Annotated in this window: 103 protein-coding genes, 1 tRNA gene and 3 pseudogenes (2 of these 107 running past the window's edge); 39 read left to right on the top strand and 68 right to left on the bottom strand. The window is 64.2% G+C overall.

Going from position 1 to position 114,351, the window contains the following annotated elements; all coding sequences use genetic code 11:
• The 5 genes in view from EU805_RS03680 to EU805_RS03660 are tightly spaced (at most 21 nt apart) and all read right to left on the bottom strand, a layout consistent with a single transcriptional unit that may run on beyond the window.
• On the bottom strand, nucleotides 1-22 hold the 5' portion of the coding sequence (locus tag EU805_RS03680) for a biopolymer transporter ExbD (RefSeq protein WP_129762572.1). The gene continues 353 nt to the left of window position 1, outside the view; the window shows 22 of its 375 coding nt (coding positions 1-22); the start codon lies at nucleotides 20-22; its stop codon lies off the left edge, out of view.
• Nucleotides 19-378, bottom strand: a complete 360-nt coding sequence (locus EU805_RS03675) for a biopolymer transporter ExbD (protein WP_129762571.1) — start codon at nucleotides 376-378, stop codon at nucleotides 19-21. The genes EU805_RS03680 and EU805_RS03675 overlap by 4 nt, the downstream gene beginning before the upstream one ends.
• Nucleotides 371-1,033, bottom strand: coding sequence for a MotA/TolQ/ExbB proton channel family protein (locus EU805_RS03670; RefSeq protein ID WP_129762570.1), 663 nt, complete (start codon nucleotides 1,031-1,033; stop codon nucleotides 371-373). The genes EU805_RS03675 and EU805_RS03670 overlap by 8 nt, the downstream gene beginning before the upstream one ends.
• Complete coding sequence (locus EU805_RS03665) at nucleotides 1,030-1,443, bottom strand: hypothetical protein (RefSeq protein WP_129762569.1); 414 nt, start codon at nucleotides 1,441-1,443, stop codon at nucleotides 1,030-1,032. The genes EU805_RS03670 and EU805_RS03665 overlap by 4 nt, the downstream gene beginning before the upstream one ends.
• 21 nt (nucleotides 1,444-1,464) lie before the next feature.
• Nucleotides 1,465-3,477, bottom strand: coding sequence for a TonB-dependent receptor domain-containing protein (locus EU805_RS03660; protein WP_129762568.1), 2,013 nt, complete (start codon nucleotides 3,475-3,477; stop codon nucleotides 1,465-1,467).
• A gap of 131 nt (nucleotides 3,478-3,608) precedes the next feature.
• Here EU805_RS03660 and EU805_RS03655 point away from each other — a divergent pair, with 131 nt between their 5' ends.
• The 4 genes from EU805_RS03655 to EU805_RS03640 are packed head-to-tail and all read left to right on the top strand — an operon-like array spanning nucleotide 3,609 to nucleotide 7,414.
• Complete coding sequence (locus tag EU805_RS03655) at nucleotides 3,609-4,685, top strand: hemin-degrading factor (protein ID WP_242494042.1); 1,077 nt, start codon at nucleotides 3,609-3,611, stop codon at nucleotides 4,683-4,685.
• Nucleotides 4,682-5,569, top strand: coding sequence for a hemin ABC transporter substrate-binding protein (locus EU805_RS03650; RefSeq protein WP_129762567.1), 888 nt, complete (start codon nucleotides 4,682-4,684; stop codon nucleotides 5,567-5,569). The genes EU805_RS03655 and EU805_RS03650 overlap by 4 nt, the downstream gene beginning before the upstream one ends.
• Nucleotides 5,562-6,635: an iron ABC transporter permease gene (locus EU805_RS03645; protein WP_129762566.1), complete on the top strand. Its 1,074-nt coding sequence runs from the start codon at nucleotides 5,562-5,564 to the stop codon at nucleotides 6,633-6,635. The genes EU805_RS03650 and EU805_RS03645 overlap by 8 nt, the downstream gene beginning before the upstream one ends.
• Entirely contained in the window at nucleotides 6,632-7,414 is a 783-nt protein-coding gene (locus EU805_RS03640; protein WP_129762565.1) for a heme ABC transporter ATP-binding protein, read from the top strand. The genes EU805_RS03645 and EU805_RS03640 overlap by 4 nt, the downstream gene beginning before the upstream one ends.
• Before the next feature lie 211 nt (nucleotides 7,415-7,625).
• Here the strand turns inward: EU805_RS03640 and EU805_RS03635 are convergent, their stop codons facing one another.
• The 6 genes from EU805_RS03635 to fdhD all read right to left on the bottom strand — a co-directional run bounded on the left by EU805_RS03635 (nucleotide 7,626) and on the right by fdhD (nucleotide 14,984).
• On the bottom strand, nucleotides 7,626-10,070 hold the full coding sequence (locus tag EU805_RS03635; protein WP_129762564.1) for a glycoside hydrolase family 3 protein: 2,445 nt from the start codon (nucleotides 10,068-10,070) through the stop codon (nucleotides 7,626-7,628).
• A 134-nt stretch (nucleotides 10,071-10,204) separates the two neighbouring features.
• Complete coding sequence (locus EU805_RS03630) at nucleotides 10,205-10,504, bottom strand: cytochrome o ubiquinol/quinol oxidase subunit IV (protein WP_129762563.1); 300 nt, start codon at nucleotides 10,502-10,504, stop codon at nucleotides 10,205-10,207.
• Nucleotides 10,501-11,118 (bottom strand): cytochrome c oxidase subunit 3, encoded by a 618-nt coding sequence (locus EU805_RS03625; protein ID WP_129762562.1) that lies wholly within the window; start codon nucleotides 11,116-11,118, stop codon nucleotides 10,501-10,503. Before EU805_RS03625 ends, EU805_RS03630 begins: the two co-directional genes overlap by 4 nt.
• Nucleotides 11,115-13,202, bottom strand: a complete 2,088-nt coding sequence (locus EU805_RS03620) for a cbb3-type cytochrome c oxidase subunit I (protein ID WP_129762561.1) — start codon at nucleotides 13,200-13,202, stop codon at nucleotides 11,115-11,117. Before EU805_RS03620 ends, EU805_RS03625 begins: the two co-directional genes overlap by 4 nt.
• A complete protein-coding gene (locus EU805_RS03615) occupies nucleotides 13,183-14,142 on the bottom strand; it encodes a ubiquinol oxidase subunit II (RefSeq protein ID WP_129762560.1) in 960 nt (319 codons plus the stop codon). Before EU805_RS03615 ends, EU805_RS03620 begins: the two co-directional genes overlap by 20 nt.
• The gene (gene fdhD / locus EU805_RS03610; protein WP_129762559.1) at nucleotides 14,139-14,984 is read right to left on the bottom strand and encodes a formate dehydrogenase accessory sulfurtransferase FdhD; all 846 of its coding nucleotides are present in this window, start codon (nucleotides 14,982-14,984) and stop codon (nucleotides 14,139-14,141) included. The genes EU805_RS03615 and fdhD overlap by 4 nt, the downstream gene beginning before the upstream one ends.
• Nucleotides 14,985-15,089: 105 nt before the next feature.
• Between fdhD and EU805_RS03605 the strand changes: the two genes are divergently transcribed.
• Entirely contained in the window at nucleotides 15,090-17,387 is a 2,298-nt protein-coding gene (locus tag EU805_RS03605; RefSeq protein WP_129762558.1) for an FdhF/YdeP family oxidoreductase, read from the top strand.
• A 160-nt stretch (nucleotides 17,388-17,547) separates the two neighbouring features.
• Here EU805_RS03605 and EU805_RS03600 read toward each other — a convergent pair whose 3' ends face one another.
• From EU805_RS03600 to EU805_RS03545, 12 genes are all read right to left on the bottom strand, one after another.
• Nucleotides 17,548-18,396 carry a carbohydrate ABC transporter permease gene (locus EU805_RS03600; protein ID WP_129762557.1) on the bottom strand — a complete coding sequence of 283 codons (849 nt, stop codon included), beginning with the start codon at nucleotides 18,394-18,396 and terminating at the stop codon, nucleotides 17,548-17,550.
• Nucleotides 18,393-19,358: a carbohydrate ABC transporter permease gene (locus EU805_RS03595; protein ID WP_242494041.1), complete on the bottom strand. Its 966-nt coding sequence runs from the start codon at nucleotides 19,356-19,358 to the stop codon at nucleotides 18,393-18,395. The genes EU805_RS03600 and EU805_RS03595 overlap by 4 nt, the downstream gene beginning before the upstream one ends.
• Nucleotides 19,359-19,368: 10 nt before the next feature.
• Nucleotides 19,369-20,622: an extracellular solute-binding protein gene (locus EU805_RS03590; protein WP_129762556.1), complete on the bottom strand. Its 1,254-nt coding sequence runs from the start codon at nucleotides 20,620-20,622 to the stop codon at nucleotides 19,369-19,371.
• Between the two features lie 143 nt (nucleotides 20,623-20,765).
• Nucleotides 20,766-21,497 (bottom strand): ATP-binding cassette domain-containing protein, encoded by a 732-nt coding sequence (locus EU805_RS03585; protein WP_129762555.1) that lies wholly within the window; start codon nucleotides 21,495-21,497, stop codon nucleotides 20,766-20,768.
• Nucleotides 21,476-22,300: an ABC transporter permease gene (locus tag EU805_RS03580; protein WP_129762554.1), complete on the bottom strand. Its 825-nt coding sequence runs from the start codon at nucleotides 22,298-22,300 to the stop codon at nucleotides 21,476-21,478. Before EU805_RS03580 ends, EU805_RS03585 begins: the two co-directional genes overlap by 22 nt.
• 30 nt (nucleotides 22,301-22,330) lie before the next feature.
• Entirely contained in the window at nucleotides 22,331-23,320 is a 990-nt protein-coding gene (locus tag EU805_RS03575) for an ABC transporter substrate-binding protein (protein ID WP_242494040.1), read from the bottom strand.
• A gap of 115 nt (nucleotides 23,321-23,435) precedes the next feature.
• On the bottom strand, nucleotides 23,436-25,013 hold the full coding sequence (locus tag EU805_RS03570) for a carboxylesterase/lipase family protein (RefSeq protein WP_129762553.1): 1,578 nt from the start codon (nucleotides 25,011-25,013) through the stop codon (nucleotides 23,436-23,438).
• Nucleotides 25,014-25,054: 41 nt separating this feature from the next.
• Nucleotides 25,055-26,125, bottom strand: a complete 1,071-nt coding sequence (locus tag EU805_RS03565; protein ID WP_129762552.1) for an alpha/beta hydrolase — start codon at nucleotides 26,123-26,125, stop codon at nucleotides 25,055-25,057.
• A 132-nt stretch (nucleotides 26,126-26,257) separates the two neighbouring features.
• A complete protein-coding gene (locus EU805_RS03560) occupies nucleotides 26,258-28,054 on the bottom strand; it encodes a thiamine pyrophosphate-binding protein (protein ID WP_242494039.1) in 1,797 nt (598 codons plus the stop codon).
• Nucleotides 28,051-29,457 (bottom strand): aldehyde dehydrogenase family protein, encoded by a 1,407-nt coding sequence (locus EU805_RS03555; protein ID WP_129762551.1) that lies wholly within the window; start codon nucleotides 29,455-29,457, stop codon nucleotides 28,051-28,053. The genes EU805_RS03560 and EU805_RS03555 overlap by 4 nt, the downstream gene beginning before the upstream one ends.
• 40 nt (nucleotides 29,458-29,497) lie before the next feature.
• Nucleotides 29,498-30,658: a ThuA domain-containing protein gene (locus tag EU805_RS03550; protein ID WP_207208058.1), complete on the bottom strand. Its 1,161-nt coding sequence runs from the start codon at nucleotides 30,656-30,658 to the stop codon at nucleotides 29,498-29,500.
• Nucleotides 30,659-30,731: 73 nt separating this feature from the next.
• On the bottom strand, nucleotides 30,732-31,634 hold the full coding sequence (locus tag EU805_RS03545; protein WP_129762550.1) for a ThuA domain-containing protein: 903 nt from the start codon (nucleotides 31,632-31,634) through the stop codon (nucleotides 30,732-30,734).
• Between the two features lie 144 nt (nucleotides 31,635-31,778).
• Here EU805_RS03545 and EU805_RS17370 point away from each other — a divergent pair, with 144 nt between their 5' ends.
• From EU805_RS17370 to EU805_RS03490, 12 genes are all read left to right on the top strand, one after another.
• Nucleotides 31,779-32,327: a hypothetical protein gene (locus EU805_RS17370; RefSeq protein ID WP_165351877.1), complete on the top strand. Its 549-nt coding sequence runs from the start codon at nucleotides 31,779-31,781 to the stop codon at nucleotides 32,325-32,327.
• A complete protein-coding gene (locus EU805_RS17365) occupies nucleotides 32,324-33,232 on the top strand; it encodes an ABC transporter ATP-binding protein (RefSeq protein WP_165351876.1) in 909 nt (302 codons plus the stop codon). Before EU805_RS17370 ends, EU805_RS17365 begins: the two co-directional genes overlap by 4 nt.
• Nucleotides 33,232-34,041, top strand: coding sequence for an ABC transporter permease (locus EU805_RS03535; protein WP_129762548.1), 810 nt, complete (start codon nucleotides 33,232-33,234; stop codon nucleotides 34,039-34,041). Before EU805_RS17365 ends, EU805_RS03535 begins: the two co-directional genes overlap by 1 nt.
• Complete coding sequence (locus EU805_RS03530; RefSeq protein ID WP_165351875.1) at nucleotides 34,038-34,835, top strand: ABC transporter substrate-binding protein; 798 nt, start codon at nucleotides 34,038-34,040, stop codon at nucleotides 34,833-34,835. The genes EU805_RS03535 and EU805_RS03530 overlap by 4 nt, the downstream gene beginning before the upstream one ends.
• A gap of 174 nt (nucleotides 34,836-35,009) precedes the next feature.
• Nucleotides 35,010-35,396: a cytochrome c gene (locus tag EU805_RS03525; RefSeq protein WP_165351874.1), complete on the top strand. Its 387-nt coding sequence runs from the start codon at nucleotides 35,010-35,012 to the stop codon at nucleotides 35,394-35,396.
• A gap of 56 nt (nucleotides 35,397-35,452) precedes the next feature.
• Entirely contained in the window at nucleotides 35,453-37,156 is a 1,704-nt protein-coding gene (locus EU805_RS03520; RefSeq protein WP_129762545.1) for a PQQ-binding-like beta-propeller repeat protein, read from the top strand.
• Between the two features lie 65 nt (nucleotides 37,157-37,221).
• Nucleotides 37,222-38,019: a transporter substrate-binding domain-containing protein gene (locus EU805_RS03515; RefSeq protein WP_129762544.1), complete on the top strand. Its 798-nt coding sequence runs from the start codon at nucleotides 37,222-37,224 to the stop codon at nucleotides 38,017-38,019.
• Entirely contained in the window at nucleotides 38,016-38,993 is a 978-nt protein-coding gene (locus tag EU805_RS03510; protein WP_129762543.1) for a hydroxymethylglutaryl-CoA lyase, read from the top strand. The genes EU805_RS03515 and EU805_RS03510 overlap by 4 nt, the downstream gene beginning before the upstream one ends.
• 57 nt (nucleotides 38,994-39,050) lie before the next feature.
• Nucleotides 39,051-39,764, top strand: coding sequence for a GntR family transcriptional regulator (locus EU805_RS03505; RefSeq protein ID WP_129762542.1), 714 nt, complete (start codon nucleotides 39,051-39,053; stop codon nucleotides 39,762-39,764).
• A 109-nt stretch (nucleotides 39,765-39,873) separates the two neighbouring features.
• Complete coding sequence (dctP, locus tag EU805_RS03500) at nucleotides 39,874-40,872, top strand: TRAP transporter substrate-binding protein DctP (RefSeq protein WP_129762541.1); 999 nt, start codon at nucleotides 39,874-39,876, stop codon at nucleotides 40,870-40,872.
• Nucleotides 40,873-40,985: 113 nt separating this feature from the next.
• Entirely contained in the window at nucleotides 40,986-41,558 is a 573-nt protein-coding gene (locus EU805_RS03495) for a TRAP transporter small permease (RefSeq protein WP_129762540.1), read from the top strand.
• Nucleotides 41,546-42,814, top strand: a complete 1,269-nt coding sequence (locus tag EU805_RS03490) for a TRAP transporter large permease (RefSeq protein ID WP_129762539.1) — start codon at nucleotides 41,546-41,548, stop codon at nucleotides 42,812-42,814. The genes EU805_RS03495 and EU805_RS03490 overlap by 13 nt, the downstream gene beginning before the upstream one ends.
• Nucleotides 42,815-43,036: 222 nt before the next feature.
• On the opposite strand, the gene EU805_RS03485 is transcribed toward EU805_RS03490, so the two are convergent.
• The gene (locus EU805_RS03485; protein ID WP_129762538.1) at nucleotides 43,037-44,917 is read right to left on the bottom strand and encodes a bifunctional sugar phosphate isomerase/epimerase/4-hydroxyphenylpyruvate dioxygenase family protein; all 1,881 of its coding nucleotides are present in this window, start codon (nucleotides 44,915-44,917) and stop codon (nucleotides 43,037-43,039) included.
• A gap of 103 nt (nucleotides 44,918-45,020) precedes the next feature.
• On the bottom strand, nucleotides 45,021-45,914 hold the full coding sequence (locus EU805_RS03480) for a shikimate dehydrogenase (RefSeq protein WP_129762537.1): 894 nt from the start codon (nucleotides 45,912-45,914) through the stop codon (nucleotides 45,021-45,023).
• Between the two features lie 138 nt (nucleotides 45,915-46,052).
• Here EU805_RS03480 and EU805_RS03475 point away from each other — a divergent pair, with 138 nt between their 5' ends.
• The 3 genes from EU805_RS03475 to EU805_RS03465 all read left to right on the top strand — a co-directional run bounded on the left by EU805_RS03475 (nucleotide 46,053) and on the right by EU805_RS03465 (nucleotide 49,762).
• Nucleotides 46,053-46,700 carry a TetR/AcrR family transcriptional regulator gene (locus tag EU805_RS03475; protein WP_129762536.1) on the top strand — a complete coding sequence of 216 codons (648 nt, stop codon included), beginning with the start codon at nucleotides 46,053-46,055 and terminating at the stop codon, nucleotides 46,698-46,700.
• Nucleotides 46,701-46,966: 266 nt separating this feature from the next.
• Complete coding sequence (locus tag EU805_RS03470) at nucleotides 46,967-48,670, top strand: ABC transporter ATP-binding protein (protein ID WP_129762535.1); 1,704 nt, start codon at nucleotides 46,967-46,969, stop codon at nucleotides 48,668-48,670.
• 39 nt (nucleotides 48,671-48,709) lie between these two features.
• On the top strand, nucleotides 48,710-49,762 hold the full coding sequence (locus EU805_RS03465; RefSeq protein WP_129762534.1) for a siderophore-interacting protein: 1,053 nt from the start codon (nucleotides 48,710-48,712) through the stop codon (nucleotides 49,760-49,762).
• 309 nt (nucleotides 49,763-50,071) lie between these two features.
• Here EU805_RS03465 and EU805_RS03460 read toward each other — a convergent pair whose 3' ends face one another.
• The 3 genes from EU805_RS03460 to EU805_RS03455 all read right to left on the bottom strand — a co-directional run bounded on the left by EU805_RS03460 (nucleotide 50,072) and on the right by EU805_RS03455 (nucleotide 54,368).
• Nucleotides 50,072-51,808: a TonB-dependent siderophore receptor gene (locus EU805_RS03460; protein WP_370318156.1), complete on the bottom strand. Its 1,737-nt coding sequence runs from the start codon at nucleotides 51,806-51,808 to the stop codon at nucleotides 50,072-50,074.
• A gap of 24 nt (nucleotides 51,809-51,832) precedes the next feature.
• Nucleotides 51,833-52,237 (bottom strand): TonB-dependent receptor plug domain-containing protein, encoded by a 405-nt coding sequence (locus tag EU805_RS17915; RefSeq protein ID WP_370318155.1) that lies wholly within the window; start codon nucleotides 52,235-52,237, stop codon nucleotides 51,833-51,835.
• A 493-nt stretch (nucleotides 52,238-52,730) separates the two neighbouring features.
• Nucleotides 52,731-54,368, bottom strand: a complete 1,638-nt coding sequence (locus tag EU805_RS03455; protein ID WP_129762533.1) for an alpha-amylase family protein — start codon at nucleotides 54,366-54,368, stop codon at nucleotides 52,731-52,733.
• 508 nt (nucleotides 54,369-54,876) lie between these two features.
• Between EU805_RS03455 and EU805_RS03450 the strand changes: the two genes are divergently transcribed.
• Entirely contained in the window at nucleotides 54,877-56,133 is a 1,257-nt protein-coding gene (locus EU805_RS03450; RefSeq protein WP_129762532.1) for a site-specific integrase, read from the top strand.
• A gap of 145 nt (nucleotides 56,134-56,278) precedes the next feature.
• Here the strand turns inward: EU805_RS03450 and EU805_RS03445 are convergent, their stop codons facing one another.
• The 5 genes from EU805_RS03445 to EU805_RS03430 all read right to left on the bottom strand — a co-directional run bounded on the left by EU805_RS03445 (nucleotide 56,279) and on the right by EU805_RS03430 (nucleotide 64,808).
• Nucleotides 56,279-59,065, bottom strand: a complete 2,787-nt coding sequence (locus EU805_RS03445) for a BPTD_3080 family restriction endonuclease (RefSeq protein ID WP_129762531.1) — start codon at nucleotides 59,063-59,065, stop codon at nucleotides 56,279-56,281.
• A gap of 3 nt (nucleotides 59,066-59,068) precedes the next feature.
• Complete coding sequence (locus EU805_RS03440) at nucleotides 59,069-62,233, bottom strand: site-specific DNA-methyltransferase (protein WP_242494038.1); 3,165 nt, start codon at nucleotides 62,231-62,233, stop codon at nucleotides 59,069-59,071.
• 432 nt (nucleotides 62,234-62,665) lie between these two features.
• Entirely contained in the window at nucleotides 62,666-62,833 is a 168-nt protein-coding gene (locus tag EU805_RS17360) for a hypothetical protein (protein ID WP_165351873.1), read from the bottom strand.
• Nucleotides 62,830-63,225, bottom strand: a complete 396-nt coding sequence (locus tag EU805_RS03435; RefSeq protein ID WP_129762529.1) for a helix-turn-helix transcriptional regulator — start codon at nucleotides 63,223-63,225, stop codon at nucleotides 62,830-62,832. The genes EU805_RS17360 and EU805_RS03435 overlap by 4 nt, the downstream gene beginning before the upstream one ends.
• A gap of 212 nt (nucleotides 63,226-63,437) precedes the next feature.
• On the bottom strand, nucleotides 63,438-64,808 hold the full coding sequence (locus EU805_RS03430; protein WP_242494037.1) for a type VI secretion protein ImpB: 1,371 nt from the start codon (nucleotides 64,806-64,808) through the stop codon (nucleotides 63,438-63,440).
• 90 nt (nucleotides 64,809-64,898) lie between these two features.
• Here EU805_RS03430 and EU805_RS03425 point away from each other — a divergent pair, with 90 nt between their 5' ends.
• The 4 genes from EU805_RS03425 (at nucleotide 64,899) to EU805_RS03410 (ending at nucleotide 70,435) form a co-directional block, all read left to right on the top strand.
• The gene (locus EU805_RS03425) at nucleotides 64,899-65,333 is read left to right on the top strand and encodes a LexA family transcriptional regulator (protein WP_129762528.1); all 435 of its coding nucleotides are present in this window, start codon (nucleotides 64,899-64,901) and stop codon (nucleotides 65,331-65,333) included.
• Nucleotides 65,330-66,598, top strand: coding sequence for a Y-family DNA polymerase (locus EU805_RS03420; RefSeq protein WP_129762527.1), 1,269 nt, complete (start codon nucleotides 65,330-65,332; stop codon nucleotides 66,596-66,598). Before EU805_RS03425 ends, EU805_RS03420 begins: the two co-directional genes overlap by 4 nt.
• A gap of 568 nt (nucleotides 66,599-67,166) precedes the next feature.
• Nucleotides 67,167-69,443: a hypothetical protein gene (locus EU805_RS03415; protein WP_207208057.1), complete on the top strand. Its 2,277-nt coding sequence runs from the start codon at nucleotides 67,167-67,169 to the stop codon at nucleotides 69,441-69,443.
• Between the two features lie 254 nt (nucleotides 69,444-69,697).
• Nucleotides 69,698-70,435 (top strand): hypothetical protein, encoded by a 738-nt coding sequence (locus EU805_RS03410; RefSeq protein ID WP_207208056.1) that lies wholly within the window; start codon nucleotides 69,698-69,700, stop codon nucleotides 70,433-70,435.
• Between the two features lie 209 nt (nucleotides 70,436-70,644).
• Here EU805_RS03410 and htpX read toward each other — a convergent pair whose 3' ends face one another.
• The gene (htpX, locus tag EU805_RS03405) at nucleotides 70,645-71,568 is read right to left on the bottom strand and encodes a zinc metalloprotease HtpX (RefSeq protein ID WP_129762524.1); all 924 of its coding nucleotides are present in this window, start codon (nucleotides 71,566-71,568) and stop codon (nucleotides 70,645-70,647) included.
• 1,808 nt (nucleotides 71,569-73,376) lie between these two features.
• Between htpX and radC the strand changes: the two genes are divergently transcribed.
• The 3 genes and pseudogenes from radC to istB all read left to right on the top strand — a co-directional run bounded on the left by radC (nucleotide 73,377) and on the right by istB (nucleotide 76,721).
• Complete coding sequence (radC, locus tag EU805_RS03400; protein ID WP_242494036.1) at nucleotides 73,377-74,306, top strand: DNA repair protein RadC; 930 nt, start codon at nucleotides 73,377-73,379, stop codon at nucleotides 74,304-74,306.
• An 81-nt stretch (nucleotides 74,307-74,387) separates the two neighbouring features.
• Nucleotides 74,388-76,028 (top strand): annotated as a pseudogene (gene istA / locus EU805_RS03395) (IS21 family transposase).
• Nucleotides 75,958-76,721: pseudogene (gene istB, locus EU805_RS03390) on the top strand (IS21-like element helper ATPase IstB). Before istA ends, istB begins: the two co-directional pseudogenes overlap by 71 nt.
• Before the next feature lie 430 nt (nucleotides 76,722-77,151).
• Here istB and EU805_RS03385 read toward each other — a convergent pair.
• From EU805_RS03385 to EU805_RS03360, 6 genes are all read right to left on the bottom strand, one after another.
• Entirely contained in the window at nucleotides 77,152-78,225 is a 1,074-nt protein-coding gene (locus EU805_RS03385; protein WP_129762523.1) for an ABC transporter ATP-binding protein, read from the bottom strand.
• Nucleotides 78,222-79,052 (bottom strand): carbohydrate ABC transporter permease, encoded by an 831-nt coding sequence (locus EU805_RS03380; RefSeq protein ID WP_129762522.1) that lies wholly within the window; start codon nucleotides 79,050-79,052, stop codon nucleotides 78,222-78,224. Before EU805_RS03380 ends, EU805_RS03385 begins: the two co-directional genes overlap by 4 nt.
• The gene (locus tag EU805_RS03375; RefSeq protein WP_129762521.1) at nucleotides 79,042-79,944 is read right to left on the bottom strand and encodes a carbohydrate ABC transporter permease; all 903 of its coding nucleotides are present in this window, start codon (nucleotides 79,942-79,944) and stop codon (nucleotides 79,042-79,044) included. The genes EU805_RS03380 and EU805_RS03375 overlap by 11 nt, the downstream gene beginning before the upstream one ends.
• Nucleotides 79,945-80,028: 84 nt before the next feature.
• The gene (locus EU805_RS03370; RefSeq protein WP_129762520.1) at nucleotides 80,029-81,234 is read right to left on the bottom strand and encodes a sugar ABC transporter substrate-binding protein; all 1,206 of its coding nucleotides are present in this window, start codon (nucleotides 81,232-81,234) and stop codon (nucleotides 80,029-80,031) included.
• A gap of 39 nt (nucleotides 81,235-81,273) precedes the next feature.
• A complete protein-coding gene (locus EU805_RS03365) occupies nucleotides 81,274-82,218 on the bottom strand; it encodes a sugar phosphate isomerase/epimerase (protein ID WP_129762519.1) in 945 nt (314 codons plus the stop codon).
• Between the two features lie 14 nt (nucleotides 82,219-82,232).
• Entirely contained in the window at nucleotides 82,233-83,264 is a 1,032-nt protein-coding gene (locus tag EU805_RS03360) for a Gfo/Idh/MocA family protein (RefSeq protein ID WP_129762518.1), read from the bottom strand.
• 168 nt (nucleotides 83,265-83,432) lie between these two features.
• On the opposite strand from EU805_RS03360, the gene EU805_RS03355 reads away from it, so the two are divergent.
• On the top strand, nucleotides 83,433-84,470 hold the full coding sequence (locus EU805_RS03355) for a LacI family DNA-binding transcriptional regulator (protein ID WP_129762517.1): 1,038 nt from the start codon (nucleotides 83,433-83,435) through the stop codon (nucleotides 84,468-84,470).
• Between the two features lie 305 nt (nucleotides 84,471-84,775).
• Here the strand turns inward: EU805_RS03355 and EU805_RS03350 are convergent, their stop codons facing one another.
• Entirely contained in the window at nucleotides 84,776-84,970 is a 195-nt protein-coding gene (locus tag EU805_RS03350) for a hypothetical protein (protein WP_129762516.1), read from the bottom strand.
• A gap of 70 nt (nucleotides 84,971-85,040) precedes the next feature.
• On the opposite strand from EU805_RS03350, the pseudogene EU805_RS03345 reads away from it, so the two are divergent.
• Nucleotides 85,041-85,184 (top strand): annotated as a pseudogene (locus tag EU805_RS03345) (integrase core domain-containing protein); the annotation flags it as partial.
• Between the two features lie 530 nt (nucleotides 85,185-85,714).
• The gene (locus EU805_RS03340; RefSeq protein WP_129762515.1) at nucleotides 85,715-85,978 is read left to right on the top strand and encodes a hypothetical protein; all 264 of its coding nucleotides are present in this window, start codon (nucleotides 85,715-85,717) and stop codon (nucleotides 85,976-85,978) included.
• Between the two features lie 254 nt (nucleotides 85,979-86,232).
• On the opposite strand, the gene EU805_RS17355 is transcribed toward EU805_RS03340, so the two are convergent.
• From EU805_RS17355 to EU805_RS03310, 7 genes are all read right to left on the bottom strand, one after another.
• Nucleotides 86,233-86,373, bottom strand: coding sequence for a hypothetical protein (locus EU805_RS17355; protein ID WP_165351872.1), 141 nt, complete (start codon nucleotides 86,371-86,373; stop codon nucleotides 86,233-86,235).
• A 528-nt stretch (nucleotides 86,374-86,901) separates the two neighbouring features.
• Nucleotides 86,902-87,663 (bottom strand): hypothetical protein, encoded by a 762-nt coding sequence (locus EU805_RS03335; protein WP_129762514.1) that lies wholly within the window; start codon nucleotides 87,661-87,663, stop codon nucleotides 86,902-86,904.
• Between the two features lie 44 nt (nucleotides 87,664-87,707).
• Entirely contained in the window at nucleotides 87,708-87,941 is a 234-nt protein-coding gene (locus tag EU805_RS03330; RefSeq protein WP_207208055.1) for an AlpA family transcriptional regulator, read from the bottom strand.
• Nucleotides 87,942-88,109: 168 nt separating this feature from the next.
• Nucleotides 88,110-88,186, bottom strand: a tRNA-Arg gene (locus EU805_RS03325).
• 14 nt (nucleotides 88,187-88,200) lie between these two features.
• Nucleotides 88,201-89,646 carry a sensor histidine kinase gene (locus EU805_RS03320; protein ID WP_129762512.1) on the bottom strand — a complete coding sequence of 482 codons (1,446 nt, stop codon included), beginning with the start codon at nucleotides 89,644-89,646 and terminating at the stop codon, nucleotides 88,201-88,203.
• A 21-nt stretch (nucleotides 89,647-89,667) separates the two neighbouring features.
• Nucleotides 89,668-91,089 carry an NAD(P)/FAD-dependent oxidoreductase gene (locus EU805_RS03315; protein WP_129762511.1) on the bottom strand — a complete coding sequence of 474 codons (1,422 nt, stop codon included), beginning with the start codon at nucleotides 91,087-91,089 and terminating at the stop codon, nucleotides 89,668-89,670.
• Between the two features lies 1 nt (nucleotide 91,090).
• Nucleotides 91,091-91,840: a TVP38/TMEM64 family protein gene (locus EU805_RS03310; protein WP_129762510.1), complete on the bottom strand. Its 750-nt coding sequence runs from the start codon at nucleotides 91,838-91,840 to the stop codon at nucleotides 91,091-91,093.
• A gap of 257 nt (nucleotides 91,841-92,097) precedes the next feature.
• Here EU805_RS03310 and rpmH point away from each other — a divergent pair, with 257 nt between their 5' ends.
• The 8 genes from rpmH to EU805_RS03270 all read left to right on the top strand — a co-directional run bounded on the left by rpmH (nucleotide 92,098) and on the right by EU805_RS03270 (nucleotide 97,781).
• The gene (gene rpmH, locus EU805_RS03305; RefSeq protein ID WP_129762509.1) at nucleotides 92,098-92,232 is read left to right on the top strand and encodes a 50S ribosomal protein L34; all 135 of its coding nucleotides are present in this window, start codon (nucleotides 92,098-92,100) and stop codon (nucleotides 92,230-92,232) included.
• A gap of 11 nt (nucleotides 92,233-92,243) precedes the next feature.
• A complete protein-coding gene (rnpA, locus tag EU805_RS03300) occupies nucleotides 92,244-92,636 on the top strand; it encodes a ribonuclease P protein component (protein ID WP_129762508.1) in 393 nt (130 codons plus the stop codon).
• Entirely contained in the window at nucleotides 92,633-92,854 is a 222-nt protein-coding gene (gene yidD / locus EU805_RS03295; protein ID WP_129762507.1) for a membrane protein insertion efficiency factor YidD, read from the top strand. Before rnpA ends, yidD begins: the two co-directional genes overlap by 4 nt.
• A gap of 71 nt (nucleotides 92,855-92,925) precedes the next feature.
• Nucleotides 92,926-93,768 carry a tRNA 2-thiocytidine(32) synthetase TtcA gene (gene ttcA, locus EU805_RS03290; RefSeq protein WP_129762506.1) on the top strand — a complete coding sequence of 281 codons (843 nt, stop codon included), beginning with the start codon at nucleotides 92,926-92,928 and terminating at the stop codon, nucleotides 93,766-93,768.
• A 60-nt stretch (nucleotides 93,769-93,828) separates the two neighbouring features.
• On the top strand, nucleotides 93,829-95,643 hold the full coding sequence (gene yidC / locus EU805_RS03285) for a membrane protein insertase YidC (protein ID WP_129762505.1): 1,815 nt from the start codon (nucleotides 93,829-93,831) through the stop codon (nucleotides 95,641-95,643).
• A 67-nt stretch (nucleotides 95,644-95,710) separates the two neighbouring features.
• Complete coding sequence (gene yihA / locus EU805_RS03280) at nucleotides 95,711-96,295, top strand: ribosome biogenesis GTP-binding protein YihA/YsxC (RefSeq protein WP_242494056.1); 585 nt, start codon at nucleotides 95,711-95,713, stop codon at nucleotides 96,293-96,295.
• Between the two features lie 104 nt (nucleotides 96,296-96,399).
• Nucleotides 96,400-97,299 (top strand): acetylglutamate kinase, encoded by a 900-nt coding sequence (gene argB, locus EU805_RS03275; protein ID WP_129762503.1) that lies wholly within the window; start codon nucleotides 96,400-96,402, stop codon nucleotides 97,297-97,299.
• Nucleotides 97,296-97,781, top strand: a complete 486-nt coding sequence (locus EU805_RS03270; protein ID WP_129762502.1) for a histidine phosphatase family protein — start codon at nucleotides 97,296-97,298, stop codon at nucleotides 97,779-97,781. The genes argB and EU805_RS03270 overlap by 4 nt, the downstream gene beginning before the upstream one ends.
• Nucleotides 97,782-97,932: 151 nt before the next feature.
• Here EU805_RS03270 and EU805_RS03265 read toward each other — a convergent pair whose 3' ends face one another.
• The 20 genes from EU805_RS03265 to rpsE form a co-directional block, all read right to left on the bottom strand.
• Entirely contained in the window at nucleotides 97,933-98,724 is a 792-nt protein-coding gene (locus EU805_RS03265) for an amino acid ABC transporter ATP-binding protein (protein ID WP_129762501.1), read from the bottom strand.
• An 11-nt stretch (nucleotides 98,725-98,735) separates the two neighbouring features.
• The gene (locus EU805_RS03260; protein WP_129762500.1) at nucleotides 98,736-100,052 is read right to left on the bottom strand and encodes an amino acid ABC transporter permease; all 1,317 of its coding nucleotides are present in this window, start codon (nucleotides 100,050-100,052) and stop codon (nucleotides 98,736-98,738) included.
• Nucleotide 100,053: 1 nt separating this feature from the next.
• Nucleotides 100,054-101,289: an amino acid ABC transporter permease gene (locus tag EU805_RS03255; RefSeq protein WP_129762499.1), complete on the bottom strand. Its 1,236-nt coding sequence runs from the start codon at nucleotides 101,287-101,289 to the stop codon at nucleotides 100,054-100,056.
• A 139-nt stretch (nucleotides 101,290-101,428) separates the two neighbouring features.
• Entirely contained in the window at nucleotides 101,429-102,448 is a 1,020-nt protein-coding gene (locus EU805_RS03250) for an amino acid ABC transporter substrate-binding protein (RefSeq protein WP_129762498.1), read from the bottom strand.
• Nucleotides 102,449-102,654: 206 nt separating this feature from the next.
• Nucleotides 102,655-103,368, bottom strand: a complete 714-nt coding sequence (locus EU805_RS03245; RefSeq protein WP_129762497.1) for an ATP12 family chaperone protein — start codon at nucleotides 103,366-103,368, stop codon at nucleotides 102,655-102,657.
• A 9-nt stretch (nucleotides 103,369-103,377) separates the two neighbouring features.
• Nucleotides 103,378-104,430 carry an RluA family pseudouridine synthase gene (locus tag EU805_RS03240; protein ID WP_129762496.1) on the bottom strand — a complete coding sequence of 351 codons (1,053 nt, stop codon included), beginning with the start codon at nucleotides 104,428-104,430 and terminating at the stop codon, nucleotides 103,378-103,380.
• Nucleotides 104,427-104,801, bottom strand: coding sequence for a fluoride efflux transporter CrcB (gene crcB, locus EU805_RS03235; RefSeq protein ID WP_129762495.1), 375 nt, complete (start codon nucleotides 104,799-104,801; stop codon nucleotides 104,427-104,429). Before crcB ends, EU805_RS03240 begins: the two co-directional genes overlap by 4 nt.
• 31 nt (nucleotides 104,802-104,832) lie before the next feature.
• The gene (locus tag EU805_RS03230; protein ID WP_129762494.1) at nucleotides 104,833-106,164 is read right to left on the bottom strand and encodes a replication-associated recombination protein A; all 1,332 of its coding nucleotides are present in this window, start codon (nucleotides 106,162-106,164) and stop codon (nucleotides 104,833-104,835) included.
• A gap of 211 nt (nucleotides 106,165-106,375) precedes the next feature.
• Nucleotides 106,376-106,987, bottom strand: coding sequence for an autoinducer binding domain-containing protein (locus EU805_RS03225; protein ID WP_129762493.1), 612 nt, complete (start codon nucleotides 106,985-106,987; stop codon nucleotides 106,376-106,378).
• Between the two features lie 150 nt (nucleotides 106,988-107,137).
• A complete protein-coding gene (gene rplQ / locus EU805_RS03220; RefSeq protein ID WP_129762492.1) occupies nucleotides 107,138-107,557 on the bottom strand; it encodes a 50S ribosomal protein L17 in 420 nt (139 codons plus the stop codon).
• 115 nt (nucleotides 107,558-107,672) lie between these two features.
• Entirely contained in the window at nucleotides 107,673-108,689 is a 1,017-nt protein-coding gene (locus EU805_RS03215; protein WP_165351871.1) for a DNA-directed RNA polymerase subunit alpha, read from the bottom strand.
• 109 nt (nucleotides 108,690-108,798) lie between these two features.
• The gene (gene rpsK, locus EU805_RS03210) at nucleotides 108,799-109,191 is read right to left on the bottom strand and encodes a 30S ribosomal protein S11 (RefSeq protein WP_129762490.1); all 393 of its coding nucleotides are present in this window, start codon (nucleotides 109,189-109,191) and stop codon (nucleotides 108,799-108,801) included.
• A gap of 12 nt (nucleotides 109,192-109,203) precedes the next feature.
• Nucleotides 109,204-109,572 (bottom strand): 30S ribosomal protein S13, encoded by a 369-nt coding sequence (gene rpsM / locus EU805_RS03205; RefSeq protein ID WP_129762489.1) that lies wholly within the window; start codon nucleotides 109,570-109,572, stop codon nucleotides 109,204-109,206.
• A gap of 204 nt (nucleotides 109,573-109,776) precedes the next feature.
• Nucleotides 109,777-110,424: an adenylate kinase gene (locus EU805_RS03200; protein WP_129762488.1), complete on the bottom strand. Its 648-nt coding sequence runs from the start codon at nucleotides 110,422-110,424 to the stop codon at nucleotides 109,777-109,779.
• A complete protein-coding gene (gene secY / locus EU805_RS03195) occupies nucleotides 110,421-111,761 on the bottom strand; it encodes a preprotein translocase subunit SecY (RefSeq protein WP_129762725.1) in 1,341 nt (446 codons plus the stop codon). Before secY ends, EU805_RS03200 begins: the two co-directional genes overlap by 4 nt.
• Nucleotides 111,762-111,889: 128 nt before the next feature.
• Nucleotides 111,890-112,369, bottom strand: coding sequence for a 50S ribosomal protein L15 (gene rplO, locus EU805_RS03190; protein ID WP_129762487.1), 480 nt, complete (start codon nucleotides 112,367-112,369; stop codon nucleotides 111,890-111,892).
• A gap of 119 nt (nucleotides 112,370-112,488) precedes the next feature.
• Nucleotides 112,489-113,244, bottom strand: a complete 756-nt coding sequence (locus EU805_RS03185) for an alpha/beta hydrolase (protein WP_129762486.1) — start codon at nucleotides 113,242-113,244, stop codon at nucleotides 112,489-112,491.
• 97 nt (nucleotides 113,245-113,341) lie between these two features.
• A complete protein-coding gene (locus tag EU805_RS03180; protein ID WP_129762485.1) occupies nucleotides 113,342-113,551 on the bottom strand; it encodes a DUF1127 domain-containing protein in 210 nt (69 codons plus the stop codon).
• 216 nt (nucleotides 113,552-113,767) lie between these two features.
• Nucleotides 113,768-113,956, bottom strand: coding sequence for a 50S ribosomal protein L30 (rpmD, locus tag EU805_RS03175; RefSeq protein WP_129762484.1), 189 nt, complete (start codon nucleotides 113,954-113,956; stop codon nucleotides 113,768-113,770).
• A 12-nt stretch (nucleotides 113,957-113,968) separates the two neighbouring features.
• Nucleotides 113,969-114,351, bottom strand: the 3' portion of a protein-coding gene (gene rpsE, locus EU805_RS03170) for a 30S ribosomal protein S5 (protein WP_129762483.1). 220 nt of this gene lie beyond the right edge of the window; 383 of the gene's 603 nt are visible here — the last part of the coding sequence; its start codon lies off the right edge, out of view; the stop codon is at nucleotides 113,969-113,971.

Genomic DNA, 114,351 nt, shown 5'->3' with positions numbered 1-114,351 from the left:
GGCGGGGGGCGGCTCGTTTCATCGCAGCACCTGCAGCGTCAGACCCGGCACCCCTCGCAGCGTCCCCAGCACGTCGACCAGCCGTTGCGCGGTGACGTCGGAGGCCAGTGCGACCAGCACGGTTTCCCCTTCGAGCGCCGCGCCCAAGGCGTCGAGGGACACGTCACGCCCCGCAAGCCGCAACGTCTCTGCCGCGACCCTGAGGAACTGCGCGCCCTCGACCCCGGCCGCTTGCGTGCCCGCGGCGGCGGCGGAAATCTCGATCTCGCCGAAGCGCGAGAAGCTCGATGTCAGCATGAAGAACAGCAGCAGAAGAAAGATCACGTCGACGAGCGGCGTGAGTGACAGGGCCCGTCGTTGAAACCCCCGCCTAGACATGGGCGGGGGACTGTCCTGCCACCCCCACGGGATCGGCAGGTTGTGTGCGCGACTTGCGGACCCGCGCGAAGGCCAGGTCCGCGAAATCGCGCTCGCGGGCGGTGCGGCTTTCCAGCCAGGTAAGCGCGAGCGAGGTCGGCATGGCGACGGCCAGCCCCGCCGCCGTGGTCAGAAGCGCGACCCAGATCCCCCCCGCCAGAAGCGACGGATCGACGGAAGATCCGGCCTGCTGCAGGGCCTGAAAGGCGTCGATCATGCCCAGAACCGTGCCGAACAGGCCTAGAAGCGGCGAGATTTGGGCGATGCTGTCGAGAAGGCGGTAGCCCCCTTCGAGCCTGGCGAGGTCCGCCTCGGATTCGGCCATGAGCCGGTCGTGCAGCTCCGCGTCCTGTGGCGCGCGCAGGGCGGCACCGACCAGGGGGGCGAAATGCGAGCGGCTTTCGTCGCTCAGGCGCAGGGCCTCGGCCCGGTGTCCCGCGTCATGCGCATCGAGCGCCGCGCGCAGCCGCCGGTGCCGCCCGACCCGCGCCAATGCGTGCTGCCACAGCTTGTAGAGGACCAAGGCCAGCGACACGATGGAGAGCCCCGCGAGGATCAGCACCACCGGACCGCCCAAATCGAGGATGCCGGCCAGACCGTTCAGGATCCCGGTCATCCCAGAAGCTCCAGGTCGATCCGAGAGGACACCGAGGGCGGCATCTCGCAGGCCTCACCGCCTTCGCAGGTCTGCACGCCGTTCACGAGCAGGCTGGACAGCGCCGCGCAGTCCGTATCCGGCAAATCGAACTGCCTTACGCGCGGCAGCCCCGCGGGCAATGCGCCGAAGTCGAAGAGCGCGATCCGCGAGACACCACCGTCGAGATCGAAGGCGACGGTCTCGATCACCAGCGCCTCCACGCCCGCCTCTGCCTCGTTTCTGGCGACGAAGGTCAGGCGGCAGGCGGTCTCGACCTGGTCTGCCGCATCGAGTGCGACAGACAAGGGAGCCTCAGGCGCGGCCTCCTGCGCCGCGAGGGGAGACCCCGCGATGGCAAGAGCCGCGAAAAGCAGGCGTGAATCGATCATGTGAAGTCTCCCGCCCAACGCTCAGAAGGTGAAGCCGCGGGTCAGCGCGATCTCGAGGTTGCGGCCCGGGCCGTTGTCGCCCGCAAGGCTGTTGCGGTACTCGCGGTCGAAGACGTTCTCGACCCCGGCCCGCAGGCCGAACCCTTCCAGCGGACCCGATTGCGGCGACCACTCGGCGTAGACGTCGTGCACTCCGTAGCCGCTGAAGTCCGAGGCCGCGTAGGAGATGTCGTCGACGAAGGTCCCCTGCCAACCCAGTTCCAGCCCGTGGTCCGGCAGACGCGTGCCCGCGGTCAGGACCAGGCTTTCGGCCGGGATCGACTGCAAGCGGTCGCCGGTCTCCTCGTCCTCGCCGTCGGTGTAGGTATAGGCGGCGCGGGCGAAGAGCGTTTCGGACTGGTAGCCCGCCTCGATCTCGATCCCTTCGATCGTGGCCTCGCCCACCTGCCTGTAATAGGGCGTGCCGGCGGTGCTGTCGCGCTCGATCAGGTTCTCGATGTCATAGAAGAACGCCGTGGTCTTGATGCCGAACCGACCCTGGCCCATGGCCGTGTCGTAGGCCAGGCCCACCTCGACCGCCTGCGCGTCCTCGGGCTCCAGCGTGAGGGACGCCGTCTCGCCGTCGGAATCGTCGGTCGAGTAGAGCTCGTCCAGCGTCGGCGCCCGCTCGGTGCGCGCCACGGAGCCGAAGACGTTGAAGTTGTCGGTGATCTTGTAGAGCGCGGCCAGCTTCGGAGAGACCGAGGTGATGTCCTCGTCCCGGCCGCCCGGCACGTCGTCCGAAGGCTCCAGGCTGGACCGGTCCACGCGCAGGCCCGGCACGATGGTCAGCCGGTCGTTGACGAATTCACCCTGGAAGTAGGCGCCAAGGCGCGTGTCGGTGCCCTCGGGGTGGAAGCCCAGCGTACCCATGTCGGTCTGCGCGATCCGGTCCTGGCTTTGCGCCTGCAGACCGTAGGTCAGGTAGGCGTCCCAGCCCCCGCCCAGCGCCATGTAGCTGGTGTTCTCGACCTTCACGCCGGTGGTCTCGTAGGCGTAGTTGGCGTCCGCGAAGAGCGGAGAGGAGAACGGCCCCGCCGCGGCGCTGGCATCGCCCTGCTCCACGTCCGTGTCCGAGTAGAACACCGTCACGTCGAGGTCGACGAGATCGTTTCCCGGCGCGGTGTTGCTGTAGTTCAGCGTGGCGGTCTGGTCGAAGACGCGGCGGTCGATCGAGCCGAAGGCGTCGAGCGTCCCGGTCGCACTGTAGGCGGTGTCATCGAGATCGCTCTCGAAGGCCTGGTAGCTCAGGCGGATGGATTGCGCTTCGTCGATCTGGAACGTGCCCTTGAGCAAGCCGCTGACCGCGTCGAATTCCGACCCGGGCACCGGATTGCCCGCGCCGTCATCGTAGTCGTTCGCCGTCCGGTAGGTCAGCGCGCCCAGGAACTCGGCCCGGTCATTGGGACGCGTGGCGAAGATCGCGGAGCCGAAGCCGCCTTCGCCGTTGCCCTGTCCGCCCAGGCGGAACCGCGCGAAGTTGTCGTCCTCCGGCCCCAGGAAATCGGACGCGTCCTTCGTCTCGAAGGCGACCGTGCCGCCGATGGCCCCGGCCCCGTAGAGCGTGGAGGACGCCGGCCCGCGCAGGACCTCGACGCGCTTGTAAAGTTCGGGTTCGCCGAAGAACGAACCGACACGGTATTGCTCGTGGAACTTGGGGGTGCCGTCGACGGTCACGATGATCTTGGATTCGTCCGAGGCCGCGAGTTCGCCGATGCCGCGAATGTTGAAGCTCAGGCCGGCCGCCCGTTCCGACCCGATGGCCTGGATGCCCGGCACGTCGTCGAAGAGTTCCGCCGGGGTCGTCGCCTGGGCGCGGTCGATGTCGTCCTGCCCCACGACCGTGACCGCCTGCGGCGTTTCCGTGGCGACGCGCGGCTGACCCGCACCGAGGACGATCTCGTTCAGGCGAATGGGCGCATCCTGCGCCATGGCAGGCCAGGCCACGGTCGAAAGCAGCAGGAATGTCAGGCCGCGGGAAGGGGAGGGTCGCATGGGTCGTCGCCTTTTCTGAGTAATTTGGTCGGGAATCATTGACCCTACTTCGAAGACCCGACAAAAAGAGTCAAGATTTCGATCGCAACTTTTTTCGACGCGGTCGGATCGGCAAAACGGAGCAAGGCAAGATGCAGCAAGACACGACCCCCCCGACCGCGATGGATACGGAGCGCGCCCGCATACGTGCGGCCGCCGCAGAAGCGCCCCCCGCCCGCGAGCGCGATCTCGCGGCGCGTATCGGCGTGAGCGAAGCCGCCCTACTGGCCGCCCACGCGGGCGAGGCCGGTAGCCCCTGGCAGGTCACGCCCATCGTGGCCACGTCGGATCGCCTGATGCCCGTGGCGCAGGCCCTGGGAGAGGTCATGGCCCTGACCCGAACCCGATCCTGCGTACACGAGCGGGTCGGGCGCTACGAGGACTGGCACCAGGGGGACCACGCCTCGATGGTGCTGGGCGCCGAGATCGATCTGCGCATCTTTCCGAAGTTCTGGGCCCATGCCTACGCGGTCGAGAAGGACGGGCGGCGCTCGCTGCAGGTCTTCGATGCCGCCGGGGATGCGGTGCACAAGATCTTCCTGCGCGAGGGATCCGACCTTGCCACCTTCGAGGCGGCGAAGGAGGCGCTTGCCATCGACGCCCCCTTCCCCGATTTCGCCGAACGCGAAGCCCCCGAGCCCGCCCGCGGCAATCCCGACAAGACCGAGGTCCTGCGCCGCGAATGGGGCCGCCTGACCGATACCCACCAGTTCCTGCTGCTCTGCCGGAAGCTCAAGATGAACCGCCTCGGCGCCAACAGGCTGGCCGGGGCGCCCTTTGCACGACAGCTGACCCCCGGTGCGGCGGCAGAGGCCCTGCAGCGCCTTGCCGGTGGTGCCTTGCCGGTCATGATCTTCGTCGGCAACCGGGGTTGTATCCAGATCCACTCCGGCCCGGTGACCCGGGTGGAGCCGATGGGCCCTTGGCTGAACGTGCTCGACGACCGCTTCAACCTGCACCTGCGGACGGATCACGTGGCCGAGGTCTGGGCGATCGAGAAGCCGACCAAGCGAGGCCCGGCGCGCTCTCTCGAAGCCTTCGACGCGGATGGCGGGCTGATCTTCCAGATCTTCGGCTTCCGTCAGCAGGACGGTGCCGACCATTCCGAAGCCTGGGGCGCCCTGCTGGACGACCTTCCGACCGCCAAGACCGCGGAGGACGTGGCATGAGACGCATCACCCGCCGTACGGGGCTCTTCGCCTCGCTCCTCCTTCCGCTCATCGCCGCCGGCAGCGCGGTCCCCGCGCAATCGTCCGATCCCGTCGATCGCGACACGCGGATCTTGTCCATCGGTGGCTCGGTGACCGAGATCGTCCATGCGCTGGGGGCCGGTGATCTGCTCGTCGCGCGTGATTCCACGTCGAGCTACCCGGCCTCCGTGACCGACCTTCCGGACGTGGGCTACATGCGCGCCCTTTCGCCGGAGGGGGTCCTGTCGGTCGATCCCGACCTCATCCTCGCGGAAGCGGACGCGGGCCCGCCCGAGGCGATCGACGTGCTGGAAGCGGCCGGCATCCCCATGGTCACAATCCCCGACGCCATGGATCGCGCGGGCCTTCTGGCCAAGGTCGAAGCCGTCGGCGCCGCGCTGGACCTAGAGGAGGAGGCCGAGGCCCTGTCGCAAGAGATCGGCGCGCGCCTCGACGCGGCGCTCGAGCGGGCAGAGACCGACACGCCCGCCCGGGTGCTCTTCGTTCTGTCGTCCGAGAACGGGCGCATCATGGCCTCGGGGACAGGCACCGCCGCCGACGGGATCATCGCGCTTGCCGGTGCCACGAACGCGGTCACGGCCTTCGCGGGCTACAAGACGCTGACCGACGAGGCGGTGGCCGAGGCTGCACCCGACGTCGTCCTGATGATGGAAGGCCGGGGCGGACACGGCTCCGACGACGCGGTCCTGAAACTGCCGGCCTTCGCCGGAACGCCCGCGGCGCGAGACGGGGCCATCGTGCGGATGGACGGGCTCTTGCTGCTGGGCTTCGGTCCGCGCACGCCGGAGGCGGTCGAACGGCTCTCGGATGCCATAGCACAGGTCAGAGGCGACGATGGTTGACGCGGATTCCCACCTGGCGGGCCGGTTGGACGGCGACCGGGATGCCGCAGCCCACCGCATCCTGTGGGTCCTGGTGGGCCTGCTCGGTCTCGCGGCCCTCGCGTCGCTGACGCAAGGGGCGTCGGGCACCTCGCTCTGGTCGGCCCTGGCTGCCCTGATGCGGGGGGAGGCGGTCGACCTGCGCGATCGCATCGTGCTGGTCGACATCCGCCTGCCACGGCTTGCGATGGGCATGATCGTCGGGGCCTCGCTTGCGGTGTCGGGGGCCGTCATGCAGGGTCTCTTCCGCAACCCGCTGGCCGATCCCGGCCTCGTCGGCGTCTCCGCCGGGGCAGGACTGGGCGCGATCACCGCGATCGTCCTGGGGGGTATGCTGCCGGCCTGGGCGGCAAGCCTCACGGGTGACTACCTCGTGGCGATCGCGGCCTTCTTCGGCGGCTGGATCAGCACGATGCTGCTCTATCACGTCTCCACCCGGGCGGGGCGCACCTCGGTCGCGACGATGCTTCTGGCCGGGATCGCGCTCGGCGCCCTGTCGGGCGCGGTTTCCGGCCTGCTGGTCTATGCCGCGACCGATGCACAACTGCGGGAGCTGACCTTCTGGGGACTGGGCAGCCTGGCCGGGGCCACCTGGCAGAAGCTGGCCGTGGCCGGGCCGATCATGGTCCTGGCCCTGGCGGCCACCCCGATGCTGGCACGCGGCCTCGACGGCCTGGCCCTGGGCGAGACGGCGGCGCACCACATGGGGCTGCCGGTCCAGCGCGTGAAATCCCTCGCGATCCTCACGGTCGCGGCCGCCGTCGGCGCCGCCGTGGCCGTCTCTGGCGGGATCGGTTTCGTGGGCATCGTGGTGCCGCACGCCCTGCGGCTGGCGATCGGTCCGGGACATCGCATGCTGCTGCCCGCCTCGGCGCTTCTCGGCGCGGTCTTCCTGGTGCTCGCGGATCTGATCTCGCGCATGGCCGTGGCGCCCGCCGAGCTTCCCATCGGCATCGTCACGGCCATCGTGGGCGGGCCGGTCTTCCTGTGGCTGCTGCTTCGGCTGCGCGGGGTGGTCGACCTATGAGCGTCATCGGCAAGGACATCCGGGCGACGCTGGGCACGCGCGAGGTGCTTCGCGGCATCGACGTGGAGGCCCGCGCGGGCGAGGTGACCGCGATCATCGGCCCGAACGGATCGGGCAAGACCACCCTCCTGCGCTGCCTGACCGGCGAGCTTGCCTGCCACGGCACGGTCACGCTCGACGGCGAGGATATCCACGCGATGCCCGCCCATGCGCTGGCCGCGCGGCGGGCCGTGCTGGAACAGGCGACCCCGCTGGCCTTTCCCTTCACCGTGGCCGAGGTCGTGCGCCTGGGCCACCGCGCCGGGGCCGAGGCGACCGATCCGGGCGTGCCGCGCGCGGCGCTCGCCGCAGTTGGCCTGCAGGCCAAGGCGGGGCGGTTCTTTCAGGAATTGTCGGGCGGCGAACGCCAGCGCGTCCAGCTGGCGCGCGTCCTCGCGCAGGTCTGGTCGCCCGTCCTCGACCGCCGGTCGCGATGGCTCTTTCTCGACGAACCCGTGGCATCGCTTGATATCGCGCACCAGCTCGAGGTCATGCACGTGTCCCGCGGTTTCGCCGATGCCGGCGGCGGCGTGGTCACGGTAATGCACGATCTCAACCTCACGGCGATGGGGGCGGACCGCGTGATCCTCGTCTCGGAGGGGCGCATCTTGAAATCGGGCGCGCCCGACGCGGTGCTTACCGACACGACCCTGAGCGCGGCCTACGCCTGCGGCATCCGCGTGAACACGGCCCCCGTGATGCCGTTCATCCTGCCCCAGGCCGCCCGCCCGGTGGGATGAAGGCGGCAGCCGTGCGGGGCCGCCGACCCCAACCTGCGTCCTCCGAACCCCGGTTTATGGTCGCGGGCTGCCGCACGGGGGCGGGCAGTCGGTTCGGCCCCCGGTGCGGTGGTCATCGGCGTTGCACACGTCCGGGGGCGTTTTCCAGAAGATCGAAGCAGGCAGGGGGCGGTCATACACCGCCCCCTGCCCCTTTCGCCGCGGTCCGCGGCTATCGCGGCAAGCTGGTCGCCGCGATGGCGACCGTGGCCGCAAGTGGCAGGTCCGTCGCCGTGAACCCCGCCTCGACCGAATAATCGCCGCCGCTCACCTGCCATTTCCGCGCGTCCACATCGAACCAGGCGAAGGCACGGGGGGGCAGCGGTATTTCCACCGTGCGACGTTCGCCCGCGGCTAGGTGGACCTTGGCAAAGCCCTTCAGCTCGCGCCGGGGGCGCTCGACCGGCGCATTGGGTTCGCCCACGAAGACGAGCGGCACGGTGCTGCCGTCCCGCGCGCCGGTGTTCGTCACCGTGAACCGGGCCATGGCCCCCTCGCCCTGCGGAACGACGGCCAGATCGCCGATCTCGAACGTCGTGTAGGACAGCCCGAACCCAAGCGGAAACAGCGGCGCGATCGAGGCCCTGTCGTAATGTCTGTACCCGGTGAAGACCCCTTCCGCGTAGACGACATGGCCGTCCTCGCCCGGATAGACATGCGGGGGCGCGTTGCCCGTGGGGTTGTCGGCAAAGGCCCTGGGGAAGGTCTGCGGCAAACGCCCGCCCGGGTCCGCGTCACCGAAGAGCACGTCCGCGATGGCATTACCCGCCTCCTGTCCCGGGTACCAGGATTGCAGCACTGCCGCGGCCTGGTCGATCCAGGGCATCTCGACCGGGCCGCCGGTCTGCAGCACCACCACCGTCCGCGGATTGGCGTCGAGCACGGCCGACACCAGCGCATCCTGGCGTCCGGGCAAGGCGATCCCCTCCAGGTCCGACCCTTCGGTGTCCCATTCGCCGGACCGTCCCACGAAGACCAGAGCGACATCGGCGCGGGCGGCCGCTTCGGCGGCGGCGTCGATGTCCGACTGATCCAGCGCGCGGGAGGCGCCGAAGCGCCAGCCCGCGATGAAGAGGTTCTGCGCGGGCTTGGTCCTGAATTCCATGACGATCTCGACCGTCTGGTCATCCGACAACGCGCGTTCGGTGGTGATCTCGTCGTTACCTTCCTCGAAGAAGGTTCGTCCCGGCGCCCACCCCTCATCGGCGTCGAGGATCATCTCCCCGTCGAGGTAGAGTCGCGCGTAGCCCGCCGCATGCAGGCCGAAGCGATAGGTGCCCGCGCGGGTGGCCGTGAACCGCGTGGTGGCGCGCAGCGAGAAATGCTTCGGATCCACCTTCCCGCCGCCGGGATTTTCGAGGACGAAGGCCATCGAGCTGTCCAGCGTTTCGGTGTGGACCGGCGCACCCTCCAGGTTCTCGTTGTCGAAATAGGCGACCTCGATATCTGCCCCGTCGAGGAGCGGCTCCCAGCGGTGGTTCTCGCAGCCCTGCTCGAAGGTCAGGGCGGCCTCGCCCAGCCGGGCGGCCAGCCCGTCCCAGGGCGAGACGGTGTAGTGCGGGTTGAGCTGGGCAGAGCCGCCCCCCATGATCCGCGCGACCTTGGCATTGGGCCCGATCACTGCGACGCTGGCCGGATCCTTCAAGGGCAGCAGGCCATCGTTCTTCAACAGCACGCTGCCCGCAGCCCCCGCACGCCGGATCAGCTTGCGGTGCTCCGGCCGGTCGACGGCCCGTTCCTCGGAGGGCGCATCGTCGTCGAGTGCACCGGTGCGTTCCATGAGGCGCAGGATCGCAAGCACGCTGTCCTGAACCTTTTCGCGGCTGACCGCGCCGGATTCGACCGCCGCGACGAGCGCCTCCCCCCGGTCGCGGGTCGGCCCCGGCATCTCGAGGTCGAGCCCCGCGTTGATCGTGGGCGCGGTGGTGCGGGAGCCGAACCAGTCCGACATCACCACCCCGTCGAAACCCCAGTCATCGCGCAGGACATCCGTCAGCAGCCAGGCATTCTCGGCGGCGTAGGTTCCGTTGAGCTTGTTGTAGGACGACATGACGGCCCAGGTGCCGCCGTCCTTCACCGCCGCCTCGAAGGGTCGCAGGTAGACCTCGCGCAGGGTCCGTTCGTCCACGTCCGAACTGATGGTGGTGCGTTCGATCTCTGATTCGTTGCCGGCGAAATGCTTCACGGTGGCCGCGATCCGCTCGGATTGCAGTCCCTTGATGTAGCCGGTGGCGAGGGCTGCGGTTAGCTCCGGGTCTTCCGAGTAGCACTCGAAGTTGCGCCCGTTGGTGACCGAGCGCTGGATGTTGACCGTCGGCGCAAGCGAGACATGCGCGCCCTTCGATTTGACCTCCTGCGCGATGGCGGCCCCTATCTCCTGCGCGAGTGCCGGATCCCAGGTCGCGCCGATGGCGATCCCCACCGGGAAGGCCGCCGCCGTGACACCGCCCACGAGCGAGCCCGATCCGCGCGCGCCGTTCGGCCCGTCGGTCACGCGCAGCTTGCCGATGCCCAGCCGCTCCACCGCCGGAAGCGACCAGAAGTCGGCACCGGACAACAGCGAGACCTGCTCGGCAAGTGTCATGTCATGCGCAAGGCGTTCGATACGATCGGTCATGGGATCCTCCCCTCAAGTTCCTCCGGTCACGTGATGCGGTCTCCGACGCCGGATGTCCAAGCACATCTGACCGGGCAATGTAGCGGCAAGGCAGGCGCGGCCCAGCCGCAATCCGGCATCCGACAGCGACGGCCTCAGTGCATCCGGCCGTGCAGGCTGGTCATGATCCAGATCGTGCCGCCGATCATCAGCCCCGCCAGAAGCGCCGAGAACAGGATCAGGTGCAGATCCTCGCGCTTGCTGGCGCTGCCGATATGCAAGAAGCAACGCAACTGGACCGCGATCTGCGCGACCCCGGCAGCCCCGACGATCCACAGCGCCGTCCCGCGCGCGACCCCGTCCGCCAGAACCACCCAGAAGGCCGCAAGCGTCAGGACGGCCGACAGGATCGCCCCAATGGCGTAGCGCCGCATCTCGGCCCGTGCGTCGGTCATGCAAGTCCTCCCAGGTAGACGATCGACAGGATCCCGATCCAGATCAGGTCCAAAAAATGCCAGTAGAGGCCCAGCAGCAAAAGCCGCGTCTTGGTCCTGTTGGAAAGCCCCCGGACCGCCAGAAGCGCCAGCATCACGGCGATCCAGACCAGCCCCACCGCGACGTGCAGCCCGTGCAGTCCCACCAGCGCCCAGAGCGCCGAGAGGTAGCCGGAGCGCTGCGGCACGCCCCCCTCCGCGATCATGTTCGCGAAGTCGCGCAACTCCAGCCCCGGGAAGGTCGCGCCTAAAATTGCCGTGACGATCAGCCAGAGCGCGACGGGCCGGATCCGCTCCCGGTGCTTCATCGCAAGGCTCGCCATGCCGTAGGTGTAGGAACTGGCCAGCAGCAGCGAGGTCTGCGCCGCCACGCTCTTGAGGTCGAAAAGCTGCGCGGGGCCGGGTCCGAAGGCCCGCGCGTCGGTCATGACGATGTAATGGGCAAACAGGATCCCGAAGATGATGAGATCGCTCATCAGGAAGACCCAGAAGCCGAAGACCGGCGTCTCGCTGCGCTCATGGGCGCGGGCATCGGACGCGCCGAGGTTGAGGCCGGGATGCGCCGTACCGCTCATGCCGGAACCTCCGGCGCGGCATGGCCGAGGTTGGCCGGCGCGATCTCGTCATCGCGGTCGACCGCGCGGATTTGCCGGGCCTGCTGCAGGACCTTCTGGTGCGCCGCCTCGACCTCGCGCGCCGGGATCGTGCGGGTGGTGTCCTGCACGAAGGCGCGGGCGATCACCGCGCCCGCGATCACCGCCAGCGACACCCCGGCGAGCCACCAGACCCACCAGGTCACGGCAAACCCCATCGCGAAGGCGGCCCCTCCGATCACGACGCCCAGCGAAGTCGGGCGCGGCATCTCGATGTCCTCGTAGGCGTCCGCGGGCTGATAGGGCGCGCCCTCCGCCTTCTCGATGGTCCAGGGGTCGAGTGACTTGACCTGCGGCAGCGCGTAGAAGTTGTAGGCAGGCGGCGGCGCGGGCACCGACCATTCCAGAGAGCGCCCGTCCCAGGGGTCCCCCACCGGGCAGGCCAGCGCCGCGCGGTCGCGGGTTGAGGCGTAGAAGTTCCAGACCGTCACCCCTAGGGCAGCCACCACGATCGCGGCACCGCCCGCCGTCACCCACATGACGGGCTCGAAGGCAGGGTTGTCGTAGGTGGCCGAGCGGCGCGGCATTCCCATCAACCCCAGCCAGTAGAGCGGCAGGAAGGCGAAGACGAAGCCCGCGAACCACAAACAGGCACCGACCCGGGCCGTGCGTTCGTGCAGGCGAAAGCCGAAGGCCTTCGGGAACCAGTAGTGGATGCCCGCCAGCACGCCGAAGATCACGCCCGGGATCAACACGTTGTGGAAATGCCCCACCAGGAACTGCGAGTTGTGGATCTGGTAGTCGATGGTCGGATTGGCCAGCACCACCCCCGTCAGCCCGCCGAACACGAAGAGGAAGAAGAACCCCACCAGGTAGATGATCGGCACCGACAGCCGCACCCGTCCCCGGAACATGGTCGCCATCCAGTCATAGACCTTCACCCCCGTCGGCACGGCGATGATCATGGTCGCGATCCCGAAGGCCGCGTTCACCCGTGCCCCCTGCCCCATGGTGAAGAAGTGATGCAGCCAGACCGTGAAGGAGATCACGGCGATCGCCATCGTCGCGATCACCAGGCTGTTGTAGCCGTAGAGCCGCTTGGCCGAGAAGGTCGAGGAGACCTCCGAGAAGACGCCGTAGGCGGGCAGGACGACGATGTAGACCTCCGGGTGGCCGAACATCCAGAAGATGTTGGCGTATTGCATCATGTTGCCGCCGAGGTCGTTGGTGAAGAAGTGAAAGCCAAGCGTCCGGTCGAGCGCCATCATCGCCGTCGCAACCGTGAGTGCGGGGAAGGCGTAGATCATCATGATCGAGGTGCACAGCGCGGTCCAAGTGAACATCGGCATCCGCAGGAATCGCATGCCCGGCGCGCGGTTCTTGTAGATCGTCACCGCGATGTTCAGCCCCGCCAGGGTCGAACCGATGCCGGAAATTCCGATCGCCCAGACCCAGTAGTCGACCCCCGGGCCGGGGCTGAAGGTGGCGCTCGTGTAGGGCGGATACATGGTCCAGCCGCCGGTCCCGAACTGGCCGATCACGAGGCTGATCATCACCAGCCCCGCGCCGGACGCGGTCAGCGCGAGGCTGACCTGGTTGAGCACCGGGAAGGCCACGTCGCGCGCCCCGATCTGCAAGGGCACCGCGAAATTCATCAGCCCCGTCACCAGGGGCGTGGCCACGAAGAAGATCATGATCGTCCCGTGGGTCGAGAAGAGCTGCGCGAAATGCTCGGACGACAGCACGCCGCCGTCCAGCGCCGTGACCTGGTGGGCGCGCATGACGAAGCCCTCGGCCACGGCGCGTAGCATCATCACGCCGGCGAGCACGATGTACATGATCCCGATCCTCTTGTGATCGGCGGTCGTGAGCCAGTCGCGCCAGAGCGCGCCCCACAGACCTTTCCACGTCAGGACCGCGATCACCGCCAGCGCCCCCAGCGGGACGGCGGCCGCTGCGGCGGAGGCCACGGCCTCGTCGATCGAGGGGGCGGCCAGGAAATCGTCGAAAGGCGTCACGCTCCAGTCGAGACGGCCGAAGATCGGATCAGTTGCCTGTCGGGCCAACGGGGCCTCCTTCGTAGGCAGGGGCGCCGGGCTGGTCTTCCGGCGCGACAGGCTGGCCTTGGTGATACCGCCCGATCACCGCGTCGAAAAGACCGGGATCGGCAAGCGCGAAGCGCGCCGCCTCGCCGGGCGAAAGACCCAGCGCCGCCCGCGCCTCCGCCGGGGTGGAGCGTCGGCCGAGACGCGCGTAGGCCGCGGCATCGAGGCTGCGCGGGGTCTCCGCTGCCGCCCAGTCCTCCCAGTCCGCGCCCGGCAGCACCTCGACCTCGAAGTTTTGCTGCGCGAAGCCCTCGCCGCTGTATTGCGTGTTCTCGCCGCGCATCAGGCCGGTCCGGTCTGCCAGCAGGTTCACTTCCGTCCGCATCCCCGGCATCGCGTAGATCTGCCCCGCCAGCGACGAGACGCGGAAACTTTGCATCACGGTGTCGGTGGTCAGGGCGATCCGCACCGGCCTGTCCTGCGGGATTACAAGCCGGTCGAGCGTCGCGAGCCCTTCACCGGGGTAGAGGATTAGCCATTTCCAGTCGAGCCCGATGGCCTGCACCTCCAGCGGATCGGAGCCGAGCGCCCGGTAAGGGTTGAGCCGCTGCGTCTCGTGCCACAGCCACCAGGACAGCGTGGCGACGATGGCGAAGGGCACGCCCCACATCGCCACCTCCAGCGGACCGGAGAATTGCCAGTCGGGCCGGTAAAGCCCCTTGTGCGGGACGTAGGCGCCGGTCCCACGGGTCCGGTGGTAGCGCCACAGGATAAGCGGCGTGCCGACCAACACGGGAACGATGGCGATCATGGTGATGGCCACGACCCGGATCAGATGCGCCCGCTGGTCCGCCGCGACCGGCCCCGCGGGATCGAGGAAACTTGCCTGCGCCATGACCGGCGGCGCGGCCAGCGCAAGTGCTATGGCCAAGGTGCCGTATGCAAGTCGTCGTCGCGTCATTCGGCGGCCAGCGCCTGCAGGTCGGGACGATTGGCCAAGGACGCACCGGTTTGAGGACGGCGCATGCCGTCTTGACGGGCGCGCACGACCACGGGCAATCCCGCCTCCTCCGCACGGCGCAGCGCCATGCTGGTGGGCGCCGAGATCGCCACCACCCCGCCGATGCCCGCGCGGGCGGCCTTCTCCACCAGTTCGAACGACAGGCGCGAGGTCACCAGCGCGAAATGCCCCTCCAGCGCGAGGTCTGCGCGCATCGCCCCACCCACCATCTTGTCGAAGGCGTTGTGGCGACCGACATCCTCGCGCGCGAGCAGGATCCGCCCATCCGGCGCGCAAAGGGCCGCGGCATGCGCGGCCCCCGTGGCCCGTGCGAGCGGCTGGAAGGCCCCGATCTCGGCAAGCGCGCGGGCCACGGCGGCATCGCCGGGTCGGACGGGATGCGCGATGCGCGGCAGGGCCGCGGCTAGGGCCTGCAGGCTTTCCAACCCGCACAATCCGCAGGCGCTTTCCGAGACGCGGGCGCGCACACGGCCCTGGACGGCGGCGCGTGCCTCCGCCCCCAGGCCCATCCGCACGATCAGCCCGTCGGGCACATGGGCCACCTCGACGAAGCGTGGACGCCTATGGGGGTTCAGCAGCCCCTCGGCCACGGCGAAACCGGTCGCGAAATCCTCGAGATCGGACGGTGTCGCCATCATCACGGCCAGACCGAAGCCGTCCACCTCGATGGCGACGGGCGCTTCCACGGCCACGTCCCGCACTACGTCGGGACCGCCCCCGCCTTCGTCGAAGCGATGGCGTTCGCGGTCCAACGGTTCGACCTGCCGTTCCAACTTGTCCATCTGCACGCTCCCGAACCGCGGCTCTTGCCTTTGTCGGCACTGACTTAATTCTAGAGCAACGCATTCGGCGGTCCACAGCCGCACGTTGTAAACGAGGTAAAACCCATGGCCGACCACGAAGAACACGACGCGACGGGACCGGATGCCGACACGCCCGATTACGGCCAGGCCGCCGGCGGTTGGGGATCGCTCAAGGGGGTCGCTCACATCTTCGGCGAAGAGCGGAACGCCCCCCTCGCGGTCTCCATCCTGGCCAAGCTGAACAAGCCCGGCGGGATCATGTGCTCCTCCTGCGCCTGGGCCAAGCCGGCCGATCCGCACAAGTTCGAATTCTGCGAAAACGGCGCCAAGGCCACCCTGTGGGAGCTGACCCCGGCCCGCGCCACGCCCGAGGTCTTCGCCGAGCGCAGCGTGACCGAACTGCGCGATCTGCACGACCATGAATTGGAAAAGCTGGGCCGCCTGACCCACCCCCTGCGCTATGATGCCGACAGCGACCGCTACCTGCCCGTCTCCTGGTCCGAGGCCTTCTCTGAGATCGGGGCCGAGTTGCGCGCCATGGCGCCCGAGGAAGCGGTCTTCTATTCCTCCGGCCACGCGGGGCTGGAAGCCAGCTACCTCTACGCGCTCTTCGCGCGGGCGATGGGTCACAACAACCTGCCGCAATCGTCCAACATGTGCCACGAGACGACCTCGGTGAACCTCAAGGCGCAGATCGGGGTGCCCGTGGGCACCTGCACGCTCGAAGACTTCGAGCATTGCGACGCGATCTTCTTCTTCGGCCAGAACACCGGCACCAACTCTCCACGCTTTTTGCATCCCCTGAAGGCGGCGGTGGAGCGTGGCTGCCGGATCGTCACCTTCAACCCCGTACGCGAGCGCGGGCTGATCGAATTCGTGGACCCGCAAGACCCCGTCCAGATGACCGTCGGCAAGGCCACGAAGATCTCGGAAGAATATTTCCAGGTCCGTCCGGGCGGCGACATCGCGGCGATGGCGGGCCTGATCAAATGCGTTCTCGCCGCCGAGGACGCGGCGCCGGGGACGGTGCTGGACCACGATTTCATCGCGTCCGAGACCACCGGCTTCGAGGACGCCATGCAAGCCGTCCGGGCCATGGACTGGGCGGAGATCGAGACCCATTCGGGCCTGACCCGCGAGATGCTGCAAAAGGCTGCAGACATCTACTTGGGCGCGAAGAACGTGATCGGTATCTACGGCATGGGCCTGACGCAGCACGTCGAAGGCTGGCTGAACCTCGGCATGCTGGTGAATCTGCTGCTTCTGCGCGGCAACATCGGGCGGCCCGGTGCCGGCATCAGCCCGGTGCGCGGCCATTCCAACGTGCAAGGCCAGCGCACCGTGGGGATCGCCGAGAAGACCGGCAGCGTGCCCCTCGACAAGCTGCGGGAGATGTTCGACTTCGATCCGCCCGAAAAGGAAGGCCGCAACGCCGTGCACGCCTGCGAAGGCATCCTCGACGGGTCCGTGAAGGCGATGATCCAGTTGGGCGGCAACCTGGTGCGCGCCCTGCCCGACCGCGCGCGGATGGAGGACGCCTGGCCCAGTCTGCGCCTGACCGTCTCGATCGCGACAAAGCCGAACCGGTCGCACCTCGCGCCGGGGCAGGTGTCCTACATCCTGCCCTGCCTCGGCCGGACCGACCGCGACGAACAGGACGGCGTGCCGCAGGCGGTGACGATGGAGGATTCGCTCAGCCATATCTACGGCTCCATCGGGACCGCGACGCCGCCCAGCGAGCACTGCCTGTCGGAGCTTGCCATCGTGGCCGGCATGGCCGAGGCGACGTTGCCGCCCAACCCCAAGCTGCGCTGGCGCGACTGGACGCGGAACTACGATCTGGTGCGCGATCTCGTGGCCCGGACCTACCCGGATGAGTTCCACGACTTCAACGGTCGCATGATGCAGCCGGGCGGCTTCTACCGCGGTAATGCCGCACGCGACCGAAACTGGAAGACCGACAGCGGGCGTGCCAACTTCACCACGCCCACGACGCTCAGCGCACTGGGGCGCGATACGGGTAGCGACGGGGCGGTGATGACCCTGGTGACGCTGCGCTCGAACGACCAGTTCAACACCACGATCTACGGCTTTTCGGACCGGCTGCGCGGATTGGAAGGAGACCGGATGGTGATGCTGGTCAACCGCGACGAGATGGCACGCCTGGGGTTGGAGGAAGGCCAGCGCGTCCATCTGCATTCTGCCATCGAAGACGGCGTGTCCCGCGTGGTCGGCCCCCTTGCCGTAACGCCCTTCGATCTGCCCTCGGGCTGCGTGGCGGGCTACTACCCGGAACTGAACCCGCTGGTCCCGCTGTCCTACCACGAACGCGAATCGCAGACCCCCGCCTACAAGGGCGCGCCGGTCCGGATCGTCACCTGACCGGCACCCGGGGGGCGATGGATCGCCGTCCTGCCCTCCGACCGGCCCGTGCCCACCGGCGCGACCGCCGCCGGGTGAGAGGTCAGGCGGGGCGGGCAAGGGCCGCCCGTCGTAAGCTTCGATGCCGAACGACGGACCGGCTGGCCCCTGCGATATGCCTTCACCCCGTTTCCGTCGCGGCGTGAAAGCGTTTCTGCAAGACGATGAACAGGAAGATCACGGGGGCGACCGACACCGCCAACGCGGCCTGCTGCAGGGATTTCTGATCGAGCGTGTTGAATTGGTCCTCGAGCAGGAAGATGCCCACCGGAAGGGTCTGCAGTTCCGGCGCGGAGCGGGTGACCGTCATGGTCCAGATGAACTCGTTCCAGTGATAGACGAAGGCGAAGAGCGCCAGGGTCCAGACGGCGGGCGCGATCTGCGGCAGGGCGATGGAGCGGAAGATGCGGAACTCCGAGGCCCCGTCGAGCCGTGCGGCTTCCAGAAGATCGTCGGGAATGGTCACGAAGAACTGGCGCATCAAGAAGACGCCGTACCACGTGACGATAAACGGCAGCACCAACGCCGCGTAGGTGCCCAGAAGGCCGGAGCCGCCCAGCTCCGTCAGACCGTTGCCCCCCGCCAGCGGCACGTAGCGCAGCAAAAAGAAGATCGGGATGATGAACAGGAAGAACGGGAACATCTGCGCGCCGATCACCAGCCGGAAGATCGCGTCGCGCCCGCCGAAGTCGTATTTCGCCAGCGCGAAGCCCGCCAGCGTCGAGGTCGCGACCTGAAGAACCGTGATCGTCAGCGTCACCACCACCGAGTTGAACAGCCACCGCCCCATCGGCAACTCGTCGAAGACACGGGCGTAGACGCTCCACTGTGGCTCGACGGGGAAGTAGTTGGGCGGGTTGGCGAAGACGTCTCGCGGTCCGCGCAGCGCGCCCACGAACATGTCCGCGAAAGGCAGCAGCATCAGGGCCGCTACCAGCCCGAGGGCCGCGTATTTCAGAACCGCCCTCATGCCGCACGCTCGCGCAGCAGGCGGAATTGCAGCACCGCGATCACGGCTATGATCGCAAACAGGATCATCGCCGCGGCCGAGGCGCGGCCCATCCGCAGATCCTCGAAGGCCATGCGGTACATGTAGAGGGCTGTCACGTCCGTGGCCCCGCGCGGGCCGCCGTTGGTCATCGCCAGGATCAGCGCGAACCAGCCCATCCCGGTGATGAAACTCGTGACGGTCACGAAGACCACCGCCGGACGGATGAGCGGCACGGTGATCGAGGCGAAGACGCGCGGACCGGAGGCTCCGTCGAGGGTGGCCGCCTCGATCACCTGTGGGTCGATCCCGTCAATCGCGGCAGAGAAGACCAGCATGTTCTTGCCCAACTCGTACCAGACCATCACCACGATGACCGACACCATCGCCCAGGTCCCGTCGGTCAGCCAGTCCGGCCCGGCGTAGCCCAGAAGGCCCAGCCCGCGGTTCACCAATCCGTAGCGGTCGTCGAGCAGGAATTGCCAGATGTAGGCGATGGCGACGATGTTGGTGACCTGCGGCAGGTAGAAGATCGCGCGCCACACCCGCCGGCCTTTCGCCCGAGAGAAGACGGCGGCGAGGGCGAGGCTCAGCGGCACCCCGAACAGGACCAGCCCGCCCGCCACGATGAACGTATGACCCAAGGTGTCCCAGAAGACCGGATCGCGGGTCAAAAGGTATTCATATTGCTTCAAGCCCACCCAGCTGGGGGACCCGAGCGGGTTCCACCGGGTGAAGGTCAGGTAGATCGAGAACCCCAGCGGCAGAACGAGGAAGACCGCCGCGAAGACCAGCAAGGGGGCCAGGAACAGCCAGGGCGCAAGCCGCGGCGCGCCGGGGGCGCGATCATCCATCGCCCCCGGTCGCGCGACGCGGGGAACGGCCCCCGTTGCAACCCCCGGAACGGCGCCCGAGGCCGCATCGGCCCCGGGCGCCGTAGCCACCTTCCTCATGTCAGTAGAACTCGAACAGGATATCCTCGACCCGGGTGTTCAGATCCTCCATCGCCGGACCGGGCTCGGCTTCCCCGGCGATCACCGTGTCGAGCGTCTGGCCGATCAGCCCCTCGATTTCCGAGGCCTGAAGTACGTTAGGCTGGCTGATCGCGCGTTCCGCAAGCGCATCCTGGAACGGCTTGGTGAAGGCGTCGGGTTCTTCCAGCGCCGCGTTGTCGTCCGCGTTCGCGGTCAGCGCACCGAGGTCCGCCATCATCTGCCCCACGCAGGACGGCCCGCCGTCGGCCGCGGCGCTGTCGGTGGAATTGACGAAGCGCACCACGTCCCAGGCCGCTTCCTGCCGGTCGGACCCGGAATCGACCCCCATGAAGAAGGCGTACTGCATCGTCCGCCAATCCTCGCCCGTGGGGATCTGGCTGACGACCACGTCCTCGAACCCGTCGCCCAGTCCGTCGCGAATGGCGCTTTCGTACCAGTTGGCCATGATCATCATGCCGACCCCGCCCGCCGGGAAATCGTCATAGGCATCGACCGTGCGGTCCGTCAGCCCGTCCTGCACCAGCCCGGCGAGCTGGCTTGCGGCCTCGACGGCTGCCTCCGACCCCAGGTTCGCGGTGGCATAATCCTCGGCGTAGACGTCCTGCCCCTTGCTGAACATCAGCGTGTAGAAAGGATGCGTGACGCCTGCCCCCGAGGAGCTTTCGGCGAAGGCGAACCCGGCCGTCTTGATCCGGCCCTGGTCGTTGCGGGTGGTGACGGCCTCGGCGGCGGCACGCAACTCGTCCCATGTGGTGGGCGGCTCCTCGATGCCGGCTTCGCGCAGAAGCGCCATGTTCGACACGAGCATGTAGGTCGAGACCTCGGTCGGCACGCCCCAGAGGGTGCCGTCGATGGTCGCGGCCCCCACGGTGCCGCCCGCGTAGGTGTCGGTCACGAAGCTGCCCAGATCGTCCGGCACCGGGGCCAGCACGTCGTTGTCGACCATCTGTGCGGCCCAGATCGAGTAGACGTTGTAGATGTCCGGCGCCTGCCCCGCGATCCGGCTGGTCAGCACGGTCTGCAGGTAATCGCGGTAGCTCAGCTGTTGGTATTCGATGGTGGTGCCGGGATTGGCCTCTTCATAGGCGTCGAAACAGGCCAGAAGCGGAGCGGCCTGTTCTTCGGTGTAATGCATCGCGACGGTGATCGGCGCATCCTGCGCGGCGGCGGTCGTGGCGGCGAGGGTGGCGACCGCAGTCAGAAGTCTTTGCATGAAAATTTCCCAAGGTTATGATTCCCCGTGATGCTAGGCCGCGGGGCGGCCTCGTGTGTCGCGGCAAACCGACGCACATCGGCGTGAGGCAGGGCTCTGTCGGTGTCGCCACGTCGGCAGGCGGCGATGCACGACCCGCCAGGTCATCCCCGAGGCGCCGTCTTGCCGGCGCTTTCGATCCGGCGCACGACATCGCTCATCCCCTCCGGCGTGCGACGATCGCGCGGCGTCTCCACCCTGAAGTCGTCCGCGATCGTGACCGGCCTGTCCTTGAGCACGACGATCCGATCGGCCAGCCAGGCAGCATCCTCGGGGACATGGCTGACCAGGATGACGGTCGCGGGATGACGCTCCAGCAGGTCCGTCAGGAGCCTCCTGAGGGCCGTCACGAGATCGGCGTCGAGGGACACGAAGGGTTCGTCGAGCAGCAGAAGCCGGGACGACAGCGCAAGCGCCCGGGCAAGTGCGACCCGGCGGGCCATCCCGCCCGAGAGCATGTGCGGCAGTGTCGCGCCCGCACCTTCCAGCCCCACGCGGCCAAGCAGGTCCAGGGCACGCTCCCGCGAGACGTCGGGCGCGGCCGAGCGTACGTTCGCCACCGCATCGAGCCACGGCAGCAGTCGGGGATCCTGAAAGACGAACCCGGGCGGCGGCGCGTCCCGCACGCGAACCTTGTCGATGGTGATGGTTCCCGCGAAGTCCCGATCGGCCCCCGCGATCAGGCGCAACAGCGTCGATTTGCCGACCCCGGACGGCCCCACCAGGGCCAGCACCTCGGACGGCGCGACCTGCAGGTGAAGGTCCCGGAACAGCACATCGCCACCCGTCAGGGCCTTGCGATCCACCTGGATGTCTAGAGCGGCACCGGTCGCCATCCGAGTATCCGCTTCTCGAGGGGGCGCAGGACCCCGTATTCCACCGCAAGAATGACGGCCACGAAACCGGTCGTATAGGCGAGGATCGCGGACATGTCGAAGAACGAAAAAAAGATGCCGATCCGGAACCCGACCCCGCCGTCGGAGCCAAGGACCTCGAAGACGAGGACGATCTTCCAGATCAGGCTCAACCCCGTGCGCGCCGCCGTCAGGACGTAGGACATCAGTTGCGGCACGACGACCAGTCGCAGACGGCGCCAAGGGCTCATGCGATAGACCCGCGCCAGTTCGTCGTAATCGGCGGACAGCGCCCGCACCCCTTCGCGAAGCGTCGTCGCGACGAGCGGCGTCTTGTTGACGACCACCGCCACGATCAGGGCGATATCGGTCAAGCCGATCCAGATGTAGCAGATGATCGCCACGACGATCGCGGGGATGTTCAGCCCGACCACGATCCATGGATTGAAAAGCCGGTCCGCCGTGCGCCAGCGCCCGAGCGCCGCGCCGATAACGGCGCCGAGGATCATCGCCGTGGCGAAGGCCGCGGTCACCCGGGTCAAGGTGATCGCGAAATCGGCCAGCATGCGGCCCTGGGTGATCTGTTCGCGGATTTCGATCGCGACACCCAGCGGGGTCGGGAAAAGCCGGTGATCCAGCGCCAGCGACAGACCGCCCCACAAGGCCAGGAACAAGGGCAGCGACAGCCACTCGATGCCGCCGCCTTGGGCGCTGCGGCGGAAGCGATCTCGCGCGGGTCCGGCGGCACCGGCGGCCGCCGGTCGATCGAGTGACGGTCCGGCCATCACCCTGATCCGTTGGCCTTCGACAGGCGCTCAGTCACCGTAGCCGGTCCAGAACGTGTCCTCCGCAAAGACGGCATCGCGCCCCACGAGGTCCGCTCCGCCCTGTTCGGCCATGATGTCGAAGGTCCGGGATGCGGTGTCGTAAAGCCCGGGATCGAGGTCGGCGATGATCCCCTCCCGGTAGGCATCCCGGAGTTCCGTGAACAGGCGGTCATCCTCCTCCGCGCGCATCTTGGCGCGCAGGCTCTCCCACACCGCGTCGTCCTCCAGCAGCATCCGCTTGGCGGCGAAGGAGGCGTCGAGGAACCCCCGGATCGCCTCGGGCCGGGCCTGTGCGGTCTCGTCCGTGAAGGCCCAGACGAGCAGGGGCGCCGGACCGTCCACGCCGAGGTCTGCCAGAAGCTCCGTCACCGACACCAGTTCCGTCATCCCGGCGGCGCGCGCGCGTGCGTTGTAGTGCCAGAAGTTCAGCGCCACCGGCAGATCGCCCGATACCAGCAGTTCGTTCACCAAGGGCGGTGCCGCGAAACGCGCATCGACCTGCTCGGCCAGGGTATCGCCGTTCAAACTCTCCCAGGCGGACTGCAGGATGATCCAGCTCTTGTCCACGGGCCCGCCCGCGATCCCGATCGTCGTTCCCGCAAGCTGATCGAGGCTTTCGATGCCGGCGCCCGGGTGCACCATGACCCCGCCGACCGCGCGCGAATGCGGGATCGAGGTGATCAGGTTTCCCGCGTTGCGCTGGGCGGACACCCAAAGGAAGTCCGTCAGGATCACGTCGACGTTGCCCGCCTGCAAGGCCAGATCGCCCGCCTGTTCCGAGCCCAGGTCCGTGACCACGAGTTCGATCCCGGCGTCGGTGTCCAGGCCGTTGTCCTGGATGACCTGCATTTCCCATTGCGCGGTGCCGTAGGACAGGATCCCGACGTCGATCACCGGTCGGTCCTGTGCGACGGCGATCCCCGCCACCGCCATCTGGGCGAAGGCCACGAGCCCGGTGGCCACCTTGCGAAGCGTCATGTCGAAATCCTTGTCTCTGTCCCGGATCCAGACCTTGGCCCGGGCGGGTTTGCGATGCATTGGCCGGGCCCGCCATTCGGGCCCGACCCTGATGAGAACGGCGCGTCGCCGGGCGTTACTGCGTGATCCGGGCGTCACGGATGATGTCGAACCCCTCGCGGAAGGGGATCTCCCTCGCCTCCGGGGTGCCCACGTCGAAGATCAGGATCTGCTGGTCCTCGGCGGTGAATTCCGGCCAATCCAGGCCATTCCCGGTCGCCGTTCCCTCTCGGGCGAGCGACAGGAGCGCACCGGAGGCATCGTCGCGCAGCGCCTCGTCCTGCGGGCCCCAGTCCCGCGTCGTCCGGAACATGTTGAGGCTGTCCAGGGTGCGCAGGAAATAAGGCACCTCGACCGTGTGATAGGCCCCCGCCGTCGCGGGATCGTGGTCCGCGAAAGTCACGCCGGGGCTGTAGGGTTGGGTCCGGTCGAACCGGTAGAGCCAGACCGGGCTGTCCCCGTATTCCACCTGAGCCAGCGCCCAGTCGCGCATCGCCGATCCCATCGAGGCATCCCGTGCGGCGTCGACGGAGCTGCGGCGCAGATCATTGCCCTCGCCGGGGGCATAGACCTCGGCAAGCGCCTCCCCCGTTCCGGGCCATTGTTCCTCGGCACGGGCGATGAAATCCTCGGCGGAGGTGGCGCCTGCCAGCGCATTGAACCCCTCGTCCCTGGTATACCCCCCTACCAGCGGCACGTCCGCGAAGCGGCCCGCGGCATAGGCGTCCGCGGGGTCCTCGGTCAGGGCGCGTCCGTCGATGGTCAGTCCGAAGCGCACGTCCTCCAGATCGAGGAAACGATCAGAGGAAATGGCACGCAGGTCGGCCAGGCTCTCTGCCCCCAGCTGCTCCTGGGCCGCCAGCCCCGCCTCTTCCATCGCCTCGTAGGGGCGGGTGTACTGGTTGATGACGCTGCCGGACATGGCGAAGATCTTGTCGATCAGCCCCTCCGCGAGCGGGCTGACCTGCAAGGCGCTGAGCGACATCGAGCCCGCCGATTGCCCGGTGATCAGCACGTTGTCGGGGTCGCCGCCGAAGGCCGCGATGTTGTCGGCCACCCATTGCAGACCGAACGCCTGATCCATCAGGCCGTAGTTGCCGGACCCGCCGTAGTCGCTTTCGGCGGCAAGATCGGGGTGCGCCATGAAGCCCATCGCGCCCAGCCGGTAGGCGATGGAGACATAGACCACGCCTTCCTGTGCCAGCGCCTCGCCCTGGTAGTTGTCCATGGAGGCCGAGCCCACGTTGAAACCGCCGCCGTAGATCCAGGCCACGACCGGAAGATCGTCACCGGGGGCGGCATCCGAAGGCGCCCAGATGTTGAGGTAAAGGCAATCCTCGCTCAGGGCTTCCTCGCCGAAGTAATGGTTGATGTCGCTGTTGCGCAGGGTCTGCATGCATTCGGGCGCGAAGCGGTCGGCATTCCACACGCCCTGCCAGGGCTCATGGGCCTGCGGCGGCTGCCAGCGCAGATCCCGCAGGGGCGGTGCGGCAAAGGGCACGCCGAACCAGGCCTGCACGCCGGAGTCGAGGACGTGCCCCGCCACCAGCCCCGCGCTCGTCTCGATGGGCGCGATCGGGGTTTCGACGATCTGGCCCGGTGCGGACGTGGCCAGCAAGGCGGCGCCGGTGGCACCGATAAGGATCCGTTTCATGTGTCTTCCTCCACTGTCATGCGTTTGGCCCACAGGGCCGATCAGTTGCTCAGGTGCCGCGCGTAGAAATCCGCGCTGACCTCGAAAAGGGTGCGGGATTCAGGCAGGTCGGGATTGGTCATGAACCCGTGGTAGAGGCCGTCGAAGGCCATGATCTGGGCGTCGACGCCTGCCTCCAGCAGTTTGCGGTGGCTATAGAGCGACGCGCTCATCCCGAAGTCCCGCGTTCCGGTAGCAAAGAACGTCGGAGGGAACTGGCTGGCCACTTCGGGATGGTTCACCGGGTCAAACACCGCAGAGGACCGGTCGGCCTCGTCGTAGTAGCCCGGTGCGCTGTCCGGGGCGGAGGGTGCGGTCGTAGGATAGGCGGTCTGCATGCCCCAGACATAGGCGAAGCTGTCGCCGCCCCAGGTTCCGCTGGCCGCACCGCAATAGACGCCCAGAACCGCCGGGGTCTCTTCGCCGTCGATGATCATCTGCGCCACGGTCTGTGCGATGATCGACCCCCCTGCGGAGCAACCGACCATGCCGATATCTTCGGGGTCATGCTCTTCGAGCAGCGCGTCGTAGACTGATTTCAGATCCTCGCTCGCCGCCGGGTAAAGGTACTCCGGCGCCTGCCGGTAGGAGATCGACACGACTTCGACACCGACGTGGTGGGCGATCGGCACTCCGACCAGCAACCCGTTTCCGCGGATCGCCGTGCGCCAGCCGCCACCGGGGACGTTGATGATCACCTTGTCCTCGAATCCATCGCGCACACCTTCTTCGGGCAGGATCCGGGCGGCGCTGATGCCGCCGATCTCTGTCTCCTCGACAGTGACGGGAAAGAGGTCGATGGTGTGATCGACGCGCGGCTGCAACGTCTCGTTGTAGAGCTTGCGGTACTCCGGCACGTCCGCGCCGATGACGCCCATCGCCGGGTTTCCCTCGGTCGGCATGCCGTCGAGCATGATCGCCTGCGCTTCGGGGCTTACCAGGCTGGAGGGCGGCATGGTGAATTCACCGGTCAGGGTGATCGTGCCGTCGTTCGAGATGACGCGCGTGTTGTCCTGCGCCAAGGCATGCTGCGGCAATACGCAGGCGAGCGTGAGTGCGAAAAGTCGGGTCATATGGGTCTCCTCCCTGTGGTGTCGTTTGCGGGTCCGCGGAATCGGTCGGTGCGGTCGCCCCGCGGGCGGGTGGTGCGATGTGCGCCGCCCCTCCCCCAGGGCGGCGCACGACCGGCGGGTCGGACGGGTTGGTCAATCCGTCGAGGCGTGGCCTCCCGTCCCGTCGGGCGAATAGATGTCGAGGATGTTCCAGTGGCCCGACGTGGGCGTCGGGTTGTTCACCATCGGCACGTCCAGGACGGTCGGCTTCCCCGATGCGATCGCGGCTTTCAGCGCGGGCAGGAAATCTTCGGCCGAGGTGATGCGGATTCCTTCGCACCCGAAGCCCTTGGCGATCGCCGCGAAGTTGGGCATCTGCTCGTCCAGGTTCGCGGGCTTGGGGAAGGTCGTCCCCAGCGTCAGCCCGTAGTTCGCCTTCTGCAGACCGGCGATCGTCCCGTAGGCGTTGTTGTTCATGACCACCCAGACCACGGCGGCGTTCTCCTCTACCGCCGTCGCCAGCATCGCGGGGTTCTGGCCGAAGCCGCCATCCCCGACAAGACTGACGACGACCCGATCGGGGGCCGCGATCTTGGCCCCCACGGCCGCCGGAGGTCCGAAGCCCATCGTCGCGAACCCGCCGGGGATCAGGATCGAGCCCGGTGTCAGGATGTCGAACTGCTGGGCCACGCCGTTCTTGTTCCAGCCGACGTCGGAGGTCAGGATCGCATCATCGGGCATCGCCTCTCGCAGATCGGCCAGGATACGTTCTGGCATCATCGGGAAGGCGTCCGAGGTCCGCATGTCGACATGATCGGAGCGGAATTCCTCGCGCGCGGTCCTGATCCCCTCGGTCACACCCTCGGCGGTGCGCCCTTCGGGCAGCATCTCGCGCGCGACGCGGTTGAGGACGCGCAGGGCCGACTTGAGATCGGCGACCGCCCCGATCTCGGCGGGATAATTGCGCCCGATCTCCTGCGGTTCGATGTCGATATGGATGAGACGGCTCTTCCCCTCGCCGATCTCGAAGGTGTAGCCGGGATACCAGGAAGAGCTGTCGGCCTCTTTGAAGCGGCTTCCAAGCGCCACGATCCAGTCCGCGCTCAGGGTGGACTTGTTGGTGAAGGGCATGCCCCAGAACCCCGTCATGCCAAGCATCAAGGGGTGATCGTCCGGCAGGACGCCCTTGCCCATCAGCGAATGGGCCACCGGGATCTGCATGTGTTCGGCGAAGTCGCGCAGCTCGTCCCACGCGCGGGCCAGGTTGATGCCGCCGCCGACGTAGATGACGGGCGTCTTGGCCTCGGAGAGTTCCGTAACGATCCGCCGCGCCGTCTCGTCGTCGAGCGACGGCTTGGCGGGTGCCGCCCCCTGCCCGGCCTTGTCCCAGAGCGCGACGGGAATCTCGGTCGAAAAGACGTCCATCGGCACGTTGACCAGCACGGGCCCTGGCTGGCCGCTTTCGGCAAGCGCGAAGGCTTTGTCGAGGATCTCGGGCATCAGCTCGGGCGTATCCACCCGCCAGGCCCGTTTCACGAAGGGGCGATAGATTTCGTACTGGCTGGCGTCGGCGTGCAGGTTCACCTCCTGGTGGGGGTGCTTGCCGTAGTAGTGGCGCGGGATGTCGCCGGCGATGACCACCATCGGGATGCAGTCCAGTGCAGCGTTCGCGACCCCCGTGGCCGCGTTCGTCAGACCCGGCGACAGGTGCGTCAGCAGGACAGAGGCCTTGCCCGTCACCCGGGCATAGCCATCCGCCGCATGCGCCGAGATCTGTTCGTGCCGCACGTTGACGAACTTGATGCTGCTGTTCGCCATCGCCGACAGCACGGCGATGTTGGTGTGTCCGCACAGGCCGAAGATATGCTTCGTCTCGCGCCGTTCGAGATACCGGACGAGTTGGGTCGCCACGGTATCCATGGCATCGCCGTGCAAGGTGCCGTCCATCATACCGCCTCCGCGCCACAGAATTCGCCGAAGAGCTCCTCGTCCGAGGGGCGATCCTCCGGGATCGGGCGCGCCACCCAGGTCACGTTCATGTAATGCTTGAGGTGGACGTTCTCGTTGGTGATGTTGCCGCCCCAGATGCCGCAGCCCAGCGACGAGGTCATCGGCATCCCGTTCTCGAAGCTGCCCGCGTTCGCCTTGGATTGCGGCTGGCGCACCATGACCCGGCTGACCGGCGCGTTCTTGGCGTGCGCCAGGATCCGGTCCTCGTCGTTCGAGTAGATGCCGCAGGAATGCCCCTTGCCGCCCACTTCGTAGATCTCGCGCACCATGCGCATGGCTTCGTCGAAGTCGGGGAAGGAATAAAGCGCCATGACCACGCAGAGCTTCTCGCCCGAGAACTTGTGCTCGGGCCCGATCTGCGACTGTTCGACCATCAGGAACTTCACGTCCTCGGGGATCTCGAAGCCCGCGATCCCGGCGATGGTCTGGGCCGAGACGGCGACCGTGTTGATCGTCCGGTTGCCGTCCGCGTCCCACAGGGCGGCGGCGAGCTGTTCCTTTTCCTCCGGGTTGCAGAGGTATCCGCCCTCGGCCTCAAGGGCCGCGCGCATGTCATCGTAGATCTGCTCCGCGATCAGCAGGTTGCCGTCGGCCGAGCAGCCCGATCCGTAGTCAGAGGTCTTGGACATCCGGCTGTTGCGGGCCGCGATCTCGATGTCGGCGGTCTCGTCGATGACCATCGTCGAGTTTCCGGCTCCCACCCCGAAGGCGGGCTTGCCGGAACTGTAGGCCGCCTTGACCATGGGCTTGCCGCCGGTCGCGAGCGTCAGGTCGCAGTTGGCCATGAGGTAATCGGTCATCGGGATGGACGGGGTCGCGACGCATTGGAACAGATCCTCCGGCGCGCCCACCTTGCGGCAGGCGGCGCGCATCACGTCGACCATCCGGTTCGTCGTGGCCTTCGCCCGAGGATGGGGCGAGAAGATCACGGCGTCCTTGCACTTCGCGGCATAGATGCCCGTGACCGGGGGCGTCAGTTCGGGGTTGGTCGTCGGGATCAGCGACGCGATGACACCCGCGGGCTTGCCGATCTTGGTCAGGCCCTTCTCGGGGTCCTCCTCGATCACGCCGACGGATTTCTGGCGCAGCGCATCGCGCAGGACGCCGAGGATCTTGAACCGCTTGCCACCGCGGCCTTCGCGGTCACCGATCCCGCTTTCGTCGACGCCCATCTGCGCGATCTCGAGGAACGTCTTCTCGTTCCCGCAGTACCAACCGATGGCCCGCGCGAGACGGTCCACCTGGTCCTGGTCCCAGTCGGCGATCTCGTCCATCGCGCGCCGGGCCCGGGCGATCATCTCGTCGCCCGTCTCGATTTCCTGGGGTGTAATTTCGCGTGCCATCTTCTCTTTCCTTGTAGTCTGCTTGCACGCCGTTCCGATTTCACTCGGTACAGAACGGCGCGTTGCCCATAGTGCCTTCCACCCCGGCCATGATGTGCTCCTGCCAGTTCGGATCGACGAGGATCTCGACGCTATGACCCAAGGTGGTGAGCCAGGCACGGCCGCCGTCGTAGTAGTGGCACCAGGAGACCGGGTGACCTTCACCCATGCCCGGGTGGCCGTAGTACCCGCTCGTGCCATCGGTCATCGTCGCCTCGTCCACGGTCAGGAGGATCCGGATGTCCTCCAGCCAGCGCGGGTCGGGGTGGACGTTGTAGAATTCCTCCGGCCCGAATTCGACGCCATCCAGATGCGCGACCGACGGGTCGGAGGACTGCGGGACGACGGTCGCGGTCTGGCGCGGCGCGTGATCGTAGAGTTGCGCGCCGAGCAGGCCCTCGAACCAGGTGTTGTTGAAATTGGTGCCGAAAGCGTTGTGGATGCCGACGAACCCGCCGCCGCCTTCCATGTAGATCCGCAGCGACATGAGCCCCAGGCTCGTCAGCGCATCGCGCCCGGTGTTGAAGAAGACGATCGTGTCGAAGGGCCGCAGGCTGAAGCCGCTTTCCATGAACGCGGGGTCTTCGGTCGCCTCGACCTCGTAGCCAGCATCCTCGAACATCGCTTCCAGCACGGCGACACCCGCTTCGCGGTTGTCGTGCGGCCCCACACCGGCGGCCACCTCGTAATAGATGAGGATCTTGCCGGCTTCCTCCTCGCCGCTCGTCCGGTCGTACCAGTCGTTGTAGCAGGTATCGTCGATGCTGCCGCAGAAGCCGTATTTCTCCATCGTGGTGTAGCGTGGTTCCACGTCGCCCAGCCCCGTCAGGGCACCGCCTGCCGCATCGCCTGGTTCGGTTTCGGTCGCGCTCTCGACCGTCGCATCGGCCTGACCTGCAGTGCCAGCGTTCGCGTCGGCTTCGGGATCCGTATCGGCGCTGTCACCCTCTTCGGTCTCAGCCGCCTCGGTGGTGAGGTCTTCGCTGGACACCGCTTCGCCGCCCGTCGCCTCCTCGGACGGGACATCGCCCGTCATGACCCCGTCCTCGGACAGATCGGTTTCGGTGTCGGCTCCCGTCTGCTGCGCCAGGACCGGCGTGGCAAGAAGACCGGCCAGCAAGGCGCCGGTGGCGGCTGCGGATTTGAAAGCGTGCAATGTCATGTCGATATTCTCCCAGTATCTCAATGGCTTTGATCGGTTGTGGCGGGCCGCGCTGCGGCTTCGCGCCCGAGGTTTATTCCGTGACGCAGAACTCGCCTGCGCCCATGACGCCCTTCACGCCACCAAGGACGTGCTGGCGCCAGTCGTCGTTCACCAGCACCGCGACGCTGTGGCCCAACGTCGTGACCCAGGCGCGACCGCCGTCGTAATAGTGGCACCACGAGACCGGATGCCCCTCGCCCATGCCGGGATGGCTGTCGGACTGGCCTTCCAGCATCGTGGACTCGTCGACAGTCAGCAGGATGTTGACGTCCGACAGGCGGCGGGGATCGGGATAGATGTTGTAGAATTCCTCCTGATCGAAGGTCGTCCCCTCGCCCAGGTGCGCCACGGACGGATCATTGGGCTGCTGCACCACGACCTCGGCCTCCTGCCGCGGTCCGTGGTTGAAAAGCTGTCCCCCCAGCAGGCCCTCGTACCAGGTCCAACTGTAGGACGTGCCGAAGGCGTTGTGGATTCCCGCGAACCCGCCGCCGCCCCGGATGTAGAGCATGAGCTGATGCCTCCCCAGGTCGGTCAGCGCCTCGCGCCCGGTGGAAAAGAAGACGACCGCGTCCATGTCGCGGATGTTGCGAGAGCTTTCGAAGGTCGCCGGATCGTTCGAGGTGGTGACGGTATAGCCCTCTTCCTCGAACAACGTCTCGAGGACGGAGACACCCGCGTTGAGGTTGTCGTGCGGACCGACGCCCGGGGCGACGTAATAGTAGATCAGGACGTTCCAGCCGTCCTCGTCACCTTCCGACCGCTCGTTCCAGTCGTTGTAGCAGGTGTCGTCGATGCTGCCGCAGACGCCGTATTTCTCGAACGTGGTGTAGCTGTCGGGCAGACCGCCGGTCTGCTGCTGCGCCAAGGCGCCAGTGCCCAGCGCCATGGCGCCAAACCCCGCAACTGCCGCGAAAATCGCCGTTCTCGTCATACTTGTCTCCCCCCAAGTCAGTGGATCGGCCACTCGGGCCTACGTTCCCGACCAGCATCCATATCGCAAAACGGATAGCAAGCATTTTGTCTGGTATTGCTGTTTTTGTCCTATGGTATAGGCTGAGCTTCGAGGGAGGTGCCGATGTTCGACGTTTCAGTCACGACCTTGCTGATGCGGCTAGCCGTCGGATGGGCTGTCCTGACGGTCCTGTCCGCATTGCTTGCGGTGGGTGCGCGGACCCGCGGACGCGCGGTCGGGCCCGGTGGTCCGTCTATCACCGGCCAGGCGTGCTGCGCGTTCCAGATGACAGGCTGGTTGAGACCTGCCCCGGCGGCCCCGACCGACCGGGCCTGGCTTGCCCTCCTTTCCGTCGCGGGACCGCTGGTCGTGCTCGTGGCGATCTCCCTCGGGATCGACCGGCTGCGTCCGGTCGCGGCGTTGCACGCGCCGGGAACCAGCGCGCCGGTGGTGCTCGACGCGATGCGGCTGGCAAAGGAAACGGGCGTGAGGGTGGCACTTCTGAACGCGATCCCCCTGCCGCCGCTCGCGGCGGGCGCCTTGCTAGGGCTGGCCGCGCCGGCACTGCACCGCCGTCTCCTGGCGTGGTCCCCCGCGATCGGTCTTGGCCTTCTGGCGATCTTCGTGGCACTCGCGGCAGCGCAGCGGGACATCTTCGGTGGCTTGGCATGACGGCGCTGGCGCTTCAGGCGGCCGGGGTCGAACATGCCTTCGGCGAAACGGTCGCCCTCCGGAACGTGTCGCTCGATGTGCCGCGCGGCACCGTGGCGGCGCTGCTCGGGCCGAACGGGGCAGGCAAATCCACGCTCGTCGACTGTTTCTGCACCGTCCTGCGGCCGGATGCGGGGCACCTCGAGATCGGGGGCGTGGACCTTATGCGCCGACCGCAGCAGGCGCGTCGCCGCATCGGCGTCGTCTTCCAAGAACCGACGCTCGACACACGGCTGAGCGTGCGCGCGAACCTCGCGGTGCATTGCGCGGCCTGGGGCGTGCCCCGCGCCGCGCGACAGGCGGCGATCGCGGAGGCGTTGGAGGTGGCGGGCCTTGCGCACAGGGCCGATGCGCCTGCCGCCAGCCTGTCGACCGGCATGCGGCGACGGCTGGAGATCGCCCGGGCCTTGCTGCACGGACCGGAGGTGCTGATCCTCGATGAACCGACGACGGGCCTCGATGCCGCTTCGCGGCTGGCCTTGTGGGACCATGTCACCGGACTGGCGGCCCGGCGGGACCTGACCGTCTTGTGCACGACCCACTACACGCACGAGGTCGAGGCCGCCGACCGCGTGCACGTCATCGCCGAGGGCCGCATCGTCGCGGAAGGGTCGCCGGACGAGCTGCGCGCGCGGTTCGGGCACGGGGTGCTGCGCCTGCGGCCCCGCGACCTTGCAGCGCGTCGCGCGGTGGAGGCCGCCCACCCCGACGCCAGCTGGTCGGACGGCATGGCGACGATCCGGCCGTCGCCCCCGGACACGGTCGACGCGCTGTTCCACCGTTGGGCAGACGCCGCGCGGGACATCTCGATCGAGCGTGCCAGCCTCGAATCCGCCGTCCTGGCGCTGACCGAGAAGGGAACTTGATGCGAGGTCTGGCCCTTCTCGACGCGATCCGCGCGGTCTGGTGGCGCGAGGTGCGCCGCACGCTGACCGACCGGGGGCAGCTTGTCGGCGGCGTCTCTAGGCCGGTGTTGTGGGTCATCGTCCTGGGCATCGGGCTCAACCCGTGGTTCCGGGGCGAAACCTACGGCGACTTGCGCTTCGTCGTACCCTTCACCTACCTTCAGTTCATCTTCCCCGCCGTCGTGGTGCTGAACATCCTCTACGCGGCGATCCAGTCGGCCTCCTCGCTGATCTGGGACCGCAAGTTCGGTTTCCTGAGGGAATTGCTGGTCTCGCCCATGCCGCGCACGGCGATCCTGCTGGCCAAGGTGCTGGCCGGCACGACGATCGCGGTGGTGCACGGCTGCCTGGTTCTCGCGATCTCGCGCATCGCGGGGGTGTCGCTGGGGTGGGACACGCTGCTGATGGCATTGGCCCTGATGGCGGCCCTTGGGTTTGCCGCGACCTGCCTCGGTATCGTGCTGGCGATCTCGCTGCGAGAATTCGAAAGCTTCGGCGTCTTTTCTAACGCGGTGATCCTGCCGCTCTACTTCACGGCAGGATCGGTCTTTCCCATAGACCCGTCGTTCAGCCGCGCCCAGACACTCATGACATACCCGGCCTGGCTCGTGACGGTGGTCGAGGCCAATCCGCTGACCTACGCCGTCGACACCATGCGCGGGGTGCTGATCGGCTGGCAGGAACATGCCGCCTGGATCGGCCCGACCGTCATCGGGACGAGCGTGATCGTCCTCTTCGCACTCGCCGCCTACCGGTTCTCGAGGCTGTGAGGCGCACCGCGCCCAAGACCGGCTGGCGTGCCTGGGCGCCATTGGCCCTGGCCTTCACCCTATGCGCGGCGCTGGGACATCTGCCGCCGGACGCAAGCTTGCGCGACATCAAGCGGGCGGGCCTGTTCCGGGTCTGCGTGCCCGCGGTCGCCTCGCCCTGGATCACGACCGATCCGACCCGGCCCGGCTTCGATATAGAGGTCCTGCGGGTCGTGGCACAACGGATGGACCTGGGCATGACTCCCGTCGCCGTGTCCGAGATGGACAACGGCATCAATCCCCGAAGCTGGGGGCTGACGCGCGCCCGATGCGACATGATAGCGGGCGGTCTTGCGATCACGGGGGTCACGCGAAGCTTTCTCGACGCGGGGCCTGTCTGGGGAACGGCGGGGCTTGTCCTTTTCTCCGCGGACGGCGCGCCGCTCGAAGGCCAGGACGGCACGGTCGGCATCTACCTCGTGGGGACCGGGACCGACAGGCTTGCCCTGGGCCGCCTGCTGCGCAGGGCGGGACGGGCGGCGCAGGTCTTCGACCACCCCGAGGCGTTGGCCGACGCGCTGGCGTCGGGACAGATCGAAGCCGCGATCGCCCCACCCGATCTGGAGGTCACGACCCCCGGGATCGAGATCAGCGATCTTCCGGCCCCCTTCGAGGCCGGCGGCGCGGGCCCGGGCTTCTGGAAGGGCGACCGCAGCTTCAGCGAAGAGGTCCGCCGCATTCTGCGCAGGATGGAGGCACAAGGAACCCTTTCGACGCTGAGGCAAGCCTACGGGATCGCTTCACCGACAGAATAGCGACCAGTTTTTGTATGCTGTTATTTATTTGATATGACGATTTGCGTTTCATAGGTTTATACGTCTAAGCTACACATGACGCCGGTTCGCACCCGAACACGGCTTTGGACCGAGGAGACACTCTTGAAAGCTCAATTGCGAAATCTGGTCTGCGCGTCCGCATGGACCGTGGCGTTGGCCCCCTCCGCCGCACTGGCGCAGGACATCGCCTACCGGCTCGACGGTGCGAGCATCGGGATCGATCAGGTCGAGGCGGGTGAACCGCTCTACCTGGAAAACTGCGCCGCGTGCCATGGCGAAGACCTGGTCAGCACCGATTCCAACGCCAAGAACCTGTCGGGCCTGTCGTTCCGCTACAACTTCGCGGTCGGCCCGCTGGCGGAGGTCTACCACACGCTGCGCACCGAAATGCCGCCCGGTGGCGGCAGCCTTTCCAACGCCGAGTATGCCGCGATCACGGCCTACATCCTGAACTACAACGGCCTCGAGCCGACCGAGGACGGTCTGTTGCCGGACCACGAGGACGACATGGAAGGCGTGGCCGTCGTCGCGGAGGAGTAGGCGCGGCCAGACAACGCCGGCCCGGCCGGCATCCACACACCACCAGGGAGGACCCCATGAAATACCCACATCTTCAGATCAGTGCACTTGCGCTGGCGCTCGGCTGCGGCCACGGCGCGATCGCGCAGGACGCATCTCCGCTCGAGGCGCTGAGCCCGGTTACGCAGGACACCCTGCAGAACCCCGCCGACGGCGATTGGCCGAACTGGCGCCGGACGCTGGACGGGTGGGGCTACTCGCCACTCGACCAGATCAACCGGGAGTCGGTCGCGGATCTCGATTTCCAATGGGGCTGGGCCATGGCGCCGGGTCACCAGGAAGGCACGCCCATCGTCCATGACGGCGTGATGTTCATGATCAACGCCGGGGGCACCGTGACGGCGCTCGATGCGGCGAACGGCGAGATGCTGTGGGAATACATCCACGAGCCGCCCGAGGACTTCCGCGACGGCCGCATCACGCGTGGGGTCGCGCTTTGGGGGGATCATGTCTACGTGGCCACGCCGGACGCGCAGATGATCGCGCTCGACATGAAGACCGGTCAGGTCGCCTGGCAGTCCACCATCGCCGACATCAACGAGGACAAGATCGTGACCGCCTCCCCGATGGCGGTGAACGGCAAGATCATCACCGGGTTCCAGGGCTGCAGCCGGTTCTACGAGGACAAGTGCGCCGTGGTCGCCTTCGACGCAGAAACCGGGGAGGAGCTCTGGCGCACGGTGACCGTCGAGCGCGAGACCGAGGACGGCGGAGACACCTGGGGCGGCCAGCCGTGGTTGGTCCGTGGCGGCGGCGACGTCTGGACGACCGCGACCTACGACGAAGCGGCGGATCTGCTCTACATCGGGGTCAGCCAGGCCAAGCCATGGTCGCGCCTGTCCCGGGGCCAGTCCGACGATTCGCTCCATACGAGCTCCACGCTGGCGCTGGACCCCGACACCGGAGAGATCGTATGGTACCGCCAGTACGTCCCCGGAGAGACCAACGACATGGACGAGGCCTTCGAGCACATCCTCGTCGATCTGGACGGTGAACCGGGCTACGTCAACATCGGCAAGATGGCGATCCTGTGGCGCGGCAACCGCGAGACGGGCGATCCGATGCCCGCCTTCGACATGGGCCTTCAGGATCAGATCGACCTGAACGAGGACGGCACCTTCGCCGCCTATCGCGAAGGCATGATCGGAGAGCTCGGCGTGCCGCACTACACCTGCCCCAGTTCCACCGGTTTCCGTGCCGCCCGCGTGACGGCCTTCTCGCCCGACACGCGCGCGCTCTACGTGCCGATGGCGCTGAACTGCGACGACGGCACCATCTGGACCGAGGTCGAGATGGTCGAAGGCGGCGGCGGGAACGGGCGTGCCGCGACGAACCGCGTCTTCCACCCCGATGCGCCGGACTCGACCGGTCGCTTCGCTGCGATGAACATCGATACCGGCGAGATCATGTGGGAGATGGACCTCGAGACGCCGGCGATGTCGGGCATGGTCACGACCGCGGGCGGCCTCGTCTTCGCCGGGGACTGGAACCGCTACTTCTACGCCATGGACGACACCACGGGCGAGGTTCTGTGGCAGACGCGCCTGCCGCAGTCGGCCTCCGGCATGCCCATCTCCTACGAGGTGGACGGAACCCAGTACATCGGCGTGCCGGTCGGCACCGGCGGGTTCAGCTGGCAGTCCTTCCACGAGGACCTGGTGCCCGGTGTCTCCCGCCCCGAGGGCGGCAATGCCATGATGGTCTTCGCCCTGGACGATTGACCGTCGCCGTCGCAGCCGGTGCCCCTCCCGCGCCGGCTGCGACCTTTCCACCTGAAAAGGTTGTCATGAGATACCCTCTCGTCCTGTCGACGCTCTTGCTGGCCGTCGCACCCGCGCTGGCCGCGGCGCAGCAGCCGGTCGTCGACCCGGCCTTCCTTCCCTCCAGCCGCCCGGATTTTGGCAACAGGCTCGCGCTGTGCGTCCTGACCGACGGACCGACGGCCCGGATCGACCGCATCGCGGCCCGGGACCTGGCCGACGTCCTTCTGATGGAGCCTCACGTCGTGGATCTTCCCACCGGGGGCATCCCCAGAGAAGGCGCGGGCGTCTGGCCCGAGATCCGCATTGCGCTGCAGTCGAAATGCATGGGCGTCATGGGGGCCCAGTTGTCGGAAACCGGCGGCATCCTCGATTGGCTGACCGTCACCCAGCCTTATCTTGCGCGGCCTTATGTCCTGTTGTCGGACGACGGCGGCGACCTGGCCGATCTGGCACCGGATGCCCGGATCGGCGTGCCGCTCTATACGCCCGTCGACCGCGCCCTCGTGACGCTGATCGCGGCAGTTGGACGGTTCGAGGACCTCGTCCGCATTCCCTACGATCGTCCTGCCGTGGCCCGGGCCTTGCTGGACGCGGGCGATCTCGACGCGGTGGTCCTGTGGGAGCCGCATCTGGACGGCGCGGCCTTCAGCGACCGGCCGGATACGCTGATGCGCGGTGATCTCGCCCCCCTGAACCTGCCGCCGCGCGACGTCGCGATCCTGCTTCCCCGGCGCGATACCAACTTGCGCGTCATCCTCGACGAGGCAATCCTCGCATTGCGGGCCGAAGACAGTTGGCCCGAGAAGGAGAATTCCCAATGACCGACCAAGGTCCGTTTCCGCCCTCCGGCACGGAGGTCCTCCTCGAGGACGAGGTGCTTCGCGACGGCCTGCAGAACGAAAAGACGCATCTGAGCGTCGACCAGAAGCTCGAGGTGATCGCGGCCCTCGCGAAGGCCGGCGTGCGACGCATCCAGGTCGGCTCCTTCGTGCACCCCAAGCTGGTGCCGCAGATGGCCGATACCGACGAGGTCTTCGCCCGGCTCGAGCCGCGCGACGGGGTGACCTATACGGCGCTGGTGCTGAACGATCGCGGTCTGGATCGCGCCCTGGCGGCGGGGGTGAAGCACCTGTCGATTTCGGTGTCCGCGTCCGAGACCCATTCACGCAAGAACCTCAACCGCAGCGTCGACGACGCCCTGCACGAGATCGCGCCGATGATCACGCGCGCGCGCGAGGCGGGGATCGCCGTGCGCGCCGGCATCCAGTCCGCCCTGGGCTGCGGCTTCGAAGGTCACGTCGATCCGTCCCGGGTCGAGGACATAGCGCGGCGTTTTGCCGGCCTGGGCGTGCAGGAGGTCAACCTTGCGGATACCGCCGGACTGGCCAATCCCCGGCAGGTCGACCGTCTTTGCCGGCGCATCGCCACCACGGTCGGCCCGGACATCGCCCTGTCGCTCCACCTGCACGACACGCGCGGCCTGGGGCTTGCGAACATGGCGGCGGGCCTCGCCGCGGGCGTCCGTATCTTCGACGCGGCACTCGGCGGATTGGGAGGATGTCCGTTCATCCCCCGGGCCACCGGAAACATCGCCCTCGAGGACGCCGCCTACGCGCTGCAGGAGATGGAGATGCGGACGGGTATCGACTGGATGGCCCTGCTTTCCGCGGTGGAGCGGCTCGAAGACCTTCTCGATCGCCGCCTGCCCGGCAAGATGGGTCACGTCGACCCGCCCCCCTGGTATGAAGGGGACAGTGCATCATCTATCGTCAAAACCGGCCCGTCGTCGGCATGATGGGTGACGATTGATGATATGACGGTTATATGAACCGTGCCCAGTGACAGGATCCCCATGAACAAGGTCCACGACATCTCCAGCGTGATCCACAAGTTCGACATCTCGGCCTACGAAGGCGAGACGGTGGGCGATATCACCTTCCGGCGCCTGCGGACCGATATCGTTCACGGTCGCTTAAAACCCGGCGAGAAACTGAAGCTTGACAAGCTGAAGACGAAGTATTCGGCCAGCGTCTCGACCTTGCGCGAGATTCTCTGCCGGCTCGCCGTGGAGGATCTCGTGACCGCCGAAGGGCAGCGCGGGTTCGAAGTCGCGCCGGTCAGCCGCAGCGGTCTGCAGGACATCGCGGAACTGCGCATCCTGCTCGAAACCTATGCCTTGCGGCGCTCCATCGCCGAGGGCGATCTCGACTGGGAAGGGAACGTCGTGTCCGCCCATCACAAGCTCGCCTCGGTCGAACGGGACCTGATCGGCGGCAGCGAGGAACAGGTCGCGCTTTGGGTGCAGCAGGACTGGGGCTTTCACCACGCGACGATTTCGGGATGTCATGCGCCGGCCCTGATGCAGACCCATTCGTCGGTGTTCGACCGCTTCATCAGGTATCACATGCTGGTCCTGAGCTTTCGCGGCAAACCCGCCTCCGACGAGCACGCGAAGATGCGGGATCTCGTCGTGACCCGGAAAACCGACGCGGCGATCGAGTTGCTGACGAAGCACATCCGGTCCGGCGTCGCGCATATTCTGGACAGCGGCCAGATACAGGGCTGATCTTCTTCGGCATTTTGAAAATCGTATGGCATTTCTTTTATTGACGTACGATCTTGAAGCGGCGGCCCTCCCCGCAGGTTAATGCAATGATCGAATAGGGAGGATCAGAATGACCAATTTCACTCGCCGTTCCGCAATGGCAAGCGCAATCGCGCTTGGCGCCGCCATCACGGCCAATGGTGCGCTCGCCCAGGACCTGCCGGTGCTGCGGCTTTCGTCCGTCGTCTCGGAAAACGACATCCGCGCCGAAGCGTTTCAGAATATCTCTGACGCCGTGTCGGACACTTTCGACCTGCAGGTCTACAACGGGGCCACGCTCGTCGAGCAAGGGTCCGAGCTGACCGCGATGCAACGGGGCAACCTCGACATCGGCCTAGTCGCACCGCAGGCGATCGCCAACCAGATCCCCGAATGGTCGATCCTGACGGCGGCCTACGTCCTGCAGGACGTCGATCACCTCGAAACCGTCTTCGACAGCGAAGTGGGCGAAGAGCTCAACGCCATGGCCGAGGAAGCGGGCATCCACATCCTGGCGCCGGTCTACTTCGGCAGCCGCCAGGTGAACCTCAAGCCCGAAATCGACGTGCAGACGCCCGAGGATCTGAACGGGGTCACCATGCGGATGCCCGGTGGCGATTCCTGGCAGTTCCTTGGCACGGCGATCGGCGCGAAACCGACCCCGCTGGCCTATGCAGAGGTTTACACCGCGCTTCAGACCGGGGCAATCGACGGTCAGGACAACCCGCTGCCCAACGACTACAACATGAAGTTCTACGAGGTGACCTCGCAGATCGTCCTGATGAACCACCTGGTCGGCTTCGACGTCCTCGCGATCGCGAACGACGTCTGGGAGGGCATGACCGCCGAACAGCAGGAGATGCTGAGCTCGGCCGTCGACGAGGCCATCGCAGAAAGCACCCAGCGCCACCTCGATCGGGAGGAGGAGCTGATCAGCTTCTTCGAGGAAGAGGGTCTGCGTGTCTACGAACCCGACCGGGCCGCGTTCCGCGAGTTCGCACGGGAAGCGTACCTCAACTCCGAGTTCGCCGAATCCTGGCCCGAGGGCATGCTCGACACCATCAACGAGCTCGGCGAATCCGCGGAGTAAGACGCGATCCGCTGGACGTGTTTGAAAGGCGCATCTAACAGACATCGAAGGCCCGCCAAAGCGCGGGCCTTCTTTGCAGGTTGACGGATATGAGCAGGGCAAGGGGGACCCAAATGCAGACGAAACCCGGTCGGACAGACAGGCTGCGCGCGCTGAGCGATGCCGTCCCGGCACTCCTTCTGGGGGCGATGTTCATCTCCTTCATCGTGCAGGTCTTCATGCGCTACGTGATGGATCAACCCGTCGGCTGGACCGTCGAGACCTGCGTCATCGCCTGGATCTGGATCGTCCTCTGGGGCCAGTCGGCGTCGGCCCGCGAAGAGGACGAGATCCGCTTCGACATCGTCTATTCCTCCGTGCGCCCCGCGCTGCGCCGCCTGTTCCGGATGATCTTCGCCACCTTCCTGGTCGTCGTCTATGCCGTGTCCCTGCCCGCGCATTGGGATTACGTGGACTTCATGGCCATCGAGGAGACCTCCTACCTTGATCTGCCCTTCAACTGGGTCTTCTCGGTGCTGATCCTGTTCCTCGTCGTGTCGATCCTGCGCTACGCCTGGATATTCTTCGCCGCGCTGACGGGGCGCGACATCGAGACGAGCGCCTCGCTCGAAAGCGGCAACGCCAGTCGGAAAGATTACATAGAACGAGCTGGGAATTTCAGGTCACCGTCGGGATCATCGTCCTGACCGCAATCGTCGGCCTGCCGATCGGGCACGCGCTCTTCGGCGCCTCGATCGTCTACCTGCTGATATCGGACATGGACCTCAGCATCGCGGGGGAAAAGGTCGTTCAGGGTCTGTACGGATCCTACGTCCTGCTTGCGATTCCGCTCTTCATCCTGGCCGCGGACCTGATGAACGTGGGTTCCCTGTCGGATCGCCTGCTGTCTTTCTGTCGCGCGCTGGTGGGACGCTTTCGCGGCGGCCTCGGCCATGTGAACGTCGTGGCTTCGCTGATCTTCTCGGGCATGTCGGGTTCGGCCATCGCCGATGCGGTCGGCATGGGCCGGATCATCATCAACCTGATGACGAAGGACGGGAAATACACCCCCGCCTACGCCGGCGCGATCACGGCCGCCTCCGCGATCATCGGGCCGATCATCCCGCCATCGATCCCGATGGTCCTCTACGCGCTGGTCTCGGACACGTCGATCGGCTTCCTCTTCCTCGGGGGCATCGGACCGGGCCTGGTGCTGGGCGTGCTCTTGATGGTGGCCAACGCCTTCATGGCGCGGATCCACGACTTCCCGGTCGACGACCCCGTCCCGATGCGCGAGATGCCCCGCGTCACCTTCCGCGCCATCCCCGCCTTGCTGATGCCGGTCATCCTGCTCGTCGGTATCTACGGCGGCGTGACCACCCCGACCGAGGCCGCGGCCCTGGCCGCCCTCTATGCCTTCCTCATCTCGACCTTCCTCTATCGCTCCGTCAGCGTCGGACAGGCCTACGCCACGCTGCGGCAGAGCGCGCGGTCCACGGCGTCGGTCGGTATCCTCATCGCCGGTGCGCTCGCGTTCAACTACGTCGTCACCGTCGAACAGGTGCCGAACACGATCCAGGCGATGCTCCAGGGGACGGATCTGAACTGGATCGGCTTCCTGCTCTTGGTGAACGTCATGCTGCTGGCGCTGGGCTGCCTGCTGGAGGCATCGACGATCCTGCTCGTGATCGTGCCGATCTTCCTGCCGACGGCGACCTCGCTCGGGATCGATCCGATCCACTTCGGCGTCATCGTCGTGGTGAACACGATGATCGGGCTTGCGACGCCGCCCTACGGGCTGCTGCTGTTCGTCGTGAGCGGGATCACCAAGACCCCGATCTGGGAGACGATCCGCAACCTCCTGCCGTTTCTCTTCATCCTGATGATCGGCTTGGCCATCATCACCTTCGTGCCATCGGTCGTCCTGTGGCTGCCGCGCCTCTACGGCTACGGCGGGATTTGAACGGACCCCGGTGACGAAAACGACTTTTGCAGCCAGCCCCTCGGGGCTGGCTGTTTTGCTTTGGGGCAGACGAAAGGTTCGGCATCGAGACCTGCGCAGCCATTGCCAATCCGGTCGCGCGATCGGGCCGGAGCACGCGACGCGGCGATGGAGGCCGAGGGTCCGGCAGGACATGCTGGCGAGGTCAGGGCTACGCGAGGGCCTGGACCCCGCGCGGCCCGATCACTTCAGGGGAACGCTGTTCGGACGGAGTCTGCGTTTCTGGGCCGCGATCCGGAAGGGAGCGTTGGGCGCGCCGTAGCCGCGGTAGCCGCCACGGCGCTCTACGATCTCGAAGAAAGCCCCGCCGACGAAATCCGCCGAGTAGAGCTGCAGGAAAGCGCCCTCCGCATCCTCCTCATAGAGGATGTTGTACCGCTCGAAATCGGCGAGCACATCCTTTGGCAGATCGAACCGCGCGGCGAGGTCGGCGTAGTAGTTCTGCGTGATCGGAAGCGTCTCGAACCCGCGCTCGAAGAGTGCGGCGGCGGTCGCGAGCATGTCGTCGGTCCGGAAGGCGATATGCTGAAGCGGGGCGCCGAAGTTCTCCGACAGGATCCGCCCGGCGAGGGTGCGGTGACTGTCGGCCCCGTTGAGCGTGATCCGCAGCCCGCCCTCGGGCGACGAGATCGCCTGGCTCTTGACCAGCCCGTTGGGATCCACCACGTCGATCACGGGCGTTTTTTCGGTGTCGAGGATCGACGTGTAGAAGAGCGTCCAGTTCAGCATGTCGGCGTAGGACATGGTCTGCGCGATATGGTCGATGCCGATGATCCCGACACCGGCGTCCCGGTTTTCCACCAGATCGAATTCGGCCTCCCAGACCCCCGCGGTCCCGGCGTCAAGGAAATGCAGGATGCTGCCGGCCAACCCGCGGACGGCGGGAATGTCGATCTCGCCCGGGCCGGTCCCTTGCGAGAAGGGTTCGGCCCCAAGGGCCGCCGCGCGGGCCAGGGCATCCTCGGCCGAGGCGACTTCGAGCCCGATATCGCAGACCGTGCTGCCCCGCGCATTCCAGGCACTGGCCGCATAGCCAGTGGTTTCCCGGTTCAGCACGACGCGCGCGCCCCCTTGTTGCCAGAGCGTCACGTCCTTGTTGCGATGGCGTCCCGCGAACTGAAAACCGCAGGCCGAGAGCGAGGCCTCGATCATCTTCGCCTCATCGCCGCGGGTCGCGAATTCCACGAAGCCCACGCCCGCGGCTGGCACGCGCGCGGGCATCGGGGGCATCTGGAAGGTCAGCTCCGGCTCTTGCCGCCGCACGTCGTCCATCAGCGTGAGGATCGAGCGGTGCCCGTCTTCGGCCAGCATGCGCGTGTTGCCGCCGCGGAACTGGTCGTTGAAGATCTCGAGGCTCAGCGGCCCGTCGTATCCGGTGGCCATGACCGCGCGCATGAAGCCCGTGCAGTCGAGGTCCCCCTCCCCCGGCATGTTCCTGAAATGTCGCGACCAGTAGAGCAGGTCCATCTCGATCTGCGGGGCGTCCGCAAGCTGGACGTAGAAGATCCGGTCCCCCGGGATCTGACGGATCGTGTCGGGGTCAATCTTGCGGGCGAGCGTATGGAAGCTGTCCAGGATCAGCCCGACTTGGTCGTGACCGGCGCGGCGCACGATTTCCCAGGCGTCCCGGTGGTCGTTGACATGACGCCCCCACGCCAGCGCCTCGTAGCCGATCCGGATCCCGCGCTTCGCCGCGCGTTCCCCCAGTTCCGCCAGATCGTCGGCGGCGCGATCGATGCCGCCCAGCGCCTCCGGGTGGCAGGACGAACAGATCAGGACCAGGTCCGCCCCGAGGTCCTGCATCAGGTCGAACTTGTGCTCGGCCCGGTCGAAGGCCTTTCTGCGCAAGGCGCCGGGCAGGCCCTCGAAATCGCGGAACGGTTGGAACAGATCGATCGACAGGCCGTGGTCCCGCACCATCTCGCCGACCTCGCGCGGGGGGCCGTCGTGGGCGATGAAATCCTGCTCGAAGATCTCGATCCCGTCGAACCCGGCCGCGGCGATCGCTTCCAGCTTCTCGACGAGGGTCCCGGAGATCGAGACGGTCGCAATGGACGTTTTCATCGGGTGATCCTTCGTGTCTGAAATGCCGTGTCAGCTTGTGCTGTAGATGGGCCTCAACTGCCCGCCGTCGCCCCGCCCGGACGGGTCATACTCTAGCGCGCGTTCACCGGGTAAAGCTTTCGAACGTGGTCGTCATTTCGGCCACGTCCGGAACCTGCCCGGTGAAAAGCTCGAAGGCGCGCACGGCTTGATAGATCGCCATGCCCGCCCCGGACAGGGTCTGGCAGCCGCGGTCCCGCGCCGCCTTCAGCAAGGCGGTCTCCAACGGGAAGTAGACGATGTCGGCGACCCAGTGGCGGGTCTGCAAAAGGTCCGGGTCGATCGCCGTGCCGGGCAGCTTGGCCATTCCCATCGGGGTCGCGTTGACGATGCCGTCCGCTGCGCCCGCGGCACCGCCCAGGTCGTCGACCGCCGAGGCGGCACAGCCCGGCGACGCCGCTTCAACCTCGCGGGCCAGGCGGGCCGCGCCGTCGCGATCCAGATCGTGGATCATCAGCCTCTCGACACCGGCCCCGGCCAGCGCATGGGCCACGGCCCCGCCGGCCCCGCCCGCCCCGAGAAGCAGGACGGACCGCAGGTCGACTTCCCGAAGACCGGTCTGCAGGCCTTTCGCGAAACCCCAGTAATCCGTGTTGTGCCCGAAGCGCTTGCCGTCGCGGAACACGACCGTGTTGACCGCACCTACCCGCCGGGCGGCATCGGACAACCCGTCCAGGGATCCGATGACCTCGCGCTTGTAAGGATAGGTGATGTTGAGCCCGGCGTAGCCCTCCGCCTCGGCCTGGCGGAGCAGATCCGCCACCGGGGGGTTCGGCGGGGACATCTCGTCGGTGTCGAGAAGATCGTAGGTCAGATCAATGCCCAGCGCCGCCGCCGCGGCCCGGTGCATTCCCGGGGTACGGGACAACTGGATCCCCTGCCCGATCAGCCCGACGCGGACATGCGGTCGCGCATCGCCCGTGGCTGGGTTGTCGTTCTTCGACACTTGCGTGTTCATCTCCCGTCCGCCTCGCCATCCGTCCCGGTCCGCAGATAAATTGTCCGATCTGGTACATTACTGTCAACCAGACTTAACTGGATCGTACATTTTGGGCGTGTTACCTCTCATGCTCAGGAACATGCGATAGGCTTGGCTGTGGCGAAGGACGCGAAACCGAAGAGCGGGTGGAAGCAGGATCCCGCGGCCGTCCGCGCCGACATCCTGCGCATCGCGACCGAGATGTTTGCGCGAACCGGTCTCTCCGGCACGCGGATCGACGAGATCGCGGCCCGGACGAAGACGTCGAAGCGGATGATCTACTACTACTTCGGCGATAAGACCGGGCTTTATGCCCAGGCGCTCGAAGCTGCCTACGCGAAGGTGCGCGAGGGCGAGCGTCAACTCGAACTGGAAGGCCTGGCCCCGGACGAGGCGCTGGCGCGGCTGGTCGGTTTCACCTTCGACCACCATCGCCGCAACGCGGATTTCATCCGGCTGGTGATGATCGAGAACGTCCACAACGCCGCCTACGTCAGGAATTCCAGCGTCATCAAATCCCTGAACGAAGAGGCGATCGCGCGGCTGAGGGCCCTGATCGCCCGGGGGGAGGCGGACGGTCTCTTTCGCAAGGGCCTCGACCCGGTCGCCCTGCACTGGAAAATCAGTGCCTTTTCCGTCTTCAACGTCTCGAACCAGCCGACATTCTCGTCGCTATACGGAGACGATATCTTCTCGGAGTCCGGTCAATCGGACCTGCGCGAAAGCGTCGTCGCCATGATCTTGCGCTACGTGGAGCGGTCCTGAAGCTGAATGCCTGCGCCTGCGTCCGCAGCGCCCGCAGCGTCCGCAACGATCGCGGCAGGTCCGCCACGGATCGAAGGCCCGGATAACGCCCCCAGGATATACGCGGGTTTGCGGTTGTGGCGGACCTCTTGCAGGTTTATTCCCGACTAAAATACTATCATATTTCTTGGGGGATCGGGGTCCAGATCCGACGTCCTGTCGGTTCCGCAGCACAAGTTCCCGAAGGAACGTGCAGGTCGACGCCTTATCCGGGGACAAAGCGGTTCATGCTTCGACAATTCTACGCCTACTACCGACCCTGGACCGGCCTGTTCTGGCTGGATTTCGGATGCGCCGTCCTGTCGGGGCTGCTGGAGTTGGCGTTCCCGATCGCCATCAAGGGCTTCATCGACGTCCTGCTTCCCCGGGGCGATTTGTGGCTCACGGTCATCGTCTCTATCGCGTTGCTGGCGGTCTATCTGCTGAACACCGGACTCATGGCGGTGGTGATCTACTGGGGCCACAAGCTTGGCATCAACATCGAGACGGAGATGCGCCGTCGCGCGTTCGAGCATCTGCAAAAGCTGTCCTTCTCCTACTTCGACACCGTGCGGACGGGCAAGCTGGTGGCACGCGTGACCCGCGACCTCGAGGAGATCGGCGAAGTGGCACATCACGGGCCGGAGGATCTCTTCATCGCCGTCATGACCTTCGTCGGGGCCTTTTTGGTGATGCTGACCATCAACGTCGATCTTGCGCTGATCACGGCGGCCATCGTCCCGGCGAGCGTCGCCATCGTGACCGTCTTCGGCGGCCGGATGACACGCGCCTGGCAATCGATCTACGCGCGCGTGGCCGATTTCAACGTCCGCCTGGAAGAGAACGTAGGTGGCATGCGGGTGGTGCAGGCCTTTGCCAACGAAGAGCACGAGAAATCCCTATTCGCCCGCGACAATGCCCGCTACCGGGACACCAAGTTGCTGGCCTACCGCACGATGGCCGCCTCTTCCTCGCTCAACTACATGGGGATGCGGCTGATCCAGATCGTCATCATGATCGCCGGCGCGGTCTTCGTGCTGCGTGGCAACTTGACCACCGGCAGCTTCGTGGCCTTCCTTTTGCTGGTGAACGTCTTCTTCCGCCCGATCGACAAGATCGCCGCCGTGATCGAGCTCTACCCCCGCGGCATCGCCGGGTTTCGCCGCTACCAGGAGCTCCTGGCGACGGCCCCGGATATCGCCGATGCCCCCGACGCCCGGCCCGCGCCCGATCTGAAAGGCACCGTCGCCTTCGAGGACGTGGCCTTTTCCTATGCGCCCGACCGGGCCGTTCTGCGCGATATCGCGATCACCGTGGCGCCGGGCGAAACGGTGGCCTTCGTCGGCCCGTCCGGCGCGGGCAAGACCTCGCTGCTCGCGCTCGTGCCCCGATTCTACGACCCGCAGGCCGGGCGCATCCTGATCGACGGTATCGATATCCGCGGCATGACGTTGCAAAGCCTGCGCCGCCAGGTCGGTATCGTCAGCCAGGACGTGTTCCTCTTCGGCGGCACCCTGCGCGAGAACATCGCCTACGGACGCCTCGATGCGACGGAAGCCGAGATCATCGAGGCCGCGTCCCGCGCCCAGCTCGATTCCATGATCGCGGCCTTGCCCGAGGGGCTGGATACCATCGTCGGCGAACGGGGCGTCACCCTGTCGGGCGGGCAGAAACAGCGCGTCGCGATTGCCCGCGCCTTTCTCAAGAACCCGCCGATCCTGATCCTGGATGAAGCTACCTCCGCACTCGACACCGAAACCGAGCGCCAGATCCAGGCGGCGCTGGAGGCCCTGTCGGTCGGACGCACGACGCTCGTGATCGCGCACCGGTTGGGCACGATCCGCAACGCCGATCGGATCGTCGTGATCGTCGATGGCCGGATCATCGAAACGGGCCACCATGACGATCTGCTGCGGGCCGAAGGCTATTACGCCCGGCTCGCCGCCGCGTGACGCCGCGATGAAGATCCCCCTGCCCCGGACGCATTGCCCATGACCTCCCACGATCGCCAACCGTTCGCGCCACAGACACACCGCAGCGAAACCCGCCACGAAGGGCCGGTGCCGCAGGACCTGCTCGACCGGCTCCATGCGCAAATCGTCGAGTATGGCCTTCCCGCCACGATCCTGCCCGGCAGCCTCGACCTCCACCGTGGGGAGGCCACGGCGACGATCCGGGCGACCCAGGACACCCTTGCGGTGAAGATCGGCGCGCCCACCGACGCGACCCTGTACCAGATGCGCGAGAGCGTGATCTTCCTGCTCGACCAGGTCGCCCCCAGGATCGGCGCGACCCTCCGCTGGTCCGGATCGGGCCCCGCGCGGACAAGGCCGCCCAACTTTCAGTTGGCCTCGGCTCTGGGGACGGAACGGGTCGGGGCGAATTTCCTGCGGGTGCACATGGCCTGCGAGAATGTCGCGGCACTTTGCGTGGGCGGGATGCACTTCTCGCTGCTTTTGCCACCGACCGGGATGGCCCCCGTCTGGCCGATCCTCGACGACCGGATGCGCACGGTCTGGCCGACCGGGGCGCAGGCGTTGCACCGGGCCGCCTATACCTTCGTGTCGCTCGACCCCGACCGGGGCCGGTTCAGCTTCGACATCTACCTCCACGACGGCGGGCAAACGACTGCCTGGGCCCAGCGCCTTGTCGGGCAGGAGGTCGTGGGCATCATGGGGCCTGGCAGCGGTGATTTTCCGGTGACGGAGGATCTGTTGATCGCCGGCGATGAAACCGCCCTGCCCGCGATCCGCCGCATCCTTGAAGAGGCTCCTGCGGGCCTGCGCGGGCGCGCGGCCATCGAGATCGGCGATCCCGCCGACATCGTCCCGATACGGGCGCCGGCGGGCATGACCCTCGACTGGATCGTACGCGGCGGCGAACGGGATCTGTCGCACTGGCTTGCGCAGGTCGACCGCCTGTCCCGCGAGACCTTCGTCTGGATCGCGGCCGAACAGGCGACGATCCGCAAGGTCAAGCCGCACCTCAAGGCCCTGGGGGTCACCCGCGCGCACAGGTACATCTGCCATTACTGGACACGGTGACGGACCGGATCAGTGGCTTACGCGCATCGGCAAGGTGCAACCGTGCGACCCGCGATTACTATGAAGCGATGCCGCCATGGGCCGAGGAGTCTTGCATTTGGTGCGGCATCGCGTCCGGGACCGGCATGTCGGGGCGCTTTCGCTGCAGCGAAATGGCCGGTGTCAGGACACCTCCCACCTCGCGGCCGTCTTTTCAGCATCTCCCGGGGCGTGGCCGGAGACATGCAGATGTCCCTGCGCCAGCGCGATGATCGCACCCGCTCGGAAAATGGGCCCACCCGCGCCCTTGCGGGACGGGTGGGCCGGATCTCACCAGCTCTTGCGCAGCGTCACGGCGACGTCGCGGGCGGGGTTGTAGTAGTTCGCCGTGCCGGAGCCGACCACGTGCTGCTCGTCGAAGAGGTTGCTGACGTTCACCCCGACTTCCGTCGTCTCGTCGATCGCGTAGGCGTAGGCGGCGTCGACCAGCAAGGTGGGCTCGGAGGTGTCCCCGTTGGGCAGGCCGTAGAAGTAATCGCCGATGTAACGGCCCCCGATCCCGAAGGTCTGCGCGCCAAAGGTCTCGGTCGCGGGCAGGTCGTAGTTCACCCAGAGCGATGCGGTGTGCTTGGGCACATTGGCGAAGGCCTGCCCCGCGACGTCGACGCCAAGGACGATCGCGCGCTCGAATTCGGCATCGATGTAGGAATAGCCGCCCAGGACGCTGAGGTTGTTGTCGAGCTCCGCCTTGCCCTCGATCTCGAACCCGCGGGCGCGGGCCTTGCCGATCAGCTGCTGCTCGATGGAGCCATCGGCCTGCACGACCGCCACGGCGATGTCGTTCTTCTCCAGATCGAAGATCGCGGCCGAGACGAGCGCGTTGGTCCCGACCGGCTGGTATTTCACGCCGACTTCGTATTGTTCGCCGCGCTCGGGTTCGACACCGATCTGCGGCGTCGCGACGGATTCGACGTAAGAGGCATAGACCGACACCGCGTCGGTGACCTTGTAGGTCAGTGCACCGCGGTAGGAGGTCTCGGCGAAATCGTCGCTGGTTTCCACGCCTGCCGATTCGCTGGTCAGGTCGAGCCAGTCGCGCCGGACGCCGGCGGTGACGATGTAGCGGTCGTTGAACGACAGGTTCTGCTGCGCGAACAGGGATTGCGTCCGGTAGTCCTCCTGCGAGGCGGCATAGGGCGTCAATCCGACCGGGGCGCCCGTGTAGACGGGGTTCGCCACGTCGATCGCCGGTGCCCCGGTGTAGAAGGATTCGCTTTCGCTTTGCGCGTCACGGTACTCGATCCCGGCAAGCGTGCTGCTGTCGAAGGCGCCAAGCTGCGCGTCGTATTGCAGCATGACGTTTCCGATCAGCTCTTCCGCGGAACTGTCGCTGCCGAAAAAGGCCCGATCGAAGACCGTGCCGGTGTCCGCACCCGTGTCGACGATATAGGCGTAACCGAAGTCATCGGTCAGGTCGCTGTAGCGCAGGTTGAAGCGCAGGTTCAGACCGTTCGCGAACTCGTGCCGGAAGAAGGCGGAAATCGTCGACCGGTCGACGTCGTGATCGTTGTAATCGAATTCGCCGAAGAACGCTTCCCGGTCGTAGGTCCCCTCCATCGGGTAGCCGCCGCTGTTGGGCGTGTCGTCGCGGTTCAGGTGATCGACGACGACCGTAAGCTCGGTGAAATCCGTAGGCTGCCAGGTCACACCCCCCATGAAGAGCGCGTTGTCGTCGCGCGAGCTGGCATAGTCCCGATCGCTGTCCTGCACCTTGGCCGTCAGACGGTAGGCCAGCCGTCCGGCCTCTCCGAAGGTGTCGCCCAGATCGACCCCCAGTTCGAGATGGTCCTGCGACCCCAGGGTCGCATAGGCCTCTCCGAACCGCTCGAACCGCGGCGTCTTGGTCACGAAGTTGATCGAGCCGCCCGGATCCGAAACGCCGAACAGGGTCGAGTTCGCCCCGCGGATCGCCTCGACACGCTCGTACGCGAAAGGCTCCTCGCGGACGCCACGCATCGAGCCGAGCGTCATCCCGTCGCGGTAGCTGGTCGCCTGGAACCCACGCACGAGGACGTAGTCGTTGCGATCGTCCTAGCCATAGAAATCGGTGTGGATGCCGGGGGTGTACTGCAGGACGCTTTCCACCGTGTCGGCGTTGCGGTCCTCGATCTCCTTGGCCGTGACCGCCGAAACGGAGGCCGGCGTGTCGAGGATGCTGGTCGCGACCTTGCCGCCGACCCAAAGCTCCTGCGCCACGACCGTTTCCGCATCCTGGAAGACCGCACCGCCGCCCGAGAGGATGATCGGCGACAGCCGGTAGGGCGTCTCTGCGTCCTGCGCGAAGGCGATGGCGATGGCGATGGCGATGGCGATGGCGATGGCGATGGCGATGGCGATGGCGATGGCGATGGCGGGCAGGATCGTCAGGGCGGTGCACCCTAGCAAGGCCTTGACGGCAAAAGGTTCATTGCCGATGCGCGGGTGGCGGTCGATCACGGTCGTTCGAGTATTTTGCAAAATTAGTAAGGATTAAAAAGTCTTTTAGTCGGGATTACCTTCAGCGCAAGTGGCAAACCGATCTTGATACCGCAGGTTGCATCCGGCCTCTGGCAGCAGTGCCACGGCTGACCTGCGCCCGCTCGAATCGATACGCCCCCCGTCCGATCGCGAAGCTGCCAGCAGACGCAAAGGAACCAGCTCGTCCGGCAATGCCGGAAGGATCACCGGACCGCGGCGCGCCGGGCTGGCTTCCCCGGGATCCAAAGACACTAAGGTCCCGGTTCAAGGAAACGAAGAACGGTCTTGGAGCCACCCTTCGCGCTGCTTGCTCTTGATGCGCGGCCTATATTCACTGTCTCGCAAGCGAGGATCGCGGGACGGTCGATAAGGCCGGTGTCGAACCGATCGGCCGGTCCTCAGGCCGGGACGGCGCGCACGACGTGACTGCACACCTTCCCCCCATCCTTCAGGGCGCCGCCGACGAAGAAGATCAGCGTCGTTCGCCGCCCTCGCGCAGCCAGAGAAACCCGTAAGGTCCGATCCGAACGGGCTCTCCCGGTTGAACGGCTCCCTCGGTCGCGGCATCGGACAGCAGCGGCATGAGAGTGGCTTCGGCGTCTATATCCACCTCGCCCCCCTTCCCGCTGAGGTCGTGGATCGTGAAGACCACGTTGTCCCGCCACGCGTAGCGCAGCACGAGAATTCCATCAGGCGAATCGGGGAGCGTCACATCTCCCCAGCCGATTTCCGGGCAGGACCGGCGCACCCGGATCATCTCCTGCACCTGGCGCAACAAGGATCCTTGCGTCGCACGCTGTGAGGCCACGTTCGTCTCGTGGTAGCCAAGCGGTCCGTCGGTCACCACCGGATGCACCAGGTCGGCCGCTGCATCACTGAAGCCCGCATTCGCAGCGTCGGCCCATTGCATGGGGGTGCGCACCGGATTGCGTTCGCCGAGATCGAGCCGTTCGCCCATGCCGATCTCGTCGCCGTACCACATGACCGGCGTACCGGGTAATGCGAACAGAAGGCTCTGCGCCAAGGCGATCCGCGCCGCGTCGCCGCCAAGCATGGGTGCCAGGCGCCGACGCACGCCGCGATCGTAAATCCGCATGGACTCTTCGGGGGCGAGGGCCTCGAAACACTCCTCGCGCTCCCCATCGCTCAACTTGTCGAGGCTGAGTTCGTCATGATTGCGCAGGAACGTGGCGAACTGCGCCTGCACCGGCATCGGGTCCGGCCGGGAGCGCAACGCCTCGCGGATGGGCTCCGCGGACCCGCGCACGAAACCCAGCCACATCCGTTGATTGAGGGGAAAGTCGAAGACGAGATGCATGCGCTCGTCCGATCCGAAAGATCGGCCGCCGAAGTAGTCCGGCAAGACCTCCCGCGTGACGTTCGCTTCCGCCAGCATGACCGCGCCCGCCCGCCGCCACGACAGAAAGTCCCGCATCTCCGATAGCAGCAGCAACGGATCCCGATCCGGTTCGTCCTTCAAACCCTTGTACTCGATCAGGAACGGCACCGCATCGATCCTGAACCCCTCGACCCCCAGTTCGAGCCAGAAGCCCATGATGCGAAGGATCTCTTCGCGGACGTCCGGGTTTGCGATATTCAGGTCCGCCTGATGCGCGTAGAACCGATGCATGTACCAGGCCTCGGCGGCCTCGTCGTAGGTCCAGACCGCTTCCTGGACGCCGGGAAAGATGATGCCTTCGGTGATGTCGTCGGGCTTCTCTTCGGACCAGACGTACCAATCGCGGTAACGACTGTTCTTCGATGTCCGTGCGTCCTGAAACCACGGGTGATCGATGGATGTGTGGTTGCACACCAGATCGACCATCACCTTCATGCCCCGTTCATGGGCCGCGCGCGTGAATTCCACGAAATCGCCCAGGCTTCCCAGCCGCGGGTCCACCCCGTAGAAATTCGTGATGTCATAGCCGTTGTCGCGATTCGGCGTCGGATAGAACGGGTTGAGCCAGATACATGTCACACCCAATGTCTCGAGGTGATCCAAACGATCCGTCAGGCCCGGGAAATCGCCGACGCCGTCGCCGTTGCGGTCCATGAACGTCTCGACATCGAGACAATAGACGACCGCATTCTTGAACCACAGATCCAGCATGTCGCGCTCCAATTCCCGCCTGGCGTGAGCGAGATTTTACGCCACATCCGCCAGATGCAATAGCCCTGCAGAACAATTAGACACGTCCAAGCATTGCGGGTCAAACGACGGGGAAGACAAGCGACCGGCAAGGTGCGCGCAGAGTCGAGCGTCATTGCGGGATGGAGCAGATGTTCCGCAGCTCTCAAGAACCGCAAGACGCGCCCCGACACGTCGCGACGCCTGCCCGACAAACTCTTTTCAAGCAATTGCACAGGCTGGGACCATGCGTTTCCGTCTCTGACGGAGACCAAAGCCCAGGCAGTCTACGGGGCTGACGAATTCAGACTTCGGAAGGTGGGGTAATGGCGGACTGGGGATCAGCCATTTGCCAGTCGCAGATAATCTCGATACATCGCAACAGACGGGAAAGCGTGTTTATTTCCATAACGTTATGCGGATTCCTTATTGCAGCCCGTTGCATGCCGCTGCTATCAGTTGCTCAATCAATGGTGGGATGGATGGTGGGATGGCGCGGCGCGCGAAAGAGCTAGGTGCCCTTCAGGTGAAGAGGATCACGACGGCGGGCATGCACGCGGTCGGAGGTGTGGACGGCCTCTACCTGAACGTCACACCATCCGGCACGAAGTCTTGGATATTGCGGCTCACGGTTGCCGGCAAGCGTCACGAACTTGGGCTTGGGCCCTATCCCGAGGTTTCGCTCGCCGATGCTCGAGACGAAGGTGTGCGCCTCCGGCAGCAGGTTCGCGCAGGCGAGAACCCGGTCAACGACCGTGCGGCAGCGCGTGCCGCCGCTCGCATCGCAGTTCCCGCGGTGATGACGTTCAGCGACGCGTTCGCAAGATACATGTCATCCATGCGGGATAAGGAGTTCAACAACGCGAAACATGCAGCGCAGTGGCGCTCCACTCTCGAAACCTATGCCTTTCCGATCATAGGATCGATGCCGGTGGGCCAGGTGGACCGCACACATGTTCTTCAGATCCTTGAGCCTATCTGGTCCACGAAGACCGTGACCGCGAAGCGTCTTCGTGGCCGGATCGAAAATGTCCTCGCTTGGGCGACGGTCGCAGGTCACCGCGAAGGCGATAATCCGGCCGCCTGGAAGGGCAACCTTCAGCAACTCCTTCCCGCGCCCTCCAAGATCGCGAAGACGACGCATCATGGCGCTCTGGCTCTCGATGATGCTCCGAAGTGGTATTCGTCGCTCCTCAAGCGCGGAGGCGTGGCGCCTCTCGCCCTGCAGTTCCTTGCCTTGACCGCCGCCAGGTCGGGTGAGATCCGAGGAGCGCTGTGGCGGGAGATCGACCTGGCAGCCGGGGTCTGGACCATTCCGGCCGACCGCATGAAGATGGATCGCGAGCACCGCGTTGCCCTCAGCCCAGCGGCCTTGGCGCTACTCGTCGAGTTACCGCGTCAGCTGGGAACCGACCTCGTATTCCCGGGTAAGTCCGGTAAGCAGATGTCGGACATGACACTCTCCGCCGTCATGAAGCGGATGCAGAAGACCGAGGAGGAAGCTGGCCGCAGGGGCTGGCTCGACCCAAAGTCGGAGAGGCCGGCGGTGCCTCACGGCCTCCGGTCCACGTTCCGCGACTGGGTGGCCGAGCGGACCGGCTATCCAGCGGACATGGCAGAGATCGCCCTCGCTCACCGTGTCGGATCGTCGGTCGAGCAGGCTTACAGGCGTGGCGACATGCTCGAGAAGCGGAGGGAGATGATGCAGGCGTGGGGAGATTTTCTACTCAAAGATGTTCGTCGGTAGTCTACATTTCTAGGTTTTGCAGAATCAAAGCAGCATTATCCGACTAGAAAGAATGCGACAAAAATCATATTCAAAGAACTCTATCACGCAATCAACACGCGCTCGTCGAGCTGGGAAGCGATTGATGCTCGCTTAACTCATACTATTATAGGACAACTGTTGCGTGCTTCGTGATGATGTCCTGCACCTCGCTTGGCTTAAATGCGACATCCCATGTCCATCGCCCAAAGCCGCCTGCAACATTAATGGCTTGCACCCACTCATTAAGCGCGTCCCGCTTGGCCTTGTTTTGGGGGCTGTCGGTTCCTTTGATTTCGAGGGCGAGGATTTTAGCGTCGTCGAGACGCACTATGAAATCCGGAACATAGCGCCGTCGGGACCCCGCCCACATGTAGTAGACCTGGAAACCTAGATGATCATTTTTGGCATAAGAAATAACTTCGTGACGCTTCTCGAAAACGTTGGCTGCGTGGCCCTCCCAAGCGGAGTCCCCGACCAGATGGCTGATCTGCGACTTGCTAGTCGGGAAGCACGGCTTGGTTGTATACCAAGTGCGCATCAACTCAGTTGAACCGATTGGATCTTCCTCGTCAAATACTGGGGTCAGTCGATCTGTATTCTGCTCCGTTAAATTGATGAGAATATGTTGGACAACGAGATCGATGTTTAGCGCAATCAAGATCCGCCTTCGAAGCGGATCGGAGTGAAACAGCGACGGGATCTCGAGACGGTCCGAGTTGAGAAACGCCTCGACAATCCGCACAAGTTGCGCCGCGAGATACTCATGGGTGCCGGTGAATCCATGGCTTAGTTCTGCAAACGCTTTTCGCGCCGCTTGGAAAGTGAGTCGCTGTAGTCGGAAGCCATCGGATAGCTTCTCGAGATTGATCGCGGTGACCTTGCCCATGTCCGTCGCGCCGCCGAGTGCCGGGGCGAGTTCGGCGCTAATCGGTGTGCTGGCGGGATCGAGCACGAGCGGCTGGACCTTGCTCCAGTCGATGGCGAGCTCCCGTTTGACGATCGTCTCTACACGTAGCACATTCGGCCAGCGAAGCTCCAGATGCGCGCGGTCGGGCACTACTTCGATCTGCGTGGTGGGCTTCGGAGGTGGCGGCGCCTCACCGCCTTCGCCGGTCTCCGATATAGAGAGCGGCACGCCGAAGACGTTGACGTATTCTGGCAGGAACAGGCCGTTCTCGTCAGTGTCGTAGGACACCCGACGTAGTCCGCGTCCGACGACCTGTTCGCAGAGCAACTGGGACGTGAAAGCCCGGAGCCCCATGATGTGCGTCACATTCTTGGCGTCCCATCCCTCCGACAGCATCGCGACCGATATGACGTTCTGAAGGTCCTGGCCGGCTGCTCCACTTTTTCCGACGTTGTCAACGATCTCGCGCAGCAGTTCCTCCTTCTTCAAGGCAAGGAACCGCTGGCGCCGGGTTTCGGGAAGGTCTGCCGCCTCGATGATGTCCTTCAAGCGCGCCTCGTAGTCCTTGTCGGATGAGGCGGTCTCGCCGATCTCTGCCTTCTCGAGCACTTTTGAGTCGACGCGAAGCGTCCGTTCTGGCGCGTGCAACTCGGGCCAGTGTGCATCGCCCTTGTTGAAATAATTCTCGATGCGGGCCGCGGTCTCCGTGCGGTTGCAGACGGTGAGCATGACCGGAGGAGAATAATGCCCGGCTTCTCGCCACTGCCGACGCGTTTCTCGCCAGTCCGCGCCGAGCAGCGTGTAGGCGTCCTGCACCAGTTTCGGCAGCGCCTCATGCGGCTCGGCCTTTGCCCGGTTCAGGTCCTCGGAGACGGATGGGTCGCGGTAGATGTGGTAAAGCTTCGAGCGCAGCGTCTTTGCGTCCGGAACAGCGTCGTCGCGCACGACGACCCGGGGCGTCTTCACGAGCCCGGCCTCGATCGCGTCGTTCAAACCGAAATCCGAGATGATCCAGTCGAATAGCGCCGCGTCGGTGCTCCTCTTTCCGGTCGGCGCGAACGGCGTGGCCGACAGATCGAAGCAGCGCTGTATGCGCCGAGTCTTGTGGATGCGGTCCAGACCCTCGATCCACCGCGTGGCTTCGTCCAGGTCGATGCCTTGTTCCGCGGCCTCCTTCTTGCTGATCTTCACTTCGGGCGGCTTGCGGTAGGCGTGGTGCGCCTCGTCGTTGATGACAATGATGTCCTTGTGCGCTGCCAGCTTGCCCAGCACGCGCCGCGTGAAGGCCTCGTCGGACTCGCGCCCCTTCTTCACCACCGAGCGGTCCGCTTCCTTCAGCGGCATCAGCGTGTGCCAGTTCTCGATCAGCACCTCGGCCTGGTTCAGCTTCTGGCGCAGGGCCTCGGACGGGCACAGGTTGAACTCGTCGTAGTAGCTTCCCTCGCTGGGAAGAAGCACCTGCAGCCGTTCCTTCACGGTCAGGCCGGGCGCCACGATGAACACGGCGCGGCTGAAGTCCTTGTTCCGCTTTGGATAGGTCAGCGCGTTCAGAACCTGCCAAGTGATGATCATCGCCATCACCGTGGTCTTGCCCGCGCCCGTGGCCATCTTGTTGCACAGCCGCTCCCACGTCCCGCCGTCGCCTGGGATCGCGATGCCCTGCTTGTAGGCCTCGGCGCCCTCGACCCACCAGATCAGCGTCTCGATGGCCTCGAGCTGGCAGAAATAGAACGGATACTGGCGCACATCGCGGTCATGCCAGTGCTCCAGCAGCTTGCGGGTGACGATGGTGACGCCGGGCCAGCCATCCGCACGCCACTGATCCACGCGCGCCCGGATCGTGTTCACCAGGTCCAGAACCTCGGTGCGCTTGGTGTTATTCCGCGCGTCGAAAACCTCGTAGCTCGCCGGCCGCCGTTCGGGCTTGATCTCCAGCTTGCCGCCCTTGGCCTCGATCCAATGCTGTGCGGGGCACTCGAATGGCGTGTTAATGATGAGAGACATGCCCTATCCCTCTAGCGGCATGATCTTGAGCGACTCGATCCCGCGGTCGTCCACGATCTTGACTGCGATCCGCCGGTTCTCCCCCGTCTCGAACGGAAGTGAGACGGTGCCATGGAACTGTTCCAGCAAGTCCTCATCGAGCTCTGCGCGCACGGTCTTTTTCAGGCGGTTCCAGCCTCCCTTCGCATCCGCCATCGGGAAGAACACCTGGTGCGGCATCAGCGAGCGGTTGTCGTAGTCCACGTCCAGCGACCACATCGCGATCTGCGTCTTGCCGCCGGAGACGAGGTCGCCCGCCTTGGGGTCGAAATAGTCGAAGCCGTTGACCTCGACCTCCCACATCCCGTCCTCGCGCTTGCGCAGCTCCACGTCCGGCTGGCCCATCAGCCAGAAGGACTGGTTCGAGGCGCGCTTCTTCTTCAGATCCTCGGTCAAGAGGTCGGTGTTCATTTGCGCCTTCAAGAGCGTCACGCCGGGCCAGTTCACCTCGTCGATGTCCTTCGCGGCCTCCGGGTCGAAGGTGAAGGCGCAAAACAGGATGAATTTCGGCGATGGGCGCAGGGTCTCGGCTTCGGTCAGCGCCAGTTCCACCTGACGCTGCTCCAGCGCCGCGTGCTCGGGGCCGAAGCTGACGACGACGCGTTCGCCCGTCTCGGCCAGCGACCCGCTAGCATGGATGTATTTGAGTCCCGGCAACGTCTCGAACTCTGCGAAGCGGAGCATGGCGCCGCCCTTGCCGCGCACGCCGGTCTTGAGCAGTTCGTCGCGCCAAAGCGCCTGACGGGACGTCTCGCCGGAGCGAGCGACGGTCTCGTCGGCTTCCTGCGGCGGCATGCTCTCGTCCAGCGACAGGACGGTCGGCGCGGGCACCGCCTCGACCGAGAAGGGCCCGCAGATGCGCAGCTTGATTTTGTCGATGCGCGGCTTGTCGTAGAGCGTTTCCTGCTCGGCATGGTCGGCGATGGACTGATCCATGCGGCGCTGCATCGCCTGGCGGGCGGCGTGAAAGGCGTCGAACGCGGCGCGGGCGGCCTCGGGCCAATCGTCGGGCCAGTCGAAGGGCACCTCCCATTCGTGCAGGCTGTCGCCCTTGGCGAAATCCACCGGCTTGCCCTTGCGCACGCCCTGCGCGGGCTTGAGCGGCTTCGGCCGGCTCGCAGCCAGCGCGGCATTGAGGCCCTCCAGCGCCGCCGTGATCTTCGGGTGGTCCTCGTCGTGGATCGTGTCGATGTCTGGGTTGTTGGCGATGCTCTTCAGCGTGATGTGCGGCACCGTCTCGTAGTCGAAGCCGCCGCCCAGCCCCTCATGCGGATAGCGGAGCGCGTAGTAGTCGAAGCTGGCGGTCATCAGCCGCTGCTTGGCCAGCGTGATCGCTACGCGGGAGGTGTCGCACGTGATCCAGCGCCGTCCCCATTTCTCGGCGACGAAAGCGGTGGTGCCGCCCCCACAGGTAGGATCGAGCACCAGATCACCTGGGTCGGTAGTCATGAGCATGCATCGTTCGATTACACTTGTGCTCGTTTCAACCACGTAACCCTTATCAGAGGCACCTTGGGTCGTCGTCCATACGTTCGCATACTCCTGAACTGGAAAATCCGAAAATTCAAAGCGATAGGATGGCATGGTCTTGCCGTGCAAAATCTTTCGCGCCTTGATCGCACGTGCCATCCCGCTTGGATTCGTCTTCCAACTCTTGCCGGACTTTGGACTGTAGATCTTGCCATCCATTTCAAAATCAAAGACGCATGACTCCGTCAGTCCGGAGGAGACCAAGTCAGTTGCTCGGAATACGGACGAGCCTTCGGGGAGTGCCTCAGGATCATTTTCAAAATCCTTGAAAGGAACTTCCTCAAGTGTTGGGAGGCGCACCTTGTTGAACTGAGTGCCTTCACCGGATTTCCGCACTTGGTAGAGCTTGCGAAACTTGATGGCGTCCTTGTCTCTCGCGAACCAGACGATGTAGTCGTAGATGGATGCCAGATATTTGGTGCCGAGCGGGATTTTCGTCCTGTAGGCAATTATATTCATGAAGTTCTCTGCGCCAAAAACTTCATCCATCAACGCGCGAACGGAATGAAGGTTCTCGTCTGAAATCTGAACGAAAACAGAACCTGACGCGTGCAGTAACTCCCTCGACAATAGCAATCGGTCACGCAAATACGTGAGGTAAGAATGTGAGCCAAGTTCCCAAGTATCCCGGAACGCACGAATCATTTCGGGTTCAGCCGTTAGATCTTCCTCTTTGTCGATGGTCTGGTTTGGCTTCTTGTTCGTGAAGGGCTGGAAGTTCGAGCCGTATTTGATGCCATAGGGCGGGTCAATGTAGATCATCTGGACCTTGCCGCCCATGCTCTCCTTGGTCAGGAGCGAGTTCATCACCAGCAGGCTGTCCCCCGCCACCAGCCGGTTCGACCAGCCCTTTTCGTGGTGGTAGAAATCCAGCGCCTGGCGCAGCGGCAGGTTCTCGAACGGCGCCGCGAAAAGGTCCGGCTGCTGCCATTGCGTAGCGGAGTCCTTGCCCTTTAGCCGCTTGGTCGCGTTGGCAAGGATCGTCGCCGGGTCCACTCGTTCGTGGACATGCAGCGAGACGGTATCAATCTCGACGCTCGTCCGCTCCGCCTTGCCCGTCCAGTTGAGATAGGGCGCCTGCAGCCGCTTCAGCTCCTGCAGCGCGTCCTTCATTTGCTCGGGATCGCCGCTGGCCAACGCATTGTCGATGAGCCGTTCGATCCCAACTCGCGCAGAGTCGAAGTTCAGCACAGGGTCGAGATGCGGATCGTGGGCCCAGGTCTTTTTCTCGCCATCGGGATCGGTGCCGGCATGGACCATGCCCACCTCCGGGTTGTTCACCCGCGTCTCTTGATGTCGGTAGCTCAGCACCTGCGCAGGGCCATTCGGCTTGCGCGTAGCTTTTTTGCCGGTAGAGACGGCACGCTGCCGCGGCGCCGGCTCGCTCGTCGGCTGCAACTCGAACTCGTCGTCGTCGACATTGTCATCCGCGGTGTCTACGCCGACGCTCACATCTTCGTTGTCATCGACCACCCGCATGATCGATCCGCCCCTTCCACGGCCACGGATAAGAAGCCCTTCATCTACCAGCGCGTCGCGCGCGGCCGTGTAGTCCTCGTCGGTCAGGCTCGGCACCTGCTCGCGCAGTAGCGCCATCATCGCGCCGTTCCCCAACGAGGAGCCGTCATCGGGGATTAATGAGAGGATAAGGTCGTTCAGACTGTGAGACATATGAAAAGGCTGCTTGCGGGAAAGGTGTCGTCTGGGAACGCTACCGCTTGTATCTGCACATTGCACGCCCAATAGCCCGCTCCGTCATCAAGCGGGACTGCCAATGAGGCGTCTAGCTTGTCGTCAACAGCAGACATGATCACCAATATGCCTACCGTGAGGCAATGGTCCATTACTCATTCACATAGGCACATTTGTCCGCCCGGTCTTGCCGGCACCCCGAGGCATCCCTATCAGCAAGCGCTTGTTTCCTAGGACATCGCCTGCACGACGAGCCATTCCTCCTCGCTGGACCCATCATCGCCCCGTGACAGACGCAGAACGACCGACTGCCACGAGGCGCGCATGACGGGAGCGATGTCAGTCAACCCTGCGCCGGAACAGCTGCTGCAGCTCCTGCGCTTGCTCGAGCGTCATCCACGGTAGGTGACCACCGACGATCGACCGCATCGTTTCCATCCACTGCCATTCCTGCTCCGAAAGCGGCGTCCTGTTCGGCAGGACGAACCCGTGATCGCGTTCCGTCATTTGGAGAAGATCGCGCGCAGACCGGTGCGGGACCGGCTCGTCAAGTTGGGGTCGGTGTTTTTCGACGCGTCCCGGATCTCATCGAGCCATTTCACCTCGTTGGCGGTCACGATGGTCCCGAAGATCTCGGCGATGGTAGTCCGTTCAGTCTCGTAGCCCTGCTGCTGGACCGCGAGGAGGAACAGGCGGCGCGGGTCGCACTCGAGAGCGTCAGCCAGAGTCAGAACCCGGTCGAGCGGGAGTTTCGTGGCGCCGGATTTCAGCATTGAAATCACGTTCGGGTTCACGAACCCCGCTTCGCGCGCGATGTCGATCTGGCTTTTAGGTTTGAGCTGCAAAACACGCGTGGCGATGAAGGTCGCGAGTTCCGTGTCGGCGTAGGGTCGTTTCATTTTTGCTTTCCTTGAGAGCACGCAGCGACTTGCTGCACGTTCTTTATAGCGAGACGCTCGTTGGGTCTTCGCGGCTCCCGAGAGAAAGAAGTCGCGGTCGATGACATACCGCCGGCATACGTCGGACATCATTCGACCGGACCGCTGCGTGCGTCCACATTTTGGTGACTTTCACGATAGCTCTTAATGCGAGCTATTCGGCTTGAGCCAACTTAGATCGTCACGAAGTGCGTGTCTTCATCGGCAATTTTCGGTCCGCTGAAGTCCGCCTCGTCGGGTATGCGCCCAAAGGCAATCTTGGCCCCGAGGTAGCCGCCTGGCATGTCCGCCTGCGGCCCCATCGTTAGGGCTTGCGGTCCCAGCCGGGCGCGGACACCGTCCATCAGGTCGCTCACGCGTTCCCATTTCTCTCTGTCTGTCTTTCGTGCGATTCCTCCTGGGATCTGCGCTGCGGTGTCAAAGAGATCCGTCATTATGTCCGCGCTGCTGATCAGGCCGTGGATCATGACGCTGACCGATCTCGGCCGGAACGAGAGAGTCCGCTTCGCTTCCGCCAGACCGTCGCCGAGGGCGGTCAGGAAAGTATGGTCGTCGCGGGCCGGCAGGAACGCGCCTTCCCAGTTCCAGCGCAGATTTTCCGACCTTGTCTCCGAAGCGACCCGCGATCCGCCGCCCCGTAATCCAAGCGTCATCTTCGTGGCCCGCACCTCGGCGCGTCGGACCCGGCGACCGGCGCTCTGCGTCAGAAGTCTTGCGCAAATCGCGATCTTGTCGTGCGTCCGCCAGTCCCTGGGCAGCATGCGGCTGTGACCAAACATGCTCTTCTTTGTGACCGGGCGCTCGGTGTGGAAGCCGTGCACGCCGTTCCAGAACCGCTCTCCTTCGACGCTGCCCCAGATCGCCCGCGCCTGTTTCGGCGCCAGCGCCCAGAGGCTCGCGAAATCCTTCACTCCAGCCGCTTCAAGGCGCGCGCGCATCCCTGTCGAAACCCCTGGCAGATCGTTCAGATCGATGCCCGCCAGCGCCTGCGGCAGGTGATCGGCTTCGATCAGTTGAAACCCGTCGGGCTTATGTTGCTCTGCCGCGATCTTGGCTAGCAGCTCGGTCGGCGCCATGCCGATCGAACAAGTCAGCACATCGCTGAACGTCGAGGCCAGCGCCGCCTTCAGCCACTTGGCGAGCCGCTCTCCTTGCTCCGCTTCAGAGGGGAGGAGGTGACAGACCACCTCGTCGATCGACCGGACTTGCGCGACAGGCAGGACAGTCTCGATGACCTCGAGGATACGCTTGTGCAGCCGCACGTAAACGTCGTGACGTGCCACGACAAAGACCATCTCTGGGGTGATCTCGCGCGCCTTCGCGATGGTCATCCCCGACTTCACTCCGCGCGCTTTCGCCTCGCGGCTGACGGCGATGCACCCCGTATGCAGCGAATCCAGCGGGACCACGCCGACGGGCTGGCCGCGTAGGTCCGGATTGAAGTGCTGCTCGGCGGAAGCAAAGAAGCTGTCGAAGTCGAGGTAGAGGCGCTCGACGCCGCGCGCCTGTCCGCGGGAATGATACATCTGGACGATCTCCGTCAACTGTAAGCCTCTCGTTCCTCGTTCGCTTGACAGCTTGGCTGCCCGTGGCAGATACAGGGGAACAATACAGGAACATAACCGGAGTCGCGGATGCCCGTCCATCCCATTGAAGCCCCCGTCCTGACGGAGGGACAGATCATCCCATTGCCGCTTGTCCGCGCCAGTGCGGGCTTTCCGTCGCCTGCCGGTGATGATCTTGAGGACGAAATCGACCCGATTGCCTGGGTCGTCCGCCATCCGGCCTCGACCTTCTGGTGGCGCGTGGAGGGAGACTGCCTCTGGGATGTTGGCATTCGCGACGGTGACATCATCGCGGTCGATCGCGCGGGCAAGCGGCGGCTAGGCCGGGCCGTGCTGGCGGTCGTCGACGGAGCTGTGACGGCGAAGATTCTGCGCAAGCGCGACGGACGATACTTCCTGGCGCCGGCCAACAGCCGTGAGGACTTTCCTGAAATAGAACTTACGGAGGACAGCGAGATCTGGGGGGTCATCGCGGGCGTCGTGCGTCGGTATGACCTCGGGTGACGCGGCCCATCGCAATCAGCGACAGCGCGAACTTCTACGTCAGCGCCGAGCGGATCTTCGCCCCGACACTCCGGGGCGTGCCGGTCATCGTGCTGTCGAACAACGATGGCTGCGCCATCGCGCGGAGCGATGAGGCCAAGGCGCTCGGCATCAAAATGGGAGAGCCGCTGCACCTAATCCGCGACAAGGTCGAGGCGCACGGTATCCACGTCTTCTCGTCGAATTACGCACTCTATGGCGACATCAGCCGCAGGGTGGTGGAGGTATACGAGGACTTCTCGCCTTCGGTCGAGATCTACTCGATCGACGAGTGCTTTTTGGACTTCGGAGGTCTCCGTGACCGGGAAGCGCATGCGCGGGCGCTGCGCAAAGAGGTGCTCCGCCGGATCGGCGTTCCGGTCCGAGTTGGCATTGCCCCCACGAAGACACTGGCCAAATGCGCTAACGAGATCGCGAAGAAGAACCCGATCTTCGCCGGCGTGCTCGATATGATGGACATCAGGATCTCTGATTGGCTGTTGCCGCTCGTCCCGGTGGCCGACATCTGGGGTGTCGGTCGAAAGACCGAAGCCAAGCTGACGGCCATTGGCATCACTACGGCGGCAGACCTGCGCGACATGCCGCTGCGGCAGGCCCGCGCTATCGGCACCGTCGTGCTGGAGCGCATCGTCCTCGAGCTTCAGGGCGAACCCTGTATCGCCTTTGAGGAGGTCGAACCTCAGCGCAAGGGCATGGCGGTGACCCGGTCGGCCGGCACGCCGATGGCGGACTTCGACACGCTCTTTCAGGCGGTCACCGCTCACGCGACCCGGGCGGCGGAGAAGTTGCGGCAACACGGGCTCGTCGCCGGAACTATTACAGTCTTCTTCCATACGAACCGGCACCGTCCCGATCGGCCACAATACGCAGGCTCACGGTCGACGCGTCTGGCTCCAATGAGCTCGGACACCATCGATCTGGTGGCGGCCGCCAAGCGTTGTGCGAAGGCGGCCTGGCCGAAGTTCGGCGCCTCGAGCTATGGCTTCACAAAAGCCGGAGTTCTGCTTGATGACCTGCTGCCCTATGAGGCTCGACCTCTGACACTCTTCGACACGTTAGAGCGTCCCACGGCGCTGATGGCCGCCCTCGACGAGGTCAACACGCGCTTCGGCAAGAATACTATTGTGCTTGTCAGCGAGGGCATTCGGCGACCGTGGCAGCTTCGAGCCGACCACCGCAGCCCACGATACACGACGAGGCTAAGCGATCTGCCGGTGGTGAGGTAGAACGGCGAGAGAATGAGCGGGCGTATCAAACGGGGCGACAAGGGCGGGGAGCGGACTTTCGCTGCGGACGCGAGAATTTATGGGGCAAACGGCGAAGCGAACTTTGCGTATGATTTATCAACATCACAGCGCTGAGGTCGGAAATGGGGATCAAGTATTCAAAAACGGCTTCGTCTGCGTCTGATCACAGCTGACGATCCAGCCGACAAACTCTGGTCCAAACGCCTTATGGAGCTTTTTAGGCCCTTATGGCAAGCCGCCTCCGAGTCTTGACTGCGACAGCTGTCAAAGTGAGTTTGAAGGCGGCAACCTCTCGATATCTTAAATCAGGCTGCCTATATGTAGTGCATATGAAAAGAAGAATGGATATATTTTGACTGATCGATTTAGGATTTGGTTGGTTTCCCAGTCTTGGTTCTGGAGTGCGAGGTCAAGAGTTTGGAGGGTAAAGTTCTTCTTCGAACGTGGTGCGTATAAGCGTAGCGTTTCGGTTTCACAAGCTGGCACGAATGCCAGGATCTTAGGCACCCTGACATCAATCGGATTGAAAAGTTTGGTTTGGGTTGTGATGGCGCTGACAGCCTCAATTGTTGTCGAGGGAACAATTAGGCGTAACACAACTTGGCTTCAGCCGCTCGGCGCAGATGACAACGAGTTCATTATTGATCAGCTTCGGATGTACGCGCAGCTCCTCACGGCAATCTTTTCTATCTATTTTGCCACGATAGGCATCATCTTGAGTGCCGGTTACACGCGGCTTCGGCGCGACATAATCCAACTGTTAACGAGTGAGCAGGTGGGAAGTGTCTACTCTCGCGTCTTAGTTTTAGCTGCTGCTTTTTGTTTGACGGCGACTTCTCTCCCTATGTTTGGTTCTCAACCTGGCTTGTTGAACTACAACCTCGGTACGTTATTGACACTTGCTAGCTCTTTAGCGCTATTCCCGTTGGGGCAAAGACTGTTTAACTTCTTTGATCTTAATCAGTTGGCTAGGAGCGAGATCCTACCCAGAATTGTACGGCACATTGAAGGTGCGGCCAATCCGAAAAATTCGATTTCTCTCGCAAACCACCATTCGAAAGCAGCGCGCCAGTCGCTCGAACAACTCGCGTACATTGACGAAAGACTTAAGTCTGAAACAGAGAAGCTAGGCGATACACTGCCTGCACTGAGTGATGACTATTCGGCGCTGATGCTACACTACCTCAGTCAGAAGCATAAGATCGATCATGAAAGCTATTGGTTTCCACGCAAACGACAACATAGGCAGTGGTTCTTTGCTGGAGACAGCGCGACCTCGATGGCTCTGCAAACAAGTAGCCAGTTGATGGTCGAAGAGAAAGCGGATCTGCAATGGTTCGAAAGCGAGATCGTTGAGAGATTGACGGGACACATCGAGCTCGCATTGGCACGTAAAGACTTTGAACTAGCTCTGAAGCTCATTAATCGCTTTTCAGCCCGGGTTTCGGCGTATGCCGAGCAATTTCAGTTCGATATTGGCATGCAAGAACTGAAGAAAATCAAAGATATCATTGAAAATTCCTTTGCTTCAACAGACGCTGCGGGCAACAGCGAGCTGACATTGATAGCGATTGCAGATACCTGGGCGGCGCTCGGCAGCAATCTTTGTCTTGAAACACTTCGGCGCATGATGACCTTCGAAAAGGAGCTAAAGGAATTTTTCGATGCCGACATATGGACGGATGAGTCGCTTCGGAGCTTGCCCGCGTTCCTGCAAGTAGAATTGGCTTTCATAGTTGAACGCATCGACTTCGAGAAACAGATTGAAGGCCATCGCTTGTCCAAGCCAAAGTACGTCCAGCAGTTGGCAGTCCAAAAGCTGTTGCAGCAGTACGCGAAAATAGTGCCAGAGATATGTAGCTTCCATGCCGAACTGGTGCCCAGTTTTGTCAAGTCCTTTACTAGAATGAGAATGCCGGAGGCCGCAACACAAGTCGTGCTTGCAAGCTTACATAGCCATTGGAAGCTGCCACGCTGGTTCGAAGAGTTGACCCAACTTTTCGAAAGATACGGCGCTTACGTTCATTATTCCGAGACACAGTACGCTTTGCCCCAAATCGACACCCAGAGTTTGGCAGAACGTTTGTCAAATACGCGCGACGTAAGTGTTGCGTTGCTGGCAAGTCCAGACATGATTGGACACATCTTTGAACACGAGCATAGCGACGACTTCCCTGACCATTTCGGGCAAATATATTTTGAACTTGCTGAAGCATGCATCCAAGCCCTCCAGCAAAATGACGAAGATAAGTTCGGCAAAGTATTTCCGATGTTTTTCGCGTTGGCGTTGCTAGCATCGGATACGAAATTTGCAGATTCGACGCTTGACGTAAACGACGAGTTTCGCTTGCATCTTATTTCGACAGTGATCAACGACTTTGCTTCAGTCTTGGGGTTCGCCATCCTCTACGGAGAGTACTTTGGCAACGCAAAGTTGTCGATGGCCGCTCTGGCCAAGTTCTCGTCATGGATTGAGAAAGCTACCGACCAGAAGCAGTACCTCAAGAGGATGTTACTTCTCTCGAACCCTCACAGTTTCAGCATGGGCGCATCTCCGAGGGGCTTGATCCGAATTAATTGGAAGATGGCGTTCGAACAGCGAGCGCGAAGCGACGGCTATGGCGATCAAATGAGTTACCGAAGAGGCAACCAGCATGAGAGTAAGGTAGTAGATGAGTTTCTGCGATCACACGCGGAGGCATCTCATTTGTTCTTTGCACTACACGTTTTACCGCTTGTTGAACCAACGGATTTCGATGTGGATCGTCAGATAACTAGCTTCGCAAAAGACTTGTCTGAGGACGATGTGGGGAGGGCGGAATGAGAGTAAGGTGGGCGGCAAAGCCAGCACTTCGTCATCAGTCACATGGAGAAGAAACTGGTTTTTTGGACAGGCTGTTGATTAAGTCTCAGAAAAACAGACCTGATTTTAACCGACGGATGTTCGACGAAGATTTCGCCAGAGTTTTAATCTATTCTAACCGTCGTTCGGGCGAACTTTTTACGTTGGACACGAACGATCAGAAGCTATCAGATCGTCTACTAGGCAACGTGCAAACGCGGTACGGACCACACCCAGTGGATGAAACCATCTACGAGTTGGTTGAAGAGATCGCGCGATCTCTGGTTTGGTTTGGCGCCGCGTACTATTACCTTCATGATAATGCTGAGAAGGATGAAGTCCAAGTTGCATCCTTTGCGACAGATCGAATGTTCAGATGTTTAGGCCTGTATTTTCAGTATTTGCCGAAGAGGTCTCGATCACATTGGGATAAAGAGGATGAAGTGCTACCGCGTGAAATCCGCGTTCTGGACAAAACTAAACTCATGTATTTTCGGCTCCCAAGGTTCATCGAGAAGATATTAAATAACCAAAACAAGACTTTAGCGACTCTTGACAAGTATCATGGTGCTAGCACAGACTTTTTTCCGCACGCCACCCACGACAACCCAAACCCTGTAAATTATTTTGACTTTCGCGTATGGAACGAAACTGTGGACCTAGCACTGTATCGCGCTACACGAAGAACTGGTTGGAGCGGCAGAAAGTATGGCTCGTCCAAGAAATCCGATTTCTTTGACTGCTACCGTCTGATCAAGTTTCGCCGGAATCAAATTACGTTACGGGATCAAATTTTACTGCAGCTGAGTGACGAGCTTTCACGGGTCGGGCGTTGCTACAACCCAGAATTTCGACTTACGATCTCGGCTACGAGCGCCTTGCCGAGTATCGGTGAGCTTGATGAATTGAGTGAGAAGCTGACTCGCGAAGAGGTTGGTTTTTCGGAGATTATCGATTTCTGTTTTAAGCGTTAGGCCAACTCAGCTTCCTAACCCAGCTCCGGTTCGTGTGACTGTCCCTGTGTTTCGCCGAGGGCATTGGGGAAGCTGCGCTGCAGCACTGAGTGATCCGGCCAAAGTCGGCTATGGGCCGGTTACTGACTGAGCCGGTTCGCAATGCGGGGCGTCCTGTAACAGCTCTCGCTCGAAGGCAATTCGATAAACTTCGCACGACACAAGCTTGTTCAGGACCAAGGCCCGGGGCGTTTGCGACTTTTGATCTTGGGAATACGACTGGCCGAGACATGCGTGCCTCCAAGGCCCGAAGATCCTCCACCCTGCGCCGCCATGGCGCGCAGCGCGGTCACGCGGTTCTCGGTCGCGGGGTGGGTCGCGAACAGACTGTCATGCTTGTGTGCATGCAGCGGGTTGATGATGAACATGTGCGCTGTCGCCGGGTTGCGCTCGGCTGCGTGGTTGTCAATCCGGGCGGCACCCATGGCAATCTTCTCCAGGGCCGAGGCCAGCCAGAGCGGTTGGCCGCAAATCTCGGCGCCCGCCTTGTCGGCGGCATACTCCCGCGTCCGGCTGATCGCCATCTGCACCAGCGCCGCTGCCATCGGCGCAAGAAGCATCATCGCAAGCGTGCCGATCAACCCCATCCGTTCGCGAGATCCTCCAAAGAACAGCGCGAAGTTGGCCAGCATCGAAATGGCCCCGGCGAAAGTCGCGGTGACGGTCATGATCGCGGTGTCATGGTTGCGGATATGCGCCAGTTCGTGAGCGATCACCCCCGCCAGTTCTTCTCTCGTCAGCACGTTCAGCAGACCAGAGGTGACCGCAACGGCGGCATTGTCGGGGTTGCGGCCAGTGGCAAAGGCATTGGGCTGCGGCGTGTCGATCAGGTAGACCGATGGCGTGGGCAGGTTCGCATTTCGCGCAAGCTCGGCAGTCATGGCGTGTAAGCCCATCCGGTCGCCCGGTGGCACCGGCTGGGCATTGTGCATCCGCAGGACCATGCGGTCCGAGTTCCACCAGGTGAAGACGTTCATTGCCGCTGCAACGACAAGCGCGATCACAGCACCACCCGATCCTCCGATGAGGTAGCCAACGCCCATGAAGAGCGCGGTCATCGCGGCCATCAGCATCGCTGTCTTTAAATAGCCCATACTGGTCTTTCGAACTCTCTCTTCATTGAGACATCGAGGGAGATATGGGGAGGTTCCCGACCTGCGCAAGCATGCGTGCGAAGCGGCACAGGCAGACACAACGTCTTCAGATTAAGGATGATTGGTCAGGCCGGGTCGTGAGCGTGCGTTTGGAGCGAATGGCAGCATTGCGAGCTGCGACCACGCCATCCGGACCCGTTGGCCAACGGCAGGAATGGGCCGTAACTGCCTGCGGGCCTTATTGTCAGCTGCCCTGGCGCAATATACTATGGCGAGTCTCAACTTAGGCGCGAAGCGTCACCGGAGAAGTCAAGATGCTCGAAATAATTTTACAAAATTTTCTTCACGAAATCGCAATCGAAAGACGATCTGTTAAGTGAAGTTGGAAAGACTGCAGCTTGGATCCCCATCCATCGTTTCCCCGGCTGGCTGGGTCTTTATGTTGAGCGCGCGCCTGTAGAGGCTCGTTGGAAACTTAGCCATTGTTAGACTGCGCCACCCCCTGCCCCGCGGTAGTCCACTATTGTAAACGATCGGACTTTTTCCTAGATTTATTAGAAACGTAGGGGTCGGCGCGTGCGCTTCCGCGTCGGAGTAGAGCACTCTCGGTTCGCCTCGCTCTGCAAGAAACACCGCTTCTCGTGCCGGAACGAGGCTCTTCGGGGTCAAAAGCGCGAACACGCCGGACACTGACTTCAGAGCCACACTTCGTCATTAATATATACTCTAAGTAAGAAACATTCAGTAAAGGGCAAAATGCGTTCTGGTGTTTTCGGCAGATCCTTCGTCCGCACCTCTCTCTGCCTCCGGCGGTGAAGCGGTTCTGGATCACAAGGGAACGGCCGAGGCAGGAGCCCCCGGCCAGCCGACCTTTTGGACCGAGACAAGCCCAGTAACGTCGAGAGGCGCGATAATTGTCGCGCAAGCAGCATCTCGGCCCCGGCCAATGGTTCGGTGTCAAATAAGCACGCCGTCTTGCGGGTATCACTCTGCATCTTCTGCGAAGCGGCTTCATCTCTTGTAGGTCGTCGACACCGTAGAGCTACGGCAATGGGCACTCTGGAGGCAGGGACACTCTGCGTGACCGAGGCGCGGCGCAGCAGCTTTCTGCCTTTCGGCTCCGTCTTGATTTCACCTGTCTCAATCAATCTGAGACTTCCGCTCCAATAGCCATCTTGGGAAAGCAAATGTGCTCACGCCGATCAGCGACTTCAGCTATCCAGCTAGATCTATAATCGCACATATGCTGCTGGGCTCGCTGGGAGACGTGCTAGAGTGCGCCCTCTGCTCTCTCTGCGTCAGGTGTGCTGCAAATAGCTGGATAGCGTCTGGTGACGTTCTCCGCGCGATTTCGGGGGGTGGTGTCTGTCTCTGTCTTTTGGGTGGTCCGGAACCTGAGCTGCCTGACTGCGACTGCCATGCGGAACCTTGCGCGACCTTTACATCCGGCCCAAAAATGCCTTTCGCCTTGCATGCAAGGCTCGATAGCTGAAAAGGCTTATTTTATTGGGTGTCTGGAAAATCAGGGTCGTCCGGAACTTGCCTCGAACCTTGACGAACCTTTACATTTTTGCTCACGAACCCGTGATATGTAAAGGTTATGCAAGGCGCATGCAAGGCGGAGGCGAGGGCCTCCGGAGCGGAAAAGTTGCTCCATAGTTGTTACTTGCCCTACGATCTCATAGGTCTCGAACACGCGTTTTGAGCGGCAAGCCGCGATTCCAATCCGTGCTTTGACGGTCTTGCGCAGGGTTACAGATCATTAACTATCTTACCCAATGATTATCGTGTGACATGCAAGGTGGATGATGAGATTCTCGAGGAACAGCAAATTCTCACTCCTCGAGCGGATGCTCGACATTGCAGAAAAGCTCACCAAACGGCAGCCTCCGAGCTACCGCAGGTCGCAAAGCAAAACCTCCGGCTTTTCTGATTCCGCTGCGCAAGGGCTTCGCGACCTCGACGCCCGTGTTCCGCCAGTAGAGGCCTACGCTCAAACGCCACAAGTGCGCTACGCGAGGACGGCCCGACTGCGCAGCGACGTCGCTGCCGGTGGAGGCTTGATCACGGGCGCAGATGGCCAGGCCCGGCCGCACTACTTGGGCCACCGAGAGCGCCTTCGCCAGCGGTTCTTGACCGGCGGGCATGCCGGCATGCCCGAATATGAGCTTCTCGAACTGCTGCTTTTCAACGCAATCCGCCGGATCGACGTAAAGCCACTGGCCAAACGGCTTCTATCGACGTTCGGCGATCTCAACGGGGTAATCGCGGCGTCCGAGCATCGAATTTTGAAGGTCGAAGGGGCGACGGACAAGGTTTGGCTGCAGTTGCGGATCGCTGAGGCGATCGCGCATCGGATGGGACAGGCAAAGGTCGTGCAGAAGTCCGCTCTGACGAACTGGAACGACATGATCGACTACTGCCGCACGACCATGGCCCACCGCGACACCGAGATGTTCCGCATCCTGTTCCTCGATGCTCGCAACGTCGTCATCGCGGACAAGGAGCAGGCGCGTGGGACGATCGATCATGTCCCGGTCTATCCGCGCGAGGTTGCCAAACGCGCGCTGGAACTGTCTGCTGCCTCCATGATCCTTGTGCACAACCATCCATCTGGCAGCGTGACACCCAGCCAGGCCGACATCGCGATGACCGCAGACATCGCGCGGGCTTGCAAGACCATCGATGTCGATCTCTATGACCATGTTGTGAACAGGCATGCAATTTTGACCCCGTAGCGGGGTGATCGGCATCCAAAAATGACCCCCTTACACTGGTGTGGATAATGCCCCCGAGGCCATCGGGGAGCGCAGTGTAGGATGATGGTAATGGAGACGATTGCGAAGATCAGGCGGGCGTATTTTCAAGACAAGAAGTCGATCAAGCAGATCTGTCGAGAGCTGCGGGTATCGCGGAACACGGTTCGCAAGGTGATCCGTTCCGGTGCGACGGAACTCACCTACGAGCGGACCATTCAACCGTTGCCGAAGATCTGGCCTTGGAAAGACATGCTCGACGAGATGCTGACGGTGAACTCACGGAAGCCCAAGCGCGAGAGGCTGACCCGGATCAGGATTTTCGAGGAACTCAGAGCCGTCGGATATGACGGCGGCTACGATGCTGTCCGGCGCTACGCGGCCTCGTGGTCCATGGAGGAAGGGGAGGCATCGGCCGCCGCCTATGTGCCGCTGAGCTTCGATCCGGGAGAGGCCTACCAGTTCGACTGGAGCCACGAGATCGTAATGATCGATGGCGCGACGACCATGGTGAAGGTGGTGCACGTCCGCCTCTGCCACAGCAGGATGCTGTTCGTGCGGGCCTATCCGCGCGAGACGCAGGAGATGGTGTTTGATGCGCACGACAAGGCCTTTGCCTTCTTCGGTGGAGCCTGTGCGCGGGGCATCTACGACAGCGGGAATTGTCCGCCATCGGTCCGAGGACAATGGACGCGAAGACCGCAGTAGATACGATCTTCGTCGGCCGCGACCGCGCCTACAACCGGCGGTTCCAGCAGATGTGCGGGCATTACCTCGTCGATCCGCCGTCCATTGGGCTTGAACCAATGGCGCCGCAATGAACGGCCCTGCACCCCGGCATCCGGCTGGGAGAAGGGACAGGTCGAGAACCAGGTCGGCGTTGTCCGACGGCGGTTTTTCGTGCCTCGGCCAAAGTTCAAGAGCTACACCGAGCTCAACGCATGGCTCGAGGATCGCTGTGTTGCCTGGGCCAAGGCTAACCCGCACCCCGAGTTCCGGGATCGGACAACTTGGGAGGTGTTCGAGCAAGAACGCGCCAGCCTGGTGCCGTATGTCGGCCCCTTCAATGGCTTCCACGCGCTGCCTGCCTCGGTGTCCAAAACCTGCCTCGTTCGGTTCGATAAGAACCGCTACTCGGTGGATGGTCGGGCCGTCGGTCGCCTAGTTGAAATCCGTGCTTATGCTGAGCGGGTCGAGTTCTGGCAGGACGGCAAGATTGAGGGGCAGCACGACAGAGCCTTCGGGCGCGACAAGGCCATCTGCGACCCGCTGCACTACATCCCTGTTCTGGCTCGCAAACCGGGCGCGCTCAGGAATGGCGCGCCCTTTAAGGACTGGGACCTGCCGCCAGCGATCAAGAGTGTGCAGCGCAAGCTTGGCAAGGTGCCGAACGGTGACCGGCAGATGGTCCAGATCCTGAGCATGATCCCGATCGACGGGCTGGATGCGGTGGATTCTGCCTGCGCCGAAGCCTTGAACGAAGGGGTTCCCGGGGCCTCGGTCGTCATCGACATCCTGGCCCGATATCGCGAGCCGACCCCGCCACTGACCATCGATACGCCGGCCGCATTGCGACTGACCTGCGAACCCGTCGCCGATTGCAAACGCTACGACAGCCTCAGGAGACCCAACCATGGAACGATCACAGGTGCTGGATGCGATGAGCCAGCTGAAGCTCTACGGCATGAAGGCCGCCTACGATGAGATCATCACCACGGCGGTGAAGCGTCAGCACGAACCGCAACAGATTGTCGGCGACCTGTTGAATGCCGAGATCAGCGAGGTGAGGCATGTGCCGCCACCGTTTCGAGGCCATGCCGAACGGCGCGCTCGATCAAATACCAGATGACGACTGCCAAGCTGCCGCTGGCGAAAGAGGTCGACGAGTTCAGCTTCGAAGAAACGCTGGTCAACGAGACGCTGGTGCGCGATCTGGCCTCCGGGGAGTTCCTTGAGCATCAACGCAACGTCGTGCTTATCGGCGGCACTGGGACCGGCAAATCCCATCTTGCCGTGAGCATCGCCAGGGCCTGCATCCGCCGCGGCAAGCGCGGCCGCTTCTTCAACGTCGTCGACCTGATGAACAAACTCGACGCCGAAGCCCGCGCTGATCGCCAAGGGCGCACTGCGGATCTTCTGTGCAACCTCGACTTCCTGATCCTCGACGAGCTCGGCTATCTTCCCTTCGCTCAGACCGGCGGCCAGCTGCTGTTCCACCTCGTCAGTCACCTCTACGAGCGCACATCGATCATCGTGACGACCAATCTCGATTTCGGTGAATGGCCGTCGGTCTTCGGAGACGCCAAGATGACGACAGCGTTACTCGATCGACTTACCCACCACTGCGACATCGTCGAAACCGGCAACGAAAGCTGGCGCTTCAAGACCCGCGAATGACCAAAACCCCGCTGGCCCGATACGGCTGCGCTGTATGAGGGCTACACCGCATCGGACCAGCTACCCGAGCGCTCCGAGGGGGTTATTTTTGGATGCCGATAGGGGTCAAGATTGCGTGCCGATTGACATGTGGCGCCGGAACTCGGCAATTGTCGCTTCATCTGCTTCGATCAAAGCGGTCGAACGCGGTTGAATTGACCCGGTCTTCCGGACCTCACCGGTTGCATCCGCCTCATCGTAACCGTGTTAAGATCGATGCCCGTCTCTATGCTCATCTGCGCGAGCGAAGATTACGATCGTTGTATTACAGCTCTGACGGCGTGCGTGTTAGTGGCTCTCCCGTGAAGATTTTTTCCCACAAAGCGTCCTTCCTGCCTTGTGAAAGGAAACACTATAAAGCCGTGGGATCGAACACCTAGGCTCGAACTGTTTAGCCTGTGCGCAAGGCACCGTCTGTTTCCGGCGAAAACAAATAAATCAGCTCCGGTCGGATTGTGACGGTGATCGTGCCGGTCGTGACTCCGGCCAATCTGTCGTTGGCCGCGATCATGACATCAGGATCCGTCGCCGTTCTCACGAACGTGGCTGACCCGGTGCGTTCCACATTCGCGATCGGCAGCGATAAAGCGTTATCGCCGGTGCCGGGGATCAGGTGCTCCGGCCGAAGGCCGACGATTACCGCCTCACCGGCGGGGCGATGACCGTCGAATGTCAAGCGCGGCGAACCGGGAAGGTCGAGGATCACGTGGCCTCCGTCGTCGCCTACCCGAGCGGGCACGAAATTCATCGCAGGCGAACCTATGAAGCCGGCGACGAAGCGGTTGACGGGCCGGTCATAAAGATCGAGCGGGGCGCCCTGCTGTTCGATAACACCTGCCCGCATGACGACCACATGATCGGCCATGGTCATCGCCTCGATCTGGTCGTGAGTGACATAGACAGAGGTCGCGCCGATCCGGTCATGCAGCTTGCGGATCTCAGCGCGCATGTGAACTCGTAATGCTGCATCGAGGTTGGAAAGCGGTTCGTCGAACAAGAATGCCTGCGGTTCGCGCACGATGGCGCGGCCCATGGCGACGCGCTGGCGCTGACCGCCGGACAGCTCGCGCGGATAGCGATCCATGAGCTTTTCAAGCCCGGTTATGGCCGCGATCTCCTCGGCGCGGGCGCGGGCCTGCGCACGGTTCATGCCTTTCAACCGAAGAGCATAGGTCATGTTACCGGCGACCGTCTTATGCGGATAAAGCGCGTAGGACTGAAACACCATCGCCAGATCACGCTGGCGCGGCGGAGCCGACGAGACATCCGCGCCAGCGATGCGAATCGCACCGGACGAGATTGTCTCGAGCCCCGCGATTGTGCGCAGCAGTGTGGATTTGCCGCAACCGGAGGGCCCCACCAAGGCCACAAACTGCCCCTGCGGGATGCGGACATCGACGCTTTTCAGGGCGTGATAGGCCCCGTAATACTTGTCAATCTGATCGATCTCGATCTGCATGTTCATTTGAGCGCTCCTGACGTGAGGCCGCTGACGATCTGGCGTTGCAGCAGCACAAAGAAGAGTATGATCGGCGTGACGTAGATCGCCGCATAGGTCATGACGCCCTGCCAATCGGAGGTGTTCGGCCCCATGAAGCTTTGCAGACCGACGGTGGCGGGCTGAAAGGCGCGGGCTTGGATCAGACTGCGGGAATAGACGTATTCACCGAGGCTTTGCAGAAAAATCAGCAGGGCCGCCACAAGGATACCGTTGCGTGCTAGCGGCACGTTGATCGACAGAAATGCGCCGATCCGGCTGTTGCCGTCGACGAGCGCGGCCTCCTCCAGCTCTTTGGGCACTTGGATGAACGTGGCCCGCGTCAGCACCACATAGAAGGGCAGCACCTTGGCCGCCTGCGCCAGAATGACGGCGGTCCGGGGATAATCCAGTAGGCCGATCTGGCTGAAGGCGACGAAGATCGGCGTGATCATCAGCGACGACGGCAGGACCTGCATCATGAGGATGGCAAACAGAACCACGTCCATCCACCGCGACCGCACCCGGGCCAGCGCATAGCCGCAACCGGTGCCCAGGGTAACGACGATCAGGGTGACACCCACGGCGATGATAACCGAGTTCTTCATGTAGGTTGCCATCTGCAACCTCTCCCAGACCTCTGCCGCGGCAAAGTCGGGGTCGGCGGGCCAGAATGTCGGCGGCCAGGCGACGATCTCGTTTCCCGATTTAAGCGCCGTGACATACATCCAGTAGACCGGGAAAAGATAGGTCGCGACCAGAGCCAGCGCGACGGTCAGCAAAGCGTATTGGGAAAGACGTTCATCACGCAGCATGTTCGTGCCTCGTCGAGCGGACGTAGATCGCGGCAACGCCGATCACCACAAGGATCATGAGGACCGAAACGGCAGAGCCTTGCCCGATGCGGTAATCCTGAAAGGACAGCTCCCACGACCAGTATTGCATGACGTTGGATCCGTTCGACGGACCGCCTTGCGTGAGGGCCGCGAAGAGGTCGAATTGCTGAAGCGTGAAGATGATGCCGAGCGAGATGACGGCACCGAGTTGCGCGCGCATGAGTGGAAGCGTGATGGTCAGGAACCGCCAGACGCGCCCTGCCCCGTCGAGCTCCGCCGCCTCGTAGATATCATCGGGGATCGCGGCCAATCCCACCGAAAGCAGGATCATATTGAACGGCACGCCCACCCAGACGTTTGCGATGATGACGGAGTAAAGCGATTTCGACGGATCCGAGAGCCAAAAGATCTTGTCGTCGGTGACCCCCAGCGTCTGCAGAAGCCAGTTCAAGACACCGAAGTCACCAGCCAGAATGAAGCTCCAGACGCCGCCGACCACGAGGCCGGGCATGATCCAGCCTGCAAGAAAGAGCCCGCGCAGCCAAGTCGCACCGGGGAAGCGCTGCTGAAAGAACAGCGCGAGGGCGAAACCGATGCTCAATTGCGCTGCAACGGACAGGACCACGAAAACGGCCGTATTGCGCACGATGATCTGCGTGGCGTTGCGGGTCAGCACCTCGTCGTAATTGTCGAGGCCGACGAAGGGCCGGTCGAAAGACGCCAGCGTGAACAGGTCCACGTTCTGGAACGACATGATGACGTTATATACCAGCGGAAAGGCCGAGAAGACGATCAGGAAGCCGAGGGTGATCCAGACCAGTATCCGGTCGAACCCGCGACCGTCGCGGAAAGATGATGTGGGGGCAGACATGGGCGTTGTCCTGCGCTTGGGAATAGGGGCGGGCCGCCGTCGGCGGGAGGGAGACCACAGCGGCCCGCTGGATGACGGTCGGGTCTAGTTGACCACGTCCGAAATCGTCTCTTGCGCCTCGGCCAGGGCGTCGGCGGGGGTTGCCTGACCGGTCAGCGCTGACTGGATCGCAGTCTGAACGGCCTTGCTGATCTGCGGCCAATCCGGCGACGGGCCGCGATTGCGGGCGTATTGCATGGATTCCTCGAAGACGGCGTAAGCCTCCGGGAACTTCGGATCGACGACCTCCACCTCGCTGGCGGGCAGATAGCCGAATTCATTCCAGACCCGGTCCATGTTGTCGTAAAGGAATTCGAGGAAAGCGAAGGCCGCTTCAGGCTCATCGGTGTTGGCCAGGATCACGTTGTCGCCTTCACCCAAGGCAGACGCACGTTCCGCCTCTGTGTCCGGCACCGGCAGAAGGGCCACACGCCAGTCGAATTGCGCTTCTTCGCTCATGCGTGGAATTTCCCACGGCCCCGAGATCGACATCGCGGCATTGCCCGCATTGAAAGTGCCCGTGCTGTCCCACTGTCCCCGGATCAACGTGTCGGGTGACGCAAGACGTTCGTCGATGAAGGCCTTCCACAGCGTCAGCGCACGTTCCGCGCCGGGGGTGGCGATATTGTCGTAATCGCCGCCGGTCATCTGGACCCAAGGCAGGAACTGGAAGGTGCCCTCCTCGTTGCCGTTGGCGCTGAAGGCGAGGCCGTAGACGTTGTCTTCGGGCTTGGTCAGCACCTTGGCGGCCTCGTAGAGTTCGTCCCATGTCTGTGGCGGGGCGTCGGGATCCAGGCCCGCGGCCTCGAACATGTCAGCATTGTAGTAAAGCGCGATGGTGTTTGCCCCGCGCGGAATGCCGTAGATGCCGCCATCATAGCTGACCGATGCCAATGGCCCGGGGAAGATGTCCTCGGCGTTCACGATATCCGAGGCTTCGATATAGGGCGACAGGTCCATCAACAGACCGCGCGAGGCGAAAAGCGCCACTTCCGGATTGTCGATGTAAGTGATGTCGGGCGAGTCGCCGGTGGCGATTGCGCGAGCCAAATCGTTGACCATGTCGGGGAACTGGACGGTGCGCAGATTGATCGTCACCTCCGGGTTCGCGGCCATGTATTCTTCAGCCATGACGTAATGGTATTCACCCGGATCGTCGATCGTCCAAAGGTCCAGTTCCACCTGCTCTTGGGCAAAGGCGGGGCTTGCAGCGATTGCCGCGGTCCCAGCCAAAAGTGTCCTGATCGTCATGCGTGTGTCCTCCACTTGGGTTACAGTCGCCGCCTCTCCTCAGGCGGATTTCTTCAGCGATGGATCGCCGCCCTCATAGGCGCCGTTCGCAGGCACATGGGTCAGCCCGCCGCGGGCGTGTTTGAGGTGAGTGAGGCCGGCGAGCTGGCCGGTCATCTCCAGATCGTCGCGGTAAACGGGATCGTGCCAGCCTTCGATATCGATGGAACCGGTGTAGCCGGCCAACCGCAACTCGCTGATGATGTCTGTCCAGTTGCTGTCACCGAAGCCCGGCGTCCGCATCCAGACGAAGGGTTCACGACCGAAGATGCCGTGCTCGCGGATCACCTCCCACCGGATCGTCGCGTCCTTTCCATGGACGTGAAAGATCTTGTCGGCCCACTTTCGGATCTGCGGCAACGGGTCGATGAGGTAAACCATCTGGTGGCACGGCTCCCACTCGATCCCAAGGTTGTCGTCGGGGGTTTCGTTGAACATCAGCTCCCAAGCGTCGGGGTTATGGGCGATGTTCCAGTCGCCGGTCTGCCAGTTGCCATCCATCGCGCAGTTCTCGAATGCGATCTTCACACCCTTGTCGGCGGCGCGTTTGGCAAGGTCGGACCAGACCTTCTTGTAGGCCGGCAGGCTGTCGGTCAGCGGCTTGCCCCGGACCCGACCGGTGAATCCCGCAACGCACGTCGCACCGAAATGATGGGCGTTGTCGATGCAGTCTTTCCAGCCCTGCAAGGTTTCGCGGTCCAGCTCCTTGTCTTCGAGCGGGTTGCCGAACATGCCCAGCGTGGACATCGTGATGTCACGGTCCCCGATTGCGTCGACGCAGCGCTTTCCCAGTTCAGAAAGATCCTGACCGTTGGTTGTTTGCCAGAAAAATGGCTCGAAGCTTTCGAACCCCATGTCGGCGATCTCACCGATCCGCGTGGCAGCCTGTCCGCCAGTCGCCTGTATCATCGTGCCGATGCGGATCTTTTTAAGCGGGTCTGTCATTTGTCTTCAGCCTTTCAAACAGCGGGAAGTGTCACGCGACGCCCGGTGTCCGCGCTTTCGATCGCGGCCAGAACCATGGCGAGGCTTTTGATATTGTCAGTTCCAGGAGTCAGCGGCGCCTTGCCGGCCTGCACGGCGGAAACGAAATCGGAGATGACGCCGGCATGGCCGGAGATCACCGCGTCCGTAGGCTTTGGCGCCTCGATGGAGCGGGTCGGACGCAGGAACCCTTCGTCAGCGTCGACCACACGGGCGTCAAAGCCATCATTTCCGTCCCACAGCAGCGTGCCCTTGCTGCCGATGATACGCCACTCGGATTCCCATGAGGTATTCGCACCCTCGGCGGCCCAGCTGCCACGATACGTCATGGCGACACCGCCCGTCAGGTCGAAGAGCGCATCGGCAGCAGCGCCGTGGGCATACCACGACCCCTTGGGGTTGGTTTCGCGGCAATAGACGGCCGTTGCGTCCTGCCCGGTCAGAAAGCGGGCGGCGTCGAAAGTGTGAATCGCCATGTCGAGCAGCAAGACGTGCTCCATTGCGTCCCGGAAGCCACCGAAATGCGCCCCGATGAAGAAGTCGCAGTGCACCGCCGTCAGGTCGCCCAGCGCACCCGACGCCACGAACGCCCGCGCCCTGCGAATGCCTGGCAACCAGCGGCGGTTCTGCACGATGCCGTGCAGACGCCTTGCGTCGCTGGCCAGCTTGATCAAACGCTGCGCGGCGTCCAGTGTCTCGGCCATCGGCTTTTCCGACAGGACATGGCAACCGTGGCGCAAAGCGGTTTCGACGACACTCTGTCGTGCTGGGGGCACGACGACGTCGAACACCAGGTCCGGCTTCACCCGCGACAACATCGCGTCAAGGTCGTCGCCCGCTGCCGCATCGGTCCAGCCGAAAGCGTCCGCGCGTGATCGCGCAAGTTCCGGATCGAGGTCCACGAAGCCAACCATCGCCACATTTTCCGCCAGATACGGCGTGTCTTTCAGCGCCTGAAGCCAGCCTTTCGACATGGCTCCGCACCCCACCATAACGGCGCTCAACATACTGATATTCCTCCGGTAATGCGCAAGAAGCTCCTCCCTTGCGCACTTTCGTAAACGTTTACAACGCTAGGCCTGAGCGCCTAAACTTGTCAACAGGTTTCGTAAACGTTTACAAACACGGAATATTGCTGCCTGCAGGACAGGCTCAACCAGAGGACGCGACAGGACATGACGGGAATCAGGGCGCTCGCGGATTCGCTGAATATCTCGATCGGGACCGTATCGCGCGCTCTGAACAACAAGCCCGGTGTCAATGAGGAGACCCGCGCACGGGTGCTCGAAATGGCGCTACGCACTGGCTACGTCGCCAATGCAGCCGGTCGCAACCTGCGTAAGGGCATGACCCAGACGATCGGCCTGATGATGGGGACCGGGCACGGTGCGACAGCGGGTGGCGACAACTTCTTCATGGCTGTGACCGACGCAATGCAGAAAGCGATGCAGACGGAGGGTGTCGATTTGGTCCTGCTACCCTGTCACAGCGAAATGGATCCACTCGATTTCCTGCGGCGGACTCTTACACGCGGCACCATCGACGGTATCATCCTGACAGCAACGAAGGTGCAGGACCCCCGTATCGCGCTCCTCCGGGACGCGCGGATGCCGTTCATGACCCTCGGGCGGTCCGCCACACCAGGCGATTACCTGTGGATGGACCTCGACTTCGAAAGCGCTGCCGGCCAGGCCGTCGCGCATCTGGCCGAGTTGGGGCATCGACGGATCGCTGTCGGTATTCCGGCCGGCGACGCAAACCTATCACAGCTCTATCGCCACGGCTGGAAGCGAGCAATGACTGAACTTGGCCTGCCCACTGGCGACGATCTGATCTTCGCTGAGAACGGCAGCGAGGAAGGTGGCGCACTCGTAGCGGCCCAGGTTGTTAAAGCGGCGGACCGCCCGACCGCGATGCTGATGTGTTCAGAGCCCATGATCAGTGGTTTCTACGGGGGGCTGATCAACAACGGTTTGCGACCCGGTCCCGACATCTCGGTCATTGGATTTCGGCAGAGCCCGCTGCTGCGGCATCTGGCGCCGCCAATCAGCTGCTTCGACATTAATCTCGATCAGCTTGGTCAACGAATGGCACACGCGATCCTCACCCTGGTCTACGAACCGTCCGCTCCTGATCCACAACCCGAGATCATGCCCATCAGCTTTATCGTCACTGCCTCCGTGCAGCCCCCCGCGAAGTCCGCGGCAACTTGAGAAGCTCGGAATACAGTGGTCCGCGTTGAAACTAACGATGCGGGCTCGCGTCGTGGAAAAAAACCGGTCATATTCCAGGTCGTTCCAGTGTTACCAAAGACCACGTAACCTATTGCTTTTATTAAACCAAAAGCGAGTTCAATCCCCTCTCACAGCACCACCTCATACCATTGGTTGTCAAAATGACCTAACACTTGAAAGGTAGGGTCATTTTTGGTGTTCCATGCACACTTTCCGGCGTGAATGTCAGCGGATCAGAAAAAGCCAGTCTCAGGACTGTTTGACGAACCAAGTGGCTACCATTTTTAATATATAGCAAGGCCTGAGAGGGATCTCGCGGAGAGTTCAATAAATTCTTCGAATTTGCCCGCATTCGGCAGCGGCTCAGCAGCCTTCTCAACAAGCGCGAACCTCTCCCGTTCGAACATTTCGGTCTTGGTTTCAATGGCTTTGACGACAGTGGGGTTCTTGATCTCCACCAGCCGTTCTATGAGTTCCATCAAATTCTTATCAGCAGTCTCAGCCTGACGCCGCTACTCGTCCCGTTAGGCGTGGGCCAGCTCCAAGCGGCTGCTCAACGCCGAAGCCTTCTTTACCCTGAGAGAAGCCCAAATCCTGATCGAGCAATGGCGTGTTCACTACAATACGATCAGGCCACACAGCGCTCTGCGCTATCCAACGTCCGCACCGAGAAGCATCGTCCCAACGGATTAAAGGCCGACCATGCACTGACAACCAATCCAGGCCACCCGATCGGGGCAGACCACTGTCTCTGCGGGAAACGAAATCCTCGAGTTGCCTGCCGATCATACGGGGACATCTGAAGCCTATCTGTCCCGACGGTCCTGAAAGCGGACGGTCCCCATGTGCAACGAATGGCAGCTTGCCTCTAGGCTCTCAGCCACCGCAAGGGTCCGCTCCCCGCGCTCGGCACTCATCAGGGGTTCGCCGACACCTATACCTAAACCGAAAGCGTTACGCACAGCCACGGCGCAGATGGCGAGCACTCGCATACCGGCACCGCTAGCTACACCTGACTCGACTTCGCGCAGGCCAACCAGCAGGCTGAGTCGCTGGCGACCACCATGGCGCGACGCATCTCGGACCTCGATGGACTGGACATCCGGCGTGAGGCTCTGCTTACGGACCTCGACCGGCGCGCCTAATAGATCGCCGACGCTCTCATCGGCGAGGCGATCATCGCAACTTACCCGCGCTACCAGTATTTCGTCCGCGCCTACGGATTGGATATCGCGTCACTCGAATGGGAGACTGGAGCAGCATCCACGCAGGCGCAATGGGCCGAGCTTGAGTTGATGGCAGAGGACACCGGTGCGACGTTACTGATGTGGGAGGCAGCCCCTCCCTCGGAGGCCCTGGCCCGCGCCGAAGAGCTCGGCCTGACCAGTGTCGTCTTCAACCCGATGACGAACCGACCCGCTTCGACCGATTTCATCGAAGGCATTTCCCAGGGTCTCTCGAAACTCGGCGATGCCGCTGAGCAATAAGAGCCGCGCGTAAGCTCCGTCTGGCGATATATCTCGAGATGGTCGACGAGGTTCGCGCGCGAGCGGGGCGCCTTGAACTCACCAGACCTGCGTCAAGCAAACTGGCTCACAGCATCGGCACGCCCCGCCGGAGAGGCGCTGGAAGGCACCCTACGAATCGTTGCATGACGCGACGCCCTCTTTGCCACTGCTAAGCCAATCCGTGCACCAGAGGCCGCTCTGTGCGGCCCTACAGCAACGAGCATGACATCAGGTCACTCTGCGCCCTCTTCTTCCAGAATATCGTCTTCACTCGCGTTTTTCTGAGGGTCAGCATCCGGCCGTGCCTTGGCCGCCTCTACGCGGCTATGGATGTCTTCGAGATCGTGCGGTTCAATCTCGTTCTCGATGTCCATCCAACTCTCTAGCTCTGAGAAATGCCGCTACGGATCACATGGGTCCGGTTAGGCCGAGATCCTACACTCTTTCAGCCGCCTAAAGGCTGGCAATCGCGCCGCCTCTGCCACGCTTTTCGCCGCACGGTGAACTCAGAACTCTCTCAGCCGCTTATAGGAGAGCCTCCGAGAAGTGCCGAAAGGGAATCTTGCGGTCGCAGCACGCTCTTACTATCGCATAGCTCTCCCCTCGCCGGAGAGACCACAGAACAAGATGCGTCCCTCATACAGTAGCGCGAACTCCGGAACTAGAACCTGTATTTTCCGTCCGGTTTTGGCCGGAGTATGTTAATGTAAGAAAGTATATAGTAAAGCCTCAAATGAGATAATAATACGTCCAGTTTCGGACGGAAAAAACGGTCAGTTCCGGCGTTCTTCAACTTCTTGAAAACAGTCTTGTCCCGGCGTTGAAGAACAAGACAGATACCTAGGACCTCCTAAAGCTTGGTCTCGTTCCAGGCCTCCTAGGTTCTATCCTTCTAAATTGTTCTACTTAGGCAGTTCTGACGGCTGCCCCGCGTTCCCTTCAGCAGCAGATGACAGCCGGCGCGCTTTCCCCTCCGCTGCTTTAAGTGCCTTCCTATCTCGGTCCTTCTGGCGCACGGCAAGCTTTTGCCCTTCAGTCAAAGAAGCACGCGCCAGCCTTTTACGAGCAGTGTCCGCTAGGCGTTCACGCTCATGACGTTGCTCAACTGTCTCAGATGAAAGGACAGCTTTGGGAGTCATGATATTCGGCTTTGCGCGAACTTTCCGCCTACTTGAATTACGCTCGGAACGCCCGGCTCCGGAACGCCACTCATCAATCCGGTCGCGCGCGCGCCAGATATCATCAGTTCCACGTTTCAGTTCAGTTTTCCATACCTCGATCGCCTTTGAGAGTTGAAGTCCAATAAGCTGCTTCTTCTGTAGGTCAGCCTCTTCGTCGAACTTAGTCTGAAGCGTTGTCTTTTTCAGAAAAGCCCGGTCGTAACGCGACAATTTAGGCTGTTCTTTTTCGATACGCCACGCAGTAATGTGCTCCTCACCGGGTCCGGGTGTCCAGCCTTCCGGTCGAACTGGCAAAGATCGACGTTCGCCATTTTCGTTCAGAAGTTCATTGGGACTGATCGCCATTACGAGATGATCTGGCATGACGTAATCTGGATCATCGATGTGATCGAGTGCCTCAAGAATGCTCTTTGTTACATCATCAAGATCGTGGACTTCTTGAGTGGCCGGAACTTCGCGCGGACGACCGTCGGCATAAGGCATACTTTCTCGGTGTCGCGCCATCTCGGCTAAACGCTCCTCGTGAGTCACAGCGCAAGCTCAAGAAAATAGCCGCTATCTGTTGTGCCGTGGTTCATAGCGAAGCAGATCGACCGCGACGCCTCCCAGGCCTCGATGTCCGTAAGGCGCCACCGGGTGGAGCCGGCGCTGAGCTTGACGGCCGCGGGGAAATCGCCGTTGCGCTTCCAACGCCAGATGCTGTCGGTCGATACGCCGAGGCGGTCGGCGACCTGACCGACGGTGAGATATGTTTGAGCCAAGATAGTCCCTTCCGTGGATGGCTATAGTAAACGAGCACTTACGTTATAGCCGCCGGTCGGTTGGGTTGCGTCGACTTTCGAAAGAAAATCGACCGCGAAATCATTGGTGGGGCCAATGGTGGGACAAGAGATCAGACCCCGATAAAAGTCAACGATTTCAAGGTTAATTGGCGGACTGGGGAGGATTCGAACCCCCGACCCCTTGATTCGTAGTCAAGTACTCTATCCAACTGAGCTACCAATCCGCGTGACGCTGCATCTAGCCTCCGCGTTCGGGCGATGCAAGCCCTTCGTGGCGAAAATCTGAGGCCGGATCCGGAGACAGGGCAAGATCGCCCTTGGGCAGGCGTATCTCGAACGTGGTGCCGTCGGGGCCGGTCTCGACCAGCCGCAGGCGACCGCCGTGGCCGCGGACCAGATCGTCGGCGATGACCAGTCCCAGACCGCTGCCGCCCTTGCGCACACCGCCCTGAAACGGCTTGAAGAGGTTGTCGCGCGCCTTGGCCGGCAGCCCCGGCCCGGTGTCCGAGACGAGGATGCACCAGCTCGTGTCATCCTCCGCCGCCGCCACCGTGATCCGTCCAGCCAATCCGGAGGACGACAGCGCCTGGCGGGCGTTGCGCACGAGATTCGACAGCACGCGGAACATCTGCTCGGGATCGCAACGCAGGGTCATGTCCGCGGGCACGTCCGTCTCGATCCGGGCAGCGGCGGCGCCGGGCGCCAGGGCCTCGGCCTCGACCACCTCCTCTGCCAGCGCGCGCAGGTTCACCCGGTCCAGCCTTGGCGTCGGCTCGTCCGCCCGCCCGAAGGCGAGGGTGCTTTCGCACAAGGACACCGCCCGGCTGATGGAATTCACCAGCTTGGGCGCCATGCGCTTGACCAGCGGGTCGTCGGACCGTTCGATCCGGTCGGTGAACAATTGCGCGGCGGTCAGGATGTTTCGCAGATCGTGGCTGACCTTGGCCACCGCCCCGCCCAGCTGCGCCAGCCGCTCCTTCTGGCGCAGCGCGCCGGTCAACTGGGTCTGCATCGCGGCGAGCGCCACCTCGGCGTCGCGCAGTTCTTTGACCCCGGCGGTGGGCTCGATGATCAGGCGCGCGTCCTCGGGCGCCGCGGCATAGGCGATCATGTGATCCACCACGCCCTTGATCGGCCGGACGAGGAACAGCCGCATCGTCAGGAACAGCAATCCCGCCGTGATGACAGAGATCACGGCTGACAGCAGCAGGATGTTGCGCCCGTAGTCCAGCATCGCCGCGCGCAGGGGCATCTGCATCATCGTGACCTCGATCAGCCGGCCCGCGTCCTGCGTCGGATCGCCGATGACCCGGACGATCCGGTCCTCCGTGTCCATCAGCGTGGCGATCGCGTCGCGGATCAGCCCCGCGCCGGACGGGTCGCGCAGATCGTAGGTGGCCGAGATCGGCTCGGGGATCGGCGAGGACAGCGCCAGCAGCCGCGAATCGTCGCGCCGAAGGACCACGTTGAACACGCCCGCGTTGCTCAGAAGCTCCCGCTCCAGGTCGGGAGAGATCATGTCCGTCGCCTCCACCGCGAGCGAGGCGATCTGCGCCCGTTCCAGGCGGCTCAGCAGGTAATCCTCGCGGAAGCGCGCGACGGAGGGGACGAAGATGAAGACCTCGGCCAGCATCACGAACAGGACCGTCAGGATCAGAAGGCGTCCCGATAGCGTGTTCAGCATGGCCCCTCCCCTGTCAGCACATCATGGCAGCCATCGCTGCACCACGCCGACGGCCTTCTTCACCACCGCGCTGTCGAACAGCTTGGGACTGAAATAGGCCCCGGCGGCACGTTTGTTGATCTCATTGTAGGTCGGATAGGGCAAAATGGTATTCGAGATCGCCGTCATCTTCAGACCGTTCGCGATGGCCATGCACCACAGGCCGATCAATTCCCCGGCCAGGTGGCCCGCGATGGTCGCGCCCACGGGCTTGCCGCCGACGACCATGACCTTGATGAGCCCCGTGGTGCGCCGCTCGGTGTTGGCGCGGTCGTTGTGGGCATATTCGGACCGGACCACCGTCAGCTTGTCGCCGTGCGCCTGCCTGGCCTGCGCCTCGGTCAGGCCGACCTGCGCGAGTTCGGGGTCGGTGTAGGTGGCCCAGGGGATGTGATCGGTGCGCGCCTTGGCGGGCAGGCCCAGGACCAGCGAGCGGACAAGCTGGCCCCCGTGGTAGCCCGCGACATGGGTGAACTGCATCCCGCCCGCCACGTCACCGGCCGCATAGACCCGCTTGTTCGTGGTGGAGCGCAGGTTCTCGTCCACCTTCAGCCCCTTGCGGTCATAAGCCACCCCCGCCTTTTCCAGATCCAGCCCTTCGACGTTCACGCTTCGCCCGACGGCGACGAGCAGGTGCGAGCCGCTGAAATCGCCCTTGGAGGTGTGAACCGTGAGCCCGTCCGCGCCCTTGGTGATGCGTTCGGCCTTGGTCTCCTGTTCGATGGCGATGCCTTCGGCGCGCAACTGGTCGAGCACGATGGCCGCACATTCGGGATCGTCCTTGCCCAGCGCGCGCTCGGCCTCGATCACCGTGACGTCGCAGCCCAGCCGCCGGTGCGCCTGCGCCATCTCCATCCCGATGGGCCCGCCGCCGATGATCAGCAGGTGATCGGGGCGTTCGCGCAGATCGAAGATCGTCTCGTTGGTGTGGACGGTGACGTCCTCGATCCCGTCGATGGGCGGCACGAAGGGACCGGAGCCTGTCGCCACCACGAAACGCCGCGCCTCGACGATCGTCTCACCGGCCTGCACCTTGTCCTCGGCGATGAAGCGCGCGTGCTTGCGGATCACGGTGCAGCCCAGTCCCTCGAACCGCTCCTGGCTGTCGATGGGGGCGATGGCGTCGATGACGGCGTGGACGTGATCCTTCGCGGCGGCGTAATCGACCTCCGGGTGGACCTCCTGCACGCCGAACTCGGAATTGCTCCAGCCGGAATGGGCGTGCTTGGCGCTGGCGATCAACGCCTTCGACGGCACGCACCCGCGGTTGAGGCAATCGCCGCCCATGGCATCCGCCTCGATCAGCACGACATCGGCGCCCATCTGCGCGGCGCCGGCGGCGACCGACAGCCCCGCAGAGCCCGCCCCGATGATGCACAGGTCGACCTTCATCCGGTTCGCCATGTCAGACTCCTTTCTTGCCGCGCACGGCCTTCAGTATGATGGGAAGTGCCGCCAGAACGCACAGCCCCAGGATCGGCAGCAGGATCTGCGGCTCGAAGATGATCCCCAGATCCGGCGTCTCCCCCCGATCGAAGACCTGGGACAGCCCCGCACCGACGGAGGTGAAGACCAGCGCCCCCGGCATGATCCCGAAGAATGTCGAGATCGCGTAGCGAAAAAGCGGAACGCCCACGAGGGCCGGCACCAGGTTGGCCACGAAGAACGGCACCGCGGGCAGCAGGCGGATCAGGAAGAGCATCGACCACTGATTCTCGTCGATGCCGTCCTTGATGCGCTTCACCAGCCCGTCGGAGGCCTCCATCCGGCGGCTGAGCGCGTCGCCCAGGCCCCAGCGGGCCGCGAGGAACAGGGCGATGGCGCCCAGCGTGGCCCCCGTGACGTTGTAGATGACCCCCGGCAACACCGGGAACCCTTGGGGAAACTGGCCGAACAGGAAGCCGCCCGTCAGCGTGGCGATGGTGCCGCCGGGCAGGCTGAAGGCCACGATCGCCGCATAGGCCGCGATGAAGCCCAGCACGCAAAGCAGGTAGTTGGCGTCGCGAAAGGCCAGCAGCGCCGCGCGGTTCTCGCGCAGGGTATCGAAGGTGAGGGTATCCCGGAACATCCAGAACCCCGCGATGGCGGCCAACACGATGACGATCAGCGGCAGGCGCCTCAGGATCGGGTTCGGGCGCGACTGGGATTCGGTCATCTGGGGTCCTGGCATGGATGGGGCGGTCGCCTAGTAAGAAGCCCGGACGCGGCCGGGCGCCAACCCGCCTCACGCGCAGGTGATCGGGGCCGCGCCTTTGCGGTGCAATCTGTAACAAAATCCTGCCCCGGCAACAGGCCATGTTTCAGGGCAGCGGGTCGTTGACACATGCCGGGCGAGGTCCTAAAGGACGGGTCTGAATTTACGCCGGGTCGCGGCAGGGCTTTGCCCCCGACCCCCAAACCGGAGAATTTGCCATGAAGCGCACGTTCCAGCCCAGCAACCGGGTTCGCAAGAATCGCCACGGCTTCCGCGCGCGGATGGCCACCAAGGCCGGCCGCAAGATCATCAACGCCCGTCGCGCCAAGGGCCGCGCGAAGCTGAGCGCATAAGCGACACCCGCGTGACCGCGATACGGCCGCCGAATGCACCCGACAGGGCCGCGTCGGCGGCCTTTCCGCGTTTGCAGGTTCTCACGAAGCGTCGCGACTTCATCGCCGCCAGCCACGCGCTGCGGCAGGGCACGACGGGCATCCACCTGCAGGCGCGCAAGCGCGGAGACGGCGACGAGACCGGCATCCGCGTCGGTTTCACCTGCTCCAAGAAGGTCGGCAACGCCGTCGCCCGCAACCGTGCCAAGCGCCGCCTGCGCGAGGTGGCCCGGCTTGTGCTGCCCGAACACGGACGTCCCGGATGGGACTACGTGCTTGTCGGCCGCAAGGAGGTCACGGCCACCCTGTCCTTCACCCAGTTGCAATCCGACCTCGTGCGCGCACTTCGCCGGGTGCATCCGTGACCCCGCTCGCGCATCTCGTGGCGCTGCCCGTGCGCGCCTACCGGCTGCTGCTCTCGCCCTGGGTCGGCCACGGGTGCCGCTTCCATCCCACCTGCTCGGCCTACGCGCTGGAGGCGCTGGGCCGGCACGGCGCGCTCAAGGGCGGCTGGCTGACCTTGCGCCGCCTTGCCCGCTGCCACCCCTGGGGCGGATCCGGCATCGACAATGTCCCCGACTGATGCGCCCTAAACTTCGCCCGATCGCGCCAAGCACCCTTGGCGCATGGCCAGGATCGGCGTAGACGCATCCCATGCTGGACCAGACCGACATTCACCCGCTCTTCGCAGGCGCCCCCGACACGGTGGAGTTCAAGAAACTCCGCAAGCGGCTCGTGCGCGACACCCGCGAGGCGATCGACCGCTACGGCATGATCGAACCCGGCGCCCGCTGGCTGGTCTGCCTGTCGGGCGGCAAGGACAGCTACACCTTGCTGGCGATCCTGCACGAGCTGAAATGGCGTGGGCTGCTGCCGGTGGATCTGCTGGCCTGCAACCTCGACCAGGGCCAGCCGGGGTTTCCCGCGACGGTCCTGCCGGAGTTCCTCGAACGGATGGGCGTACCGCACCGGATCGAGTATCGCGACACCTATTCCATCGTCATGGACAAGACGCCCAAGGGCCGGACCATGTGCACCATGTGCTCCCGTCTGCGGCGCGCGAACCTCTACCGCGTCGCGCGCGAGGAGGGCTGTTCGGCCATCGTGCTCGGCCATCACCGCGATGACATCCTCGAGACGTTCTTCATGAACCTCTTCCACGGCGGCAAGCTGGCCACCATGCCGCCCAAGCTTCTGAACGACGAAGGCGACCTTCTGCTCTACCGCCCCCTCGCCCATGTGGCAGAGGCCGATTGCGACGCCTTCGCCCGCGCGATGGACTACCCGATCATCCCCTGCGATTTGTGCGGATCGCAGGACGGGTTGCAGCGCCAGCAGGTCAAGCGCTTGCTGGACGACTGGGAAAGCCGCACGCCGGGGCGCCGGGGGAAGATGTTCAGCGCCTTGATGAACGCCCGGCCCAGCCATCTGCTCGACCCCGCGCTCTTCGACTTCGCGGGCCTCACGCGCGATCACGACGGGGCGGAATTCCCTTGACCTTTTGCCCCTTGGGGGGTTGAACCGACCGGATTCCAAACCAGCGACGGACGGCCCCCGATGGACGATCAGAACAAGAACCTGTTGCTTGCCTCGGCGCTCAGCTTCGCCGTCATCCTCGTGTGGTTCATCCTGTTCCCGCCCGAACAGCAGGCCCCCGCCACCTTTGATGACGCGGCCGAGCAGCAGGACGCCGCCACGGTCCCCAACGCGGCGACCGCGGGCAACAGCGGCGTGGCCGAACCGACGGAAGCGGTCGCCGAGGCGCCCCGCGTGCCGATCGACACGCCCAACGTGGACGGCACGATCTCTCTTCTAGGCGGCCGGCTGGACGATCTGAACCTCAAGCAGTACCGCGAGGACGTGGACCCCGAGTCCCCCGAGGTCCGGCTGCTGTCCCCCGCCGGGACCGAGGACGCCTACTTCGCCAGCTTCGGCTGGGCCGCCGTGACCGGTGTCGCGGGCGACGCCGTGCCCACGCCCGATACGCTCTGGACGCTCGAAGACGGCGAGACGCTGACCCCCGACACGCCGGTCACCCTGGCCTGGGACAACGGCGCGGGCCAGATCTTCCGCACCGAGATCGCCGTCGACGACCGCTTCATGTTCGACATCACGCAATCGGTCGAGAACACCGGCGAGACCGAGATCGCCGTGCGGCCCTACGGCCTGTTGCGCCAGTACGGCGTGCCTTCGGATCTGTCGAACTTCTTCATCCTGCACGAAGGCCTCGTGCGGATGTCCGACGGTGAACTCGAAGAGCTGAAATACAACGGGATCGAGGATTACGCCGTCGACCCCGCCGAAGGTACCAACGCCGAGCGCGTGGACGTGCAGGGAAGCGGCTGGATCGGCTATACCGACCATTACTGGCAGACCATCCTGATCCCCGGCGAGGGCACGCCGTTCCGCTCGACCTCGAAGTATTTCCCGACCCGCGACATCTTCCAGGCCGAAGCCGTCCAGCCTTCCGTCAACGTGGCCCCCGGCGCCACCGCCGCCGTCACCACGCAGCTTTTCGCGGGCGCCAAGGAATGGGACACGATCCGCGACTACCAGCAGGCCGGCGTGTCCAACTTCATCGACAGCATCGACTGGGGCTGGTTCTTCTTTCTGACCAAGCCGATCTTCTGGCTGCTCTACCACATCGACCAGGTGATCGGGAACATGGGCTGGTCGATCATCGTCCTGACCTTCGTGCTCAAGCTTCTGGTCCTGCCGCTGGCCTACAAGTCCTACGTCTCCATGGCCAAGATGAAGGAACTCCAGCCCGAGATGGAGGCCCTGAAGGAACGCGCCGGCGACGACCGCCAGCAGATGCAACAGGGCATGATGAAGCTCTACAAGGACAACAAGGTGAACCCCGCCGCGGGCTGCCTGCCGATCCTGATCCAGATTCCGATCTTCTTCTCGCTCTACAAGGTGATCTTCGTCACGCTGGATCTGCGCCACGCGCCCTGGGTGGGTTGGATCAACGATCTTTCGGCCCCCGATCCGTCGTCGATCCTGAACCTCTTCGGGCTGCTGCCCTGGGGCGTGCCGGACCCTGCGTCGATCTTCGCCATCGTCAGCCTCGGCGTGTTGCCGATCCTGCTGGGCGTGTCGATGTGGCTGCAGCAGAAGCTGAACCCGACGCCCGCCGATCCCACTCAGAAGATGATCTTCGCCTGGATGCCCTGGGTCTTCATGTTCATGCTGGGCAGCTTCGCCTCCGGTCTCGTGCTCTACTGGATCACCAACAACACGATCACCTTCCTGCAGCAGTACGTCATCATGCGCAGCCATGGTGCGAAGCCCGACGTCTTCGGCAACATCCGCGAAAGCTTCCGCCGCAACAAGACGGCGGTGGCCAACGACAACAAGAAGGGCAAGTAGGCGCGTGGAGGCCTTGCCCTTCCCCGTCGCCGACCGCCCGGAACCCGAGGCGATCGAGCAGGGCCGCATGCTCTTCGCGGGCGAGACGGAGTTCCTCAAGGGCGTCGTCGCGATGGGCGGCCTGCCCCCCGCCGACCGTCTGGAGGTCTGCTTCGCCGGGCGCTCCAACGTCGGAAAGTCGAGCCTGATCAACGCGCTCACCGGCCGCAAGGGACTGGCCCGTGCCTCGAACACGCCCGGCCGCACGCAGGAGATCAACTTCTTCACCGCCCGCGACATCTACGTCGTCGACCTGCCCGGCTACGGCTTCGCCAACGCCCCCGTCGCGGTGGTGGCAAAGTGGCAGGCCCTGCTCAAGCAGTATCTCTCGGGCCGGCCCACCCTGCGCCGGGTCTTCGTGCTGATCGACGCGCGCCACGGCGCCAAGACCGTCGACGAAGAGATCATGACCCTCCTCGACCGCTCCGCCGTGACGTTTCAGGCGGTCCTGACGAAGACCGACAAGGTCAAGGCCTCCGCGCTGGAGGATGCCCTCTCCAAGACCCGCGCCGCCCTCGCCCGGCACCCCGCCGCCTACCCCGAGATGATCCTGACCAGTTCCGAGAAGGGTGAGGGCATCGACACCCTGCGGGCCGTCATCGCCTCGATCTAGCGCCCGCGCGCTTGTCCGCCCCCCGGCCCCGCAGGCCCAAGTGACCGCTTGAGCCCCCCCTGCCGCTCGTCTAGCGTCGGCACCAACGGCGGCAGGAGAACGGGATGAAGGCGCAAAACATGGACAGGGACTGGATCACGACCGCACGCACGCTCTCCGAGGCGGTGCCCTACATGCAGCGCTACTCCGGCGCCGTGGTCGTGGTGAAGTTCGGCGGAAACGCGATGGGCGACGCCGAGGCGATGGCCTCCTTCGCGCGCGACATCGTGCTGATGAAGCAGGTCGGCATGAACCCCGTGGTCGTCCACGGCGGCGGACCGATGATCAACCAGATGCTCGACAAGCTCGGCATCAAGTCCGATTTCATCCGCGGCAAGCGCGTCACCGACCAGGCCACCGTCGAGGTGGTCGAGATGGTGCTGACCGGCCTCGTGAACAAGCGCATCGTGCAGGCGATCATGGACGAAGGCGGCCGCGCCGTGGGCCTGTCGGGCAAGGACGACGATCTGATGGTGGCCGCCGCCGACGACCCCGAACTGGGCTTCGTGGGCAAACCGGTGGAGATGAACGTGCAGGTCCTGCGCGACCTCTACACCGCCGGGATCATCCCCGTGATCGCCCCGGTCGCCACCGGCATGGACAGCCTGGAGACGTTCAACGTCAACGGCGACACCGCCGCGGGCGCCATCGCGGGGGCGCTGAAGGCCGACCGGCTCCTGCTGTTGACGGATGTCTCTGGAGTCAAGGACGCCGAAGGCAAGGTCGTGACACAGCTCACGCCCGAGCAGGTCCGCAAGATGACCGAGGACGGCATCATCGCGGGCGGCATGATCCCCAAGACCGAAACCGCGCTGAAAGCCATCGAGGACGGCGTCCGCGCCGTGGTGATCCTCGACGGGCGGCTGCCCAACGCCTCTTTGCTGGAACTCTTCACCGAACACGGCGCGGGCTCGATCATCCGCTCGACCGAACCGCGCGTGAAATCCCGCGAGACCGCGACGTGAGCCGCCGCCTGATCCTTATCCGGCACGGCAAGTCCGGCTGGGCCAACGGGGAAGAGGACCACGACCGGACGCTTACCGACAGTGGCCGTCAGGACGCCACGCGCATGGGCCGCTGGCTGCGCGACGAAGGCTTCACGCCCGACGTGATCCTCTGTTCGTCGGCCACCCGCACGCGGCAGACCGAAGCGGCACTTTCCCTCGGGCCGGAGCCGAAGATTCTCGACCCGCTCTACCAGTCTTCCCCCGATCAGATCCTGAGCCTCCTCGCGCAGGAGGACGCCGCAACCGTCGCCGTCATCGCCCACAACCCCGGCATCGGCGATCTGGCCGCCCGCCTGGCCGCCACCCCGCCGGACGCGGCCCGCTTCTCGAGCTACCCCACCTGCGCGACGACGGTGCTGTCCTTCGAGGCCGACGACTGGTCGCAGGTGAAAGACGGGCAGGTCCTCGCCTTCCGCACCCCCCGCGACTTCAAGGACTGACGCCCGAGGCGCACGGGGCGGTCTTCTGGCCGAAGATACCCCCGCCCGAGGCCGCGGTCGCCCCACCAAACGCGAAAGGCCGCGCCATCACGCGCGACCCCCCGTTCATCTGGCCGGATAAACTCCCGCCGGAGGCACGGCCGAAGGCCGTTCAATGCCCCAGGATCTGGCTCAGGAACAGCTTCGTCCGCTCCGATTGCGGGTTGTTGAAGAACGCCTTCGGCTCGTTCTGCTCGACGATCTGGCCCTGGTCCATGAAGATCACCCGGTTCGCCACGGCCTGGGCGAAGCCCATCTCGTGGGTCACGCAGATCATGGTCATGCCTTCCTCGGCCAGCTCGATCATCGTGTCGAGCACCTCCTTGATCATCTCGGGGTCCAGCGCCGATGTCGGCTCATCGAAGAGCATGATCCGCGGCTTCATGCACAAGCTGCGCGCGATGGCGACCCGCTGCTGCTGACCGCCGGACAACTGGCCGGGATACTTGTTGGCCTGGTCGGGGATCTTCACCTTTTCCAGGAAGTGCATTGCCGTGGCCTCGGCTTCCTTCTTGGGCGTCTTGCGGACCCAGATCGGCGCCAGCGTGCAGTTTTCCAGAATCGTCAGATGCGGGAAGAGGTTGAAGTGCTGGAAGCACATGCCGACCTCGGACCGGATCTTGTCGATGTTCTTGAGATCCGACGACAACTCCGTCCCATCCACCACGATGGAGCCCTTCTGGTGCTCTTCCAGCCGGTTGATGCAGCGGATCAGCGTCGATTTGCCCGACCCCGAGGGTCCGCAGATCACGATCCGCTCGCCGCGCTGGACGGTCAGGTTGATGTCGCGCAGCACGTGGAAGGTCCCGTACCACTTGTTCATGTTGGTGATCTCGATGGCGACCTCGTCGCTCACCTGCATCTGGCTGCGGTCGATCTGGCGGTCCTGAACGGCGTCTTGCATGGTGGTGCCCCCTAGCGGTTTTCACGCTGAAGCTTGCGCTCCAGGTACATGGAATAGCGGCCCATCGCGTAGCAGGCGATGAAGAACATCAGGCCGATGAAGACGTAAAGCTCCCAGTAGATGCCGTTCCAGTCGGTGCTGGCGCGGATCGAGTTGGTCAGTCCCAGCGGGTCCAGAAGGCCGATGAAGACCACCAGAGTGGTGTCCTTGAAGAGCCCGATGAAGGTGTTCACGATGCCCGGGATCGAGATCTTGAGCGCCTGCGGCAGCACGATCAACCGCATCGACTGCCAGTAATCCAGTCCCAGCGAATCCGCGCCTTCGTATTGCCCCTTCGGCACGGCGGCGAGGCCACCGCGCACGACCTCGGCGATATAAGCGGCCGAGAAGAGCGTCACCATGATGATCACCCGCAGCGTCAGGTCGAAATTCGTCCCCGGCGGCAGGAAGTAATTCAGCAGCAGCGACGCGGTGAACAGCCAGACGATCAGTGGTACGCCCCGGATGATCTCGATGAAGGTGATGGCCAGCTTGTTTACCAGGAACAGGTCCGAGGCACGCGCCAGCGCCAGGACGATGCCTAAGGGAAGCGACAGGATGATCGCCGCCATGCCGATCACGACCGACAGCATGAAGCCGCCGAAATCGCTGGACGGGATCGCGCGGATACCGATCGGGATCAGGTCGTGGACGACCTCCGCAAGCGGGATCGCGACGAAGGCCCAGTAGAGGATCGGCACCACGATCGCCCCCGCCACGGCGGCGATCTGGTTCACCCCGCCCAGCAGGCGCGCGGCGACGGCCCCCAGGACGAAGCCCATTGCGATGAAGACCGGCACCCAGATCGACCCGCCCCACAGCAGGAAGAAAATGATAAAGGGCGACACCGCCGAGAACGTCAGCCAGCCCCGCGGGATCGACCCGAAGAGGACCGGCGCCAGCCCCGCCAGCATGATCACGAAGGCCAGCGTCGGTCGCCAGTAGGCCGAACGGGGGTAGAACCCGAAGGTCAACTGCTCCCAACGGTCTGCGATCACCGCGAAACAGGCGGCGGAGGCATCGGGCCCCATCGTCTCGTCCCGGATCGCGCGGCATTCCGACAAAGAGCCCGCGTCCCAGATCCCGTTGAGGAACCACGGCCCGATGTGGCTGAGGATGAACCAGATCACATAGAGCGCGACCACCGTCATGATGGCGTTGAGCCACGTCGGGAACAGGTTCTCGCGCAGCCACTTGACCGCCCCCGTCTCTGTCACGGGCGGGGCCTGCTGTTCCAGCATGGCTTCGCGGAAATAGGCGTTCGTGACTTCGCTGTCGGTATCGCTCATCTCAACGCTCCTTCAGCTTCATCGAGTTGTCGAAGACGTTCATCACGAAAGAGATCACCAGGCTGAGCGCCAGGTAGAACAGCCCCAGCAGCAGCATGCATTCCAGCGCGCGGCCGGTCTGGTTCAGGCTGATCCCGCCCAGCGTCGCGCGCACGTCGGCGTATCCCACGGCGATCGCCAGCGACGAGTTCTTCGTCAGGTTCAGGTACTGCGAGGTCAGGGGCGGGATGATGACCCGCATCGCCTGCGGCAGGATGATCAGGCTCATCGTGCGGTTGGCCCGCATGCCCAGCGCCTCCGCGGCCTCGCTTTGCCCCTTGGCGACGGAGAGGATGCCGGCGCGGACGATCTCGGTGATGAAGGCCCCGGTGTAGAGCGACAGCGCCAGCCACAGCGCCACCAGCGGGTTCGAGATCTGCAGCCCCCCGCTGAAGTTGAAGCCGCCCAGCTCGGGGTAGTCCAGCCCGACGGGGCGGCCCAGCAGGAAATAGAACAGGATCACCGGCACGAAGGCGATGGCGATTGCCGGCCAGACCAGCGGCAGCAAGCGCCCGGTGTCGAACAGAAGCTTCTTGGCGTAGCGGCGGTAGGCGAAGGCCCCGATCAGCGACAGCACGAAGATCGCGACGAGGATACCGCTGTTCGCGCCCCAGACGGGTCCGGGGATGTAGACGCCGCGGTTGGTGATCGCCACCGCGTCGAAGACCATGTAGGCCTGTGCCACGCCCGCGTCGTCGACCCGGAAATCGCGCGGTGTCGGCGTGGCTTCGGTCATCACCGCGTAGATCAGCACGATCCACAGCAGGAGCGGCACGTTGCGGAAGCCTTCGACGTAGACCGCCATCAGGCGGCTCACCAGCCAGTTTTTCGACAGCCGCAACACACCGGCCAGGACGCCGATGATCGTCGCCAGCACGATGCCCATGAAGGCCACCAGCAGCGTGTTCAGGATCCCGACGTAGGCGGCCGTCAGATGGCTGCTGGCCGAGGTGTAGCCCGTCACCGCGGTGCCGAAGCCCGACCCGATGTCGTAGCCCGCGCGCTGGTTCAGGAAGCTGAAGTTCGGCTCCTGCCCCAGATTGGCGAGGTTCACCATCAGGTTGCTGCCAAGCTGCCAGATCGCGACGACGACGAGCACGAAGGTGACGACCTGGATCGTCAGCGACCGGTAGCGGGTGTCGTAGATCAGCTGCCTTGGGTGGAAACCGCCCTTCGGGCTGTCCGTGATGGATGTCATGGCCGGGACTCCGGTTCGGGTGCTGACACTTGGACTACGGCCCGGTGGCCCGTAGTCCAAGAATCGGCACAGACTGAGAAGAGGAATTGCGGCGAACAGGCGAAAGGCCCGGCACAACGCCGGGCCTTTGCCTCATTTCTTAGCGGAAGGGGGGCGCGTAGAGCAGGCCGCCGTCGGTCCACTGGGCGTTCAAACCCCGTGCGAGGCCGATCGGCGTGTTCTCACCGATGTTGCGCTCGAAGATCTCGCCGTAGTTGCCGCCGGCGGAGATCGCGTTGACCGCCCAGTCGTTGTCCAGGCCGATCATCGCGCCCAGCTCACCCTCGGTGCCCAGGATGCGGTTCACTTCGGGGTTGTTGGTGGCCTCTGCCGCCATGTCCGAGATGTTGGCCGAGGTGATGCCCAGCTCTTCGGCCGCGATCAGCGCGTTGAGGACCCACATCGTCAGATCGCCCCACTCGTTGTCGCCGTGACGGACCAGCGGGCCCAGCGGCTCCTTCGAGATGATCTCGGGCAGCAGGACGTGATCGCCCGGGTTCTCGAACGTGGCGCGCGTGGCGGCAAGGCCCGAGGCGTCCGTCGTGTAGACGTCGCAGGCACCGGCCAGGTACTGCTGCTGCGCTTCGGCGTTGGTCTGGATCGGAACCGGCTCGTAGCTGATGTTGTTGGCGCGGAAGTAATCCGCGAGGTTCAGCTCGGTCGTGGTGCCGGTCTGGATGCAGACCGTGGCCCCGTCGAGTTCCTTGGCGGAGGTCACGCCCAGTTCGGTCGGGACCATGAAGCCCTGGCCGTCGTAGTAGTTCACGCCGATGAAGTCGAAGCCCAGGTCGGTGTCGCGCGACATCGTCCAGGTGGTGTTGCGGGCCAGCAGGTCGATCTCGCCCGAGGACAGCGCGGTGAAGCGGGTCTCGCCGGTGGTGGGGACGAATTCGACGGCGTTCTTGTCACCGAAGATCGCGGCGGCGACGGCACGGCAGACATCGACGTCGAAGCCTTCCCACACGCCGTTGGCGTCGGGGGCCGCGAAACCGGTCAGACCCGTGGTCACGCCGCAGTTAAGGTTGCCGCGCGACTGCACGTCGGCGAGCGTCTGGGCGCCTGCGGCTGCGGCGACAAGGCCGGCAGCGGTCAGCGTGCCAAGAAATACGGTCTTTTTCATGGATACCTCTTCCTGAGTTTCCGCCCCTCTTGCGGAGGCGGCCAATTATTCCCGGCGCAGGGCCGGTTGGGTGTCGGGGCATGACCCCAGCGGACACAGGTTGGGCGATTTGTTGCCGAGAGGTCAAGGGTTCTTGGGGCCCGGCAGACCTCACGATCGGGTTTGAGGCATCTGGCCCGGTTTGAAGGCAGTCCGGTAACGTGACGTCAGATCGTGCGCGACAGTGCGATGAACCGGGCAGCGTCGCGGAACGCCTGCTGCTTGATGGCCGCCACCTCCTCGGCCTCCTCGTCGCGGCCCCACTGACTGATCTGGAACGCCTCGTCGACGCGGCTCAGCGTCCAGGCGGCGTCGGGATCGAGCTTGCCCCGCTCGACCGCGAAAGCCAGCACGAGAGATCCCGAAAGCTGCACGAGGTCGTGGAACCCCGTCAGCTCCCACGGGTCCAGCGCATCGACCAGCGCGTGCAACTGGCGCAACGACGCCTCCGGCTGGTCCACGGGCATGATGCCCACGGTGACGCGCAAGGGTGCGTCCAGCGCCTGCCGCGACCATTCCAGCCAGGGATCCCAGGCCTCGGCCTGCTGGGTGACGAGCGCCTCTGGGGTATCCGCGCGGTAGCACAGAAGATCGCTCTCGCCGTAGGCCGCCAGCATTTCGGCCACCGCAGCGCGCTGCGGCGTCACCTTGTCGAGCGCGGAATTCGCGGCGCGGGTGGCGGGCATCGTGGTGGGGTCGATCCGGTCTTCCTGGGCCTGCCATTCGGCGGCGACCGCCTCGGCCAGGGCGCGTGTCGGCACGATCAGGGGGGTCTTGTAGGGCGTCTTGACCGCACGACCGTCGAGGTCGACGGCAAAGCCGCCATCGCGCGCGACGACCTCTGCCTTGGTCCAGAATCGCTTGGGCGCCCAGTCGTTCATCGGTCTTCCTCAGTCCGGCATGTTGAAGGGATCGACGGGCGCATGGGATTCGACCCAGCCCACGAAGTCCCAGGTGTGCTTCATGTGATCGGGCATCGGCGCCGTCAGGTGCAGGATGGCGCCCGTTTCGGGATGCTGGATCGTCAAGCTGCGCGCGTGCAGGTGCATCTTGCGCCCGATCTCGGCCCCCATGCCGGCGCCCCATCCGTCGCCCAGGTTCTCCTGGCTCGATCCACCGTACTTGCCGTCGCCGATGATGGGATGCCCCATCTCGGCCATGTGGGCGCGCAGCTGGTGCGTGCGCCCGGTGATCGGCACCAGCGCCACCCAGGCCGCCCGCGTCGCGAGGCTGTCGAGCACCGCGTAATCGGTCGTCGCGCGCTTGGCCCCCTCGGTGCTGTCCACATCGCGCGGGTGGACGCAGTGCATCCGCTCGCCCTCGCCGCCGCGCCCGTGGCCGCCTGCCTTCACCAGCCCGTATTTGATCGTGCCCGCCCGCGGCTGCGGCACGCCCGCGACCGCCGCCCAGTAGATCTTGCGCGTCTCGCGGTGCTTGAGATTCTCGGTCAGCGCCTTGGCCATGGTCCGCGTCCGCGCCAGCAGCAACACGCCGGAGGTATCGCGGTCCAGCCGATGCACGAGGCGCGGTTTCTCGTCGTAGCCGAAGGTCAGCGCCTCGGCCATGCCGTCCACGTGGCGCGTGGTCTTCGACCCGCCCTGGGTCGCCAGCCCAGCGGGCTTGTTGATCGCGATGATATGGTCGTCGCGGTAGATCACGCAGGACTGGATCAGCTTGGCGTCGGCCTTGGTCACGCCCTGCTTGAGCATCGAACGCTCGGCCTCGACCTGCTCCTCGCTGGGCAGCGGCGGGATGCGGATCACCTGACCGACCTCAAGCCGGGTCGCGGTCTTCACCCGGCCGCCGTCGACGCGGATCTCGCCCTTGCGGCACATCTTCTCGATCCGGCCCTGCGTCAGATGCGGAAACAAGCGCCGCAGGTAGCGGTCGACCCGCTGGTCGCCGTCGTCGGGTCCGATCGTCCGGGTCTGCACGCCGCTCATATCATCGTCCTTGCCAAAACCAGCCCCGCCAGCAGCGCGAGCACGCCCAGGACCACGCTGGCCCCGGTATAGAGCGCGGCCTGCCCCACGGCCCCGCCTTCGATCATCCGCACCGTATCCAGTGAGAACGCCGAGAAGGTCGTGAACCCGCCCAACACCCCCGTCATCAAGAAAGGCGCCGCCCGTGTGCCCGACCGGTCCGCCAGCACCACGACCACCACGCCCATGGCGAAGGACCCCAGGACGTTCACCGTGAAGGTCCCCCAAGGCCAGCCCGGCCCGAAAAGCCGCAGCGTGGCGACCCCGGTGAGCCACCGCAGGGTGGCCCCCAGCGCGCCGCCCAGGGCCACGGAAAGTCCGGTCCAGATCATCGCGCGTCTGTGGCCGATGCAGGACCCCGTGTCAATTCGAGCGCCCCTTGTCCTGACCTTGCCGCTTGGCCCGCAGTCCCGCGAAATAATCCAGCCGCTTCTTCAGATCCCGCTCGAACCCGCGATCGACGGGCTGGTAGTAGCTGCCCCGCTTCATCGTGTCGGGAAAGTAGTTCTGGCCTGAAAATCCGTCCTGGGCATCATGGTCGTAGGCGTAGCCCGCGCCGAATCCTTGCTCTTTCATCAGCGTCGTCGGCGCGTTGAGGATATGCGCGGGCGGCGGTTCGGACCCGCTCTTCTTGGCCGCCACCATCGCCGCCTTGAAGGCCGCGTAGCCCGCGTTCGATTTGGGCGCGAGTGCCAGGTAGGTCACCGCCTGCCCCAGCGCCAACTCGCCCTCGGGGCTGCCCAACCGCTCGTAGGTCTCCCAGGCTTGCAGGCAGACGGCCTGCGCCTGCGGGTCGGCCAGCCCGATATCCTCGACCGCCATCCGCACGATCCGCCGGGCGAGGTAACGCGGATCCTCGCCCCCCGTCAGCATCCGCGCCAACCAGTAAAGCGCCGCATCGGGGTCGGAGCCGCGCACCGATTTGTGCAGGGCCGAGATCAGGTTGTAATGCTCGTCGCCAGACTTGTCGTATTTCGTGGCCCGCTTCATCAGCCGCGAGGTCAGCGTCTCGACCCCCAGGGCGGTGTCGGTCTTCCAGGCCGCCACCTGCTCGATGAGGTTGAGAAGCGACCGCCCGTCCCCGTCGGCCATATTGATGAGCGCCGCCCGGGCGGAGGCGTCGAGCGGCAGGGGCCTGCCCAATTCTTGCTCGGCACGCTTGGCAAGGCTCTCGAGGTCCGCCTCCTCGAGGCGGGTCAGGATCAGCACCTGCGCGCGGGACAGGACGGCGGCGTTCAGCTCGAAGCTGGGGTTCTCCGTCGTTGCGCCGACCAGCAGGATGGTGCCGTCCTCCATGTGCGGCAGGAAGCTGTCCTGCTGGGCCTTGTTGAAGCGGTGGATCTCGTCGACGAACAACAAGGTCCCCTGCCCGTTGCGGCGGCGCAGCTTCGCGGCCTCGAAGACCTTGCGCAGTTCCGGCACGCCGGTGAAGATCGCGCTGATCTGGACGAAGTGCAGGTCGGTCTCATCCGCGAGCAGCCGCGCGATGGTCGTCTTGCCCACCCCCGGCGGCCCCCAGAACACCAGGCTGGAGAGCGCGCCCGACTCCAGCATCGCCCCCAGCGGGGCCTCGGGTCCAAGCACCTGGCGCTGACCGATGACCTCGGACAGCGCACGCGGCCGCAACCGGTCCGCCAGGGGACGCGGGCCGGAGGAGGGTTCGGGTGCGGGGTCGTCGCCGAAGAGGTCTGCCATAAGCCCCAGATAGACCCGGTCCCGCCGCTTGGCAAAGTGTCAGTGACATCTCGCCCGGCGCCCCGCCCGGATTGGCCGGCCCGTCGCATCCCGATGCATTCATCCGCGTGCCGTCAATACGACCCCCGGCAGGGACGGCGTCGCAGAGATGGCGATCGGAACGAAGACCCGTGGCAATCCGCCACCGCTCGAGGCCCCGATCCACCGCGTCCTAGAGCAGCTTCAGGTTGCGGGCGCGCTGGATCGCCTCGACCGTCGTCCGCGCCTTGAGACTGTTGCGCGCGGAGGCGAGCCGCGCCTTGAAGGCGGATTCCGAGATTCCCAGCTTGGCCGCCGCCGCCGTATGCCGGTCGCCCACCTCGACGAGGCGCAACGCCTCGATCTGCGCGTGGGTCAGGGAATCGGGCGGTTCAGCCAGCTTGTGCATCTTCGTGACGATGGCCGCGAACGGCTCGATTTCCGCGTCCGTGAATTCCCGGTCGGACCGCGCCGCCGAGGCGATGGTGCGCGACTTGATCGGCCCGACCGCCACGACGAAACCGTAGTGCAGCCCGAAGGTCGCGGCCTGGCCAAGGATATTGGCATGGTCGGGAATGTCGATTTCGGACCACCGCGACGTTCCGGTATTCCCGAAACCCCAGGCGATGACCGGATCGCGCAGCGCGAAGGCCTCCTCGCTGTAAAGGTCCGACCATTCCCGCGGGAAGTTGCAGTAATGCGTCAACGGCTGCACGAAGCGAAAATGAAGGGCATAGAACAAGCCGGCGGGCGCATACTTATGCAGCTGCCGAGCAAGATCGTCGATTTCGTTCTGCGCAGACATCGCGCCCCAACCCTTCCTCAAGAACAACCAAGGCGCAAAGTCCCGGTGATCGCGATAGCGCTGGGAAATTACTTTACTCATAACGAGATAAACAAACGGCCCGCCCTCAAAACAAGGGCGGGCCGCAAAAAACTTTTCGTGACGGTGCGCTTACGCGTCGGCTTGGTCTTCCTCGGCCAGGCGGGCCTTGTCGGCGGCACCCTTGGCATCGCGGTCGCGGTCGACCAGCTCGATGATGGCCATGGGGGCCATGTCGCCGTACCGGAAGCCGGCCTTCAGGACGCGGCAGTAGCCGCCCTGCCGCTCGGCGTAGCGCGGGCCCAGGACGTCGAAAAGCTTGGCGGTGTGCATCTCCTGCTTGAGCTGCGCGTTGGCCATCCGGCGGGCGTGCAGGTCGCCGCGCTTGCCCAGGGTGATCAGCTTGTCGATGACGCGCTTGAGTTCCTTGGCCTTGGGCAGGGTCGTCTTGATCTGCTCATGTTCGATGAGCGAGCCGGCCATGTTCGCGAACAGCGCCTTGCGGTGTTCATGGGTGCGGTTCAGGCGGCGGTATCCACGTGCGTGACGCATATTAAGTCTCCATTTCGTTTTATGATGGGCCCACGCTGCGGTGACGCAAGCTCCGTTTTTGGGGCACCATGCCCGGGTCGGCGGGTAGGGCGGGACGAATCCCGCCCTACAAAACTCAGAACTGGTCTTCGTACTTCTTGGCCAGGTCCTCGATGTTATCCGGCGGCCAGTCCTCGACGTCCATGCCAAGGTGCAGACCCATACCCGACAGCACTTCCTTGATCTCGTTCAGGGACTTGCGGCCGAAGTTCGGCGTGCGCAGCATCTCGGCCTCGGTCTTCTGGATCAGATCGCCGATGTAGACGATGTTGTCGTTCTTCAGGCAGTTGGCGGACCGCACCGAAAGCTCCAGCTCGTCGACTTTCTTGAGCAGCAGCGGGTTGAACTCCAGCCCGTCGTCGTCGCCACCGGCGTTGGCCGATTCCGGCTCGTCGAAGTTGACGAAGACCTGAAGCTGGTCCTGCAGGATGCGCGCGGCATAGGCCACGGCATCGTCAGGGGTCAGAGAGCCGTCGGTCTCGACCTTCATGGTCAGCTTGTCGTAGTCCAGCACCTGCCCCTCGCGGGTGGGCTGGACGTCATAGCTGACCTTCTTGACGGGCGAATAGATCGCGTCGATCGCGATCATGCCGATGGGCGCATCCTCGGGCTTGTTCTTGTCGGCGGCCACATAGCCTTTGCCGGTGTTGACCGTCAGTTCCATGTAAAGATCCGCACCATCGTCGAGGTGACAGATCACGTGATCCTTGTTCAGTATCTCGATCCCCGCGGTTTCCGAGATGTCGCCGGCGGTGACGATGCCCGGACCCTTCGCCTGGACGCTCAGGCGCTTGGGGCCCTCGACATCCATGCGGATCGCGACACCCTTGAGGTTCAGGACGATGTCGGTCACGTCCTCGCGGACCCCCGACACGGAAGAGAATTCGTGCAGCACGTTGTCGATCTGCACGGCCGTGATCGCGGCCCCCTGCAGCGACGACATCAGGATGCGGCGCAGCGCGTTCCCCAGGGTAAGGCCGAAGCCCCGCTCCAGCGGTTCGGCCGTCACGGTGGCGCGACGCGCGGGATCGTTGCCCGGCTTGACGTCCAGCTGCGACGGCTTGATCAGTTCAGCCCAGTTCTTGTGGATCATATGTCCCTCCATCCTTGCATGCCCCCATGTCCAAAGGAGCCTGCGCTCGAGGTTTCAAAACGGCGCAAGGGGGCCGTGCGGATGCACGGCCCCATTGACTGGATCTTGCTCAGACGCGGCGACGCTTCGGCGGGCGGCAGCCGTTGTGGGCCATCGGGGTCACGTCGCGGATCGAGGTGATGTTGAAGCCGACGGCGGCCAAGGCGCGCAGCGCGCTCTCACGGCCCGAACCGGGGCCCTGCACTTCGACCTCGATCGTCTTGACGCCGTGTTCCTGGGCCTTCCGGCCCGCATCCTCGGCGGCCATCTGGGCGGCGTAGGGCGTCGACTTGCGCGAGCCCTTGAAGCCCATGGTGCCGGCGGACGACCAGGAGATCGCGTTGCCCTGCACGTCCGAGATCAGGATCTTGGTGTTGTTGAACGAAGAATTCACATGCGCCACACCTGCGGCGATGTTCTTGGAGACTTTGCGCTTGCCGGCGCGACGGGTATCACGTGCCATGGGTGCGTCTCCTTATTTCTTCTTGCCGGCAATGGCCTTCGCGGGGCCTTTGCGCGTGCGTGCGTTGGTGTGGGTGCGCTGGCCGCGGACCGGCAGGTTCCGGCGGTGACGCAGGCCACGGTAGGAACCAAGGTCCATCAGGCGCTTGATGTTCATCTGCGTCTCGCGGCGCAGGTCGCCTTCGACGGTCAGGTTCTCGTCGATGTATTCGCGGACCTTCAGCACTTCCGCGTCGGACAGATCGTTCACGCGGCGCGTGGCGTCGATGCCGGTCGCTTCGCAGATCTTCTGGGCGGTGGTGTTGCCGATACCGGTGATGTAGGTGAGGGCGATGGGAACGCGCTTCCCGGAGGGGATGTTGACCCCAGCAATACGTGCCAAAACAGCAATCCTTTTCGTTGCGGGTCCGTGATGCCAGACCCTTTTTTCACAACGCAGGCCCGACCGGGGACCGGCGGGCCAGTGTCATATCAGGTGATCTACGCGCGTGCCTTGCAATATTGACCCGAACGCAGCGATTCCCTTGCGGGATACGGGTCTTTAGGGGGCGGACCGAATGCCGTCAACCCCCGGTTTACCCGGTGTTCAGGACAGCGCCTTCGCGATCGAGGCCGCGACCTCGTCCATCGACTGCAGCCCATCCACCCGGGCCAGATCGTCCTTGGCGTGGTAGTAGCCGACCAAAGGGCTGGTCTGCTTGTAATAGGCCAGAAGCCGGGTCTTGAGGCTTTCCTCGTTGTCGTCCGCGCGGCGCGTGAACTCGGCCTTCGCGCCGCAGCTGGTGCAGACACCGTCGGCGGGGATCGGCTTGGTGATGTCGTTGTAGACCGCGCCGCAGTTGGCACAGGTGCTGCGCGCGGTGATCCGCGCGACCAGCGCCTCGTCGTCGACTTCCATCAGGATGACCCGGTCGAGCGTCTGGCCAAGCTCGGCCAGCAGATCCCCCAGCGCGTCGGCCTGCGCCAGCGTGCGCGGGAAGCCGTCGAAGATATAGCCCTCGACCTCGTCGCCGGAGGTCAGCCGCTCGCGGATCAGGCCGATGACGATCTCGTCGGTGACGAGCTCTCCGCGGTCCATGACGTCTGCCACGCGCTTGCCCATCTCGGTGCCGGAGGTCCGGGCCGCCCGCAGCATGTCGCCGGTGCTGAGCTGGACCATGTTGCGGTCCTTCACCAGGCGCTGCGCCTGGGTTCCCTTGCCCGCCCCCGGCGGTCCCAAAAGTATGATGTTCATCGGCGCGCCGGCCCCCTCCGCTTGCTTCCACCGCGCTTGCCGCGCAGCTGCGATTTCTCGATCAGACCCTCGTACTGATGCGCGAGCAGATGGGACTGGATTTGCTGGATCGTGTCCATACCCACCGACACGATGATCAGGATCGAAGTGCCGCCGAAGTAGAAGGGAATCGCGAACTGGCTGCGGATGATCTCGGGCAGCAGAGCCACCAGGGCCAGGTAGCCGGAGCCGAGGACCAGGATGCGGTTCACCACGTAGTCAAGGTATTCCTTGGTGCGCTTGCCGGGGCGGATGCCGGGCACGAAGCCGTTCTGGTTCTTGAGGTTGTCGGCCACGTCCTCCGTCTTGAAGGCGACCTCGCGGGTGTAGAAGTAGGTGAAGAAGACGATCATGATCGTGAAGAACAGCAGGTAGAGCGGCTGTCCCGGACCGAAGTAGGCCAGCATGGTCGACATGATCGGGTTCGCGGTCCCGCCCGAGAAGGTGCTGATCGTCGTCGGCAGCAGCAGCAGGGCGCTGGCGAAGATCGCGGGGATCACGCCCGCGGGGTTCACCTTGATCGGCAGGTGGGACGAGGATCCGTCGTAGACCTTCATCCCCCGCTGCTGGCGCGGATACTGGATGTGGATCTTGCGCAGGGACCGCTCCATGAAGACGATGAAGGTCAGCACCGCGATCACCATGACGATCACGCCCACGATGACGAAGGGGCTGATCGCCCCTGACCGGCCCTGGCTCAGGAACTGCGCGAGGGCTGCGGGAACCTCGGCGATGATGCCCACGAAGATGATGAGCGAGATGCCGTTGCCGATGCCGCGGGCGGTGATCTGCTCGCCCAGCCACATCAGGAACATGGTGCCGCCGACGATCGTGATGACGCAGGACGCCACGAAGAAGAACCCGGGGTTGGCCGCAAGCCCCCCCGCCTCCAGCGATTTGGCCAGGCCATAGGCCTGCGCCGTCGCCAGCGCCACGGTGCCGTAGCGCGTGTACTGGTTCATCTTGCGACGCCCCTGCTCACCCTCCTTCTTGAGCTGCTTCAGCGGCTCCCACATGGACCCCAGAAGCTGCACGATGATCGAGGCCGAGATATAGGGCATGATCCCCAGCGCGAAGATCCCCATCCGCGCCAGCGCCCCGCCGGTGAACATCGACAGGATCCCGCCGAGACCGGCCGCCGCGTCGTCCATGAAGGCACGCAGCTGCACGCCGTCGATCCCCGGCACCGGGATGTAGGTGCCAAGGCGATAGACGCACAGAAGACCGATGGTGAAGAAGATGCGGCTGCGCAGCTCGGTCGCGCGTCCCAGCGCGCCCCAGCTCATGTTCGCTGCCATTTGTTCTGCTGCGGATGCCATTTGATACGGCCTCTTGGGATATGAAAAACGCCGCCAAGCGGTTTCCCGTCCGGCGGCGTTTGGAAAACTCGAACCTGTCTAGGCGGGAATGCCCCCGCCCACAAGCATCAGGCGTCGGCAGCCGCGGTCTGCTTGGTCGTCACCGACCCGCCGGCCTTCTCGATGGCCTCGACGGCCCCCTTGGAGGCGCCCGTCACGTTCAGCGTCACCGCGCTGGTGATCTCGCCCTTGGCTAGGACCCGGATGCCGTCCTTCGCGCGACGCACGAGGCCTGAGGCGATCAGCGCGGCTTCGTCCAGCTCGGCCTTGGCGTCGATCTTGCCCGCGTCGATGAACTTCTGGATCATGCCGACGTTCACGACCGCGTAGGTCTTGGCGTTGATGTTGTTGAAGCCGCGCTTGGGCAGACGCTGGTAGATCGGCATCTGGCCGCCCTCGTAGCCCTTGATGGCCACACCCGAGCGGGACTTCTGACCCTTGATACCACGGCCACCGGTCTTGCCCTTGCCGGACCCGGCACCACGGCCGACGCGCTGCTTGCGCTTGGCGGCGCCTTCGTTGTCGGACAGTTCGTTCAGTTTAAACATTGTCGCTTCTCCTTCGCCGGAGGACCTCACCCAGCGACGGGAACGAGGCACACGGCATTGCATCAGAATCGGCCCGGATGGTGCCGACTGGCGGCGTATAGCCACCGACCACGAAGGCGTCAAGAAAGCGGGACCGCAAGGATTCCGTCGCGGGTGTCGCGCGCCAGCGCCTTGCGCACCTCGATCGCGGAGAAGCCGTGATCGGTGTCGTGCCGGATCAACCGGGCGCGCGCCCCCCAGATCCGCGCGTAGCGCTCGACGTAGCGCATGGGGATCACCTCGTCCTGGGAGCCGTGGTGGATCTGCACGGGCCCGGTATAGGCCGACAGCCCCGCGTAGGGATCGAACCCCGCGCGCACGGAGGCCACCAGCGGCTGACCGACGGGCTGGCCCATGTGATCGACGACGCCGCCTGCGTCGATGGGATCCACCGGTTTGCCAAGCACCGTGCCGCCCGTAATCTCGTCCGCGATATAGGCCGCCGGCGCATAGAGCGTGAGCGATGCGATACGCCTTGGTAGACGGGCGGCCACGCAGGCGCTTTCCATCCCGCCCAGCGAATGTCCGATCAGGTGCACCGGACGGCCCTGCCCGTGGGCGTCGACCATCGCTTCGATCTGCGCGATCTCGTCGGGAAGGGTGATCTCGTCGAGCGTGCCGCAGCTCTCCCCCTGCCCAAGCCTGTCGTAGGCCACGACGTCGATGCCCGCCGCGGCCAGCGTCCGCGCGATCTCGAAGTAGAATCGCTGCGGCCCGATCCGGTTGGCACTGAACCCGTGATTCAGGATCGCAAGCCCGCGCGAATCCGCCGCGGCATGGCGCGATCCGACCAGCGTGCGACCGCGGTAGGTCAACTCCAGACGCTCGGGGATCATCGGGGGACCTCCTTCCGGGTGCAGGGCAACGGGGGCCCAAAACGCAAGACGCCCCGCCGGTTCCGGGCGGGGCGTCGACGGGTGCGCGTTGATTGCCTCAGACGGCCGTCAGCGCCGCTTCCTGCGCGACCGCGCGGATCATGCCGCGGCTCAGGCCCAGGTCGGACAGCTCGCGATCGGTCAGCGAGGACAGCTCGGCGTAGGTGCGGTTGTAGGCCGCGCGGCGGGCCATGTAGTTGGAGAACTGGGTCTTGAGGCCCAGGAACGTCTCGGTGCGGACGGAAGAGGTCGAGGTCGCGATGGCCATAACAGGCTCCTTGCAGGTTGGTGCCCGCCAGTCTCAGCGAGCCGTTTCGTCGTCGTACCCGGCAGATAGAAAAGTCCGGCCGCCTTCACAACGCACGGGATCGGAACCCCGCCATGCAATCCGCGCAACCCAAGGCGAGAGACGGCCTTCGCGACGAAAGACGCCCGCAGCGCGAAGCTGCGGGCGTCAAATCTTGCGCGGTCGATGAGCCAGGCCTCAGCCCCGCTCCTCCACGATCTGCACCAGGTGCGGGATCGAGTTGACCATGCCGCGGACAGAGGGCGTATCCTCCAGCTCGCGTGTGCGGTTCATCTTGTTCAGGCCGAGACCGATGAGGGTCTGGCGCTGCTTCTCGGGGCGGCGGATGGGCGAGCCCACCTGCTTGACGACGATGGTCTTTGCCATGCTCAGTTCTCCTTACGCGTCGACGGTGGCTTCGGCCTCGGTGGCGTTGTGCGCCACGTCGGACTGTTCATCGACCGTGTCCCGCTTGGGCAGGATGTCGGCGACCTTCTTGCCACGACGCTGGGCGACGGCGCGCGGGGACTGCTCTTTCTGCAGACCGTTCAGCGTGGCCCGGATCATGTTGTAGGGGTTCTGGCTGCCGATCGACTTCGAGACGACGTCCTGGACGCCCAGCATCTCGAAGACGGCACGCATCGGACCACCGGCGATGATCCCGGTCCCCGCGGGGGCCTGACGCATCACGACGCGGCCCGCGCCGTGGCGACCGTTCATGTCGTGGTGCAGCGTGCGCGCGTCCTTGAGCGCGACGCGGATCATGTTGCGCTTGGCGCTTT

The organism is Salipiger sp. IMCC34102 (genome assembly GCF_004145405.1).
Lineage (GTDB): Bacteria > Pseudomonadota > Alphaproteobacteria > Rhodobacterales > Rhodobacteraceae > Loktanella.
The sequence above is the reverse complement of the archived record's forward strand: the minus strand, read 5'-3'. Positions and strand labels throughout refer to the sequence as shown.

Bases quoted from the DNA above. Each gene is read 5' to 3' on its own strand.
- EU805_RS03675 (WP_129762571.1), bottom strand. From the start codon at position 378: ATGTCTAGGCGGGGGTTTCAACGACGGGCCCTGTCACTCACGCCGCTC.
- EU805_RS03670 (WP_129762570.1), bottom strand. From the start codon at position 1,033: ATGACCGGGATCCTGAACGGTCTGGCCGGCATCCTCGATTTGGGCGGT.
- EU805_RS03665 (WP_129762569.1), bottom strand. From the start codon at position 1,443: ATGATCGATTCACGCCTGCTTTTCGCGGCTCTTGCCATCGCGGGGTCT.
- EU805_RS03660 (WP_129762568.1), bottom strand. From the start codon at position 3,477: ATGCGACCCTCCCCTTCCCGCGGCCTGACATTCCTGCTGCTTTCGACC.
- EU805_RS03655 (WP_242494042.1), top strand. From the start codon at position 3,609: ATGCAGCAAGACACGACCCCCCCGACCGCGATGGATACGGAGCGCGCC.
- EU805_RS03650 (WP_129762567.1), top strand. From the start codon at position 4,682: ATGAGACGCATCACCCGCCGTACGGGGCTCTTCGCCTCGCTCCTCCTT.
- EU805_RS03645 (WP_129762566.1), top strand. From the start codon at position 5,562: ATGGTTGACGCGGATTCCCACCTGGCGGGCCGGTTGGACGGCGACCGG.
- EU805_RS03640 (WP_129762565.1), top strand. From the start codon at position 6,632: ATGAGCGTCATCGGCAAGGACATCCGGGCGACGCTGGGCACGCGCGAG.
- EU805_RS03635 (WP_129762564.1), bottom strand. From the start codon at position 10,070: ATGACCGATCGTATCGAACGCCTTGCGCATGACATGACACTTGCCGAG.
- EU805_RS03630 (WP_129762563.1), bottom strand. From the start codon at position 10,504: ATGACCGACGCACGGGCCGAGATGCGGCGCTACGCCATTGGGGCGATC.
- EU805_RS03625 (WP_129762562.1), bottom strand. From the start codon at position 11,118: ATGAGCGGTACGGCGCATCCCGGCCTCAACCTCGGCGCGTCCGATGCC.
- EU805_RS03615 (WP_129762560.1), bottom strand. From the start codon at position 14,142: ATGACGCGACGACGACTTGCATACGGCACCTTGGCCATAGCACTTGCG.
- fdhD (WP_129762559.1), bottom strand. From the start codon at position 14,984: ATGGACAAGTTGGAACGGCAGGTCGAACCGTTGGACCGCGAACGCCAT.
- EU805_RS03605 (WP_129762558.1), top strand. From the start codon at position 15,090: ATGGCCGACCACGAAGAACACGACGCGACGGGACCGGATGCCGACACG.
- EU805_RS03600 (WP_129762557.1), bottom strand. From the start codon at position 18,396: ATGAGGGCGGTTCTGAAATACGCGGCCCTCGGGCTGGTAGCGGCCCTG.
- EU805_RS03590 (WP_129762556.1), bottom strand. From the start codon at position 20,622: ATGCAAAGACTTCTGACTGCGGTCGCCACCCTCGCCGCCACGACCGCC.
- EU805_RS03585 (WP_129762555.1), bottom strand. From the start codon at position 21,497: ATGGCGACCGGTGCCGCTCTAGACATCCAGGTGGATCGCAAGGCCCTG.
- EU805_RS03580 (WP_129762554.1), bottom strand. From the start codon at position 22,300: ATGGCCGGACCGTCACTCGATCGACCGGCGGCCGCCGGTGCCGCCGGA.
- EU805_RS03575 (WP_242494040.1), bottom strand. From the start codon at position 23,320: ATGACGCTTCGCAAGGTGGCCACCGGGCTCGTGGCCTTCGCCCAGATG.
- EU805_RS03570 (WP_129762553.1), bottom strand. From the start codon at position 25,013: ATGAAACGGATCCTTATCGGTGCCACCGGCGCCGCCTTGCTGGCCACG.
- EU805_RS03565 (WP_129762552.1), bottom strand. From the start codon at position 26,125: ATGACCCGACTTTTCGCACTCACGCTCGCCTGCGTATTGCCGCAGCAT.
- EU805_RS03560 (WP_242494039.1), bottom strand. From the start codon at position 28,054: ATGATGGACGGCACCTTGCACGGCGATGCCATGGATACCGTGGCGACC.
- EU805_RS03555 (WP_129762551.1), bottom strand. From the start codon at position 29,457: ATGGCACGCGAAATTACACCCCAGGAAATCGAGACGGGCGACGAGATG.
- EU805_RS03550 (WP_207208058.1), bottom strand. From the start codon at position 30,658: ATGACATTGCACGCTTTCAAATCCGCAGCCGCCACCGGCGCCTTGCTG.
- EU805_RS03545 (WP_129762550.1), bottom strand. From the start codon at position 31,634: ATGACGAGAACGGCGATTTTCGCGGCAGTTGCGGGGTTTGGCGCCATG.
- EU805_RS17370 (WP_165351877.1), top strand. From the start codon at position 31,779: ATGTTCGACGTTTCAGTCACGACCTTGCTGATGCGGCTAGCCGTCGGA.
- EU805_RS17365 (WP_165351876.1), top strand. From the start codon at position 32,324: ATGACGGCGCTGGCGCTTCAGGCGGCCGGGGTCGAACATGCCTTCGGC.
- EU805_RS03535 (WP_129762548.1), top strand. From the start codon at position 33,232: ATGCGAGGTCTGGCCCTTCTCGACGCGATCCGCGCGGTCTGGTGGCGC.
- EU805_RS03520 (WP_129762545.1), top strand. From the start codon at position 35,453: ATGAAATACCCACATCTTCAGATCAGTGCACTTGCGCTGGCGCTCGGC.
- EU805_RS03515 (WP_129762544.1), top strand. From the start codon at position 37,222: ATGAGATACCCTCTCGTCCTGTCGACGCTCTTGCTGGCCGTCGCACCC.
- EU805_RS03510 (WP_129762543.1), top strand. From the start codon at position 38,016: ATGACCGACCAAGGTCCGTTTCCGCCCTCCGGCACGGAGGTCCTCCTC.
- EU805_RS03505 (WP_129762542.1), top strand. From the start codon at position 39,051: ATGAACAAGGTCCACGACATCTCCAGCGTGATCCACAAGTTCGACATC.
- dctP (WP_129762541.1), top strand. From the start codon at position 39,874: ATGACCAATTTCACTCGCCGTTCCGCAATGGCAAGCGCAATCGCGCTT.
- EU805_RS03495 (WP_129762540.1), top strand. From the start codon at position 40,986: ATGCAGACGAAACCCGGTCGGACAGACAGGCTGCGCGCGCTGAGCGAT.
- EU805_RS03485 (WP_129762538.1), bottom strand. From the start codon at position 44,917: ATGAAAACGTCCATTGCGACCGTCTCGATCTCCGGGACCCTCGTCGAG.
- EU805_RS03480 (WP_129762537.1), bottom strand. From the start codon at position 45,914: ATGAACACGCAAGTGTCGAAGAACGACAACCCAGCCACGGGCGATGCG.
- EU805_RS03470 (WP_129762535.1), top strand. From the start codon at position 46,967: ATGCTTCGACAATTCTACGCCTACTACCGACCCTGGACCGGCCTGTTC.
- EU805_RS03465 (WP_129762534.1), top strand. From the start codon at position 48,710: ATGACCTCCCACGATCGCCAACCGTTCGCGCCACAGACACACCGCAGC.
- EU805_RS03455 (WP_129762533.1), bottom strand. From the start codon at position 54,368: ATGCTGGATCTGTGGTTCAAGAATGCGGTCGTCTATTGTCTCGATGTC.
- EU805_RS03450 (WP_129762532.1), top strand. From the start codon at position 54,877: ATGGCGCGGCGCGCGAAAGAGCTAGGTGCCCTTCAGGTGAAGAGGATC.
- EU805_RS03445 (WP_129762531.1), bottom strand. From the start codon at position 59,065: ATGTCTCTCATCATTAACACGCCATTCGAGTGCCCCGCACAGCATTGG.
- EU805_RS03440 (WP_242494038.1), bottom strand. From the start codon at position 62,233: ATGATGGCGCTACTGCGCGAGCAGGTGCCGAGCCTGACCGACGAGGAC.
- EU805_RS17360 (WP_165351873.1), bottom strand. From the start codon at position 62,833: ATGACGGAACGCGATCACGGGTTCGTCCTGCCGAACAGGACGCCGCTT.
- EU805_RS03435 (WP_129762529.1), bottom strand. From the start codon at position 63,225: ATGAAACGACCCTACGCCGACACGGAACTCGCGACCTTCATCGCCACG.
- EU805_RS03425 (WP_129762528.1), top strand. From the start codon at position 64,899: ATGCCCGTCCATCCCATTGAAGCCCCCGTCCTGACGGAGGGACAGATC.
- EU805_RS03415 (WP_207208057.1), top strand. From the start codon at position 67,167: ATGGCGCTGACAGCCTCAATTGTTGTCGAGGGAACAATTAGGCGTAAC.
- htpX (WP_129762524.1), bottom strand. From the start codon at position 71,568: ATGGGCTATTTAAAGACAGCGATGCTGATGGCCGCGATGACCGCGCTC.
- radC (WP_242494036.1), top strand. From the start codon at position 73,377: ATGAGATTCTCGAGGAACAGCAAATTCTCACTCCTCGAGCGGATGCTC.
- EU805_RS03385 (WP_129762523.1), bottom strand. From the start codon at position 78,225: ATGAACATGCAGATCGAGATCGATCAGATTGACAAGTATTACGGGGCC.
- EU805_RS03380 (WP_129762522.1), bottom strand. From the start codon at position 79,052: ATGCTGCGTGATGAACGTCTTTCCCAATACGCTTTGCTGACCGTCGCG.
- EU805_RS03375 (WP_129762521.1), bottom strand. From the start codon at position 79,944: ATGTCTGCCCCCACATCATCTTTCCGCGACGGTCGCGGGTTCGACCGG.
- EU805_RS03370 (WP_129762520.1), bottom strand. From the start codon at position 81,234: ATGACGATCAGGACACTTTTGGCTGGGACCGCGGCAATCGCTGCAAGC.
- EU805_RS03365 (WP_129762519.1), bottom strand. From the start codon at position 82,218: ATGACAGACCCGCTTAAAAAGATCCGCATCGGCACGATGATACAGGCG.
- EU805_RS03360 (WP_129762518.1), bottom strand. From the start codon at position 83,264: ATGTTGAGCGCCGTTATGGTGGGGTGCGGAGCCATGTCGAAAGGCTGG.
- EU805_RS03355 (WP_129762517.1), top strand. From the start codon at position 83,433: ATGACGGGAATCAGGGCGCTCGCGGATTCGCTGAATATCTCGATCGGG.
- EU805_RS03350 (WP_129762516.1), bottom strand. From the start codon at position 84,970: ATGGAACTCATAGAACGGCTGGTGGAGATCAAGAACCCCACTGTCGTC.
- EU805_RS17355 (WP_165351872.1), bottom strand. From the start codon at position 86,373: ATGGACATCGAGAACGAGATTGAACCGCACGATCTCGAAGACATCCAT.
- EU805_RS03335 (WP_129762514.1), bottom strand. From the start codon at position 87,663: ATGCCTTATGCCGACGGTCGTCCGCGCGAAGTTCCGGCCACTCAAGAA.
- EU805_RS03320 (WP_129762512.1), bottom strand. From the start codon at position 89,646: ATGCTGAACACGCTATCGGGACGCCTTCTGATCCTGACGGTCCTGTTC.
- EU805_RS03315 (WP_129762511.1), bottom strand. From the start codon at position 91,089: ATGGCGAACCGGATGAAGGTCGACCTGTGCATCATCGGGGCGGGCTCT.
- EU805_RS03310 (WP_129762510.1), bottom strand. From the start codon at position 91,840: ATGACCGAATCCCAGTCGCGCCCGAACCCGATCCTGAGGCGCCTGCCG.
- rpmH (WP_129762509.1), top strand. From the start codon at position 92,098: ATGAAGCGCACGTTCCAGCCCAGCAACCGGGTTCGCAAGAATCGCCAC.
- ttcA (WP_129762506.1), top strand. From the start codon at position 92,926: ATGCTGGACCAGACCGACATTCACCCGCTCTTCGCAGGCGCCCCCGAC.
- yidC (WP_129762505.1), top strand. From the start codon at position 93,829: ATGGACGATCAGAACAAGAACCTGTTGCTTGCCTCGGCGCTCAGCTTC.
- yihA (WP_242494056.1), top strand. From the start codon at position 95,711: ATGCTCTTCGCGGGCGAGACGGAGTTCCTCAAGGGCGTCGTCGCGATG.
- argB (WP_129762503.1), top strand. From the start codon at position 96,400: ATGAAGGCGCAAAACATGGACAGGGACTGGATCACGACCGCACGCACG.
- EU805_RS03265 (WP_129762501.1), bottom strand. From the start codon at position 98,724: ATGCAAGACGCCGTTCAGGACCGCCAGATCGACCGCAGCCAGATGCAG.
- EU805_RS03260 (WP_129762500.1), bottom strand. From the start codon at position 100,052: ATGAGCGATACCGACAGCGAAGTCACGAACGCCTATTTCCGCGAAGCC.
- EU805_RS03255 (WP_129762499.1), bottom strand. From the start codon at position 101,289: ATGACATCCATCACGGACAGCCCGAAGGGCGGTTTCCACCCAAGGCAG.
- EU805_RS03250 (WP_129762498.1), bottom strand. From the start codon at position 102,448: ATGAAAAAGACCGTATTTCTTGGCACGCTGACCGCTGCCGGCCTTGTC.
- EU805_RS03245 (WP_129762497.1), bottom strand. From the start codon at position 103,368: ATGAACGACTGGGCGCCCAAGCGATTCTGGACCAAGGCAGAGGTCGTC.
- EU805_RS03240 (WP_129762496.1), bottom strand. From the start codon at position 104,430: ATGAGCGGCGTGCAGACCCGGACGATCGGACCCGACGACGGCGACCAG.
- crcB (WP_129762495.1), bottom strand. From the start codon at position 104,801: ATGATCTGGACCGGACTTTCCGTGGCCCTGGGCGGCGCGCTGGGGGCC.
- EU805_RS03230 (WP_129762494.1), bottom strand. From the start codon at position 106,164: ATGGCAGACCTCTTCGGCGACGACCCCGCACCCGAACCCTCCTCCGGC.
- EU805_RS03225 (WP_129762493.1), bottom strand. From the start codon at position 106,987: ATGTCTGCGCAGAACGAAATCGACGATCTTGCTCGGCAGCTGCATAAG.
- rplQ (WP_129762492.1), bottom strand. From the start codon at position 107,557: ATGCGTCACGCACGTGGATACCGCCGCCTGAACCGCACCCATGAACAC.
- EU805_RS03215 (WP_165351871.1), bottom strand. From the start codon at position 108,689: ATGATCCACAAGAACTGGGCTGAACTGATCAAGCCGTCGCAGCTGGAC.
- rpsK (WP_129762490.1), bottom strand. From the start codon at position 109,191: ATGGCACGTGATACCCGTCGCGCCGGCAAGCGCAAAGTCTCCAAGAAC.
- EU805_RS03200 (WP_129762488.1), bottom strand. From the start codon at position 110,424: ATGAACATCATACTTTTGGGACCGCCGGGGGCGGGCAAGGGAACCCAG.
- secY (WP_129762725.1), bottom strand. From the start codon at position 111,761: ATGGCAGCGAACATGAGCTGGGGCGCGCTGGGACGCGCGACCGAGCTG.
- rplO (WP_129762487.1), bottom strand. From the start codon at position 112,369: ATGTTTAAACTGAACGAACTGTCCGACAACGAAGGCGCCGCCAAGCGC.
- EU805_RS03185 (WP_129762486.1), bottom strand. From the start codon at position 113,244: ATGATCCCCGAGCGTCTGGAGTTGACCTACCGCGGTCGCACGCTGGTC.
- EU805_RS03180 (WP_129762485.1), bottom strand. From the start codon at position 113,551: ATGGCCATCGCGACCTCGACCTCTTCCGTCCGCACCGAGACGTTCCTG.
- rpmD (WP_129762484.1), bottom strand. From the start codon at position 113,956: ATGGCAAAGACCATCGTCGTCAAGCAGGTGGGCTCGCCCATCCGCCGC.